87 protein-coding genes and 2 pseudogenes are annotated in these 99,601 nt (G+C 69.6%); 37 read left to right on the forward strand and 52 right to left on the reverse strand.

Annotation, left to right across the window (positions count from 1 at the left end; translation table 11 throughout):
• From E3T24_RS08605 to E3T24_RS08625, 5 genes and pseudogenes are all read right to left on the reverse strand, one after another.
• A pseudogene (locus tag E3T24_RS08605) lies at positions 1 to 252 on the reverse strand (maleylpyruvate isomerase N-terminal domain-containing protein); the annotation flags it as partial.
• 185 nt (positions 253 to 437) lie between these two features.
• On the reverse strand, positions 438 to 1,085 hold the full coding sequence (gene dhaL, locus E3T24_RS08610; protein ID WP_134434518.1) for a dihydroxyacetone kinase subunit DhaL: 648 nt from the start codon (positions 1,083 to 1,085) through the stop codon (positions 438 to 440).
• Positions 1,082 to 1,906, reverse strand: coding sequence for an HAD-IA family hydrolase (locus E3T24_RS08615; RefSeq protein WP_134366402.1), 825 nt, complete (start codon positions 1,904 to 1,906; stop codon positions 1,082 to 1,084). Before E3T24_RS08615 ends, dhaL begins: the two co-directional genes overlap by 4 nt.
• Positions 1,906 to 3,036, reverse strand: a complete 1,131-nt coding sequence (locus E3T24_RS08620) for an AI-2E family transporter (protein ID WP_134366403.1) — start codon at positions 3,034 to 3,036, stop codon at positions 1,906 to 1,908. Before E3T24_RS08620 ends, E3T24_RS08615 begins: the two co-directional genes overlap by 1 nt.
• A 78-nt stretch (positions 3,037 to 3,114) precedes the next feature.
• Positions 3,115 to 4,005: an LLM class flavin-dependent oxidoreductase gene (locus tag E3T24_RS08625; RefSeq protein ID WP_134366404.1), complete on the reverse strand. Its 891-nt coding sequence runs from the start codon at positions 4,003 to 4,005 to the stop codon at positions 3,115 to 3,117.
• Between the two features lie 191 nt (positions 4,006 to 4,196).
• Here E3T24_RS08625 and E3T24_RS08630 point away from each other — a divergent pair, with 191 nt between their 5' ends.
• The 7 genes from E3T24_RS08630 to E3T24_RS17965 all read left to right on the forward strand — a co-directional run bounded on the left by E3T24_RS08630 (position 4,197) and on the right by E3T24_RS17965 (position 8,105).
• On the forward strand, positions 4,197 to 5,372 hold the full coding sequence (locus E3T24_RS08630) for a M4 family metallopeptidase (RefSeq protein ID WP_134366405.1): 1,176 nt from the start codon (positions 4,197 to 4,199) through the stop codon (positions 5,370 to 5,372).
• A 27-nt stretch (positions 5,373 to 5,399) separates the two neighbouring features.
• The gene (locus tag E3T24_RS08635; RefSeq protein ID WP_134366406.1) at positions 5,400 to 5,669 is read left to right on the forward strand and encodes a protealysin inhibitor emfourin; all 270 of its coding nucleotides are present in this window, start codon (positions 5,400 to 5,402) and stop codon (positions 5,667 to 5,669) included.
• A 145-nt stretch (positions 5,670 to 5,814) separates the two neighbouring features.
• Positions 5,815 to 6,693: a hypothetical protein gene (locus E3T24_RS08640; RefSeq protein WP_134366407.1), complete on the forward strand. Its 879-nt coding sequence runs from the start codon at positions 5,815 to 5,817 to the stop codon at positions 6,691 to 6,693.
• Between the two features lie 133 nt (positions 6,694 to 6,826).
• Positions 6,827 to 7,252, forward strand: coding sequence for a pyridoxamine 5'-phosphate oxidase family protein (locus tag E3T24_RS08645; RefSeq protein ID WP_134366408.1), 426 nt, complete (start codon positions 6,827 to 6,829; stop codon positions 7,250 to 7,252).
• Positions 7,253 to 7,256: 4 nt separating this feature from the next.
• Positions 7,257 to 7,424: an SDR family NAD(P)-dependent oxidoreductase gene (locus E3T24_RS17955; protein WP_241975777.1), complete on the forward strand. Its 168-nt coding sequence runs from the start codon at positions 7,257 to 7,259 to the stop codon at positions 7,422 to 7,424.
• Positions 7,421 to 7,876: an SDR family NAD(P)-dependent oxidoreductase gene (locus tag E3T24_RS17960; protein ID WP_241978659.1), complete on the forward strand. Its 456-nt coding sequence runs from the start codon at positions 7,421 to 7,423 to the stop codon at positions 7,874 to 7,876. The genes E3T24_RS17955 and E3T24_RS17960 overlap by 4 nt, the downstream gene beginning before the upstream one ends.
• Positions 7,818 to 8,105 (forward strand): hypothetical protein, encoded by a 288-nt coding sequence (locus E3T24_RS17965; RefSeq protein ID WP_241978660.1) that lies wholly within the window; start codon positions 7,818 to 7,820, stop codon positions 8,103 to 8,105. Before E3T24_RS17960 ends, E3T24_RS17965 begins: the two co-directional genes overlap by 59 nt.
• 104 nt (positions 8,106 to 8,209) lie before the next feature.
• Here the strand turns inward: E3T24_RS17965 and E3T24_RS08655 are convergent, their stop codons facing one another.
• A complete protein-coding gene (locus E3T24_RS08655; protein WP_134366409.1) occupies positions 8,210 to 8,560 on the reverse strand; it encodes a hypothetical protein in 351 nt (116 codons plus the stop codon).
• A gap of 439 nt (positions 8,561 to 8,999) precedes the next feature.
• Between E3T24_RS08655 and E3T24_RS08660 the strand changes: the two genes are divergently transcribed.
• Complete coding sequence (locus E3T24_RS08660; RefSeq protein WP_134366410.1) at positions 9,000 to 10,025, forward strand: cobalamin biosynthesis protein CobQ; 1,026 nt, start codon at positions 9,000 to 9,002, stop codon at positions 10,023 to 10,025.
• 80 nt (positions 10,026 to 10,105) lie between these two features.
• On the opposite strand, the gene E3T24_RS08665 is transcribed toward E3T24_RS08660, so the two are convergent.
• The gene (locus E3T24_RS08665) at positions 10,106 to 10,519 is read right to left on the reverse strand and encodes a hypothetical protein (protein ID WP_134366411.1); all 414 of its coding nucleotides are present in this window, start codon (positions 10,517 to 10,519) and stop codon (positions 10,106 to 10,108) included.
• A 56-nt stretch (positions 10,520 to 10,575) separates the two neighbouring features.
• On the opposite strand from E3T24_RS08665, the gene E3T24_RS08670 reads away from it, so the two are divergent.
• Entirely contained in the window at positions 10,576 to 10,857 is a 282-nt protein-coding gene (locus E3T24_RS08670) for a DUF167 domain-containing protein (protein WP_241975776.1), read from the forward strand.
• Positions 10,858 to 10,928: 71 nt separating this feature from the next.
• Here the strand turns inward: E3T24_RS08670 and E3T24_RS08675 are convergent, their stop codons facing one another.
• The 3 genes from E3T24_RS08675 to E3T24_RS08685 form a co-directional block, all read right to left on the reverse strand.
• On the reverse strand, positions 10,929 to 11,300 hold the full coding sequence (locus E3T24_RS08675; protein WP_134366412.1) for an FKBP-type peptidyl-prolyl cis-trans isomerase: 372 nt from the start codon (positions 11,298 to 11,300) through the stop codon (positions 10,929 to 10,931).
• 191 nt (positions 11,301 to 11,491) lie between these two features.
• A complete protein-coding gene (locus E3T24_RS08680) occupies positions 11,492 to 12,694 on the reverse strand; it encodes a PrsW family intramembrane metalloprotease (protein ID WP_134366413.1) in 1,203 nt (400 codons plus the stop codon).
• 5 nt (positions 12,695 to 12,699) lie between these two features.
• Positions 12,700 to 14,106: an FAD-linked oxidase C-terminal domain-containing protein gene (locus E3T24_RS08685; RefSeq protein ID WP_134434519.1), complete on the reverse strand. Its 1,407-nt coding sequence runs from the start codon at positions 14,104 to 14,106 to the stop codon at positions 12,700 to 12,702.
• 223 nt (positions 14,107 to 14,329) lie between these two features.
• On the opposite strand from E3T24_RS08685, the gene E3T24_RS08690 reads away from it, so the two are divergent.
• From E3T24_RS08690 to E3T24_RS08700, 3 genes are all read left to right on the forward strand, one after another.
• Positions 14,330 to 15,907: an AlkA N-terminal domain-containing protein gene (locus tag E3T24_RS08690; protein WP_134434525.1), complete on the forward strand. Its 1,578-nt coding sequence runs from the start codon at positions 14,330 to 14,332 to the stop codon at positions 15,905 to 15,907.
• A gap of 9 nt (positions 15,908 to 15,916) precedes the next feature.
• Positions 15,917 to 16,792 (forward strand): fumarylacetoacetate hydrolase family protein, encoded by an 876-nt coding sequence (locus E3T24_RS08695; protein WP_241978661.1) that lies wholly within the window; start codon positions 15,917 to 15,919, stop codon positions 16,790 to 16,792.
• Between the two features lie 78 nt (positions 16,793 to 16,870).
• A complete protein-coding gene (locus E3T24_RS08700; RefSeq protein WP_134367536.1) occupies positions 16,871 to 17,608 on the forward strand; it encodes a glycosyltransferase in 738 nt (245 codons plus the stop codon).
• Positions 17,609 to 17,630: 22 nt separating this feature from the next.
• Here E3T24_RS08700 and E3T24_RS08705 read toward each other — a convergent pair whose 3' ends face one another.
• Both E3T24_RS08705 and E3T24_RS08710 read right to left on the reverse strand, forming a co-directional pair.
• On the reverse strand, positions 17,631 to 18,557 hold the full coding sequence (locus E3T24_RS08705; RefSeq protein ID WP_134434520.1) for an alpha/beta hydrolase: 927 nt from the start codon (positions 18,555 to 18,557) through the stop codon (positions 17,631 to 17,633).
• Between the two features lie 83 nt (positions 18,558 to 18,640).
• Positions 18,641 to 20,185, reverse strand: a complete 1,545-nt coding sequence (locus E3T24_RS08710; protein WP_134367540.1) for an amino acid permease — start codon at positions 20,183 to 20,185, stop codon at positions 18,641 to 18,643.
• Between the two features lie 223 nt (positions 20,186 to 20,408).
• On the opposite strand from E3T24_RS08710, the gene E3T24_RS08715 reads away from it, so the two are divergent.
• The 5 genes from E3T24_RS08715 to E3T24_RS08735 all read left to right on the forward strand — a co-directional run bounded on the left by E3T24_RS08715 (position 20,409) and on the right by E3T24_RS08735 (position 25,568).
• Positions 20,409 to 21,776 carry a glutamine synthetase family protein gene (locus tag E3T24_RS08715; protein ID WP_134367542.1) on the forward strand — a complete coding sequence of 456 codons (1,368 nt, stop codon included), beginning with the start codon at positions 20,409 to 20,411 and terminating at the stop codon, positions 21,774 to 21,776.
• Positions 21,763 to 22,533, forward strand: coding sequence for a gamma-glutamyl-gamma-aminobutyrate hydrolase family protein (locus tag E3T24_RS08720; protein ID WP_134402949.1), 771 nt, complete (start codon positions 21,763 to 21,765; stop codon positions 22,531 to 22,533). Before E3T24_RS08715 ends, E3T24_RS08720 begins: the two co-directional genes overlap by 14 nt.
• 14 nt (positions 22,534 to 22,547) lie before the next feature.
• Positions 22,548 to 23,891: an aldehyde dehydrogenase family protein gene (locus E3T24_RS08725; RefSeq protein WP_304992749.1), complete on the forward strand. Its 1,344-nt coding sequence runs from the start codon at positions 22,548 to 22,550 to the stop codon at positions 23,889 to 23,891.
• A 75-nt stretch (positions 23,892 to 23,966) separates the two neighbouring features.
• Positions 23,967 to 24,758, forward strand: coding sequence for a 3-oxoacyl-ACP reductase (locus tag E3T24_RS08730; protein ID WP_166787103.1), 792 nt, complete (start codon positions 23,967 to 23,969; stop codon positions 24,756 to 24,758).
• Positions 24,759 to 24,824: 66 nt separating this feature from the next.
• Complete coding sequence (locus tag E3T24_RS08735; protein ID WP_134367583.1) at positions 24,825 to 25,568, forward strand: FCD domain-containing protein; 744 nt, start codon at positions 24,825 to 24,827, stop codon at positions 25,566 to 25,568.
• Between the two features lie 49 nt (positions 25,569 to 25,617).
• Here E3T24_RS08735 and E3T24_RS08740 read toward each other — a convergent pair whose 3' ends face one another.
• Both E3T24_RS08740 and E3T24_RS08745 read right to left on the reverse strand, forming a co-directional pair.
• Positions 25,618 to 27,018, reverse strand: coding sequence for an NCS2 family permease (locus E3T24_RS08740; RefSeq protein ID WP_241976012.1), 1,401 nt, complete (start codon positions 27,016 to 27,018; stop codon positions 25,618 to 25,620).
• Between the two features lie 236 nt (positions 27,019 to 27,254).
• Positions 27,255 to 28,853: a carboxylesterase/lipase family protein gene (locus tag E3T24_RS08745; protein ID WP_134367550.1), complete on the reverse strand. Its 1,599-nt coding sequence runs from the start codon at positions 28,851 to 28,853 to the stop codon at positions 27,255 to 27,257.
• Between the two features lie 59 nt (positions 28,854 to 28,912).
• On the opposite strand from E3T24_RS08745, the gene E3T24_RS08750 reads away from it, so the two are divergent.
• Positions 28,913 to 30,193: a solute carrier family 23 protein gene (locus tag E3T24_RS08750; RefSeq protein ID WP_134367552.1), complete on the forward strand. Its 1,281-nt coding sequence runs from the start codon at positions 28,913 to 28,915 to the stop codon at positions 30,191 to 30,193.
• 740 nt (positions 30,194 to 30,933) lie between these two features.
• Here E3T24_RS08750 and E3T24_RS08755 read toward each other — a convergent pair.
• The 3 genes from E3T24_RS08755 to E3T24_RS08765 all read right to left on the reverse strand — a co-directional run bounded on the left by E3T24_RS08755 (position 30,934) and on the right by E3T24_RS08765 (position 33,026).
• On the reverse strand, positions 30,934 to 31,263 hold the full coding sequence (locus E3T24_RS08755; RefSeq protein WP_134367554.1) for a peptidase: 330 nt from the start codon (positions 31,261 to 31,263) through the stop codon (positions 30,934 to 30,936).
• Positions 31,260 to 32,450, reverse strand: a complete 1,191-nt coding sequence (locus tag E3T24_RS08760; protein ID WP_134367556.1) for an inorganic phosphate transporter — start codon at positions 32,448 to 32,450, stop codon at positions 31,260 to 31,262. The genes E3T24_RS08755 and E3T24_RS08760 overlap by 4 nt, the downstream gene beginning before the upstream one ends.
• Before the next feature lie 84 nt (positions 32,451 to 32,534).
• On the reverse strand, positions 32,535 to 33,026 hold the full coding sequence (locus E3T24_RS08765; protein WP_134367558.1) for an 8-oxo-dGTP diphosphatase: 492 nt from the start codon (positions 33,024 to 33,026) through the stop codon (positions 32,535 to 32,537).
• Between the two features lie 25 nt (positions 33,027 to 33,051).
• On the opposite strand from E3T24_RS08765, the gene E3T24_RS08770 reads away from it, so the two are divergent.
• Positions 33,052 to 33,306 carry a mycoredoxin gene (locus tag E3T24_RS08770; protein ID WP_134367559.1) on the forward strand — a complete coding sequence of 85 codons (255 nt, stop codon included), beginning with the start codon at positions 33,052 to 33,054 and terminating at the stop codon, positions 33,304 to 33,306.
• 89 nt (positions 33,307 to 33,395) lie between these two features.
• Here E3T24_RS08770 and E3T24_RS08775 read toward each other — a convergent pair whose 3' ends face one another.
• From E3T24_RS08775 to E3T24_RS08790, 4 genes are all read right to left on the reverse strand, one after another.
• The gene (locus E3T24_RS08775) at positions 33,396 to 34,424 is read right to left on the reverse strand and encodes a 6-phosphofructokinase (RefSeq protein WP_134367561.1); all 1,029 of its coding nucleotides are present in this window, start codon (positions 34,422 to 34,424) and stop codon (positions 33,396 to 33,398) included.
• A 108-nt stretch (positions 34,425 to 34,532) separates the two neighbouring features.
• The gene (locus tag E3T24_RS08780) at positions 34,533 to 36,713 is read right to left on the reverse strand and encodes a DEAD/DEAH box helicase (RefSeq protein ID WP_134367563.1); all 2,181 of its coding nucleotides are present in this window, start codon (positions 36,711 to 36,713) and stop codon (positions 34,533 to 34,535) included.
• 235 nt (positions 36,714 to 36,948) lie between these two features.
• Positions 36,949 to 37,281 carry a DUF6804 family protein gene (locus E3T24_RS08785; protein ID WP_134402947.1) on the reverse strand — a complete coding sequence of 111 codons (333 nt, stop codon included), beginning with the start codon at positions 37,279 to 37,281 and terminating at the stop codon, positions 36,949 to 36,951.
• Entirely contained in the window at positions 37,281 to 39,158 is a 1,878-nt protein-coding gene (locus E3T24_RS08790) for a DUF2207 domain-containing protein (RefSeq protein WP_134367567.1), read from the reverse strand. The genes E3T24_RS08785 and E3T24_RS08790 overlap by 1 nt, the downstream gene beginning before the upstream one ends.
• Before the next feature lie 85 nt (positions 39,159 to 39,243).
• Between E3T24_RS08790 and E3T24_RS08795 the strand changes: the two genes are divergently transcribed.
• A complete protein-coding gene (locus E3T24_RS08795; RefSeq protein ID WP_134367569.1) occupies positions 39,244 to 39,519 on the forward strand; it encodes a metal-sensitive transcriptional regulator in 276 nt (91 codons plus the stop codon).
• A gap of 34 nt (positions 39,520 to 39,553) precedes the next feature.
• Here E3T24_RS08795 and E3T24_RS08800 read toward each other — a convergent pair whose 3' ends face one another.
• Positions 39,554 to 40,114, reverse strand: coding sequence for a GDSL-type esterase/lipase family protein (locus E3T24_RS08800; protein ID WP_241976008.1), 561 nt, complete (start codon positions 40,112 to 40,114; stop codon positions 39,554 to 39,556).
• 69 nt (positions 40,115 to 40,183) lie between these two features.
• On the reverse strand, positions 40,184 to 41,740 hold the full coding sequence (locus E3T24_RS08805; protein WP_134367573.1) for an SDR family oxidoreductase: 1,557 nt from the start codon (positions 41,738 to 41,740) through the stop codon (positions 40,184 to 40,186).
• 134 nt (positions 41,741 to 41,874) lie between these two features.
• Between E3T24_RS08805 and E3T24_RS08810 the strand changes: the two genes are divergently transcribed.
• Positions 41,875 to 42,780 carry a hypothetical protein gene (locus tag E3T24_RS08810; RefSeq protein ID WP_134402945.1) on the forward strand — a complete coding sequence of 302 codons (906 nt, stop codon included), beginning with the start codon at positions 41,875 to 41,877 and terminating at the stop codon, positions 42,778 to 42,780.
• Positions 42,781 to 42,813: 33 nt separating this feature from the next.
• Here the strand turns inward: E3T24_RS08810 and E3T24_RS08815 are convergent, their stop codons facing one another.
• The 4 genes from E3T24_RS08815 to nudC all read right to left on the reverse strand — a co-directional run bounded on the left by E3T24_RS08815 (position 42,814) and on the right by nudC (position 47,743).
• Positions 42,814 to 43,527 (reverse strand): nucleoside/nucleotide kinase family protein, encoded by a 714-nt coding sequence (locus E3T24_RS08815; protein ID WP_134367577.1) that lies wholly within the window; start codon positions 43,525 to 43,527, stop codon positions 42,814 to 42,816.
• 28 nt (positions 43,528 to 43,555) lie between these two features.
• Entirely contained in the window at positions 43,556 to 44,287 is a 732-nt protein-coding gene (locus tag E3T24_RS08820) for an SGNH/GDSL hydrolase family protein (protein WP_134367578.1), read from the reverse strand.
• Between the two features lie 778 nt (positions 44,288 to 45,065).
• Positions 45,066 to 46,781: an ATP-dependent helicase gene (locus E3T24_RS08825; protein WP_134365254.1), complete on the reverse strand. Its 1,716-nt coding sequence runs from the start codon at positions 46,779 to 46,781 to the stop codon at positions 45,066 to 45,068.
• Positions 46,772 to 47,743, reverse strand: a complete 972-nt coding sequence (gene nudC / locus E3T24_RS08830; RefSeq protein ID WP_134365253.1) for an NAD(+) diphosphatase — start codon at positions 47,741 to 47,743, stop codon at positions 46,772 to 46,774. Before nudC ends, E3T24_RS08825 begins: the two co-directional genes overlap by 10 nt.
• Positions 47,744 to 47,834: 91 nt before the next feature.
• Here nudC and E3T24_RS08835 point away from each other — a divergent pair, with 91 nt between their 5' ends.
• Positions 47,835 to 49,106 (forward strand): phosphotransferase, encoded by a 1,272-nt coding sequence (locus E3T24_RS08835; RefSeq protein WP_134365252.1) that lies wholly within the window; start codon positions 47,835 to 47,837, stop codon positions 49,104 to 49,106.
• On the opposite strand, the gene E3T24_RS08840 is transcribed toward E3T24_RS08835, so the two are convergent.
• Both E3T24_RS08840 and E3T24_RS08845 read right to left on the reverse strand, forming a co-directional pair.
• The gene (locus E3T24_RS08840) at positions 48,998 to 52,381 is read right to left on the reverse strand and encodes an ATP-dependent DNA helicase (protein ID WP_134365251.1); all 3,384 of its coding nucleotides are present in this window, start codon (positions 52,379 to 52,381) and stop codon (positions 48,998 to 49,000) included. The genes E3T24_RS08835 and E3T24_RS08840 overlap by 109 nt on opposite strands.
• Positions 52,378 to 55,650, reverse strand: a complete 3,273-nt coding sequence (locus tag E3T24_RS08845) for an ATP-dependent DNA helicase (RefSeq protein WP_134434521.1) — start codon at positions 55,648 to 55,650, stop codon at positions 52,378 to 52,380. Before E3T24_RS08845 ends, E3T24_RS08840 begins: the two co-directional genes overlap by 4 nt.
• 98 nt (positions 55,651 to 55,748) lie before the next feature.
• Between E3T24_RS08845 and E3T24_RS08850 the strand changes: the two genes are divergently transcribed.
• Both E3T24_RS08850 and E3T24_RS08855 read left to right on the forward strand, forming a co-directional pair.
• Entirely contained in the window at positions 55,749 to 55,973 is a 225-nt protein-coding gene (locus E3T24_RS08850; protein ID WP_134365249.1) for a DUF3107 domain-containing protein, read from the forward strand.
• Positions 55,974 to 55,980: 7 nt separating this feature from the next.
• On the forward strand, positions 55,981 to 56,289 hold the full coding sequence (locus tag E3T24_RS08855) for a hypothetical protein (protein ID WP_134365248.1): 309 nt from the start codon (positions 55,981 to 55,983) through the stop codon (positions 56,287 to 56,289).
• 147 nt (positions 56,290 to 56,436) lie between these two features.
• Here the strand turns inward: E3T24_RS08855 and E3T24_RS08860 are convergent, their stop codons facing one another.
• Positions 56,437 to 57,150 (reverse strand): ferritin-like fold-containing protein, encoded by a 714-nt coding sequence (locus tag E3T24_RS08860; protein WP_134365247.1) that lies wholly within the window; start codon positions 57,148 to 57,150, stop codon positions 56,437 to 56,439.
• A gap of 203 nt (positions 57,151 to 57,353) precedes the next feature.
• On the opposite strand from E3T24_RS08860, the gene E3T24_RS08865 reads away from it, so the two are divergent.
• Entirely contained in the window at positions 57,354 to 58,922 is a 1,569-nt protein-coding gene (locus E3T24_RS08865) for a DEAD/DEAH box helicase (RefSeq protein ID WP_134402941.1), read from the forward strand.
• A 708-nt stretch (positions 58,923 to 59,630) separates the two neighbouring features.
• Here the strand turns inward: E3T24_RS08865 and E3T24_RS08875 are convergent.
• Positions 59,631 to 60,500, reverse strand: a complete 870-nt coding sequence (locus tag E3T24_RS08875) for a PHP domain-containing protein (RefSeq protein ID WP_134365561.1) — start codon at positions 60,498 to 60,500, stop codon at positions 59,631 to 59,633.
• A 111-nt stretch (positions 60,501 to 60,611) separates the two neighbouring features.
• Here E3T24_RS08875 and E3T24_RS08880 point away from each other — a divergent pair, with 111 nt between their 5' ends.
• Positions 60,612 to 61,673 carry an endonuclease/exonuclease/phosphatase family protein gene (locus E3T24_RS08880; RefSeq protein ID WP_174235671.1) on the forward strand — a complete coding sequence of 354 codons (1,062 nt, stop codon included), beginning with the start codon at positions 60,612 to 60,614 and terminating at the stop codon, positions 61,671 to 61,673.
• 175 nt (positions 61,674 to 61,848) lie between these two features.
• A complete protein-coding gene (locus tag E3T24_RS08885) occupies positions 61,849 to 63,390 on the forward strand; it encodes an aminopeptidase P family protein (protein ID WP_134365562.1) in 1,542 nt (513 codons plus the stop codon).
• 83 nt (positions 63,391 to 63,473) lie between these two features.
• Here E3T24_RS08885 and E3T24_RS08890 read toward each other — a convergent pair whose 3' ends face one another.
• Positions 63,474 to 64,088, reverse strand: coding sequence for a general stress protein (locus E3T24_RS08890; protein ID WP_134365563.1), 615 nt, complete (start codon positions 64,086 to 64,088; stop codon positions 63,474 to 63,476).
• Positions 64,089 to 64,142: 54 nt separating this feature from the next.
• Here E3T24_RS08890 and E3T24_RS08895 point away from each other — a divergent pair, with 54 nt between their 5' ends.
• Genes E3T24_RS08895 through E3T24_RS08910 form a run of 4 tightly spaced genes read left to right on the forward strand, consistent with a single transcriptional unit; the run spans position 64,143 to position 68,863 of the window.
• Complete coding sequence (locus tag E3T24_RS08895; RefSeq protein ID WP_134365564.1) at positions 64,143 to 65,474, forward strand: CBS domain-containing protein; 1,332 nt, start codon at positions 64,143 to 64,145, stop codon at positions 65,472 to 65,474.
• Entirely contained in the window at positions 65,461 to 66,051 is a 591-nt protein-coding gene (locus E3T24_RS08900; RefSeq protein WP_134365565.1) for a DUF1003 domain-containing protein, read from the forward strand. The genes E3T24_RS08895 and E3T24_RS08900 overlap by 14 nt, the downstream gene beginning before the upstream one ends.
• Complete coding sequence (locus E3T24_RS08905) at positions 66,044 to 67,219, forward strand: P-loop NTPase (protein WP_134365566.1); 1,176 nt, start codon at positions 66,044 to 66,046, stop codon at positions 67,217 to 67,219. The genes E3T24_RS08900 and E3T24_RS08905 overlap by 8 nt, the downstream gene beginning before the upstream one ends.
• Positions 67,220 to 67,228: 9 nt before the next feature.
• Complete coding sequence (locus E3T24_RS08910; RefSeq protein ID WP_134402940.1) at positions 67,229 to 68,863, forward strand: succinic semialdehyde dehydrogenase; 1,635 nt, start codon at positions 67,229 to 67,231, stop codon at positions 68,861 to 68,863.
• 266 nt (positions 68,864 to 69,129) lie between these two features.
• Here E3T24_RS08910 and ppk2 read toward each other — a convergent pair.
• Positions 69,130 to 69,951 (reverse strand): annotated as a pseudogene (gene ppk2, locus E3T24_RS08915) (polyphosphate kinase 2); the annotation flags it as partial.
• A gap of 123 nt (positions 69,952 to 70,074) precedes the next feature.
• Between ppk2 and E3T24_RS08920 the strand changes: the two are divergent.
• Positions 70,075 to 70,806 carry a helix-turn-helix domain-containing protein gene (locus E3T24_RS08920; protein ID WP_241976006.1) on the forward strand — a complete coding sequence of 244 codons (732 nt, stop codon included), beginning with the start codon at positions 70,075 to 70,077 and terminating at the stop codon, positions 70,804 to 70,806.
• Positions 70,807 to 70,992: 186 nt separating this feature from the next.
• Here E3T24_RS08920 and E3T24_RS08925 read toward each other — a convergent pair whose 3' ends face one another.
• Positions 70,993 to 71,379: a twin-arginine translocase TatA/TatE family subunit gene (locus E3T24_RS08925; protein ID WP_134365569.1), complete on the reverse strand. Its 387-nt coding sequence runs from the start codon at positions 71,377 to 71,379 to the stop codon at positions 70,993 to 70,995.
• Positions 71,380 to 71,466: 87 nt separating this feature from the next.
• Here E3T24_RS08925 and E3T24_RS08930 point away from each other — a divergent pair, with 87 nt between their 5' ends.
• Positions 71,467 to 72,099, forward strand: coding sequence for an O-methyltransferase (locus E3T24_RS08930; RefSeq protein ID WP_134365570.1), 633 nt, complete (start codon positions 71,467 to 71,469; stop codon positions 72,097 to 72,099).
• A gap of 105 nt (positions 72,100 to 72,204) precedes the next feature.
• Here the strand turns inward: E3T24_RS08930 and E3T24_RS08935 are convergent, their stop codons facing one another.
• The 3 genes from E3T24_RS08935 to dapE all read right to left on the reverse strand — a co-directional run bounded on the left by E3T24_RS08935 (position 72,205) and on the right by dapE (position 74,751).
• Complete coding sequence (locus tag E3T24_RS08935) at positions 72,205 to 72,381, reverse strand: DUF3117 domain-containing protein (protein ID WP_134365588.1); 177 nt, start codon at positions 72,379 to 72,381, stop codon at positions 72,205 to 72,207.
• An 82-nt stretch (positions 72,382 to 72,463) separates the two neighbouring features.
• On the reverse strand, positions 72,464 to 73,681 hold the full coding sequence (locus E3T24_RS08940; protein WP_241978662.1) for a hypothetical protein: 1,218 nt from the start codon (positions 73,679 to 73,681) through the stop codon (positions 72,464 to 72,466).
• On the reverse strand, positions 73,657 to 74,751 hold the full coding sequence (dapE, locus tag E3T24_RS08945; RefSeq protein ID WP_241978663.1) for a succinyl-diaminopimelate desuccinylase: 1,095 nt from the start codon (positions 74,749 to 74,751) through the stop codon (positions 73,657 to 73,659). The genes E3T24_RS08940 and dapE overlap by 25 nt, the downstream gene beginning before the upstream one ends.
• A gap of 17 nt (positions 74,752 to 74,768) precedes the next feature.
• Here dapE and dapD point away from each other — a divergent pair, with 17 nt between their 5' ends.
• Both dapD and E3T24_RS08955 read left to right on the forward strand, forming a co-directional pair.
• Complete coding sequence (gene dapD / locus E3T24_RS08950) at positions 74,769 to 75,749, forward strand: 2,3,4,5-tetrahydropyridine-2,6-dicarboxylate N-succinyltransferase (protein WP_134365571.1); 981 nt, start codon at positions 74,769 to 74,771, stop codon at positions 75,747 to 75,749.
• Between the two features lie 52 nt (positions 75,750 to 75,801).
• Positions 75,802 to 78,501, forward strand: a complete 2,700-nt coding sequence (locus E3T24_RS08955; protein WP_241978664.1) for a penicillin acylase family protein — start codon at positions 75,802 to 75,804, stop codon at positions 78,499 to 78,501.
• Between the two features lie 19 nt (positions 78,502 to 78,520).
• Here the strand turns inward: E3T24_RS08955 and E3T24_RS08960 are convergent, their stop codons facing one another.
• The 15 genes from E3T24_RS08960 to E3T24_RS09035 all read right to left on the reverse strand — a co-directional run bounded on the left by E3T24_RS08960 (position 78,521) and on the right by E3T24_RS09035 (position 98,116).
• A complete protein-coding gene (locus E3T24_RS08960) occupies positions 78,521 to 79,801 on the reverse strand; it encodes a citrate synthase (protein WP_134365592.1) in 1,281 nt (426 codons plus the stop codon).
• 287 nt (positions 79,802 to 80,088) lie between these two features.
• Positions 80,089 to 81,192, reverse strand: a complete 1,104-nt coding sequence (gene dapC / locus E3T24_RS08965; RefSeq protein WP_277871427.1) for a succinyldiaminopimelate transaminase — start codon at positions 81,190 to 81,192, stop codon at positions 80,089 to 80,091.
• A gap of 7 nt (positions 81,193 to 81,199) precedes the next feature.
• Positions 81,200 to 81,523 carry a ferredoxin gene (gene fdxA, locus E3T24_RS08970; RefSeq protein ID WP_134365572.1) on the reverse strand — a complete coding sequence of 108 codons (324 nt, stop codon included), beginning with the start codon at positions 81,521 to 81,523 and terminating at the stop codon, positions 81,200 to 81,202.
• A 35-nt stretch (positions 81,524 to 81,558) separates the two neighbouring features.
• Positions 81,559 to 82,584 (reverse strand): hypothetical protein, encoded by a 1,026-nt coding sequence (locus E3T24_RS08975; RefSeq protein ID WP_134365573.1) that lies wholly within the window; start codon positions 82,582 to 82,584, stop codon positions 81,559 to 81,561.
• 666 nt (positions 82,585 to 83,250) lie between these two features.
• Positions 83,251 to 83,679, reverse strand: a complete 429-nt coding sequence (locus tag E3T24_RS08985; protein ID WP_134410005.1) for a hypothetical protein — start codon at positions 83,677 to 83,679, stop codon at positions 83,251 to 83,253.
• Positions 83,680 to 83,812: 133 nt separating this feature from the next.
• Entirely contained in the window at positions 83,813 to 85,723 is a 1,911-nt protein-coding gene (gene typA / locus E3T24_RS08990; protein ID WP_134365575.1) for a translational GTPase TypA, read from the reverse strand.
• Between the two features lie 247 nt (positions 85,724 to 85,970).
• Positions 85,971 to 87,656, reverse strand: coding sequence for an ABC transporter family substrate-binding protein (locus E3T24_RS08995; RefSeq protein WP_194087737.1), 1,686 nt, complete (start codon positions 87,654 to 87,656; stop codon positions 85,971 to 85,973).
• 66 nt (positions 87,657 to 87,722) lie between these two features.
• Positions 87,723 to 89,942, reverse strand: coding sequence for a dipeptide ABC transporter ATP-binding protein (locus E3T24_RS09000; RefSeq protein WP_134365577.1), 2,220 nt, complete (start codon positions 89,940 to 89,942; stop codon positions 87,723 to 87,725).
• Positions 89,935 to 90,885 (reverse strand): ABC transporter permease, encoded by a 951-nt coding sequence (locus E3T24_RS09005; protein WP_134434523.1) that lies wholly within the window; start codon positions 90,883 to 90,885, stop codon positions 89,935 to 89,937. Before E3T24_RS09005 ends, E3T24_RS09000 begins: the two co-directional genes overlap by 8 nt.
• 1 nt (position 90,886) lies before the next feature.
• Entirely contained in the window at positions 90,887 to 91,870 is a 984-nt protein-coding gene (locus tag E3T24_RS09010; protein ID WP_134365579.1) for an ABC transporter permease, read from the reverse strand.
• Positions 91,871 to 92,136: 266 nt separating this feature from the next.
• Entirely contained in the window at positions 92,137 to 92,727 is a 591-nt protein-coding gene (locus E3T24_RS09015; RefSeq protein WP_134365580.1) for a PH domain-containing protein, read from the reverse strand.
• A 21-nt stretch (positions 92,728 to 92,748) separates the two neighbouring features.
• On the reverse strand, positions 92,749 to 94,497 hold the full coding sequence (locus E3T24_RS09020; RefSeq protein WP_134434524.1) for an ABC transporter ATP-binding protein: 1,749 nt from the start codon (positions 94,495 to 94,497) through the stop codon (positions 92,749 to 92,751).
• Positions 94,494 to 95,441, reverse strand: coding sequence for an ABC transporter permease (locus tag E3T24_RS09025; RefSeq protein WP_134365582.1), 948 nt, complete (start codon positions 95,439 to 95,441; stop codon positions 94,494 to 94,496). The genes E3T24_RS09020 and E3T24_RS09025 overlap by 4 nt, the downstream gene beginning before the upstream one ends.
• Entirely contained in the window at positions 95,431 to 96,360 is a 930-nt protein-coding gene (locus E3T24_RS09030) for an ABC transporter permease (protein WP_134365583.1), read from the reverse strand. Before E3T24_RS09030 ends, E3T24_RS09025 begins: the two co-directional genes overlap by 11 nt.
• A gap of 136 nt (positions 96,361 to 96,496) precedes the next feature.
• Positions 96,497 to 98,116, reverse strand: a complete 1,620-nt coding sequence (locus tag E3T24_RS09035; RefSeq protein ID WP_134365584.1) for an ABC transporter substrate-binding protein — start codon at positions 98,114 to 98,116, stop codon at positions 96,497 to 96,499.
• Positions 98,117 to 98,351: 235 nt separating this feature from the next.
• On the opposite strand from E3T24_RS09035, the gene E3T24_RS09040 reads away from it, so the two are divergent.
• Both E3T24_RS09040 and E3T24_RS09045 read left to right on the forward strand, forming a co-directional pair.
• On the forward strand, positions 98,352 to 98,744 hold the full coding sequence (locus tag E3T24_RS09040; RefSeq protein ID WP_134365585.1) for a DUF393 domain-containing protein: 393 nt from the start codon (positions 98,352 to 98,354) through the stop codon (positions 98,742 to 98,744).
• Entirely contained in the window at positions 98,741 to 99,502 is a 762-nt protein-coding gene (locus E3T24_RS09045; protein WP_241975991.1) for a CPBP family intramembrane glutamic endopeptidase, read from the forward strand. The genes E3T24_RS09040 and E3T24_RS09045 overlap by 4 nt, the downstream gene beginning before the upstream one ends.
• The last annotated feature ends 99 nt before the right edge of the window (positions 99,503 to 99,601 follow it).

Consider the following 99,601-nt stretch of genomic DNA (forward strand, 5'->3'; position numbering starts at 1 on the left):
GCCGGACGCGGCGGCGCCGGACGCGGCGGCGCCGGACGCGGCGGCGCCGGACGCGGCGGGGGCCTGGCCGAGGTAGGTCTCCACGGTCAGCAGGGCCCGGCTGGTGTGCCCGACGAGGTCCCGCACGGTCCACTCGCCGAGGCCCGGCCGCTCCCAGTCGTTGACGAGGGATGACGTGTCGACGAACCAGCGGGCGGCCTGCCGGAAGGCCTCGCGGGTGGCGGGCCAGGCGTGCATCGAGTCGTCGTTCATGTGCCCACCCTCCACCCGTACCCCACCCGCCGTCTACCGCGGCCGCGGCTCGCGGCGCAGGTTGTGGCCGCGGGCGCAGGTTCTAACGCGCGCCCGCTGCCCGAAGGTGCGCCGCGAGACCGACGGCTGGTCGCGCGACCGACGGCTGGTGTGTTCGGCGACTGGTGCGTTCGGTCGGTCGCCGGTCAGAGGTCGTCGCGCGAGGCCCATTCCCGGCTGAGCCGCTCCAGGATGACCGCGACGGCGACCGCTCCAGGATCGGGCGAGCCGATGCTGCGTTCGCCGGTGTAAATGGCCCGTCCCCGGCGGGCCTGCAGCAGGCTGGTGGCGTCCGCGCTGGCCCGGGCCACCCGGGCCATGCGGGCGAGGGCCGCGGCAGGGCCGCTTGCGGTGGCCAACTCGGACTCGAGGGCATCCGTGGCCGGCACGAGGGCGTCGAGGAGGGTCTTGTCGCCGAGGTCGGACTTGCCGCGGCTCTTGATTCCCTCCGCGGACGCGCGGAGGATGGCGACCACGTCGGCCCCCGTGAGTTCTTCCTTGCCCGACACCGCGGCGGCCGCGCGCAGGAACGCCGTGCCCCAGAGCGGACCGGAGGTTCCGCCGATGCGCCCGGAGATGACCAGCGCCACCCTTTTCAGGAACGCCGACGGGCTGGAACGGTCGAGGCCGTCCCAGTCGGAGAGCACGATCTCGAACCCGCGGGCCAGGGAGAACCCGAAGTCGCCATCGCCGACCACGGAGTCGTGGTCCCCGAATTCCCGCTCGTTGTCGACGGTCGTGCGGGCGATGCTCTGCACGCCGAACGCGGTGTCTGACAGGGCTGTGCGGGTCATCGGTTCTCCAGGGCGTCTGGGGCAGTCGCGTCGGGGGCGGGAATCTCGGGGGCCGCAAGGATGGCGGCGAAATCGGAAAGGTCGACGAAGAATTCCGGCGCCAGGTGCAGCGGGTCGCTGATCGTGACGGTGGTGGGGCCGCCGGGGTCGCCGAGCGAGGACACCACGAGGGCCGCCCCGGTGAAGTCCTCCCCCGCGGCGTAGCCGCTGACCGTGATCACGGTGCGCAGCCCGGCGGCGAGCTCGGCCTTCAGACCGTTCGCACTGTCCTCGACGACCAGCGCGTCGCCGGGTCCGATCCCGAGCTCCCGCAGGGCGCGCAGGTAGACGTCCGGGGCCGGTTTCCTGGCGCCGTCGACGTCACCGGCGAAAACCCGGAACTTTGCCGCAAGCTCGGGTCCGACCGCGTGGGTGAGCACGGTGCGCACGGACTCCTCCGCGGACGTGGACGCCACGGCAAGGGTCCAGCCGGCGTCCGCGGCCTGGGTGACGATCCGGCGGATGCCCGGGCGGGCCGGCAGTGCGCCGCGGTTCACCCGCTCGGTGTAGATCGCGGTCTTGCGCCGGTGCCATCTCGCGACGGTGGAGTCGAGTGCGGCGGGGTCGTCCTGCGGCAGCCCGAGCACGGCGGCGACCGACGGGGTCAGGATGCTGCGCATCCGTTCCTTACCGCCGCCGATCTTCATCTTCACCGCGTAGTCGGGGTCGCTCCACTGCACGGGAACCGAGAACTCCGCGAAGGCCTGGTTGAAGGCCGGCAGGTGGCCGTCGCGTTCGGTGTCGGCGAGCACGCCGTCGCAGTCGAAGATGAGCGCCGGCATCACCTCACGCCTTCCGCACGCCGGCGGTGGCGCCGGAAGGAGAATTTCTCCCGGCGGGTGATCGACTCGTCCGGCCCGTCCCAGACCTTGAAGATCGCCCAGGAGACGGCCACCAGCGGCACCGCGAGCACGGCCCCGGCGATGCCGCCGAGGATCGTGCCGCCGGTGAGGGCGATCAGGATCACCAGCGGATGCAGTTTCAAGGCCCCGGCCATCACCACCGGGTTGAGCAGGTCCCCCTCGAGCTGGTTGACCACGACCACGATCGCCACGACGATCAAGGCGACGATCGGGCCGTTGGCGACGAGGGCCACCAGCGCGGCGAGGATGCCGGCGATCGTCGCCCCGATCAGGGGGATGAAAGCGGTCAGGAACACGATCACGGCCAGGGGCAGGGCGAGCGGGACCTGCAGGATGGCCAGCCCCGCCCCGATCAATACGGCATCGAACAGGGCGATGACCGCGGTGCCGCGCACGTACTGACCGAGGACCTCGGGCGCGACCGCGCCGACCCGGCGCGCGCGCTCGAGGCGTTCCCCGGAGAGGAAACGCAGGAAGAAGCCCCAGATCAGGCCGCCGTCCTTGAGGAAGAAGAACAGGATGATCACGATCAGCAGGAATCCGGTGACCAGTTCGACGGCGGCGGACACCCCGGCGAGAGCGCCGGTACCGAATTCCGCGCTCGTGATGAAGCCGACCAGGGTGTCGCGCACGGCGGCGAACTGGGCGGCGTCCAGGGACAGCGGGCCCTCGACCAGCAGCCCCTGCAGCTCGTCGAGTCCTTCGCTGGCGGCCAGGGACAGTGCGGTCCACTGGTTGCGCACCGCGAAGACGATGAGCGTGACGATGCCGCCGAGGATGAGCACGCCCGACAGCAGAGTGATCCAGGTGGAGAGCATCGCCGAAACGCCGCGCCTGCGCAGCCAGCCGACCACCGGTACCAGCGCTGACGCCAGGATCAGCGCCACGAGCACCGGGATGACCACGAGCTTCACCTGCACCAGCGCGTAGACGATGCCGCCGGCCACCAGCACCACGAGGATGATCTGGCCGCTGCGGAGTCCCCACCGGCCGAGGCGGTCGGTCAGCAGGGAGCGCGGGGGCTGTGCGGGAACGTCGTCTGCGTGCATGCCGCCACCATAGGCACCTGTGCGTCGGCCGTAAAGGCGGCGGCAAAGGCGCTGCCGGCCGACCGCGTACTGAGCGGCCTACGAAGCGTGCCGGGCGAAGGAGGCCGCCACCCGTTCCAGCACGGCCTCCGACCCGGCGTAGATGCCGTCGGGCCGGGGCCAGTGACTGATCACGTCGGTGAACCCGAGCTCGCCGGCGCGACCCACGGCATCCTCGAACGCGCCGGCGCTGCTCAGGGAGTAGGCGCCGCCGCTGTCCAGGGACAGGTAGCGGTCGATGCCGGCCGGGTCGCGGCCCGCGGCGAGCGCCGTGTCGTCGAGCCGTGCCGACAGGGTTGCCACCGAAGCCCACCAGTCCTCGCCGACCGCGCCATCCGCCCCCGTCGTCACCCAGCCGGACCCGAACGTGGTGACCAGGCGCAGTCCCTTCGGCCCGTTGGCGGCGATGACGAAGGGCACCCGCGGCGACTGCGCCGGGGTGCCGACCATGCGTGCACCCACCGCCGTGGCCCAGTCGCCGCTGAAACTCAGGCCGCCCCTGCCCGGCTCCTCGTGGCGCAGCAGCAGGTCGAGGCCGGTGACGAATTCGGCGAACCGTTCGTGCCGTTGCCGGGGTGTGAGCTCGGGCTGGCCGAGCACGCCGGCGTCGAAGCCCGTGCCGCCTGAGCCGATGCCGAGCAGGAACCGCCCGCCCGCGATGTCGTCCAGGGTCGCGATCTCCTTGGCGAAGGTCACCGGATGCCGGAAGTTCGGCGACGACACGAAGGTGCCCAGACGGATGCGGGAGGTCACGACCGCCGCGGCCGTCAGCGTAGGGACGGTCGCGTGCCAGGGCTGGTCGGCGAGGGACCGCCAGGAGAGATGGTCGTAGGTCCAGGCGTGGTCGAAGCCGAGCGCCTCCGCGCCCTGCCACTTGCGGCGGGCCTCCGGCCAGGCGTCCTGCGGGAGAATCACGATTCCGAAGCGCATGCTGAGAGTCTACGGACGGCGGCCTCCGGCGCCTTCTCGCCCGGGCCGCCCGGTGCTATTAATGGTGCAGCTCGCGGTGCCGCCCGCCCCCCACGTTACGGTCGGCGCCGCGAGTTCGCCATTCGGGCCCCTCCGCGGCGGATGCAGCGGATGCGCTGGCCAGTGTCACCGTCTGGTGCCACACTCGTCCCATGACCGGATCACCGCACGCCCACACCCGTTGCGCGATCGTGCCGCCGTACCTGCTGGTGCGGCTGGCCCGCCTGGACGATCCCCGGTTCGCTGCCGCCGCCGAGGCCGCGCGGCAGTCGCTGATGCGGGACGCGCCGATCCGGGACCTGCGCGCGGGGGCGCATCCGTCTGTGCGATCGTCGGTGCATCCATCGGTGCAGCCTTCGGGCATCGGAACCGCGGTGCGCGGGCGGATCGACCGGGCCATCTCGGATGCGGCGGGCCTGGAGCGTCTGCCGGGCCGGCTGGTGCGCGGCGAGCGGCAGGGGCCGGTGGCGGACCCGGCGGTGCAGGAGGCCTGGGACGGGCTCGGCAGCACGCACGCCCTGTTCTGGACGGTGTTCGAGCGTGACTCCATCGACGATCGCGGGCTGCCGCTGGAGGCCACCGTGCACTACGGCCGCCGGTACGACAACGCGTTCTGGGACGGGGAGCGGATGGTCTTCGGTGACGGGGACGGGCAGGTCTTCAACCGGTTCACCGCGTCGCTGACCGTGATTGGGCACGAACTCGCCCACGGCGTCACCCAGTTCACCGCCAACCTCGCCTATCAGGGCCAGTCGGGCGCGATCAACGAGTCGGTGTCAGACGTGTTCGGTTCCCTGGTCGAGCAGTACGCGAGGGGCCAGTCGACCGCCGAGGCGTCCTGGCTGATCGGCGAGGGATTGTTCACCGACCAGGTGCAGGGTGTGGCCCTGCGCTCGATGAAAGCACCCGGCACCGCCTACAACGACGATGTCCTCGGCAAGGACCCCCAGCCGGCCAACATGTCTGGCTACGTGGAGACCGAGGACGACAACGGCGGGGTGCACCTGAACTCCGGTATCCCGAACCGGGCGTTCTTCCTGGTCGCTTCCGCTCTCGGCGGCAACGCCTGGGATGCCGCCGGCCGGATCTGGTTCGACACGCTCACCTCCGGCACGCTCGGGCGGGGCGTTGACTTCCGCGGGTTCGCTCGGGCGACCGCGCGGGCGGCGCTCAAGCGGTACGGCATCGGATCCCCGGAGCACGATGCCGTGATCGCCGCCTGGACCGCGGTGGGACTCGGTGCCGGCCTCGGCTCGGTATCGAGCGCCCGCACCGGCGCCGTCACCATCCCCGGCGGCACCGGGGATCCGGTCGCGCTGCCGGAGTAGCATCTCCCCCATGAAGGTGGACGTCTTGTGAAGGTGGTCGTCTCGCGCAGCGGTGGTATCGCCGGGATCCGGCGGACCTGGGAGGTTCAGGTCGACGAGCAGCCCGATGCGTCAGCATGGATGGCGCTCCTCGACACTCTGCCATGGAACGACGTGGCCACGGAGGCGCCGCAGCCGGACCGGTATATCTATCGCATCCGCTGTGCACCCCATGAGGTGGTGCTCGGGGAGCAGCAGGTCTGCGGCCCCTGGCAAGACCTTATTGACCGGGTCAGAGGGGTGATCGAACCACGCTGAACGTTGCGTGAACGAATGGCGCGGACCGTTCCTGGACGTGGCTGCCTGAGAGTCCCCTGTTAGAATGACCTTAACTAGGGGGCCTTTCATCGTTATTCTTCCGGCTGTAAAAAATTCATGTTCTTCCATCCTGCGCCAAGCCACAGTGCTGGCCCTCGGCCTCGTTCTCGCCGGCTTTGCGCTGACCGCTATTCCGGTGGCGCCGGCCTCGGCTGCGCCGACGGGCACGACCATCGACCAGTGCAACGGCGTCCCGGGAGTCGGCGCCGGCACCGGAGCCGTGGAATGCAACGTCACCGTGACGAACAACCTGGACCTGGCTACCGGTGTGGCGAGTTCCACGGTGAGCACCGTCGTATGCGTTCACGAAGCCAACACCAAGGTCGATTGCGGGCCGGCCACGGTCGCTCCCTACACGAACCTCGTCCTGCACGTCGCGCAGTGCAACGGGTCGATCAACGTCGGCGGCGGGAACGTGCTCTGCACCGTGACCATCGTGAATAACATCACCGGCTCGGCGACTCCGACCCCCGCGACCGTGAATCAGTGCATCGAATCCGGCACCGGCGGCGGCACCGAGCCGACGACCGACTGCGACCCGACCGGCCCCACAACCGGTGCCACGGTCGACCAGTGCAACAGTTCCGGAAATGGCGGCGGCGCCACCATGCGCGTACTGTGTACCGTCGACCCGCTGTCCAGCGTGGTGCCGGAAATTCCGGTCACGGTCACCCAGTGCAACGGATCCGGCAACAATGGCGGCAGCACGGTCATCTGTGACACCGAATTGACCACGATCGTGCGGGCCGCAGCAACCACGCCGACGGCCACCCCGACCCCGACCCCGACAGCGACCGCCTCTCCGATGGTGGCTCCCCTCGTCGAGGCCGCTCCGCAGTTGGCCGCCACCGGCTTCAGCTCCGGACCGCTCCTGATCTCCACCGCTTCGGCTCTCCTGCTCGGCGGCCTGGTCGTGCTGTTCGTATTCCGACGCAACATCCGTCGCCCCGGGCGCCAGGGCTGACACGCACCAGCTCTGCACGAAGAGCGACTACGCGCCGACCGCCGTTCCCGGTGGTCGGCGCGTTTTTCGTCCCGCCCGTTGGTCGACCCGCGCGTTAGCTCGCGGAGAAGCCGACCGCGTGGGACCATTGGGCATGGAAACCAACGACCTGAGTCCGGTTCGGAACCTCACCGAAGAAGAATGCTGGGATCTCCTGATCTCGTCGAGTTTCGGGCGACTCGCGCTGAGCATCGCCGGTGAGCCGGACATCTACCCGGTGAACTTCATCGCGGTCGACAAGACGCTTCTTTTCCGTACCGCGGAGGGCACGAAGCTGCTCGAACTCACCGTGAACAACAGGGTCGCTTTCGAGACGGACGGGATCGGCCGCGACGAAGCCTGGAGCGTCGTGGCGCGCGGCCAGGCGCGCGTGCTCGACACGCAGGCCGAGATCGAGGCCGCGGACCAGCTGCCGCTGCGCCCGCTTGTCCCCACCCTCAAGTACATCTATGTGGAGATCACGCCCACGACTGTCAGCGGTCGTCGATTCAATCTCGGCCCGGAACCCGACCGGTACTGACCAGATGAACACGCAAGCGGTTCCCGGCGTTGTGCTGATCACCGGTACATCCTCCGGGATCGGCCTGCATGCAGCCGTGGCGGCGGCCCGCGCCGGACACACGGTCGTGGCCACGATGCGCAACCTCGAGGGAGCGCGCGCCCTGCGCGACGCCGCGGCCACCGCGGGGTGAGCCTCGACATCCGTCGTCTGGACGTCACCGAGCCCGACTCGGCGACGCAGGTCGTGACCGACCTGACGGAACGCTACGGCCGGCTCGACGCGCTCATCAACAACGCCGGCTCCGGCCGGGTCGGCACCATCGAGAACGAGACCGTCGACGATGTGCGAGCCGTGATGGAAGCGAACTTCTTCGGGGTCGTCGCCGTGACCCGCGCTGCCCTCCCCCACCTGCGTAAAACCCGCAGGCGCCTGATTTCGGTGTCGAGCGTCGGCGGGGTCGTCGGCCAGCCCTTCAACGAGGCCTACTGCGCCGCCAAGTTCGCGGTCGAAGGCTTTCATGGAGAGCCTCGCCCCCGTGGCTGCCACGGCCGGGGTCTCCGTGACGGTCGTCGAGCCCGGTGCCGTGGCGTCGTCGTTCATCGCCAACGTGGGTGGAGAGCTCGCCTCGTCCGGCCCGGTTGACGACCCCTACGCCGACACCCTGGCCCCCTACCTGGCCCGCGCGGCGTTCTCCTTCAGTGCTGCCCAGTCCGCTCACAGCGCCGGTGCGGTTCTCGCAGGCCTGCTGGACGGCGACCGCCCCGCGTTCCGCGTGCAGACGTCCGAAGGCGCACGCCAGTTCGTGGCTGCCAAGCTCGCCGACCTCGATGGTTCCGTCGTGCAGGGCATGACGGCAGCCTGGCTGGCCTGACCGGCTCCTCCCGGGCGGCCTCGACCGTCAGAACGGTGCGTGCTCGGGGGCGGGCTCCGGCTCGGCTACCGTCGTGGGTTCCGGCGGCGGCGTCGTCTCGGGTTTCACCGCAACGTGCCATAGCTGATCTCCCCCGCAGCCAGCGCCGCCCGGGTCGCGAGCAGCTCAACGGCCAGGGCCCGGCTCTCCGCGACCAGGTTTTCCGCCGACCGCTGCGGCACCCGGATCGTGCAGGCCAGCTCGCTCGAGAACTCCCGCTCGGCCACCTCACGTGCGTCCCAGCGGGCGCTTGGGACCCGGGCGGCGTTGTGGGCGACGGCCTGCCCGAACCGTCGGGCCGCCTCGACCCGTTCCGCCCGCCGGGCGAAGGCCGCGGCGATGTCGCGTTCGGCCTCGGCGATGGCATCGAAATGGAGGCCCATGGCCTCTCGCTCTGCGATGAATGACGGCTTCATGAGGAACACGCTACGCGCACCCACCGACACGGCCCCGGCACCCGTGGACACTGTGGATAACCTGATCAAACCCGGATTGTGGAGGACACCGCGCGCTTCCCATCTACTGCGTCCGCGCCGCCGAGGACGCTCAGTCCCGGCGAAGTATGCCGGAACGCGGCCCGGCGACCGGCCGCCCGGAATCCCCTTCCCCACCCTCGGGTGGCTAATTCAGGAGATTCGGGCCGGTCGCTCGTCCGGCGCCGCAGACCAGTGCGGATGAGTGGGCGCCAGCGGGAGAATCTCCTGAGTTAGCCCCGGCGGCGGCAGGTGGCTTTGGCTCACCGCGAAGAACCTCATACGGTTAAGGAAGTTGCGGATCTTCCCCGGTCCGGAATCAGCCGTTGTCGACGACTGAGTCCGAGCAACGCCAGCCAGCAGCGACGGAAAGAAACCGATCATGACCCAGAATGTCCCCGCGCTTCCCGGTGCCGGAGCCCCCGTTCACGAAGGCGATGCAGCCGGCGGGACCGGGGAGAACGAGGGGCCGGATGCCTCCACTCGCCTCTCGTTCCTCAGCCCGCCGCAGCGCACGACGGCCGGGCCTGCTCAGCAGGGCTGGCGAGGGAGGCTCAGCCGGCTCACCGGTGGCCTCATCGCTCTCGGCCCGGGCCGCGTCGAGCGGGCGCACCGAGAGACGATCGCCTCCGTCCAACGCAACTTCACGGAGCCGAAAACGATCGTGGTGCTCAATCCCAAGGGCGGAGCGAACAAGACGACCGCGACCCTGCTCATCGCGGCGACGCTGGGCATGTACCGCGGCGGGTACACGCTGGCGTGGGACAACAACGAGTCGATGGGAAACCTCGGGGTGAGGGTGCGCACCGCCGGGCACACGAACACCGCCCTGACCCTCCTGCGCGAGCTGGACCGATTTGACGACGGACGCACCATCCGCCTGGGCGACCTGGACAACTATGTGCACGCCCAGGGGGACGCCCAATTCGACGCGCTGGCCTCCGACCTGGACCCGGCCGGCGCCCGGAACATCGACGGCGAGGCGTTCGGCCGGCTCTACGCCATCCTCAGCCGGTTCTACCGCGTGCTGGTGATCGACACGGGCAACAACATGCGGGCATCCAATTGGGAGGCAGCCGTCGAGAAAGCCGACCAGCTCGTCGTCGTGTCGACGATCCGCGAAGACACCGGCTACGGTGCGGCCGCGCTGCTGGAGGGTCTGCGCCAGAAAGGCCACGGCGAGAAGGTGGCGCAGGCCGTCACGATCCTGGCGTCACCGGACGGGACCGTCGACGACGCCCTGTACCGGCGGCTGCACGATCACTTCGGCAAGCTCACCCGGGCCGTCCTGGACGTGCCGTTTGACCCCGCGCTGATCGGCGGTGGACCGCTGAACATCGACGCACTCGACCCGCGCACCCGCCGGGCCTGGCTGGACGCGACGGCTGTGATCGCCGAGGGACTCTGAGGCGGCGAGGGCTGCGCGTCGGGCCGGGAAGGCCCGGTAGGCCGGGAAGCCCGGTAGGCAGGGAAGGCTCGGCGGGCGCCTCAGGCATCCGCGGACAGACCGATGAGGCGGAGCAGTGCGAGGCCGTAGGCATCCGCGGCTTCGTCGGCGTCGAACGATTCCGTCGCGCCGTGGATCTCGACCAGCACCCGGTGGCTCGATTCCTCCAGCCGGTGCAGGGAGCGGAAGGTGTTGCGCAGCAGCGCCCGCAACTGGTCCTCGCGCGGGAGCCAGAGGGCGTCCTCGAGGGCGAGGGAGTCCAGAGCCCACTCGGTCGTGCCGTTGAACCCGAGGATCGTGCCGGTGTCGAATTCGTGCGGCTCGATGGTCATGTCATTGACCGTGAACACGTCGCTCTCGAAACCGGCACGTTCGATCCGGAAGGCGTCCCCGGAGACGGGGCGCCAGCGCAGACCGGCCACGGCCAGTGCGCGTGCACAGTCGATTGAGATCATGGCGGCAACTCCGCCCGCTAGCGTTGTGATGAGAACTATATTCCAGGAGGACCGGTGTGACGCGAACCGTGAATCTGACGGTGCATGTGAAGCCCGGCAGCCGCAAGGGGCCTCTGGTCACGGTCGACGACCCCGAGGATGCGCCGGACACTGCGACGAAACTCCCCACGGATGCCGCCCTTACGGTCTATCTGCAGCAGCGCGCCGCCGAGGGTGCCGCCAACGAGGCCCTGGTCAAGCTGCTCGCCAAGCACTTCGGCGTTTCCCGGAGCGCGGTCACCATCATCCGTGGGCACAGCTCCCGGATCAAGCACGTGCGGGTCGAACACGACTCGTAGCGACCGGTCGCGACTGGTTGTGACCCGCACGTGCCCTCCGGGCGGCGGTGAGTTGCAGCTGACGCCGAGTTCTAGCTGACGCCGAGCAGGTCGATCACGAAGATCAGCGTCTGGCCGGAGAGACGGTGGCCTCCGCCGGCGGGACCGTAGGCCAGGTGCGGCGGGACGACCAGCTCGCGGCGTCCGCCCACCTTCATTCCGGGGATGCCCTGCTGCCAGCCCGCGATCAGCGACCGGAGTGGGAAGTTGATCGACTGGCCGCGGTTCCAGGACGAGTCGAATTCGTCTCCGGTGTCGTATTCGACGCCCAGGTAGTGCACGTCGACGGTGGCGCCGGGGGTTGCCTCGGCACCCTCGCCGACCACGATGTCGGTAATGGTCAGTTCGGTGGGCGCGGGGCCCTCGGGTGCGTCGAGTTCGGGCTTTGAATTGAGATCAGTCATGTTCCCATCCAACCGGATTCACCCGTCCGACGCACCGTGAAAATTCCCCCTTGCGCGAACGCAACGGGGAGGCGCACCATGGAATCAGTAACTCGCCGCTCCGGGAGAGTCGTCGGCATCGCCACACCACCGGGCGGCGAGTTCATGTCTGCAGCCGACGCCGTTCACTTCCCCGCGCTCAGGTGCGACGCTCAGGCGATCACTCCGGCGCGGTCCGCCTGGATGAGGCCCAGCAGTTCCGCCTCGTCGGCGCGGTCCACGTGACCCGCCGTGCCGTTCAGCATCCGTTGCCGGGCGAATGCCAGCCGGGTGGCATCCCGGATGAAGCTCTGCATCGCCCGCTTGCGGGCGCGGGGCTGGCGAGAAGCCCAGGTCCTGGCCTGCCGCCGCCCTTCGGGGGTGGCGAGCATCGAGACCTCGGCGGCGCTGAACCAGCCCACCGCCGCGTACTCGCTGAGTCGACGTTCGGTGATGCGCTTCTCCTGCCGGCGGAGCAGGATCACGACCACGACGGCGGCCAGGAACAGCGGCACCTGCACGAGCAGGTAGTAGGTCACCAAGGAGGCGCTGTCCACCAGGTAGAAGGCGCCGTTCCAGAGCATGTGCAGCAGGATGGCGCCCAGCAGGCCGAGCAGGATCGTGCCGGCCGCCGCCGCACCGCGGCGCCGGGCCGCCAGTCCGATCGCAATCCCCGTGCAGGCGGTGAACATGACGTGCGCGAACGGGGACAGCACACCCCGCACCAGGAAGGTGAAGCCCAGGTTGGCGGCGCCGCCGTCCATCATCGCCAGACCGAAGTACTGGATGTTCTCGGAGAACGCGAACCCCGCGGCGACCGTCGCCGCGAAGACGATGCCGTCGACGGGTCCGTCGAACCGGCGGCGGAGCACCCAGAAGATCAGCAGGATGCCAAATCCCTTCGCGGTCTCCTCCACGATGGGCGCCTGGATGACGGCGGCGGTGAAATCGGCGCCGGACCCGGAGGCTGACCGGGACGCGCCGGAGAGGTTCAGGGCGATCTGCACGCCGAGGTCGAAGATCAGGGCCGACGCCACCGAGACGCCCGCGCCCCAGAGCAGGGCGAACCAGAGCGTCGGGCGGGGCTCCGGCTCCCAGCGGTCGATCCAGCGCACGGCCAGCAGGATCGCCGTCAACGGGATGAGGGCGAGGATCAGGCAGATCAGCAGCGCTCCGGGGCCGAGGAACGTGGCCAGGTACACCAGCACCAGCAGCACCGCCGTGCCGCCCACGACCAGGCCGACGCTGGTCAGGGCGATCAGGCCCCCACTCGTGCGGCGCACCGGGGCGGACCACACGGGCTGAACGGGCTGGGCCGCCGGTTGCACACCCGGGGCGGCAGCGGCTGGGCGGGACTCGGGCGACTCAAATGTCATGCCGATCAGGATACCGGGGCGAACATGGTGCCCGGGTTGAGGATGCCGAGGGGATCGAAGACGGACTTGATCTGGCGCTGCAGGTCGAAGCTCGTGTCGCCGACTTCCTCCGCCAGCCAGCGGCGTTTGAGCACGCCGACCCCGTGCTCGCCGGTGAGGGTGCCGCCGAGTTTCAGGGCCGCCCGGAACAGTTCTCCGGCCGCCTCCCAGATCGCCTCCGGCACCACCGGGTCCCCGGCCGGCCGGCCCGGGTCGGCGGGGATCACGAAGTTGGGGTGCAGGTTGCCGTCGCCGGCGTGGGCGACCGTGGGGATCGGCACGCCCGTGCGGGCGCTGATCTCCGCGATCCGTTCGAACATTTCCGCCATCCGGGAACGGGGCACACAGACATCCTCGATCAGGACCTCGCCGTGGGCGGCCAGCGCCGGGTGCGCGGCCCGCCGCACGGCCAGCAGCCGGTCGGCGGTGGCGCCCCCCGCGGCATCCGCCAGGCGGACCTCACCGCCCGCGGCCCGCAGCACGGCTGCGGCCTGTTCGGCCTCGGCGAGCGCGCCCGGCCCATCCGTCTGCAGCAGCAGGAACGCGCCGCGGTCGATCGGAAGGCCCGCCGTCTGGTCCGGCCCGAGGTAGGCCGCGATCATCGCCAGGGCAGCCGAGTCGATCAGTTCCATCACGGCCGGGCACAGGCGGGATGCCGTGATGAGGGCGGATGCCGCCGCCGCGAGTGCCACATCGGGGAACACGGCTCCGAGGGTGACGGTCTCCCCCGCGGTGATGGCCCTGGCCCGCACGGTGGCCTCGACGATCACGCCGAGGGTGCCCTCCGATCCGGTCAGCAGAGCGGTGAGGTCGTAGCCCGTGACGCCCTTGACGGTGCGGCGGCCCGTCTTCAGCAGCCGCCCGTCGGCAAGCACGACCGTCAGCGCGAGCACCGCCTCGCGGGTGACCCCGTACTTGGCGCAGAGCAGGCCGCCGGCATTCGTGGCGATGTTGCCGCCGACGGAGGCGAAGCCCTTACTGGCCGGGTCGGGGGCGAACCACAGCCCGTGTTCGGCGAGCGCGTCGTTGAGGTGCTGGTTGATCACGCCCGGTTCGACCACGGCCAGCTCGTCCTCGGGGCGGATCTCGAGGATCCGGTTCATCCCCCGAACGTTGAGCACGATGCTTCCATCCGTGCCGCACGCTCCCCCGGACAGCCCGGTGCCGGTGCCCCGGGTGACCACGGGGATGCGGAACTCCGTTGCGATCCGGAGCACGGCCTGCACCTCCGGGACGGATGTCGCCCGCACCAGGGCCAGCGGCATGCCCGGGGCCACCCAGCCGGACTTGTCGGTTCGAGTCGCCGCCAACTCGACCGGATCGATGCTGACGATGCTGCCGAGCTCGGACTGGAGACGTTCCACTGCGGTCATGCCGCCAGAGTACCGGACCGGGCACCCACCCGACCGCCGCGCCGGGCACCCACCGGGGGCAGCGCCGGGAGCAGCGCCGAGCGTCAGCGATGGCCGATTCCCGCTAGCGTCCCCGGTCGCCCGGTGACAGGCTGGACCAGTGACCACCACTTCGACCCGGACGAACGTCCTGCCCGACCCGGACGATATTCCCGACCCGATCTTCGCGACCCGCTACCGGGCCATGTCCTCGCGGGACGCCCGTTTCGACGGTCAGTTCATCACGGGCGTGCACTCCACCGGCATTTACTGCCGTCCGAGCTGCCCGGCGGCGACACCGAAACCCGCCAATGTGTCGTTCTACCTGACCACCGCGGCCGCCCACGAGGCCGGACTGCGGGCGTGCAAGCGCTGCCTGCCCGACGCCGTCCCCGGGTCGCCGGAGTGGAACATCCGTGACGACCTCGCCGCCCGCGCGATGCGCCTGATCGCTGACGGCGCGGTCGAACGGGACGGGGTGCCCGGCCTCGCCCGCCGCCTCGGCTACAGCGAACGGCACCTCACCCGGGTGCTCGTGACCGAGCTCGGCGCCGGCCCGCTCGCACTCGCGCGGGCACACCGCGCGCAGACCGCGCGGCTGCTGCTGCAGGGCAGCGAGCTGTCGATCAGCGCGGTGGCGTTCGCCGCCGGGTTCGGCAGCGTGCGCCAGTTCAACGACACGATCGCCGCCGTCTACGAGCGCACCCCCACCGAACTGCGGCGCACGCTGCAACGCCCGACCCGACCTGCCCGTCCCCGTTCCCCGTCCCCCGAGAGCGCACAGGCCGTCCCTTCAGCCGCCACCGGCATCAGCCTGCAGCTGCCGGCCCGCGCGCCGTTCGACGGACCTGGGCTGTTGCGGTTCCTCGCCGTGCGGGCCCTCGCCGGCGTCGAGCGGGCCACGGCGCAGGTCTATTCCCGCACGTTGCGCCTGCCCCACGGCCCGGCGTGGGTCGAGCTGACGCTGTTGGGAACGGATGCCGCGCCATCCGTGGCCTGCCGCGCCGGCCTGGCCAGCCTCGCCGACCTCGCACCGCTCGTCAGCCGGGTGCGGCGCCTGCTCGACCTGGACGCGGATTCCCGGGCGATCGACCTGGCCCTCGCCGCGGACCCGGCCCTGGCGGCCGGCGTCGCGGCGACCCCCGGCATGCGCCTGCCCGGAAGTATCGACCCCGAGGAGACGTTGTTCCGTGCGCTGATCGGGCAGCAGGTCTCCGTGGCGGCCGCCCGCACAGCGCTCACCCGCCTGACCGCGGCGCTCGGCGACGCGTTCCCGGGGGCCGCCGGCGCCCCGGCACCCGGGGGCGACCAGCCCGGCACCGACCAGCCCGGCACTGACCAGCACGGCTCCGACCAGCCGCTCCGGCTCTTCCCCACCGCCGCGCGGATCGCCGCGGAGGGCCGCAGCGTGCTCCGCGGCCCGGCCGCCCGCATCGACACGATCATGCGGGTGGCCGAGGAGCTGAGCACGGGCGCCCTCACGCTCTCCTTCGGCGATACCAGGGCGGACCTCGAGTCGCGGCTCACCGCCCTCCCCGGGATCGGGCCCTGGACGGCCGGCTACGTCGCGCTGCGCGTGCTGGGCAGTCCCGACATCCTGCTGACCAGCGACCTGGCCCTGCGCCAGGGCGCCGCCCGACTCGGACTGCCCCCGGATGCCCGGAATCTCGCGCGCCACGGGGAGGACTGGGCGCCGTGGCGCAGTTACGCGGGCATGCACCTGTGGCGGGCCGCGGGCACCCCGGCGGCGGACCTGCCCCGCACCCCTTCTTCGGGCAGGTAGCCTGAACAGGTGAAATTCGCCCATCTCAGAGTTGACGGCCAGTCCACCCCGCGTCTCGCGGCGGTCTTCGAGGACGCAGCGCTGTTCCTCGACGAAATCATGGAGGAGGCCCCGCGCGATCTGCAGGACCTGCTCGAAAAGGGCGATGACGAGTTCGACCGGGTGCGCGCCCTGAGCATGCACGCCGCGGCACAGGGAGCCACGCTCACGCCGCTCTCCGAGCTGCGCTACTCCTCGGCGGTGCTGCGACCGCCGCAGATCATCGCGATCGGCGCCAACTACGCCGCCCATTCCTCCGAACTCAAGCTCCGGTCCGAGACCGCGGCGACCGTGTTCTCGCTCTGGCCCAACTCGCTGACCGGGCACGAGTCCACGATCACATGGTCGACCGACCAAACGCAGCAGGTCGACTACGAGGCCGAGCTCGGCGTGATCATCGGCCGGGCCGCCCATAAGGTGTCCGTGGCGGACGCCCTCGACCACGTCTTCGGCTACACCGTCGTGAACGACATCACCGCGCGTGACCTGCAGTTCTCCGAGGCCCAGTGGTCGCGCTGCAAGTCCTTCGACGGCTTCACACCCACCGGCCCCGTCGTCATCACGGCAGACCAGATCGCCGACCCGCAGGACCTGTGGCTCACCACCCACGTCGACGGTCGCATCCTGCAGGACGCCTCGAGCGGCGACATGGTGCGCTCGGTCGCCGAGATCATCTCCTACCTCTCCCAGACATCGACCCTGCTGCCGGGCACGCTGATCTCCACCGGCAGCCCGGGCGGCGCCGGCTACAGCCGCAAACCGCCGGTCTTCCTTCGTGACGGGTCGACCGTGACCATCACGATCGACAAGATCGGTTTCCTGACCACGCACTGCCGCGCAATCTGATTTCCAGCCGGGCGTAAGCTCGGCACCAAATCGTTGTTCCAGGCCCGGGGCGCCGATGCGAACGCGAGGGAGGACGCCATGACAACGATCTCTGTCGTCATCCCCTGCTTCAACGACGCCGGCCTGCTCGCCACCTGCCTCGCTGCCCTGGCCGCCCAGGACCGCCCGGCCGACGAGGTGATCGTCGTGGACAACGCGAGCACGGATGCCACGGCCGCCACCGCCCGCGCCGCCGGAGCGCGCGTCGTGTACGAGCCCGTGCAGGGGATCTGGCCGGCCGCCGCGGCGGGCTACGACGCGGCGACGGGGGACGTGATCGCGCGCCTCGACGCCGACTCCGTTCCTGCCCCCGACTGGCTGGCGCGGCTCGAGTCCGGCCTGGCCCGGTCTCCCGAGGCGGACCTCATCACCGGGACCGGTGACTTCTACGACAGCAGTCCGCTCGTGGCCTGGCTGGGACAGACGTTCTACCTCGGCGGCTACTTCTTCTGGGTCGGCCTCTGGCTCGCGCACCACCCCGTGTTCGGGTCGAATTTCGCCATGCACCGGGATGTCTGGCTGAGAGCCCGTGACCGGGTGCACCGGGAGCGGAGCGACATCCACGACGACCTCGATCTGAGCATGAACCTGGATCCGGCAGTGCAGGTGCGGTACGAGCACACCCTGAGGGTGGGCGTCTCCGGACGCCCGTTCGCCACCTGGAGCGGCTTCGCCCGCCGGGTGCGGTGGGGATTCCGCACCCTCCTGCAGGACTGGCCCGAGGACACCCCCTGGCGCCGGCGCGCCGCCCGGCACCGCCTCCGGGTGCGCACCTGATCAGTCCGACCGACCCGGTCTGCTAGCCAGGTTCGGCCGACCGGTACAACGCGAGCATGTCCCGCGCCAACTGGTGCGGGGTGGTCTCGCACGGGCTGTGTCCGGTGGGGTAGACGCGGAATCGCGCCCCGATGCTGTTCGCGAAGGCGCGGTGGACATCCGTCGACCACAGGTCATGATGGCCCACGGCGACGAGCACGGGGATGGCCGAGTGCCGCAGCAGTGCGCTCAGATCGGGCACGTGCATCAGTAGCCCGACGATCTCGTCAACGCTGCGGCGGTTCGTGTAGGCGAACCGCAGCCGCACCAGGGCGAGGCGGCCGGGCGGAACCCGGTTCAGGTTGGAGACGATGCCCCAGACGATCAGGGAGGCGATCTGGCGCGGACGCAGCACGTAGCTCAACGCGCCGATCCAGCGCACCCGGCGGAACGCCTGGCCGGACTGCGGCGGCACGCCGAGCAGCACCAGGCTCCCGAACAGTTCGGGCCGATCGGCGAAAGCCAGCTCGGCGACGATTCCGGCGAAGGAGTAGCCGAGCACATGCACCGGGGTGCTCCCCGCCGCCAGGAAGGCGATCAGGTCGGCGACGAAGAGGCCGTACTCGTACGGGCTGCCGTCGACGGGGCCGGCGGCGGCCGATTGGTACTGTCCGGCCAGGTCGTAGCTCTCCACCAGGAAGCCGGTGTCGGCGAGCAGGGGCCCCAACAGCACGAAATCTTCTTTGGACCCGGTGGCGCCGGGGAGCAGGACGACCCGCGGATGCCCCGGGTCGCCCACCGCGAAAGCGGCGAGCGCGCCGCTCGGAGCCGGAAAACGGAAGGCCCGGCTACCGGCAGGCAGCACGTTCCAGCCCCGGTCGGGCAGGGTGCGGTCGCGGACGCCGGGGTCCGACGGAGCCGCCCAGCCCGGTTTTCGGCGGTGCGCGGAGCGGTGTTCCCGGATGGACATGGCGTCACAGTAGCGCCGGTGCAGCCGCCCCGCGAGGGGACGTTCGCTCCGCTGCTCGGCGCCCCGCCCCAGGCCGCATCACGCTACTCTGTGGGAGCATCCCGCCCGTCCAGCGCGAGGATTTCCTCCTCCACCGGCCCTCCGTAACCTTCCTTCTGCGGGTCGCCGTGCAGTCCGCCGGAAACCGCATACTCCTCTTCCGGGGAGAGGACGAGCCGCTTGCGCCCGTACAGAGCGAAGACGAGGAGCATGACCACGTAGACCACCGCGATGGCCGCGATCGCCGGTCGGGCCGGTTCGTTGATGAAGAACCCGAAGAAGATCGCCAGCGAGAGGATGCCGGCGACGACCGCACCGGGCACGCCCCACGGGCTGCGGTACGGGCGGTTCGCGTTCGGGAACTTGCGGCGCAGGATCACGAACGAGATCATCTGCAGAATGTACGCGATCACGGCGCCCCAGACCGCGATGTTCAGCACGATGGCTCCTGCCACGCCGCCCGTTCCGCCGAGCGCGTCGACCAGGATCAGAGCCACAAAGCCGATGATTGCCCCGACGAGAAGGGCGACCCCGGGGGTCTGCCGTTTGCCGGTCAGGGAGAGGAACTTCGGGTAGTAGCCGGCCCGGGACAGGGAGTACATGTTGCGTCCGTAAGCGAACATGATGCCCTGCAGGGAGGCGAGCAGGCCGACCAGAGCGAACAGGGCGAGCACCGCGGCAGCCTGGTCGCCGACGATGGCGCGGAAGCCGTCCAACAGGGGCTCCCCCGCGGTGGCGATGTTGGAGGCGCCCACGATCCCGGTGTTCAGGAACAACACGAGCAGGCCCGTGACGATGAGGGTGGTGCGGGCGATCAAGCCAGCCCGGGGGATGTCGCGCACGGGGTTGTGGGCTTCCTCCGCGGCGAGCGGCAGTTCCTCGATTCCGAGGAAGAACCACATGGCATACGGCAGGGCGAACAGGATCGGAATCACCCCGTGCGGCAGGAACTCGGACTGGCCGGCATCGGGCACGATGTCGAAGAGGTTGTCCACGCTGAACAGACCTGAGAAAGCGGCCATGGCGGAGAACACGAGCAGGATGACGATCGAGATGATCGAGACCACGATCGCGAAGGTGAACGAAATGGCCGCGCCGGCGGCATTAAGGCCGATGAACACGGCGTAGAGGATGGCCCACCAGGCCCACGAGGGGAGGGAGAAGCCGAGGAGTTCACTCGTGATGCCATCCGCGTACGAGGCGGAGAAGTAGACGATCACTGCCGTGGTCGCGACGTACTCAATCGTCTCGGCGAGCCCCGTGACGAATCCGCCCCAGGGTCCCAGTGCCGCGCGGGCGAAGGAGTACGCACCGCCGGTGTGAGGCATCGCCGAGGCCATCTCACCGATGCTGAAGATCATGCCGTAGTACATGACGACCAGAAGGGCGAACGCAATCAGCATGCCGCCGAATCCGGCGAAGTCGATGCCGAAGTTCCAGCCGGAGAAGTCGCCCGAGACGACCGCCGCCACAGCGAGGCCCCACAGCCCCCAGATCCCGGCGCTCCGGGTCAATCTGCGTTTCTCGAAGTATCCTGCTTCCGCCGTTGTGTACTGCACGCCTGAGACTTTCAAGGTGTCTTTGGACATCCTGGTTCCTTTGCGCTCTGGTCATGCGCGTCGACACTGTCGACCACACAACGCCGTGAGTTTTTCTTGGCCTGACTATAAGGCCCCCAATGGTTGCGTGTACATACCTTTGCGAGAAAGTTTCGTCGCACCCGGCCCGAAAGTTCTCCCCTGTTCTGGTTCTGATCTGTGGTCTAATGGTCGGGAAGTTGACCATTCAGCCAGGCTCACTGAGGAGATGCTCATGACACCCCGATCCGGAAACCTATCGTTTGAGGACCTGACCGCGCTCGTGGGCTCGGGTGAGATCGACACGGTCGTCGTCGCCTTCACCGACATGCAGGGGCGGTTGGTGGGCAAGCGGGTCTCCGCGCGGCTCTTCCTCGAAGATGTCGCGAGCCATGGCGCGGAATGCTGCAACTACCTGCTCGCGGTGGATGTCGAGATGAATACGGTGGACGGCTACGAGATGTCGAGCTGGAGGCGTGGCTACGGCGATATGGCGATGATCCCCGACCTCGCCACGCTGCGCCGGGCGCCGTGGCTCCCGGGCGCCGCGCTCGTCACAGCCGACCTGCAGTGGCTGGACAAGACGCCGGTCGTGGCCTCCCCGCGTCAGATCCTGAAAGCGCAGCTGGCGCGTCTGGCCGAACGTGGGCTCGTGCCCTACGTGGGCACCGAGCTGGAGTTCATCGTCTTCGACGACGGTTACCGGGAGGCGTGGAAGAAGGGTTACCGAGACCTGACCCCGGCCAGCGATTACAACATCGACTACGCGCTGCTCGCTTCCACTCGGATGGAACCGCTGCTGCGGGACATCCGGAATGCCATGGACGGCGCGGGGATGTACTGCGAAGGCGTCAAAGGCGAGTGCAACCTCGGCCAGCAGGAGATCGCCTTCCGTTACACGGACGCCCTCGCCACCTGCGACAATCACTCGATCTACAAGAACGGGGCCAAGGAAATAGCGGATGCGCACGGCAAGAGCCTGACCTTCATGGCCAAGTTCAACGAGCGTGAGGGCAACAGCTGCCACATCCACATCAGCCTGCGCGGCACGGACGGGTCGGCGGTCTTCGCCGAGAAGGGTGCGGATCACGGCATGTCGAAGCTTTTCCGCCACTTCCTCGCCGGCCAGGTGGCCGTCATGCGCGAACTCACCCTCTTTTCCGCCCCCAACATCAACTCCTATAAACGTTACGTCGCGGGCAGCTTCGCGCCCACGGCGATCGCCTGGGGGCTGGACAACCGCACCTGCGCACTGCGAGTGGTGGGAGCCGGTTTGGGCCTTCGGGTGGAGAACCGGGTGCCCGGCGGCGACGTGAACCAGTATTTGGCCGTGGCCGCGCTGATCGCGGCCGGCCTCCACGGCATCGAGAACGAAATGGAGCTGGACGATGCTTTCGTCGGCAACGCGTACGAGAGCGATGCGGAGCGGGTGCCGGCCTCGTTGAGGGAGGCCACCGCACTGTTCGCGACCTCCGCGGTCGCCCGGGAAGCCTTCGGCGACGAGGTCGTCGACCACTACCTCAACAATGCCCGGACCGAACTGGCTGCCTACGACGCGGCGGTGACCGACTGGGAGCGGGTGCGCGGCTTTGAACGACTCTGAGCTCTCGAGGCCTCGACCCGTCATCGGCCTGACCACCTATCTCGAACAGTCACAAACCGGAGTCTGGGATGTGCCGGCCGCTTTCCTCCCCCAGGTCTACTTCGACTCGGTGACCCGGGCCGGCGGGATCGCCGTGCTCCTACCCCCGCAGCCGGCCAGCCCCGCCATCGCCGCTGGGGTCCTCGACCGGCTGGACGGCCTGATCATCACCGGGGGCAAGGACGTCGACCCGGCGAGATACGGCCAGTCGTCCCACGCTGCCACCGATGAGCCCCGTCCCGACCGGGACGACTGGGAGCACGAGCTCCTGCTCGAGGCCATCGCCCGCGAGTTGCCCTTCCTCGGGATCTGCCGGGGTGCCCAAATGCTCAACGTGGTTCTCGGCGGTACCCTGCACCAGCACCTGCCTGACGTGGTCGGCCACGGCGGCTACCAGGCCGGCGGCGGCGTTTTCAACGCGGTGGAGGTTGAACTCCACCCGCAATCCCAGTTGCACGGGCTGCTCGACGGTGGCACCGCCCCGCTCGCCGTGCCCGTTTACCACCACCAGTCCATCGACCGCGTGGGCGAGCGCCTCGTCGTCACCGCCCGCAGCCTCGAGGGCGTCGTGCAGGCCGTCGAGCTCGACGGCGTTCCCTTCGGGGTCGCGGTTCAGTGGCATCCCGAACAGGACGACGCGGACATCCGTCTCTTCGCGGGCCTCGTCGACGCGGCCGCCCAATACCGGGCCGACCGGCAGAGAGAGGAACGATCGTGAGCAGTTACACCGTCATCAACCCCGCCGATCAGACCGAGGTGTCGATCGTCGAGCACGTCGATCTCGCGGGCACCGACGAGGCTGTACGCCGCGCCGTAGCAGCGCAGCGGCTCTGGGCCCAGGTGGCCCCCGCCGACAAAGCACTGGTGCTGAGGCGGTTCGCCGACGCCGTGGACGGGGACCGGGAGAACCTGGCCCGAATCGAAGTGATGAACTCGGGGCATCCGATCACGCAGGCCCGCTGGGAGGCCGGCCACGTGCGTGATGTACTGACCTACTACTCTGCTGCGCCCGAGCGCCTCTTCGGCCGGCAGATTCCCGTGGCGAACGGACTGGACGTGACCTTCCACGAGCCTCTCGGCGTGGTGGGCATCATCACGCCGTGGAATTTCCCGATGACGATCGCGGCCTGGGGCTTCGCGCCCGCCCTCGCGGCCGGAAACGCGGTGCTGCTCAAGCCCGCGGAATGGACGCCGCTGTCCAGCATCCGTTTGGGCGAACTCGCCCAGGCGGCCGGTCTGCCTGACGGCCTGTTCCAGGTGCTGCCGGGGCGCGGCTCCGTGGTCGGTGAGCGTTTCGTCACCCATCCCTCGGTGCGGAAAGTCGTCTTCACCGGGTCGACCGCCGTGGGCAAACGCATCATGGCGGGGTGCGCCGACCAGGTCAAACGGGTCACCCTCGAACTCGGCGGCAAGAGCGCCAATATAGTCTTCGCCGACTCGGACCTGGAGAAGGCCGCCGCGACGGCGCCCTACGGGGTGTTCGAGAACGCCGGCCAGGACTGCTGTGCACGCAGCCGAATCCTGGTAGAGCGGAGCGTCTACGACCGGTTCATGGAACTGCTCGAACCGGCCGTGACCGGAGTGCGCGTGGGCGACCCGGCCGATGAGGCGACCGAGATGGGTCCGCTGGTCTCGGCCGCTCACCTCGCGTCGGTCAGGAGCTATGTGCCGGTGGGTTCCCCCGTCGCCTTCCGCGGCAACGCACCGACCGGTCCCGGCTTCTGGTTCCCGCCCACCGTGTTGACCCCCGATTCCCGCTCCGACCGCTGCGTGACGGACGAGATATTCGGCCCCGTGGTCACCGTGCTGCCCTTCCAGGACGAGGCGGATGCCGTGCGGCTGGCCAACGACACCGAGTACGGGCTCTCCGGCTCGATCTGGACCAGGGACGTCGGCCGAGCCCTCCGGGTGGCGCGCTCCGTCGAATCCGGAAACCTCTCGGTCAACTCGCACTCATCCGTGCGGTATTCGACACCGTTCGGGGGCTTCAAACAGTCCGGGCTCGGCCGCGAATTGGGCCCGGACGCCCCCCTGAGCTTCACCGACACCAAGAACGTCTTCATCGCCGTCGATTGAAGCGGCGATCCCGAAACAACCTTCTTTCCAGTCGATCCCGCCCGCCAGAACCTCACACCAAGGAGAACTCCAGCCATGAGCAGCCTCACCCCCATCGATCTCACGCAACGGCTCGCGGGCAAGGTCGCCGTGATCACCGGCGGTGCCAGCGGCATCGGACTGGCCACCGCAAAACGATTCGCCGCAGAGGGGGCGACCGTCGTGATCGGCGACCTCGACGAAACATCGGGCCTCGCTGCCGCGGAACTGGTCAACGGACTCTTCGTCAAGGTGGACGTGACTGACCAGGACCAGGTCGACACACTCTTCGACACCGCCTATCTCACCTTCGGCTCGGTCGACGTGGCCTTCAACAACGCCGGGATCTCACCGCCCGACGACGACTCGATCGAGACCACCGAGCTGCCGGCCTGGCAGAAGGTACAGGACGTCAACCTGAAATCCGTCTACCTCTGCTGCCGGTCCGCTCTGCGATACATGGTCAAGCAGGGCGGTGGTTCGATCATCAACACTGCCTCGTTCGTGGCGGTGCTCGGCTCGGCCACGAGTCAGATCTCCTACACCGCGTCGAAGGGCGGCGTGCTGGCGATGAGCCGTGAGCTCGGCGTGCAGTTCGCCCGGCAGGGCATCCGGGTCAACGCCCTCTGCCCGGGCCCGGTGAACACTCCCCTGCTACAGGAACTGTTCGCCAAAGACCCGGAACGGGCGGCCCGGCGTCTCGTGCACATCCCGGTCGGGAGGTTCGCGGAGCCGGAGGAACTTGCCGCCGCTGTCGCGTTCCTGGCCAGCGACGACTCCTCGTTCATCACCGGATCCACGTTCCTCGTCGACGGCGGCATCAGCTCGGCCTACGTGACGCCGGAATGACCTGACTCAAAACCGTGATGAACTAGATGAACTAGGAGTCTGCATGGAGGGCGGAGACAGACCGTGATCGACGAACAGCCGGGCCTGGACAGCGGCCTACTGCTGCGCCCCGTCCACGGCGGCAACGCTTTCGAAGAGACTGTGCAGCGCCTGCTGCAGACGGTGCGGCTGGGATTGATCGCACCGGGCGAGCGCCTGCCCGCCGAACGCGAGCTCGCCGCCATGCTCGCCGTCAGCCGGGACACCGTCCGGGACGCCATCGCGTCCCTCGCGGAGGCCGGTTACCTGGTCTCCCGGCGCGGACGGTACGGCGGCACCTTCGTCAGCGACGCCCTTCCCAGGCAGACACCCGGGGTCGACCACAGCGGCGAGCTGGTGACCCGCCGGGACATCCCTCCCACGGAAATCGAGGATGCACTCACCCTGCGAGAGATCCTTGAGGTCGGGGCCGCTCGGCACGCCGCCGCACGCACTCTGTCCCCCGCCGAACGCGAGGTGCTCTGGCACAGCCTGAGCGATTCGATCGGCGCGGCCGGGGAGGACTACCGCCGCCTCGACTCTCGGCTGCACCTCACCATCGGAGAACTGGCCGGATCCCCCTCCCTCGTGCCACTACTGGCCGAGGTCCGGATGCGCGTGAACGAGCTGCTCGACCAGATCCCCTCGCTCGGCCCGAACATCGCTCACTCCGACCGACAACACGAACAGATCGTCACCGCGATCCTGACCGGAAGACCTGACGCGGCGGCGCACGCGATGGCCGAGCACCTGGCCGGTACGGCACTGCTCCTGCGCGGCTTTCTGGAATAGAAAACGGGGCAGGGGTACGGCTCGCCGCACCCCTGCCCCACGTGTCTGCCTACGCGCCGAGCAGCGCCTCGATCGGGCCGCGCACGAAGAAGACCAGGAACCCGGCCGCGACGATCCAGAGCAGCGGGCTGATCTCGCGCGCCTTGCCGGAGAACGAGCGCACCAGCACCCAGCTGATGAAGCCGGCCCCGATGCCGTTGGCGATCGAGTAGGTCAGCGGCATCACGAGGATGGTCAGGAAGACCGGGAGCACGATCGAGAAGTCCGAGAAGTCGATGAACCTGATCTGGGACACCATCATCGCGCCGACGATCACGAGGGCGGCCGCGGCCACCTCGAGCGGAACGATCTGGGTGAGCGGGGTGAAGAACATGGCGGCGAGGAACAGAAGCCCCGTCACCACGTTGGCCAGGCCCGTGCGCGCCCCCTCGCCGATGCCGGCCCCGGACTCGATGAACACCGTGTTCGAGGAGGCGGACGTGGAACCACCCATGACGGCGCCGACGCCCTCCACGATCAGGGCCGACTTCAGACGCGGGAAGTTGCCCTTGTCGTCGGCGATCCCGGCCTCGTTCGCCAGGCCGGTCATGGTGCCCATCGCGTCGAAGAAGTTCGTGAAGACGAGCGTGAAGACCAGCATCAGCGCGGCGAGCACGCCGATCCGTTCGAATGCGCCGAAGCTGACCTGGCCGACCAGGCTGAGGTCAGGCAGGGACACGATGGAGGTCGGCACGACCGGCGCGTTCAGGTTCCAGCCGTTCGGGTTCTGGCCGAGCGACGGGCCGACCTTGAAGATGGCCTCCAGGATCACGGCGATCAGAGTGGTGGCGACGATGCCGATCAGGAGGGCGGCCTTGACCTTGCGGGCGACCAGGATGCCGAGGATGATCAGGCCGATCACGAACACGGTCGTCGGCAGGCTCACGACGGAGCCGTTCTCGCCCAGCTGCACCGGCGGCGAGGCCGTGCCGCTCGAGCGGACGAAGCCGGAGTCGACCAGCCCGATGAACGCGATGAACAGGCCGATGCCGACCGTGATGGCGATCTTCAGCTGGCGGGGAACGGCGTTGAAGATGAGTTCGCGCAGACCGGTCGAGGCCAGCAGCACGATGATCAGGCCGTTGATGACCACGAGGCCCATGGCCTCTGCCCAGGTCACCTGGCCCACGACACTCACGGCCAGGAAGGAGTTGATGCCGAGGCCGGCGGCGAAGCCGAACGGCAGCCGGGCGATGACGCCGAAGAGGATGGTCATGACGCCGGCGGTGAGGGCGGTGACCGCGGCGACCTGCGCGTTGGGCAGCCATCCGCCGGCCACGTCGACCGCGGCCTGGTCGGCGCTGAAGCCGCCGAGGATGAGCGGGTTGAGGATGACGATGTAGGCCATCGTGACGAACGTCACCAGGCCGCCGCGGATCTCCCGGCCCCAGGTGGAGCCGCGCCCCGTGATCTCGAAGTACCGGTCGAGCCGGGCGCGGGTGCCCGATTTCTCGGCGCTTGATTTCTCGGAGCCCGATTTCTCGGCGCCCGTGGCCGGGGTGTCCGGCTTCGGGGCAGGGTTGGATGACGTGTGGGTCTCTGTTTCAGAAATGGGGTTCTCCTGGTGGCCGACTCAGCTGATTCTCAGTTCTCCAGTTTACGGCCCCGGAGACCGTCCGGATTCCCGCGAGTCCGCCGGCCGGCGGCTCAGATGTGCGGGACGAAGGCGCCCCAGGCGCGTCGGCGGCCACCGAGCGGGTCGGACTCGATCCGGTCGACGGAGTCGATGATCAGGGTCTGGCGGTCGACCTCGTCGTAGCGGGGCCAGGCGGCATCCGGACTGCCGGTGGCCGCGAAGGCCAGCCACCAGTCCTGCATCCGTCTGCCCACCGCCTGGAACTGGCGCCGCCCGCCGAGCGCCGTCATGCCGCGGCCGGGCCAGCCGTCGAGCCGGTCGAACAGGGGGAACAGCTCGAGCCCGTGGGTGGCGTCGAGCCCCATCGCCCGCAGCAGCCGCGGGGCGGCGTCGAACCGGTAGAAATGCACCGGCGCATAGCGCGAGTGACGCTCCCCCACCCGCACGCTCGGGTACCAGAACGAGAAGTCGCCGCCGAAGTCCAGCGCGGGGCGGAGGGCCGGGATGCCGGGGTACTGCGCCTTCAGGGCCTTCCGCGCCTTCTTGCGGGTGTTGCCGAAGACGGCGCTGATTCGCTTCGGCGTGGTGGCGAGGATGTCGATCCGCCCGCTGAACAGGGATCCCTCGCGGGCGTTCGTGCCGATGATCAGCGGAACCCGGTGCGCGCGCCCGTCGCGGAAGGCGTCAAGCGGGCGTTCGGGCAGGAAGTCGCCGTCGATGACGGGCGAGAGCGGGATGGTGCCCGGGTACCGGTCGGGCGCGCGCCGGGTGAGGTCGGTGGTCGCCTCGGCCAGCCGCGCCGGATCCGCCGCGATGAGCAGGGCCGCCGGGTCCGGCGCCGGCTGCCCCGGGTCCGCCTGTCCGGCCGCGCCGCTCCGCCGGGCCAGGAGGCTGACGAAGTCGCCGGCCCACTCGGCGGTGATCTCCGGCGAGTAGACGGCGTTCGGAGGGGCGCTCTGGGCGATGGCGCGGTGGAACAGCCCGGCGGCGGCGGGAACGGTCATCAGGGTGGTCACGGCGTTGCCGCCGGCCGACTCGCCGAAGAGAGTGACGGCATCCGGGTCGCCACCGAAGGACGCGATGTTGTCCCGCACCCATTCGAGGGCCGCCACCTGGTCGCGCAGCCCGAGGTTGCTCTCGAACGGCCGTTCCGGCGTGGAATACCGACTGAAGTCGAGGTAGCCGAGCGCGCCCAGGCGGTAGTTGATGCTGACGTAGACGATGCCGCCCCGGCGCACGAGGCCCTCGCCCTGCCGGGGCACTTCCCGCGAGGACCCCACGCTGTAGGCCCCGCCGTGCACGAAGACCATCACCGGCCGCAGCGGGCGGCGGCCTGCCGGGCCGGCCTGCTTCACCGAAGCGTCGGGCTCGTCGGGTGCGAGCACGTTGAGGTTCAGGCAGTCCTCGCTCTGCGGGATGCGCGGGTGCGCGCCGATGAACTGGCCGCGGTGGCTCTGAGTGGCAACGGGGCCGAAGGACCCGGCGTCCCGCACGCCAGGCCACGACCCGGCCGGCTGCGGTGCCCGGAAACGGAGTTGCCCCACCGGGGCCGCGGCATACGGAATCCCCCGCCAGGCCCGCACGCCGCGCTCGCGGACCCCCCGCACCACACCGGCCCCGACTCGTACCTCGAGGGGGTCGGTGCGAGTCGGTTGTGCGCTTGGTATCACCGTCCGATCCTATTTCTTCACTACGATCGGAACTACGAACGACATGGAAACGAGAAACAATGGCTCTGCCCTGGACCCTGCACGGCGACGGTAAAACGGTCGGAGCCACCGATGTCGTCGGCCCCGGTGAGCGCCTCAACTGGCCGCTCACCATCGGGATCGGCGCCCAGCACGTCGTGGCCATGTTCGGAGCCACCTTCCTGGTGCCGCTGCTGACGGGCTTCCCGCCCAGCACGACCCTGCTCTTCTCCGGCATCGGCACCCTGCTCTTCCTGCTGATCACGCGGAACAGGCTGCCCAGCTACCTCGGCTCCTCCTTCGCCTTCATCGCCCCGATCACGGCCGCCACCGCCACCGCCGGCATGGGCAGCGCCCTGTTCGGCATCATCGTGGTCGGTCTGCTCCTGGCCCTGATCGGTCTGGTCGTGCAACTGACCGGAACCGGCTGGATCGACGCGTTGATGCCCCCCGTGGTGTCCGGCGCGATCGTCGCCCTGATCGGTTTCAACCTGGCCCCGGTCGCGAAGTCGAACTTCGCCCTGGCCCCGCTGACCGCGATCATCACGCTCGCGGCCGTCATCCTCTCGACCGTGCTGTTCCGCGGCATCCTGGGCCGGCTGTCGATCTTCATCGGCGTGGTCGTCGGTTACATCGCCGCCGTCGTTGCTGGCGAGGTCGACTTCAGCGGCGTGGGCGAGGCGGCGTGGATCGGCCTGCCGCAGTTCACCTCGGCCATGAACCCGCTCGACAACCCCGCCGCCGCGCTGGGCATCCTGCCCGCCTTCCTGCCCGTCGTGCTCGTGCTGGTGGCCGAGAACGTGGGCCACATCAAGGGCGTCGCCCAGATGACGGATGCGAAGGTGAACCACCTCACGGGCCGCGCCCTGATGGCCGACGGCCTGGCCACGATGCTCGCCGGTTTCAGCGGCGGGTCGGGCACCACCACGTACGGCGAGAACATCGGCGTCATGGCCGCCACTCGGATCTACTCCACCGCCGCCTACTGGGTGGCCGGCCTGGTCGCGATCCTGCTCGGCCTCTCCCCCAAGATCGGGGCGGTCATCAACACCATCCCGGCGGGCGTCCTCGGCGGCGTGACCACAGCCCTGTACGGACTGATCGGCATCATCGGCGTCAAGATCTGGCTCGACAACAAGGTCGACTTCAGCAAGCCGGTCAACCAGTTCACCGCCGCCACGGCGCTGATCATCGGCATCGCCGACTACACCTTCACGGCCGGCACCCTCAGCTTCAACGGCATCGCGCTCGGAACGGTGGCCGCGATCGTGATCTACCACCTGATGACGTGGGTAGCCAGGGTGCGCGGCACCACGAGGTAGCCGCCGCCGCAGCTGCCGCGGCAGCCGCTGCCGCTGCCGCTGCCGCTGCCGCTGCCGCTGCCGCAGTCGTCTCGGTTCCCCGCGCACATGCTCGTGCTCCGGTGCGCGTGCAGCGCCGCTACGCGCGTGGCACACCACCCGCGAAGGGGCGCACCTCCCGCGCGCGTCCAGAGTGCCCGTTCCGGTCGAGAGTGACCGGCACAGTAGGCACTCTCGACCGGAACGGGCACTCTCACACGGCAGCGAGTGTCCACCGCTCGAGCTCAGACGGATGCGACGGGCTCCGGTCCGGCTCGCGGCTCACGGCTCACGTTCCCGCTCGCGGCGCAGGCTCCACCGTGAGCCCCGAGCCCCGGGGTGCGCCGCGAGCAGCACACCGGGGTCGCGGCGGCATCCGTTGCCACGAAACCGGTCCACGGATGCCGAGAGCCGTCCTCCGGCCAGGACCCGAGAGTCACCCTTCGGCCGGTCGGCGCCGGCACCCACGCGCGTGCTGCGCCGCTTCGCGCGCGGCGTGCCACCAGCGAAGGGGCGCAGCTACCGCGCAGCTCCCGCGCAGCTCCCGCACGACGGTGCGCAGCTACCGCGCCAGGCCCCGTGCGGCACGCGACAGTGCCCGTTCCGGTCGAGAGTGACCGGCAGAACGGGCACTCTCGACCGGAACGGGCACTGGGGCGGGGACAGCCCAGCGCGGGGCGGAGCGCGGCAGCGAGGCGGAGCGCGGCAGCGAGGCGGAGCGGCTAGCCGTGCAGGGCGGGCACGATCAGGTAGACGCCGAAGATGACCGCCCCGGCGCACAGGACGAAACAGGCGTAGGCGCCCAGCACGGCGGCCTTCTTCTGGCCTCGGGTCAGCGGGGTGGCGGCGGCCTTACGCGCGCGCTTGGCCTCCTTCGCGGCCCGCTTGGGGGTGAGCACCGTGATGGCGCCGGTGAACTCGGCCGGTTCGACGACCGGAACGCGTCCGGCGGTGGTGAGCAGCCGCAGGCCGAGCGAGTAGAGACTCACCACGACCGCGGACGAGACGAGGGACGCGAACGCCACGACGAAGAATGCGGCCCAATCGATCACAGCGCGACCTTCTTCCGGTCCGTGCGGGAGACTTTGCGGGGGGTCTTCCGGATTTTCACGACGCGCCCGGCGTCGTCGATGTCGTGCAGGTTGTCGTGTGTGACCCGGGTGGCGCGGGACCGGCGGAACAGCAGGGCGACGAGGAGGGAACCGAGGACCAGGTCGAGGACGATGCCAATCGGGCCCAGCAGAGCCAGCCCGGCCGCGAATGCGCCCATAATGGCCGAGGCCGGCAGGGTGAGCACCCAGCCGAGCACGATCTGCCCGGCCATACCCCAGCGCACGGTCGAGCCGCGTCGGCCCATGCCGGACCCGATGACGGACCCGGAGGCGACCTGCGTGGTGGAGAGGGCGAAACCGAGGTGGCTGGACGCGAGGATGGTCGCGGCGGTGCTGGTCTCCGCCGCGAAGCCCTGGGCCGGCTTGATCGCGGTGAGACCGCGACCCATGGTGAGAATGATGCGCCAGCCGCCGCTGTACGTGCCGATCGCGATCGCGACGGCGCAGGCGATGATGACCCACGGCTGCGGGCCGGTGCCCACGTCCTGCATCCCGCTGGCGATCAGGGTGAGGGTGATGACGCCCATGGTCTTCTGGGCGTCGTTGGTGCCGTGAGCCAGGGCCACCAAGGAGGAGGAGAAGATCTGGGCGTAACGGAAGCCGCCGCGGCCATCCGCTTTGCCGCTGTCACGGCGGGTGATGAAGTAGGCCAGCCTGGTGGCCAGGAACGCCACGACACCGACCGTCAGCGGGGCGATCAGGGCGGGCAGGATGACCTTGGCGAGCACGACGTCGTAGGCCACGGCCTGGGAGCCGATGCCGATGATGGTGGCGCCGATCAGGCCGCCGAACAGGGCGTGGCTCGAACTGGACGGCAGACCGCGCAGCCAGGTGAGCAGGTTCCAGACGATGGCGCCGATCAGGCCGGCGAAGATGATCTCCGGGGTGATCTGGACGCCGCCGTCACCTTCCTTGATGATGCCGCCGGAGATCGTTTTGGCGACCTCCGTGGACAGGAACGCGCCGACCAGATTGAGGATGGCCGCCAATCCCACGGCGACCCTGGGCCGCATGGCGCCGGTTGCGATGGGGGTGGCCATGGCGTTCGCGGTGTCATGGAAACCGTTGGTGAAGTCGAAAATCAGGGCCAGCGCAATGACGAGCGCGACAATCAGGGTGAAATCCACCGGCGTCTTTCTCTGGGTGTACGACAGCCGGGGTTATCTCAAGCTGCAAAGCAGGAACAATCCTGACACTCGGGGGCAGGCGGGTCAATTCAAAGCGCAAACCAGGCCCTGGTCCACCACCGTCGCGAGGTCTGCCCCGAAGGTGAAGGTGGCCCGCACCGGAATTCCGGCGAGCACGCCCGGCAGCCAGTGCCGGGCGTCGTCCCACATCTCGTCAACGGGCAGGGCCGCCACATCGAACCACTCCGGGTTCAGCTCGTCCGACTCACGCGGGGTCCCCGTCCACTCCGTGCAGACGAACACGCTCGACTCCTGGCTCCAGGCCTCCCGGTGCGGGAACAGGTAGGTCAGCAGACCCATCGGGGTGAGCACGGATGCCGTCACGACCAGGCCGGACTCCTCCTCGATCTCCCGGACCATCGCCTGCACGGCCGTCTCCCCCGGCTCGAGCTTGCCGCCGAGGCCGACGATGTTGCCAAGGCCCAGACCCTTCTTCTTGCGGCCGAGCAGCACCTGCAGGTCTCCCGCCGGGGTGCGACGGGTGAGATAGCAGACGCACACCTGGGGAAGGGACATGATTCCATCGTATTAGGCTGCTGAGATGAACTTCGTGCCCGCATCCGGAACCATCACCATGTTCACCACGACCTGGTGCGGCTATTGCTCGCGCCTGAAGTCGCAGCTCGACAAGGTGGGCATCGGCTACACCGAGGTCAACGTGGAGGAGGTCGAGGGCACCTCGGAACTCGTGATGAGCCTGAACAACGGCAACCGCACCGTGCCGACCATCCTCTTCCCCGACGGGTCGAGCGCCACGAACCCGTCGCTGGCCCAGGTGCAGGCCAAACTCGCCTGACGTCCGGCATTCGCTGAATCCCTGACCACGCCTTAACGAGCTGAGGGGCCCCGGATCAGATCCGGGGCCCCGCAGCTCGTGGTGCGGGTTTAGCCGAACAACACAGCGGCCTCGTCGTACCGCGCCTGCGGCACGGTCTTCAGGCCGATGGTCGCGTCGGCGATGCTGACGATCTCGATGTCGGTGCCGCGCAGCGATACCATGGAACCCCACTGGCCGGCGAAGACGGCGTCGACCGCGGCCATGCCGAGGCGGGTCGCGAGCACGCGGTCGTAAGCCGACGGGGCCCCGCCGCGCTGGGTGTGGCCGAGCACGGTGGCGCGGGACTCGATGCCCGTGCGCTCCTCGATCATCGGGGCGATCATTTCGCTGATGCCGCCGAGGCGCGGACGGTCGAACGCGTCCAGGCCCTTGGTCGAGAGCGCTTGTTCCATTCCGGCGAGCTTGAAGCCCTCGGAGACGACCAGCACGGGTGCACGACCGCGGTCACGCACGTGCAGCACCCACTCGCAGATCTGCTCGATGGTCTGCGGCTGCTCCGGGGTCAGGATGGCGTGCGCGCCGCCGGCCATGCCGGAGTGCAGTGCGATCCAGCCCACGTGGCGGCCCATCACCTCGACGATCATGCACCGGCCGTGCGACTCGGCGGTGGTGCGCAGCCGGTCGATGGCCTCAGTGGCGATTTCGACCGCCGTGTTGAACCCGAACGAATAATCGGTGGCCTCGAGGTCGTTGTCGATCGTCTTGGGGACGCCGACGATCTTGATGCCGGCATCCGTCAGACGACGCGCGGCGGTAAGGGTTCCCTCGCCACCGATCGCGATGATCGCGTCGATGCCCTCCGCGTCCATCGTCTTCTGGATATTAACGGGACCGCCGCGTTCACCCTCGAAGGGGTTCGTCCGGGAGCTGCCCAGGATCGTTCCGCCCTGCCGGGAGAGACCACGCACGCTGTGGCGGTCCAGGGTCATAAAGTCGCCCTCTACAAGGCCTTTCCAGCCGTTGCGTATGCCAACGAATTCGGCGTCGAGGACGCGGACTCCCTTGAGTACGGAACCGCGGATAACGGCGTTGAGTCCGGGGCAGTCTCCACCGCTGGTGAGGATACCTATTTTCATTTGTGGTTACTCCTTGTTGCGAGCGATCATGTTCGGCGCCTTCACCGCCTCCTCATGATGGACCCGAGGTGGGCCCGGTTTCAAATCAACGCCGGTGAGGGGCGCTTCCTACAGCTCCCCGTCGAGCGCCTGGGTGAGCAGGTAGATCAGTGCGCTGGCCTGCACGGAGTCAGCGGAAGAGATTTCTTCCTCGGCGCCGTCGAGGGCTCGGGCGGCGAGGCCCTGCTTGCTCCCGATCAGCTCGGCAATGCGCGCGTCGATCGTGTGCGCGGCGATGATCCGCCAGGCCGTGACCGGCTCGTCCTGGCCGATCCGGTGCACCCGGTCGATGGCCTGGGTCTGTTCCGCCGCGGTCCAGCTGAGCTCGGCGAGCACGACGTGGGATGCGGCCTGCAGGTTGACGCCGACGCCGGCGGCGGACAGGGAGCAGACCACGACGGCCACCCCCGGGTCGTCGTTGAAGGCGTCGATGGCCGCCTGGCGAGCCAGGGCGGTCTGGTCCCCGCGCAGGGACACCGTGCGCAGGCCGCGCCGAGCGAAGATGTCTTCCGCGGCATCCATCACATCGATGTGCTTGGCGAAGAACACGACCTTGCCGACCGAGTGTGCCAGCTGCACGGCGTAGTCCGCCGCGAGGGCGGCCTTGGCCTGGCCGATCTTGCGCACCATGGTGAAGACGTTCTCCCCCGTGCTCTGCCCCTTCGATTCCTCGAGTTCGGCGTGCGCGACGGCGCGGACGAAAGCGGCCCTCTGCTCGCCGTCGAGCACCGGCGGCGTCTGGCCCGGGTGGCGGGCGGCCACGAGCGAGTGGTACCGGGTGACCAGGCGGGCGGCGAGCTCGCGTTCGGCCTGGCGGATGGAGCGCCCGAGGTCGTCGTCCAGCTCGACCGGCAGGTCGGCGATGCGCTTGGCCGGCAGGTCGGCGGCGACATCGACCTTGCGGCGGCGCACGATGCCCATGTCGATCACGGCGGCGCGCGCCGCGGAGTAGAAGCCGGAATCCGCCGGGGTCAGCCCGATGGCTTCGAGCCTGGCCATCAGCTTGGCGGTGGGCTTGTCGCCGTCGATCCAGCCCAGGAACTGCCAGATCGCACGGAAATCGTCGACGTCGTTGATCAGCGGCGTACCGGTCAGGGCCATCAGCAGCGGGTTCCCTCCCGGGGTGCGGCGGCGGATCTGCTCGGCCAGGGCCAGCACGTGCTTGGACCGCTGGGACTGGAGGTTCTTGATGAAGTGCGCCTCGTCGACGACCATGCCTTTGAACCCGAGGGTACCGAGCCAGGTGCGGTGCCGGTCGAGAACGTCGTAGTTGACGATGACCACGTCGGCGAACGCGTCGAGGGTGTCGCCGTCACCGTGGATGACGGTGGCCCGGCGGTTCGGCGTCCACAGTTCCACCTCACGGACCCAGTTCATCTTGACGACGTTGGGGACGATGGCGAGCAGCGGGTATGACCCGCTGACGGATGCCGCGAGCAGGCTCTGCGCCGTCTTGCCGAGTCCCGGCTCGTCGGCGAGCAGGTAGCTGCGGTGGCCGAGGCGCGCGCTTTCGACGAACCGGGCCTGGTGACGCATCAGCTCCATGCCGCGAGGCGAAAGCCGGTCGACGCGGGGCGCCTCGGGCAGGTCCATGCTGGCGGCCTGGCCGCCGGAGCCGTACTCGAAGGATTTGAACAGCGAGCCGATCAGCTCCCAGTTGGCGAGACGGCGGCCGGAGACGACCGGCGGAGCCTGCGCGGCACTGAAATCGGGCGCGAGGAACGGGTTGGCCAGCTGCCGGGCCTTGACCGACTGCGGGATGACCTGGTTGACCGGCATCTCGGGCTTGGCTTCGGGCTCCCGGGTGATGATGAGCTCGTCCGGGGACAGCTCGGCGCCGGATTCGATCAGCCAGTCGCGGCGGAACCGCTGCGCGACCGTGGACACCCCCGCGTCGGGTTCGAGCAGGGTGATCAGGCTGGTGTCGCGTGCCGCGGTCTTCGCCAGGATCTGCGCGATCCCGTCGAGGCGCTTGAGGAGTTCGGCGCGGTTGGCGTCGGTGAGTTCCTTGTCGCCCTTGACCCGGGCGCGCTCCTCGCGCATGAGCAGCGCGATGACCTGGTACTTGGTGCGGTTGGTCGGGCCGAGCTTCGCGCCGGTCTGCGCCTTCGCCTCGACCTCGCGCACCTTGCGGGCGAGGATCGGGATGATGGGGGCGTCATCGTCACGGGAACGGGGTCGCTGCCGCTGGCGACCTCCGGCGGCGGCACGGGTATTCGAACCGGCGGCCTGGTGGCGGGTGTATGCCATTCTTCTCCAACTTCACAGCAGCGCGGCAAAGAGAACCGTGCTCGACGTGGTGCGGCATCCGTGGATACCGGTGCGATCGATACGCCGAGGCCTGATCAAGCATCGTGTCACCGACATTAGTGGCACCGAGATTCGTGCGCCCGCATTCTCGATGTGGCAGCCGGTCAGTGTGGCAGCACGGTCGAGGCGGTCAGCGGGCTTTCGCGGCGTGGGGCCAGTCTACGCCCGCGGGTCCCTACTGATGCACCGGCACCTTGGTTCTGACGCCGACGATGATGAAGACCAGGGCGGCGATGAACTGGGCGGACACCCAGCCCTGGCCGTGCAGCTCGATCACGACGATCGGGTTCCACAGCACGGCGATCGGCACGAGCGCGATCAGCCACAGGTACGCCTTCGACTGGACGGCGAAGACGCAGATGATCAGCGCGAGGATGCTCACCGCGTACCGGATGATGATGTAGCTTTCCGAGTCCAGCAGGGCCAGCCCGCCGAGCAGGATGACGGCGCCGAGCAGGCCGGGCGCGAGCGCGGAACGACTGAATGTGGGTTCGACCGGGGTGCCCATCAGACTCCTCCTCCTCCGCCACCGCCGCCGCCCCCGCCGACCGAGCCTCCCCCGCCCGAACCGGAACTGGAGGAACTCGAGGCGCTCCCCGACCAGGATGCCGAGGTGGAGCTGGAGAACGAGTTCAGGCCGGCGGCGAACCAGACCGGACTGAACGGGGCGGAGCCAGCGTACCAGTCCGGCTCCAAGCCGCTCCGGGCGTAGTAGTCGCCGAGCACCTGCGACCACGCGGTCTCCTGGCCGAAGAGAACCGCGAAGGGCAGCAGCCGCTCGTAGAGCTTGAGCACCTGCAGCGGATCGGCCGGGTCGAGCGCGGCATCCCGGACGACGTCCGGGCCGAGAACGGATGCCGCATCCGGCCGGTAGGGCGACCGCAGCGCTCCCTCGGGGCTCTGCAGCACCCGCAGCCGTTCGGTCTCGGCGACGCCGATGTACAGCCGCACGCCCGCCAGGTAGTCGCGGAGTTCGGCGCCGGCCGGGGTGAGCGGCCGCACGCTGGCGGCGAGCGCGATGGTCGCGATGGAGACCAGCGCCCCGAAAATCAGGATCACGGCCGGCCAGGCCCCGCCGACCTCGGTCACGAGGCCACCGATGCTGCCAGCGACGCAGATGACCCCGGTCAACAGGGCGCCAGTGAGCAGCCAGCCGCGGAGCCGGCCGCCCTTCTTCTCCCGCAGCCCGTCCGTCAGCACCTGCTGTCTGACGGCCTGGAGCTGCTTCGTCAGGCCCTTGCCCAGCACGGTGTCCTTCGATTTGAGGTCCCGGCGCGTGCCCTCGTGCAGCCCCGGGAACAGCAGCCGGAGCACCGCTTTCTCGGCCGGGTCGAGCCCCTGCGCGTGCCGCAGCTCGAGCAGGTAGTGCTTCTTGCCCGTTCCTTCGAGCACCCGCAGATTCCCGCGCACGGCGAAGCTGAGGAACTGGGCCGTAATCGCCTTCGCCGACGCTCGGGCCACGTCGCCGCATTGAAGCAGGTTCACGCCCTTCGGCGGCAGGTACTCCGCGATGATGGTGGGCCGCCCCGGCGCGGAACGCCACCGGGTGGCCCGGGCGACGGCCGCCACCGCCGCCAGGACCAGACCGAGCAGCAGCGCGCCGAGGCCGATGCCGGGGAACGGGTTCGCCGTGAACGACTGGTCGCGGGGCACGAACGTGCCGGGCTCGAAAGCGACCGACACGGTGAGCCCCTGGTAGGGGCCGAGGCTGCCGGCGGAGGCGTCGATCACCGTGGCGCCGTCGACGCTGGTCTCGGTCAGGTCCGCGCAGGGCTCGCCGGAGTCGACGCCGCCCTGGTAGCACGCCGACTGGCCGGTCAAGCGGGGTGCCAGGTCCGGGGCCACCGTGAGGGTCGCCGAAACGTCGCCGAAGGGTTGCGTCCAGCCGGTGCCGTTGGCCTTCCAGTAGAACTCCGGGGCCGCGGCATCCGTCGGCAAAAGCGTGACGTCGACCTGCCGGTACTCGATCACGTAGGTGTTCGCGCCGTGCACGTAGTCCTCGGCCGCGATGGTCACCTCGAGGAACTGGTCACCGTCGACGTCGGTGGTCTCGGTCTCGGTCGCCCGCGGGCGCCCGTTCTCGTCGGTCACACTGACCAGGGTCAGGTCGGTCGGATGCCCGTCGTAGTGGGTGGGGATGGCCCGGCGGATGCCCCGGTTCTGGTCGGACTCCGGGAAGCGGGCGACGATCGTCTCGGTGGTGGTCAGCGCGGAGTGGCCGTCGCCGGTGAGCCCGAGCCGGAAATCGGCGTGCCACGAGTCGAACGTGAAGTCCGAGGTGTCGGTGGCCACGATGGCGGGCGCGGCAGCCGCCGGAGCGGCGAGGCCGCCCAGGGTGAGGCCGCCGAGCGCGGCAATGAGCAGGAAACGGACCGATCGGCGCATGCGCCCACTCTACTCAGCGGCCCCGCATCCGCGACGGCACAAACATACCCCTCCGGGGTATGCCCCATCACGGTACTCTGAACGCATGATCAAAGACATCAAACGGCGTGCCCTGCACCGTGCCCGCATCCTGGAGGGACAGATGCGCGGCCTCGAGAAGATGATCGAGAACGAGGAGTACTGCATCGACATCCTCACCCAGTCCCTCTCGATTCAGAAGTCTCTGGGCTCGCTTAACAAACTCATCGTCGACAACCACCTGCAGACCCACGTCACGCAGATGTTCGAAGCCGGCGGCGAGGAGCGGGACACGGCCATCGCGGAGCTGCTCAAGGTGTTCGAACTCAACAACAACAGGTGACGCCCGTCCGCGCCGGTGCTGCCACCCGGTACCGTCACACGTGCGAGATCGGGATCGCCGTGCTCGACGGCGGCCGTTCGAAGATCGCCTCGAGCGCCGCCTGCAGTTCACTGGCCCAGGCCGCGTAGCCGTCGGCGTTGAGGTGGAGGCGATCGTCGGAGAAGCTGACGTCGATCTCCCCGTCGGGCTGGGCCAGCCGGGGCCAGAGGTCCAGGAAGGCCGCGTGCTGAGTCGGCACGAACTGGCGCAGATGGCGGTTGATCGAGCGGAGGGTGTTTGCGAAGTCGCGTTCCCGCGGCGGGACCGAGACGACCAGGAGGCGCGCGCCCGGCAACCCCTTGCGCAGCGCGCAGATCACCGTCTCCAGGTTGCGCACGATGTACTCGTCTGACCGGCGCCAGCCCAAGTCGTTCGTTCCCGCCCCGACCACGACCGCATCCGGCTCAAGCTCGATGACCGCGTCGACGCCGGCCACGACCTCGTCGGTGGTGTACCCGCTGACGCCGAAATTGCGCACCTCATACTCGGGGAGCCACTCCGCCCACTGGCCGCTCGCGGTCAGTGCGCCTCCCATGAACACCACAGATCCCGACATGGCTGCCTCCCTCGCACCCCTTCCATCATGCATCCGCCGGGCCGAGGCGGCCAGCCCCTGCGGGTGATATCAGGGTTCGACGGGCAGCGCGGCAACGGATGCCGGGTCCGCCCTGCTCCGGGCATCCGTCTGGACGGCGTCGGTCGTGACGGCTTGCGCCGCTTCCCCGAGCGCGGCAGCGGTGATGCGGTTGGCCATCCCGCTGAACACCACGCCGTGGAACGGGAGAACGGAGAACCAGTACAGGCGTCCGCCCAGGCCGCGCGGGAAGAAGACCGCTCGCTGCCGGTAGATCGAGCCGCCGTCCGGTGCCGGCTCGGCGGTCATCTCCAGCCACGCCCGACCGGGAACCCGCATCTCGGCCCGCAGGCGCAGAAACCTGCCTCGGTCGATTTGTTCGACCCGCCAGAAGTCGAGCACGTCCCCGGTGTGCAGGTGGTCGGGGTTGCGGCGGCCGCGGCGGAGGCCCACGCCGCCGACGATCTTGTCCATCCAGCCGCGCACCGCCCAGGCCAGTGGGAAGGAATACCAGCCGTTGTCGCCGCCGATGCTCTCGATCACACGCCACAGGTCGGCCGGCTTCGCGTCGGTGTGCTTTTCTCGCAGGTCGGTGTAGACGAGGTGTCCGGCCCAGTCCGGGTCGCTCGGCAGCGGGTTGCTGGACGCGCCCTCGATCGACGCGTTGCGCCAGCTGGTCTCGACGTCACCGTCGCGCATGCGTCCGAGGGCAAGCCGAACGGCCGTGCGGTAGGGAGTGAGGCCATCCTTCGGTCGCGGAATGTACTCATCGATGTCGCGCTCGTGGACGACGCAGTCGTTCTGCAGCGACGCGATGATGGGCACGGCCAGGCTGCGCGGGATGGGGGTGACCAGGTTCACCCACTGCGAGGCCAGCCACGGAGTGAAGACGGGGAGCGAGGCGATCGGGCGCTGGCGCAGGCCGGCCTCGAGGGCGTAGCCGTTCATCATCTGGCCGTAGCGGAGAACGTCGGGGCCGCCGATGTCGAACGTGCGGTTGACGTCCGCCGGCAGGTCCACCGAGGAGACGAGGTAGTAGAGGACGTCGCGCACGGCGATCGGCTGGATCTTGTTGCGCACCCATTGCGGTGCGGGCATATACGGCAGCACGTCGGTGAGGTGGCGGATCATTTCGAACGAGGTCGAGCCGGAGCCGATCACTACGCCGGCCTGCAGCGCAGCCGTGGGCACACCGGATTCCAGCAGAATACGGCCGACCTCGGCGCGCGAGCGCAGGTGCTGGGAAAGCTCGGCGGTGTCGGGGTGCAGCCCGCCGAGGTAGATGATGCGGGACACGCCGGCCTCGGCGGCGGCGGTCGCCACATTCCGGGCCGCCGTGCGCTCGGTGCGCTCGAAATCGCCGCGCGTGCCCATGGAGTGCACGAGGTAGTAGAGCACGTCGCTGCCGGCGCACGCGGCCCGCATCGAGTCCAGGTCCCCGAGGTCACCCTCGACCACCTCCACCTGCCCCGCCCAGGGCACGTCCTTGAGCTTCTGCGGCGAGCGCACGAGAACTCGCACCTCGAACCCGGATTCCAGCAGCATGGGAACCAGACGGCCACCGATGTATCCGGTGGCGCCGGTGACGAGAATGCGACGAGGCTTCATCCCGCCAGCCTAGGTGCCTCTACGGCCCGGGAGCCGGGGATTCGGGAGATTCGGAGGCGCCTCCCACGGAGCGCCTGCGGACCCGGCTGTGGATGATTCGCGCGCCGGCTGCGGGAGTGGAGCATCATCGCCGGATGACACTTCGACTAGACCCGCGCTACCCCGTCGTCTGGCGCTCGCCCGACACCATCCAGGTCGGAATCGACCGGCCCCTCGTCGTGCTCTCCGCCGTGGCCGACGGACTCGAACGGGTGATCTCCGCCCTCTTCGTGGGTATCCCCCACTCGGGGGCGCTCATGCTCGGCCGGCAGGGCGGGGCCTCCGACGAGGACATCCTGGCGCTGCTCCACGCCCTGGCCCCGGTGCTGCTGGTCACGGGGGAGAGCCGTCCGGCAGACGAGATCGCAGGGGAATCCGTGCCGGGGTCTGTTCCCGGGTCCGCGCCGGCCCGGGAGCCGGCTCCCCCGGCGATTGTTCCGGGCCCGGTCTTCGTGGGCGGGAACGGCCCGACCGCCGAGCGAATCAAGAGGCTACTCGAGGATCTGGGCTTCCGGGTGACCGAGCGGGCAGACAACGACGGTGCGGCCCTGGCCGTCGAGGTGGCCCACTTCGCGCTCGAACCCGACCGGCACGGACGCTGGCTGCGCCGGGACATCCCGCATCTGCCCGTGGTGTTCAGCGACTGCCAGGTGCGGATCGGGCCGCTGGTCGAACCCGGGACCGGCGCCTGCCTCTCCTGCCTGGAGCTCGCCCACATCGATGCGGACCCGGCCTGGCCCGCCATCGCCTGCCAGCTGCTCACCCGCCGGGCACCGACGGAGACCCCGCGTCAGAGCATCGATGTGTCCACGCGCGTCGCCGGTCTCGTGCACGACCGGCTGGCGTCGGGCCGATCGGTCCTGACCGGCACGTCGCTGGTGATCGACGCGGAGAACAGTCTGTTGCGGCGCCGCGTGCACCAGCCGCATGAGCGGTGCGGCTGCCTCTCCGTGCCGGGAAGCCTGTCCGCCTCGACTGCACTCGGCGCCGACCGGTTGTGACGCGTGCCGGGGTCGGCCTCAGACGAGCCGGCCTCAGCCGAGCCGGATCTCGTGATCGGCGCGGGCCCGGGTGAGCTCGATCAGGCGCGCGTTGGCCTCGTCGGGGCCGAGGGCCCAGGCGCGGGCATCCGTCGCCGACTTGCCGTAGCGCTCGTGCCGGGCGACGAGCCGGGCCAGGTGCAGCGAACGGTCCACTCCCACGAACAGGCTCAGGTTCAGTAGCGGCGCTACCCGCTTCCAGCCGGCCCGGTCGTGCAGCAGATAGTTGCCCTCGACCACCAGGATGCGCCGGTCGGGGTCGATCTGAACCGTGCCGGGGGTCGCCTCCTCGGTCTCCCGGTCGAAGCCGGGCGCCGTGACGGGGCCGTCGGTGGACCGCAGCCGGCGCAGCAGGTGCACGAAGCCGTCGACGTCGAGGGTGTCCGGCGCGCCCATGCGGTCGCGGCGGCCGAGCTCGACCAGCCGGGCCTGCGGCAGGTGGAAGCCGTCCATCGAGACCAGTTGCGCGCGCGACACCGGCGTGTTGAGCCGCGCGACGAGGGCCTCGGCGATCGTCGTCTTGCCGGCCCCGGGGGAACCGGTGATGCCGATGATCGTGCGCGCAGGGCCGTCGGCGCGGGATGCTGCGGCCGGGGAATGCGGGCGCGGGCCGGCATCCGTGGGGGCCGTGACAGCCGTGGCGGTCGTGATAGCCGTGGCGGTCGTGACGACGGCGATGATCTCGTCGAGAGTGCGGAGCAGGGGCATGGTCCCAGTATGAAACCGGGCGCGCCGGTCAGTGGCCGAGGTCGAGGCCCGGCGCCGAATCGAACACGAATTCCGCCCAGAGCCGGTAGCCGAGCGCACTCGGGTGGAAGCCGTCGCTCGCGAAGAACCCGTCGACATAGGGCGGCGGCGTCGGGATCGCCACGACCCGGTCGAGGCCCTGCACCGCGAGGCGGGCGCCGGTGTCCAGGCTGGCCGCGTGCCGGGCGAGAGTGGCGCGCAGCGGTTCGGGCAGCAGGTCGAACCGGTCGAACCGCGGCATCAGCGAGACGAGAACATCCGCGTGCGGGGCCGCCGCGCGCAGGGTGCGCACGATCGACCGCACGTCGCGGGTGAACGCGGAGCGGGACCGCAGGCCGAGCGCGTCGTTCGCGCCGATCGTGAGCAGCGCCAGGTCGAAGGGAACCGCTGCCGCCTCCGCCACGAACCGCTCGCGCACGTCCTTGGCCGTCGCTCCGTTCTCCCCGATCGCACGCCAGCTGGCTCCGCGGCCCCAGCGCACGGCGACCTCGTGCGCGATCCAGCCCGGAAGCGCCTCGTCCTGGGTGAGGGCGCCGACCCCGGCCGCGGTCGAGTCACCGAGCACCAGAATCCGCAGCGGGTCGGGGCCGGGGCGGGACCCGGTCCAGGGCAGGGCTGCGTCGGGTAGCCGCGGGGTGTCGCGCCGAAGCGCCCGTGCCTGGGTCACAAGCAGCGGCGCCAGCGGGACCGCGGCAAGTCGCGTGTACGGAAACGGATTCACGGGTCGAGGTTACCCCGACGCCCCGAGGAGCCGCCCGCGAGGCGGCCTCGCCGGCGCCCGCACCACCACCACCACCACCACCGTCAGCTACAGCCGCAACCACAGCTGCAGGCAGGCCGGGCTCCCGTGCATAACTCCTGCAATCTGCTCGGCCGGGGTGCGCTGCAGCCCGAATTCACTGGGCGGCGCCCCGGCCCCCTCTGAGAATCTGCAGGAGTTATGCTCAGGCCGCGCGGTCCACACACCTCGTCCCCCACCCCGCGTTCCTCGTTCCTCGTCTCTCGTCCCTCGTCCCTCGTTCGCCACTGATATCCCGTCGGGCGATCGGGCGAGGCCTACCAGGTGCGTAGGTGCCCAGGTGCGTAAGTGCCCAGGTGCGTATGTGCCCAGGTGCCGCGGCGCCCCGATGCCGCGGTGCCGCGGTGCCGCGATGCCCGGAGGCCCAATGACCGACGCCGAGTGTGGCTAATTCAGGAGAAGTCGGCCGGCCGCCGGACCTCGGCGCCGAAGCAGTGCGGCGGAACCTGCGATTCCGCGCGGATCTCCTGAATTAGCCACCGTGGCCTCGGGTGCTGCTGGTGGTGGTGCTAACCAGGTCGAGGGCGAGGCGGGGGCAGAAGCGAGCGGGCAGACCGGTAAGCAACGTCAGGCGCGGCGGACGCGGCCAGGTCAGGCGGGCAGGGCGAGCAGGCGCCGCGGACGCGGCCAGGTCAGGCGGGCAGGGCGGGCAGGCGCCGCGGACGCGGCCAGGTCAGGCGCGGCGGACTGGGCAGGCAGGTCAGGCGCCGCGGGCGCCGGCCGCACGGGCGGTGCGGAGGCCGATCTCGCCGAGGAAACGGGACCGCTCGCGCGGGGCGCGCTGCTGGTGTCCGGCCGCCGACCAGCTCAGCGCGAGCCGGCGACGGGCCCGGGTGATGCCCACATAGAGCAGGCGGCGTTCCTCGTCGATCTGCTCGAAGGTGCCGGCGTAGCTGATTGGCACCAGACCCTCCGACAGCCCGATCAGGAAGACCGCCTCCCACTCGAGACCCTTCGCGGAGTGCATGGTCGCCAGCGTCACCGCGGACACCGTCGGCTCGTGCTGGCCGGCCTGGCGCTCCATCAGCTCGTCGGTGAACTGGCGGAACGTGGTCCCCGGGGCCGCCTGATCGACCAGGCCCATGATGGCGTTGAGGGACTCCCAGCGATCGCGCACCGCCCCGGGGGCCTCCGGCGCGCTCTGGCTCCAGCCGAGGGAGCGCAGCACATCGCTGACGGATTTGAACAGGGGCTCGCCAATGATCGACACGGATGCCGCCCGCAGCTGCATCACCGCCTGCTTGACCTCCGCGAGGTCGAAGAACCGCTTGGAGCCCCGGATCTGGTAGCTCACCCCGACGTCGCCGAGGGCGGTCTCCAGAAAGGCCGCCTGCACGTTCACCCGGAACAGGACGGCGATCTGCTCCGGCTTGGTCCCGGCCTCGATCAGGTCGAGGATGCTCTGCGCGACGCCGCGCGCCTCGGCCATGTCATTGGCGTACTCGCGCACGCTCGGCTCGATGCCGGCCTCGGCGGCGTTGGCCTGCAACGTCAGGGCCCCCGCCCGCCCGCGCATCAGCTGGTTGGCGGTGGACACGATCGACGCGGTGGAACGGTAGTTGCGCTCCAGCCGCACCACGGTCGCGTCCTCCCACCGTTTCGGGAAGTCGAGCAGGTAGTCGCTGCGTGCGCCGGTGAACGAGTAGATCGTCTGGCTGGCGTCGCCCACCACGCAGAGATCGCGCCGCTCCCCCAGCCAGAGCGAGAGCAGGTCGTGCTGCAGCGGCGACACGTCCTGGTACTCGTCGACGACGAAGAAGCGGTACTGCTCGCGCACCTGCAGGGCCACGGACGGCTCCGCCTCGATCATCCCCGCCATGGCCAGCAGCACGTCCTCGAAGTCGATCTGCTTGCGTTCGTCCTTGAGCCGCTCGTAGGTCTCCTGCATGGTCAGGACCTGGTCCACGTCCAGCCGCCCGGGCAGGCTCCGCCGGGCGATCCCGGCGCCGTAGGCCTCGATGCTGAGGCCGGAGGTCTTGCGCCACTCGATCTCGGCGGCCAGGTCGCGCAGGGTGGCGGTGTCCAGCTTGAGTTTCAGGGTTTCGGCGGCGTGGCCGAGCAGACGGCCCTTGCCGTCGAGGATGCGGGGAGCCTGGCCGCCGACCACGTGCGGCCAGAAATAGTTCAGCTGGGACAGGGCGGCCGCGTGGAACGTGCGCGCGGCGACGCCGCCCGCGCCCAGCTGGCGCAGCCGGCCGCGCAGTTCCGCGGCGGCGCGCGCCGTGAACGTGAGCGCCATCACCCGGCCGGGCGAGTAGGCGCCGGTCATCACGCCGTAGGCGATCCGGTGGGTGATGGCGCGGGTCTTGCCGGTGCCGGCGCCGGCGAGCATGCACACCGGGCCGACCAGGGCCTCGGCGGCCACCCGCTGCTGCTCGTCGAGGCCGGCCAGGAGGGAGGCGGCGGTCAGCGCCATCCGTGCACCTCGTCCGGACCGAAGTCCAGCGGCTCGCCCATCCAATGCTCGATGATCGCGCGGGCGATCGAGGACCGGCCGGGCAGGATGATGCTGTCGCCGGCGGCTCGGAGCTCGTCCCGGCTGAACCAGCGCAGGTCGAGGATCTCCTCGCCGTCGGGGAGCAGGCCCGAGGCCGGCTGCCCGTCGGCGAGGCTCGCGGTGAAGCCGAACATGATCGAGGCCGGGAACGGCCAGGGCTGGGAGCCGAGGTAGACCGGGTCGGTCACCCGCAGGCCCGATTCCTCGAACATCTCCCGGATCACGGCCGCTTCGAGCGACTCGCCCGGTTCGACGAAACCAGCCAGGAGGGAGTAGCGGTTGTTCTCCCACAGGGCGTTGGAGCCGAGCAGGATGCGGTCGTCGGCGTCGGTGATCAGCACGATCACGGCCGGGTCGGTGCGCGGGAAGACCTGGCCGCCGCAGGACGGGCAGCGGCGGGTCCAGCCGGCGGTCTCGAGCAGGGTGGCCGTGCCGCACCGCGGGCAGTGGGAGTGGGAGCCGTGCCAGTTGACCACCCCGAGGGTCTCGGTCAGCAGGCCGGCGTCGCGGTCGGTCAGGGCCGTGGCCACGGTGCGGAGCGACGCCCAGCGCGCCGGGTCCGGTTCGAGCGCCGCGGCCGCGTCGTCGGACAGGACGGCCGCGACGAGCCGGGTGCCCACCGGTTCGGACTCCTCCGGGGCCAGGGACCGACCGAGGTAGAGCCGCAGCTCCGCGCTCGGCACCCGGTCGGGCGCCAGCAGCCGGAGCCGCGCCGGGCCGCCGGTGGGGCTCATCAGCGCGGAACCGCGGTGGAGCGCGAGCACGCGCGTGGAGGCATCCGCCCACAGCCGGTCGAGCAGGTCTGGCGTGGCCCGGGCCTCGTGGTCGCGATCCACCGCCTGGCGCGACAGCGGCAAGCGGGACGTGAAAGCAAACGACATGGTGCCCTCCGGGCTCGGGCAGTTCTGCCGAAGTTGTGTGGAGGCGTGGCGAACGACCGCGCCGGGAGGAAGTCGACCTAACCTAGAAGGTATGGTCAGATCCCCTCTCACTCTAGCCGCGCTGGCCACTGCCGCCGTTCCCGGACTGGACGTCGTCCGGGCCCGGTCCTACGGCTCCAGCGCACGCACTCCCGGAGCCAACGGCTCCTTCGATTCCGCCCTGCTGATCGACACCGAGGGACGGTCGCTGATCATCCGCGTACCGGTCTCCCAGGCCGCCGAAACGGAGCAGTCCGCCGACCTCGTGGCCCTGCGCGCCCTCACGGTCGGCACCCGCAGCCGCCTCCCCTTCGACGTGCCCGAGTTCGTGGGCCAGGCCCCGCTCAGCGGCACCCGGGCCGTCGTCTACGAGCTGCTGGACGGCGACTCGTTCGACGCGGATGCCCTGACCGGCCACGCCGGCGTGTCCGGGTCGATCGGGCGTGCCATCGCCGCGATCCACGGTCTGCCGACCGCATTCGTGGGCACCGCCGGCCTCCCCCAGCAGAGCGCGCAGGACTGCCGCACCGGGGCCATCGACCTGATCGACCGCGCATCAGCCACCGGTTACCTCCCCGCCGCCCTCCTCCGCCGGTGGGAGCAGGCCACGGACGACGATTCCCTGTGGCAGTTCGCTCCGTGCGTGGTGCACGGCTCGCTGTCCGCCGACTCGTTCTTGATCAGCGAGGACTCCGTCTCCGGCGTGCTCGGCTGGTCGGCGCTCAGCGTGGGCGACCCGGCCCGCGACCTGCACTGGCTGCTCGCCTCCCGCGGGGCGGCCGGCGAAACCGCCGTCGCCTCCTACGCGACCGCCCGCCAGGGCAACGATCCGCGGATCACGCAGCGCGCGATGCTCTACGCCGAACTGGAGCTGGCCCGCTGGCTGCTGCACGGCACGGACACCCGCAACCAGGGCATCGTCGACGACGCCGTCGCCATGCTCGACGGGCTGGTCGACAACGTACACCGGAGCGCCTCGCATCCGTTGTCCCCCGACACCGGCCCTATCCTCGACGTCGCCGGCGTCGAGAACATGCTGGCCTCGACACCGCGGAACACCCCTCGGCGCGACCTCAGCTCGTCGCTGCACACGGATGCCTACAACCTCTCCGACTTCGGGCCGAGCGAGTTCGCCGATGACGACGACGCCGACGGAGCCACCCGGGACCGCACCGGTGCGGGTGCGGCCTCGTCCGCCGGGGCGGCGCCCGCCGGTCATGGAGCCGACGCGGTCACCGGCCCCATCGACATCGTGGCGGGCTCCGCCAGCGACACGGCCGGCCGGACCGACGACCAGGCCCGCACCAGGTCCTCCTCCGAGTAGAGCCGGGCGGGCGCGACGATCGTGTCGTCCGCGACGAAGTAGAACACCGCGTCCACGAGACCTGGGTCGATGCCCTTCCAGCGCGCGTACGCGAGCCGGTAGAGGGCCAGTTGCGTCTGCTTGAGCTCGAGGTCCGCCGCATTCTTCGGCGCCCGGCCGGTCTTCCAGTCCACGACCTGGTACCCGGTCTCCGTGCGGTAGACCGCGTCCAGCTTGCAGACGAAGACCTGCCCGGCCAGCACGTGGTGGATCTCGATCTCGACGTCCTCGGGCGCCAGAGCAGCCCACGGTGACTGCTCGAAGGTGCGCTGCAGCCGCTCGAGCTGCGCCTGCTCCAGGGGCTGGTTCTGGTCGAGGTCCAGGTCGAACGCGTCCGGGTCGAGGTCGCCCAGGTCCAGTTCGTTCTCGCCCGCGTCGATCAGGTCGCCGCCGGACGCCCCGCCGGCGCGCTGCTCCACCCAGGAGTGGAAGAGGGTGCCGAGCCGGGTGGCCCGGTAGGGCCGTTCCGGCATCGGCCGCCGCAGCCGGGCGGCCACCCCGTCGGGGTCGTCGAGGTAGTCCTTGAACCGGGAGGCCGGGATGCGGGTCGGCGGCGGGGCCCAGGCCGCGCCGGCGAGCCGCAGCGCACGCTCCTCGAGCAGGAGGGTGACCGCGTGGGTCCAGCGGGTCTCCCGGTCGGAGCCGTCGGAGTCCGCCTCCCCGTTGACCCGGGCCGCGGCGGCCTCGACCAGCGCCCGCCGGGCGCCGAGGGGGTCGAACGGCCAGAGTTCGGCGCTGTCCTGGTCGGCGCCGGGCAACTCGTCGTCGACACTGCCCTCCGGCAGCGGGTCGATCAGGCCGGCCTCGGCCAGTTCCGCCAGGTACCGGCTGGGCTTCCGCACGGTGGTGCCGCCGCCCCAGAACGAGCCGGTCAGGAGGAGCTCGCGCTGGGCCCTGGTCGTGGCCACGTAGATCAGGCGACGCTCCTCGTCGTCGTGGCGGGCCGCGAGCTGCTCCTTGTAGGCGAGGAACTCGGTCTCGTACGACAGCTGGGTCTCGTGCTCGCGCCAGGCCAGCTCCGGCAGTTCGGCCCGGTCGCCCCGGAACGGGTAGGGCAGTTCGCCGAAGCGCAGCCAGCCGGAGCCCTCCCTGGTCTGGGCCGGCAGGCTCTTCTCGGTCAGGTTGGGGATGGCGACGTAGTCCCATTCGAGCCCTTTGGCCCCGTGGATGGTGAGCAGCTGCACGGTGCCGTGCTCGCTCATCTCGAGCCGCGGGCCCATGTCGTCCGCGAGGGCCGCCCGGTCCAGCCAGCGCAGGAAAGCGGAGAGGCTGCCCTGCTCGTCGCTGGCCAGGAACGCGGAGACGGTGTCGTGGAAGGCGTATAGGTTGGCCAGGCCGAGGCCGTTCGACTCGTTGGCGACCAGTTCGACGTCGAGCAGGAGTTCCTGTTCGATCAGCCGCACGAAGTCGAGCAGCGGCAGGCCGGCCCGCGCTCGGAGCCAGGCCAGCTGGCGTCCGGCCGCGCGCACCCGGGAGCGGCCCTGGTCGCTGAAGCCCTGCAGTTGCCCGTGCGTCTCCGGCGCCGAGGCGACGAAATCGAGGGCGTCGACGAGGGAAGCGCCCTCGTCGACGGCGACGGATGCCCGCATCTTGTCTTTGAGGTCCTGGGTCACGGCCTGCTGCGCCCAGTCGTGCGCGGCCAGCCAGCGGGCCACGGCGGCGAGGTGCTGCAGGTCGCGCGGGCCCACCCGGTAGCGGCCGCTGCCGAGCAGCCGCACCAGCTCGCTGCCGGCGGAGGGGTCGTGCACGACCCGCAGCACGCACACGACGTCGGTGACCTCGGGGGTGGACAGCAGCCCGCCGAGGCCGAGCACGTGGGCCCGGACGCCCCTCTCGCGCAGCACCTCGGCGAAGTATTCCATGTCCCGGCGGGCCCGGAACAGCATCGCGCCGGACCGCTCGCTGCCCGGCGGCAGGCGCGTCGCGAACCAGTCCGCCACCGCGCGGGCCTCGTCGGCCATGGTCTCCCGCATCGAAGCCTCGACCCGGCCGGATTCTTTGCCGGCCGGCACCTTGAGCGTGTCCACCTGGATGCCGTCGGGCCGGGCGCGCAGTGCGTCGCTCAGCGGGGACACCAGGGCGTTGGCGACGTCGAGCACGGCGACCGGGTTGCGCCAGGTATAGGAGAGACTCATCGACGGCGCCTCCCGGTTGGAGAGGCCCGCGAAGCTCTGCGAGAAGCCGAGCAGGTTGGCGGAGCTGGCCCCGCGCCAGCCGTAGATGGACTGGTGCGGGTCGCCCACGGCCATCACCGGGTGCCGGCTGAAGAGGGTGTGCAGCAGTTCTGTCTGCAGCACGGAGGTGTCCTGGTATTCGTCGAGCAGCACCACCCGGTACTGGTCGCGGTAGCGGGTGACGACCTGCTCGACCTTCTGGCAGACCTGCAGGGCCAGGGCGACCTGGTCGGAGAACTCGATCAGCCCCAGGCGTCGTTTCTCGCTGCTGTACCGTTCGGCCAGCTCGAACAGGACCGGCAGGGGTTCCACTGCCGCGAGGGACTCCACGACCGAGGAGTACGGGATCTTCTTGCGCGGGTTGCCGTAGGGCAGGTCCCGCAGGTAGGCAAAACCGTGCGCCAGCCCGGCCAGGTCGTGCGGGGCGGTCGCCTCGCCGGAGACGAACCGCGGGGGGTTCTCGGCGAGGGAACGGCTGAAGGAGAGCACGGCATCCGTCACCAGGTCGAGCTTCTTGCCGAACGGGACGAGCCGGTTGTCGCCGTGCTCGATCACGACCCGCCGGGCGAGGAGCCAGGCGCTGGTCTCGCTCAGCAGCACCGATTCGGGCTCGCGGCCGAGGAGCAGGGCGTTGTCGGTGAACAGGCGGCTGGCGAACGAGTTGTAGGTGGAGACGGTGGGCGCGTTGAACAGGTCGGAGGAGTCGATCGTGACCTGGTCGGCGGCGGGCCGGGGCGGCGCGGGCAGCAGGCCTTTCGCGTCGAGCTGGCCGATGCGGGTGCGGATGCGGTCGTTCAGCTCGCCGGCGGCCTTGCGGGTGAAGGTGAGTCCGAGGATCTGGTCGGGCCTCGCGTGGCCGTTGGCGAGCAGCCAGAGCACCCGGTTGGCCATGGTCTCAGTCTTGCCGCTCCCGGCCCCGGCGACCACGAGGGTCGGCGCCAGGGGCGCCTCGATCACCGCCTGCTGCTCGCGGGTGGGCGGGAACATCTCGAGCGCCTCGGCGATGCGAAGGGCGGAGATCTGGACGGCGGAGTTGGGCGCCGGGATGAGGGACTGGTTCATGCGCTGACCTGCTTGATGACGTGGATTCGGCAGGACCCGTGCGAGCGCGGGTCGAGGCAGTGGGAACTGATTTCGGCGACGAAGGTGGCGGCGCCCATGCCGACGGCGTCCGCGCCGACCCGGGCGCGGAAGGCCGCGAGCTCATCGGGGCTGAACGTGGGCTGGGTGGGGTTGCGGTAGTTCTGTTTGACGGTGCCGCTGGACACGATCAGGAGGCGGGCCCCTGCGAGGTCCGTGCCCTCCGGGATGCCGTCGATGGCACCCTCGTTGAAGGCAAGCTGGTAGGCGCCGAGCTGCGGGTGGTCGACCACCCCGGCATCGCTGGTGGGGTCGCCGCGGCCGGTCTTCAGGTCGACGATCACGGCGCGCCCGTCGCCGAGCCGTTCGACCCGGTCGACCGTGCCGGAGAGCACGGCTCCGCCGACGTCGAGCTGGAAGGTACCCTCCGCGCTGAGCAGGCTGCCGCCGCCGCGCTCGAAGTCGAGCAGGTAGGAGGCCAGCCGGTCGGTGAGGGCCCGGGCCTCGACCTTCTGCACCCGGGACTGCCACTCGGCGTCGAACTGCAGTTCGCCCCAACGCGCCTCGACCCCCTGCCACAACGACTCCGGGCTCCGGTCGGTGGAGTCCTCCATCACCTTGTGGATGATCGTGCCGAGGTTCGCGGCCGTGTTGGAGGTGCCGCCGCCGACCTGCCCGATCACCCAGTGCAGCGGGCAGGTCTCGAACGCGGCCATCCGCGACGGCGAGACGCGCACCGGCTGGTCGCCGGCATCCGGGTCGTTCAGGGGGCGCAGTGTGCTCGGCGGGGTCATGCCGTACCACTGGTCGGGGGCGGCGCCGGGCACGTTTTCGCGGGCGAGCCGGGCGAGGGTGGCCGCGGCATCCGTTGCCCGCCTGGCGGTGTCGTCGTCGTGACGCACCGAGGCGCCGGCCCGGGTGAGGTCGCGGGTGAGGTCGCGGCGGAGCCGGCCCACGAGCCCGCGCAGGGACAGAGGGTACCGGCTGATGTCGGCCGGGTCGAGGCTGTCGTCGACGACCGGATCGGGCAGCAGCCGCAGGAAGACCGACGGCTGGTTCTCCTCGTTGTCGATCGCGCTCACCAGCAGTTCGGTGCGGGCGCGGCTGGCCGCCTGGGCGAACATCCGCAGTTCGTCGTGCAGCACGGCGGTGCGCTCCCCCGCCTCCTGCGGGTCCTGCCCTGAGGCGAGCGCGGCCAGGTCGCCGGCGCCGAGCAGGGACCCACGGATACGCAGGTCGGGCCAGACGTTCTCCTGCACCCCGGCGAGCACGACCAGGTCGAAGTCGCGGCCGATCATCCCGCTCGGGGTGGAGATGACGACCGCGTCGCCGAGGGCGCGAGGGGCCAGAGTGTCTTCGGGCACGTCGGTGTCGACGAGGCGCCCGACGAAGAGAACCGGCGGGGCGGCCGGGGTGCGCTCCACGTAGCGCTGCGCGGCGGAGAAGAGGGCGACCACGGCGTCGAGGTTGTGGTTGGCCTCGTCGGCGACGATTCCGGTGCCGGCCGCCTGTTCCTTCCATTCCCGGGCCAGGCCGCTGCGCTGCCACAGCCCCCAGAGGAGTTCTTCGATGGTCGCCCCGGCCGCGTGCTCCACGGCGGCGGTGCGCAGGCTCTCCCCGCAGCTCGCGGCCCGGCGGGCCGTGCGATTGTCGATGCCGGCCAGCAGGCTCGGGGTGGTGAGCGCCTGCACCAGGAGCTCGTCTGCGCTGCGGTAGGCGGCGGGGGCGGCGTCGGTAGCGTCGGTAGCGTCGGCGCCGAGATCCTGCTGGCGCAGGGCGGCGCGGAGGCGCCGGAGGGTGATCGGGTCGAGGCCGCCGAGCGGGCCGCGGAGCAGTTCGACCGCTGTCTCCGCGTTCAGGCTCCGGCGGCCCAGGGTGAGGTCGAGGGCGAGGATGAAGGCCTTGACCGCGAACTCGTCGCGGAGCGCGGTCTGCGCCGAGGACACCTGGGTGGGCACCTCCAGGGCGGCGAGCCCCCGGGACAGGGACGGCACCAGCGACCCGCTGCGCACGATGACCGCCATCTCGCCCCACGGCACGCCGTCGATCACGTGCCGTTCCCGCAGCCGGCGGGCGATCAGGGCGAGCTGGTCGGCGGGGCTGCCGGCCAGCATGGTCTGCACCCGGCCGGGCTCCGCGGGCTCGGCGCGATCGGCGCCGGGCTCGGCGCTCGGGGCGAACCGCTGCGTGCCGGCCGAGGCGGCGCCGATGCGATGCGTGATCTCCCGGACCACGCCACGGATGACGCCGTCGTGCCGGTACACCGTGCCGAGCACCAGGGTCGGCAGCGCCGGGGCGCCGAGGTAGGCGCCGAGGCGACCGAGGGCATCCGGGTGCGCGCCGTGGAAGGACCCGGTGCTGATGTCGGGGTCGCCGAACGCGACGATGCCGACGCCGCGGGCCCGGAACTGGGCCAGGAGTGTCAGATTTGCCTGGGTGAGCTCCTGCGCGTCGTCGAGCACGATCAGGCGGAGGCCGCCGAGGGTGCCGAGCACGCACGTCCCGGCCGGGGCCCCGGCCACCACGGCCGCCGCGAACTGGGCCAGCTCGGTTGAGTCGTACTGTCCGGGCCTGGTCTGGTCTTTCACCTCTTCATAGCCGCGGATGAACTCGGCGGCGGCCACCCATTCCGGGCGCTGCGTGCGCCGGCCGAGGTCCGCCAGGCCACCCGGGGGGACGCCGTACTCGACGGCGCGCATCATCAGGTCGCGCAGCTGCGTGCGGAAACCGCGGAGGCCCCGGACGTCGGCGCTGAGGGTGGCCGGCCACTCGGGACCGGTGCCCTCGATCCGGTGGCCCTCCAGCAGTTCGGCGATGATCTGGTCCTGTTCCCCGCCGGTCAGCAGGGTGGGGGGCGGGCCGCCCGCCCGGGTGACGGCGTCCCGCACGATCTGGAAGGCGACGGAGTTGGCGGTGCGCGCGAGCGGGCCGTTGGTCGGCACGCCGAGCCGCAGGGCGAGACGGTCGCGCAGGGCCGTGGCGCCCATGCGCGTGGGCACCAGCACGAGAATCTCGCTGGGCGAGTACCCCTGGCGCAGCACGCAGTCGGCCACCAGCTCGACCAGGGTGGTGGTCTTGCCGGTGCCGGGGGCGCCGACCACGGCGGCGCTCACCGCAGGGCTGACGCCGACACCCGCGGTCGCGCCGTCGCTCGGATTCCCGCCCGCGACGAGTCGCAGCACGGCGCGCTGGGAGTCGTCGAGAACGCGGGAATCGACGTCGGCCGGGAGCGGGATTGCCTGGGTTGTCACGTTTTCAAAGCTAGCGGGTTGCGCCGACAGTGAACGATGTCGGGCAGCCGCGCGGTTCTGTCGTAATCTGGGCGCTTAGGCAACGAAAGGCGCATCTGGTGGATATCCGCATTGGCATCTTCAACTCTCCCCGTGAGATTGGCTTCGAGACCTCACAGCCCGCGAACGAGATCGAGGAAACGGTTGCGGCCGCCCTCGCCGGTCAGACCGGGTACCTGAAGCTCTCCGACAGCAAGGGACGCGTCTACATCGTTCCCACCATCGGTCTCGCGTATGTGGAGCTGGGCTCCGAGGAGTCCCGCCGCGTCGGCTTCGTCGCCTAACCGGTCCATGGAACTCCTCTTCATCGCCCTCGGCGGCGCGGTGCTGGGGCTCGCGGCGCGCTATGCGCTGCCCGGGCGCCACACGCACGGCTCGGTGCTGGTGCCGGCCATCGGCACGATGGTCGCGGCCGTCGTCTGGGTCGCCCTGACCTGGCTCGGCCTGGCCTGGGACCAGGGCTGGATCTGGTGGGTCACCCTCGGGGTGGCCGCACTGGCATCCGTCGGCGCCGACCTGGTCGTGACGCGTTCGCGCACCCGCGGCGACGAACGGATGCTGCACACCCTGATGAGGTCCGGCCAGCCGCACCACGCCTGACCGGCTGGTCCGTCCGTGCTGGTCCGCCCGAGCTGGTCCGCCCGAGCTGGTCCGCCCGAGCTGGTCCGCCCGAGCTGGTCCGCCCGAGCTGGTCCGTCGTCAGGCGGCTGCTCCGGTCGTCACGCGGTCAGACGATCGGGCGCTGCCTCAGGCGGTCAGGCCGAGGCCGTCCATCCGGCGCGTGTGCGCGGCGATGAGTTCGGTGTACACCGGTTCGATCCGGTCCTCGTCCGGGGTCTGCCCCGGGGTCGGCAGCGCCGAGCGGGCGACCAGGAGTGTGTCGCCGACCAGTCGTCGACCCCAGAGCGCCAGGTGCGAGCCGAGCGCCGGGTTGGCAGTGATGGCCGCCTTGAGGTGGGTGACGAGCACGTCCGTGCCGGCGTCCTGGCCGAGCAGGTGCGCCACCCGCGGCCCCACGTCGCCGGGCAGCCCGGCGGACAGCCGGATGAAGAAGTCGTCGAGCAGGCCTCCGGCGAGGTAGCAGGTCAGCAGCAGCTCGTGCCAGTCGGCGCCGGCCGTCTCGGAGCGGAACAGGTCGAGTCCGGCCGTGAAGGGGGCCATCACCTCGGAGGGCTCCCCGCCGCGGCGACGGATCTCGGCGACCAGTCCCTGGTGCTTGGACAGGGCCCGTCCGGCGGCGGCGCTCAGCGCCTCCTTCGCAGCGAGGTCGGGGGCGATCGCGATCGCGCGGGAGAGGTTCTCGAACATCCCCAGCTCGAAGTAGGCCGCCTGACCGAGATAGGGCAGCAGCTCGGGCGTGAAGCCGGCGATGTCCACTTTCCTGGTCGACTGACGTTCCGCCCGCCTCGACGGCCGGGGAGCCTCCACGCGCTTCGTGCGCCGATCAATCCACGAGATCACACGCTCAGCTTAGGACAGTGCCCCGCGCCGATCACCGCTGGCGCGCTCGGGTCGGGCCATTCGACTCGCCGTGGTGCGGTATAAGCCAGTTCACAGGGCCGCCCGATATGGTTGGACCACGCCATCGGCAGGGATCGGTGGCCAGGTGCCCGAAGCAAAAGACGGGCGCATCCCGCTTCCAGCTAATGACAAGGCAATAATTCGTGACTTTCTCCGAACTCAATATCGACCAGGACATGGTCCAGGCTCTCGCTGATAAAGGCATCATCGAGCCCTTCCCGATCCAGGTGCAGACCATCCCCCTCGCCCTCTCCGGCCAGGACATCATCGGCCAGGCCAAGACCGGCACCGGCAAGACCCTCGGCTTCGGCCTCCCGATCATCCAGCGCCTCGGACTCGACCCGGCACCGGGCGTGCAGGTGCTCGTCGTCGTCCCCACCCGCGAGCTCTGCGTGCAGGTCTCCGAAGACCTCGAAATGGCCTCCGGCAACCGCAACACCAAGGTCGTCTCGATTTACGGCGGCAAGGCCTACGAGGGCCAGATCGAAGCCCTCAAGGCCGGCGCGCAGATCGTCGTCGGCACCCCCGGCCGGCTGCTCGACCTGGCCAGCCAGCGCCTGCTCAGCCTCGCCAACGTGACCGAGATGGTGCTCGACGAGGCCGACAAGATGCTCGACCTCGGCTTCCTCGCCGACATCGAGAAGCTGTTCTCGCAGACGCCCTCCACCCGCCACACGATGCTGTTCTCGGCGACCATGCCGGGCCCGATCGTCGCCCTGGCGCGCCGGTTCATGAACCGGCCCATTCACATCCGTGCCAGCGACCCCGACGAGGGCCTGATGCAGGCCAACATCGAGCACCTCGTCTACCGTGCGCACAACATGGACAAGGACGAGGTGATCGGCCGCATCCTGATGGCCGACGGCCGCGGCAAGACCGTCATCTTCACCCGCACCAAGCGGGCCGCCGCCAAGCTCGTCGAAGAACTCGGCGACCGCGGCTTCAACGCCACCGCCGTGCACGGCGACCTGAACCAGGAACAGCGCGAGCGCGCCATGGCCTCGTTCAAGGCGGGCAAGAAAGACATCCTGATCGCCACGGATGTCGCCGCCCGCGGCATCGACGTCGACGACGTCACCCACGTGATCAACCACACCATCCCGGAAGACGAGAAGGCGTACCTGCACCGCGTGGGCCGCACGGGCCGCGCCGGCAAGACCGGCATCGCCGTCACGTTCGTCGACTGGGACGACATGCACAAGTGGACGCTGATCAACAACGCGCTCGACTTCGGCACGCCGGTTCCGATGGAGACGTACTCCTCCTCACCGCACCTCTACACCGACCTGAACATCCCCGCCGGGTCGAAGGGACGCCTGCGCGCCTCGCCGATCCGCGAAACCGCGGCCAGCGCGGGCCGCTCCGACGCCGGCCGCTCGGCCGGCGGACGCACCGGCGGCGCCGGACGATCCGGTGCCGCACGCTCCGACGCGGGACGCTCCGACTCGGGACGCTCCGCTGCGGGACGCTCCGGTGCCGGCCACTCCGACGCCGCTCGGTCCGGCGCGAGCCGCTCCGGCGAGCAGGCCGGGGGCCGCCCGCCACGCTCCCGCACCCGCGTCGGCTCGGGCACGAACCCGGATGCCCCGGCCACCGCGCCCGCCGCCGGGACCCACGATGGCGGAGGAGCCGAGCACCACGACGGCAACAGCGCACCGCGCCGCCGCAGCCGTACCCGTCGCCACGCCCCGCAGGCCGGCACCCCCAGCTAACCAGCTGCTGCGGACACGACAGCGCCCCCGCTTCGGCGGGGGCGCTGTCGTGTCCGCGCCCCCTGGTCGATCGCCACGCGTCAAGCCGGTCGAGACCCCGCGCTCCAGCGGTTGCCGGCCCCGCGGCATCCCTCGTGCTCGCGGCGCACCTTGCGGCTCGCGGCGCACGTTAGACCATGCGCCCCGGGCCACATCGTGCGCCCCCAGACCGGCCACCGGATGCTGACCGCCCGGACCGGACGTGCGCAGGGTGGCCGGAACCCTGCACGCGGCATCCGTTGCAACGACAGTCGTCGAATCGGAAACGCTGTATCCGTCGTTACCTAAACTCGGGCATATTCGCGACACGCCGCCTTCGCGAGCGGCTCAGACCGCGTGGCGCGAAAAAGTTCGAGTAAAGAAACGCTGACGGACGCTGAGCTGCCCGACCGTAGACCCCTCCGATTCCCGACCGACATCCGGTCTGGACTCCTCCCCGTCCTCATCCCCGTCCACCTACCGGTCCACCTAAGTGCCGACGGCCGAACGAATTCGACGGAGATTTTGCATTAAAAAGCCCAATTTCGGCCTGAAATGGCCGGTTCGCCTCAAAATCTCCGTCGAATTGGTTCGGAGCTCGTGTTTGGGAGCGGGAGCGGGGGCGGGGGGCGGGGGCGGAAGCGGGGACGGCGGGAGCGGGAGCGGGGACGGCGGGAGCGGGAGCGGGCGTCAGCCGTAGACCGGCTCGGCACCCGTGGCCTGCTCGATGATGCGCTCGAGTACCTCGGGAGCGGTCGTGTTCTCCCCCAGGCGGTTGGGCTTGCCCTCGCCGTGGTAATCGCTGGACCCGGTGACGAAGAGTCCGTACTTCTCGGCGAGCTCGTAGAGCCTGGCTTTCGCCTCCGGCCGGTTCTCCCGGTGCTCGAGCTCGAGGCCGAACAGTCCAGCCTCGACCAGCCGGGCCAGGTTCGCTTCCTGGATCACGTCGTCCACGCCCCGCGTCGCCGGGTGCGCGATGACCGGCACTCCCCCGGCGGCCCGCACCAGGGCGATGGCCCGCTGCGGTTCGGGCGCGTAGTGCGGCTGGTAGTAGCCGGCGTCCCAGTGCAGGATGCCCGCGAACGCCTCACTCCGGGTGAGCGCGAAGCCGCGCGCCACCAGGGCGTCGGCGATGTGCGGGCGGCCGACCGTCGCATCCGGGGTCGTCTGCTCGAGCACGTCGTCCCAGGTGAGGGCGTAGTCGGCGCCGATGCGTTCCACCATCTGCTCGGCGCGCACGAGCCGGGCCTGCCGCACGCGGGCGGTCTCGGCCACGATGCCGGCGTCGGACGGGTCGAACAGGTAGGCCAGCATGTGCACGCTGGCGAACCCCACCCGGGTGCTGAACTCCATGCCGGGAATGAGCGTGATCCCCTCGGCGCGCGCGGCGCCGGCGGCCTCGACCCAGCCGGCGGTGGAGTCATGGTCGGTGAGGGCGACCGTGCCGAGTCCGGCGGCCTTGGCGGCCCGCACGAGCTGCGACGGGGTTTCGGTGCCGTCGGAGACACTCGAGTGCGTATGCAGGTCAATCGGACTGCGGAATCGACGCTCACCTGGCATCCCCCCATGTTAGTTGCAGCCGCGCGGGTGCAGGCGTGTGGGCACCGCCGCGGTGCTGCAGCCGCAACGACGGAGGCTTCGCCCAGCCGGCTCGTCTAGCGTGGTCTGGCCATGACCCGACTGCTGACCGCCCTGACCGTTCCACTCGTCCTGGCGACCGCCGCCGCGCTGGCCGTGCTCGGCTGGCCGCAGTTGTTCAGGCTGCAGAACACCTGGGTGGCCGCGCACGCCGTGTCCCTGCGCGGACTCGAGGCGGCCGTGGCCGTCGGTGCCGTGGTGCTGGCCCTCGTGCTGTTGCTGTTCACGCGCGCCCGCCCGCTTCGTCGCCTGCTCGGCGCCCTGATCGTGCTCCTGCTGCTGTTCGGCGCCGGCAACGCGGGCCTCCTGATCGTGCGCGGGCTCGGCACCCGGGTACCTGCCACTGCCGCCACTGCCACAGCCACCGAGACGACGGATGCCGTCACCGTGCTCAGCTGGAACACGCTCGGCGACGCTCCGGGTGCCGCCGCCATCGCAGCGCTCGCCCTCGAGCAGGGCGCCGACGTCGTGACCCTGCCGGAGACCACCGAGGCGACCGGGGAGGCCGTCGCGGAGGCCATGAAGGCCGGCGGACGCCCGATGTGGGTGCACACCCTCGCCTTCGACCAGATCTCGAAGGCACGCTCCACGACCCTGCTGATCAGCCCGGACCTCGGCGACTACAGGGTTGCGAACGCGGCCGGTTCCGGGCCGCCGGGCAACACGAACGTTCTGCCCACGGTGGTCGCGGTCCCGGCCGACGGCACCGGTCCGACCATCATCGCCGTGCACGCCGTCGCCCCGATCCGGTTCGAGATGTCCAACTGGCGCTCGGACCTCGACTGGCTGGCCACCCAGTGCGGCGGCGGGAATGTGATCATGGCCGGGGATTTCAATGCGACGGTTGACCATTTGAGCGGCCGGGAGGCATCCGTGGGCGCCGTTCTCGGCCGCTGCCGGGACGCCGGCCTGGCGACGGGCTCGGGCGCGGTGGGCACCTGGCCGGCTTTCGCGCCTGCCCTGCTCGGCGCCCCGATCGACCACGTGCTCTCGACCCCGAACTGGCAGACGCAGAGCATGAGGGTGATCGAGACCGAGGATGCCGCGGGCAGCGATCACCGCCCCCTCGTCGCCACGCTCTCCCCCGCCCCTTGATCCCGCCCCTTGATCCCGCCCCCTGAACCCGCCCGCCTGATCCCGCCCCCGGAATCCGCCCGCTTGATCCCCGATCGGCCCGGCCAGAGTGCCCGTTTCGGTCGAGAGTGGCCGGTGCGCGGGTCACTCTCGACCGGAACAGGCACTATGCGGGGAGCAATGGGACAATGGCCGTATGGCTCATTCCACCGAAACCGCGATCACCCCCGCCCCGCGCACGAACGAGAACCGCTCGACCACGCCCGGTTCGGCGGGGTTCAAGGACTACATCTCCAGCGGCTGGGCCGAACGCGCCGAGGTCGTGCCGCCGGCGCGTGAGCAGGCAGGCTTCGCCGCCGCCCGCCGCGCCCGCCTCTCCGCGATGTACCCGGGGCAGCGCCTGATCGTCCCGGCCGGACGTCTGAAGCAGCGTTCCAACGACACCGATTACGCGTTCCGCGCGCACTCTGCGTTCGCCCACCTCACCGGGTGGGGCAGCGACGCCGAGCCCGGCGCCGTGCTGGTGCTCGAGCCCACTGCCGACGGCCACGACGCGACCGTCTACTTCCGTGAGCGCGCCGGGCGCGACTCGGACGAGTTCTACGCCAACTCCGAGATCGGCGAGTTCTGGATCGGCCCGCGCCCGTCGATCGCCCAGGTCGCCGGTGACCTCGCGGTCTCCGTGCGCGGCATCGCCGACCTGGCCGCCGTCTTCGCCGCGGTCGACACCGAAACGCTCGTGCTGAGGGAGGCCGACCCGGCCCTGACCGACGACGTGGACGAGGCCCGCCTCCGCTTCGCCGCCGAGAAGGTGCTCACCACGAACGCGGCCGATTCCCCGTTCAGCCTCGAGATCAACGCCGAACACGAACCGGACGACCACTTCGCTCGGGACCTGTCCGAGTTGCGCCTGGTCAAGGATTCCTACGAGATCGCCCAGATGCGCCTCGCCGTGGCGGCCACCGCGCGCGGCTTCGAGGACGTCATCCGCGACCTGCCCCGCTCGAGCGCGCACCTGCGCGGCGAACGACTGGTCGAGGGCGTGTTCAACACCCGCGCCCGGTCCGACGGGAACGCCGTCGGCTACGACACCATCGCGGCCTCCGGCCCGCACGCCTGCATCCTGCACTGGACCCGCAACGACGGCGCCGTGGTGCCGGGCGACCTGATCCTGATCGACGCCGGCGTCGAGGTCGACAGCTACTACACCGCCGATATCACCCGCACACTGCCCGTGGACGGCACCTTCACCGAGGTGCAGCGCCGCGTCTACGAGGCCGTGCGCGAGGCAGCGGATGCCGCGTTCGCCGTCGCGAAACCCGGCGCGGTGTTCCGCGACGTGCACGCCGCCGCGATGGAGGTCATCGCCCGCCGCACCGCGGAGTGGGGCATGCTACCCGTCACCGCCGAGGAAGCCCTGCTGCCCGACAACGGCCACCACCGCCGGTACATGGTGCACGGCACCAGCCACCACCTGGGCCTCGACGTGCACGACTGCGCCCAGGCACGCCGCGACATGTACATGGACGGCGTGATCGAGCCCGGCATGGTGTTCACGATCGAACCCGGCCTGTACTTCCAGCCCGACGACCTGACGGTGCCCTTGGAATACCGCGGCATCGGGGTGCGCATCGAGGACGACGTGCTGATCACCGCCGACGGCCCCGAGAACCTCTCGGCCGGCATCCCCCGCTCCGCGGCCGACGTCGAGGCCTGGATCGCGACCCTCACCGCCTAAAGCCCTTCTCGCCCGTCGCGAGAGCGCGAAGAACGCCCCTTCACGAACCGTGAAGGGGCGTTCTTGCGTTGCAGCCGGCGCCGCTACACGCTGTCGCGGGACGGCGGCGCGAACGGGGCTGCGGGCGGCGCAGCGGGCGGCTCGGTCGGCGGGGCGGCGGAGTACGGCGGCTCCGACGGATGCGGCAGGGGCGCCGCGGCGACGTCGGCGACGTGCCCGTGCAGGAGGTTGCGCGCCCGATTGACCAGGGCCGACTCGACGATCACCTGGTAGTTGCTCGCGATGACCTGCATGGTGGAGGTGAAGTCGCGGCGGCGACGGTTGAGCCCGTAGCTGACCAGCCCGAACAGCATGCCGAACCCGGCGCCGATCAGCACGGCGGCCAGCACGAACGGCAGGCCGGCCCCGGCGGGCGAGAAGATGAAGAACAGCAGTCCGAAGAAGACGCCCAGCCAGGCCCCGGATGCCGCCCCGGCGAGCGCGACGCGCCCCCAGGTGAGTTTGCCGGTGACCCGCTCGACGCTCTTGAGGTCGTTTCCGACGATGGAAAGCTGCTTCACGGGGAAGTCGGCCTTCGCCAGCTGGTCCACGGCTTCCTGCGCCTCGAAGTACGTCGCATACGTCGCCAGGACCTCGCCTTTGGGCAGAACGGGGAACAATGCGGGGCTCCGCCCGCCGAACGGACTCTGGTTACTCATGGCGCCATTCTCCCACAGGACCGATATCCCCTGAAGGTGGCCTAGATTTGTACTGTGAGTGCCACCAGAGTCTTTGTTGCCCGTTTGGCCGGGTGTACCGTTTTCGACCCCGCGGGAGACCGCGTGGGCAAGGTCCGCGACGTGTTGGTGGTCTACCGAAAAAACGACCCGCCCCTCGTCGTCGGCCTGATCGTGGAGATCCCGGGCAAACGCCGCGTGTTCGTCTCCATCGGACGGGTCACCAGCATCGGCTCCGGCCAGATCATCACGACCGGCCTGATCAACGTTCGCCGGTTCGAGCAGCGCGGCGGCGAAGTGCGCGTCATCGCCGAGATGCTCGGCCGCACGGTCGTCTTCAACGACGGCTCGGGCGAAGCGACGATCGAGGACGTCTCGATCGAGCAGGCCCCGCAGGGCGGCTGGGCGATCAGCCAGCTCTTCGTGCGCCGGCCCAAGACCAGCCTGTCCCTTTTCGCCAAGGGCGCCACGACCTTCGCCGCCTGGAACGAGGTGCGCGAGCAGACCACCGCCGGCCAGGCCCAGTCGGCCGAACAGCTGATCGCGACCTACTCCGACCTCAAACCAGCCGACCTCGCGAACACGCTGCTCGACCTGCCGCCGGAGCGCATGCACGAGGTCGCCGGCGAGCTGCCGGACGGCCGCCTCGCCGACGCGCTCGAGGAGATGCCCGAGCGCGAGCAGGTCAGCATCCTGACCCGGCTCGGCGACGCCCGCGCCGCCGACGTTCTCGACCACATGCAGCCCGACGACGCCGCGGACCTGATCGCGCAGCTGCCGGAAGAACTCGGCGAGCAGCTGCTCGACCTGATGGAACCGGAGGAGGCCGACGACGTCCGCTTCCTGCTGACCTACGCCCCCGACACGGCGGGCGGCCTGATGACGCCGGAGCCGATCATCGTCTCGGCCGATGCCACCGTCGCGGAGGGGCTCGCGCTCATCCGTCGCCACGATCTGGCCCCGGCCCTCGGCGCGGCCATCTGCGTCACCCTGCCGCCTTACGAGCCGCCGACCGGCCGCTTTCTCGGCATGGTGCATTTTCAACGGATGCTGCGCTACCCGCCCCACGAACGCCTCGGCACGCTGCTCGACCAGGGTCTCGATCCCGTCACCGCTGACACGTCGGCGGCGGAGGTCACCCGCATCCTCGCCAGCTACGACCTCGTCTCCGTGCCCGTCGTCGACGACAACCACCGACTCGTCGGGGTGGTGACGATTGACGATGTCCTCGACTATCTGCTGCCCGACGACTGGCGCAGCCACGACGGCAACGACGATGTGCGCCGCCGGGCCGCCGCCCGCACCGAACTGACCACGGGAAGCATCCCGCTGCAACACGGAAGGAGGACCGGCAATGGCCCGAGCTAACCGCTCCGATCTCCGTCTCGACTCACCGAAGGGTCTCCGCACCCCCGCCCTCGGCCGCAAGCGCCGCCGTAACCGCGACCGCGCCAGCCGCGACCGGTTCGGCCGCTTCACCGAGGCCATCGCCCGCGCCATGGGCACGCCCTGGTTCCTGCTCGGGCTGACCTTCTTCGCCGTGGGCTGGATCGCCTGGAACACGCTGGCCCCGCCGGCGTGGCGCTTCGACTCCGTCTCGCTCGGCTTCATCGCGCTCACCCTGGTCCTGTCGATGCAGGCCTCCTACGCGGCGCCGATGATCCTGCTGGCGCAGAACCGCCAGGACGACCGCGACCGGGTGCAGTTCGAACAGGACCGGCAGCGCGCCGAACGCAACCTCGCCGACACGGAATACCTCGCCCGCGAGGTCGTGGCCCTGCGCCTCGGGATGAAGGACCTCGCGTCGAAGGATTTCCTCCGGTCCGAACTGCGAGCCCTGCTCGAGAACCTGGAAGAACGCGAGGATCAGGACAAGCCCGCGCGGAAGCGCTCCCGCAAGGGCGACCGTGACCGCGACCGGGACGAGCGGTCGCCGGGTGCCTGATTTCTCCGCCGACCAGGTCCTGACGGCTCTGGGCCGGGTGATCGACCCCGAAATCCGCAGGCCGATCACCGACCTGGACATGGTCGCCGGGGTCGACGTCGTCGACGGCCACGCCGCCGTCGGCATCCGCCTGACCATCGCCGGTTGCCCGGCCGCCCGCCAGATCGAGCGCGACGTGCTTCAGGCCGCGGAGTCCGTGGCCGGGGCCGGCAACGTCACCGTGGACGTGACCGTGATGACCCCCGAACAGCGCCGGGCCATGACGGAGAAGCTCCGCGGCGGCGCCTCGCAGCGCAGCAACCAGTTCGGTCCCACGTCACTCACCCGGGTCTACGCCATCACCAGCGGCAAGGGCGGCGTCGGCAAGTCGACCATCACCGCGAACCTGGCCGTCGCGCTGGCCGCGCGCGGGCTGCGGGTCGGCATCGTCGACGCGGATGTCTACGGGTTCTCGATCCCCGGACTGCTCGGTCTCGTCACCGCGCCCTCCCCCGAGACGGGCAAGGCCGCCGCGGTGAAGCCGACCCAGGTGGGCGAGATGATCCTGCCGCCGATCGCCTTCGACGTGAAGGTCATCTCGATCGGCATGTTCGTCGAGGACGCGTCCGTCGCGGTGGCCTGGCGCGGTCCGATGCTGCACCGCACCATCACCCAGTTCCTCACCGACGTCTACTTCGGCGACCTGGACATCCTGCTGCTCGACCTGCCGCCGGGAACCGGAGACGTGGCCATCTCCATCGGCCAATTGCTCCCCCAGGCCGAGGTCATCGTCGTCACGACCCCGCAGCCGGCCGCCGCCGACATCGCCGAACGCAGCGGCGTCGTCGCCCGGCAGACCGGCCAGAGCATCTACGGCGTGATCGAGAACATGGCGGGCATCGTGCAGCCGGACGGCAGCGTGCTGGAGCTGTTCGGGTCGGGCGGCGGCGCGGAGGTCGCCCGCCGGCTCGGCGCCGGCCAGGATGCTCCCGTTCCCCTGCTCGCGCAGGTGCCGCTGAGCGTGCCGCTGCGAAGCGGCGGGGACAGCGGGGTGCCCGTGGTGCTGGGCGACCCGGACGACCCAGCGGCCATCGCCATCCGAGCGGTCGCCGACCGGCTCGCCACCCGGGCCAGGGGCCTCTCCGGGATGAATCTCGGCGTCACTCCCCGGCAGCCGCCGCCCGCCTAGACTGCGGGCATGCCTGCCTCCCCACCGAACCCGCCTGTCCCCTCCCCGCGGAACCCCGCCGCGCTGACCCCCGCCGCGTCGACTCCCGCCACGCTGCTTCCCGCCAGGCTGGGCGCCGCCGACATCGCCGCGCTCACCCGGGACATCCGTTCGCGGGCGGGCGCCACGATCGCGGTGATCACCCCGTTCACAGGCGAGCTGCTGCACGACCTGCCGGTCAGCCGGGTCAGCGATGTGCAGGAGGCCTATACCCGGGCGCGCCTCGCCCAGCTGGCCTGGGCGCGGGCCGGGTTCACCCACCGCCGCGCGGTGCTCCTGCGCGCCCACGACCTGATCCTCGAGCGCACCGAGCTGCTGCTCGACATCGTGCAGGCGGAGAGCGGGAAGACCCGCGGCCAGGCTTTCGAGGAGGTCGTCCAGGCGGCCGGCGCCACGCGGTACAACGCCATCGCCGCCGGCCGGGTGCTGCGGGGCGATCGGCGCTCCTCCGCCCTCCCCCTCGTGATCACCACGCGGGTGCGCTACCGGCCCAAGGGCACCGTCGGCGTGATCACGCCATGGAACTATCCGCTCAGCCTCGGCGCCATGGACGTGGCCCCGGCCCTGGCCGCTGGCTGCGCGGTGGTGCAGAAGGCGGACGACCAGGGCGCCCTGAGCATCCTCGCCCTACGGCGCGCGTTCATCGACGCCGGGGTCCCCGAGGCCCTCTGGTCGGTGGTCACCGGCGACGGTCCCGAGATCGGCGGCGCGGTCACCGACGCGGCCGACTACATCTGTTTCACGGGTTCGACCGCCACCGGGCGCACGATCGCGGCCCAGGCGGCCGGGAATCTCACCGGCGTCTCCCTCGAACTCGGCGGCAACAACCCCCTGATCGTGCTCGATGACGCCGATCCGGCCCGGGCGGCGGCCGACGCCGCCACGGCCTGCTTCACGGCGATGGGCCAGCTCTGCGTGTCGATCGAGCGCATCTACGTGCAGCGGGGCGTGGCGGACGCGTTCCTGCGCGAATTCGTGGCGGTCACGCGCGCCCTCGTGTCCGGCGCCGCCTACGACTATTCGACGGATGTCGGTTCCCTCACCTCGCAGGCCCAGCTGGACCGGGTGAGCGGGCAGGTGGCCGACGCGGTCGCCGCGGGCGCCGTGCTCGAAGCCGGCGGCCGGGCCCGCCCCGACCTCGGACCCTACTTCTACGAACCGACCGTGCTCACCGGGGTCACCGCCGAGATGGAGTGTTTCGCGTCGGAGACCTTCGGGCCGGTGGTGGCCGTGTCCGTGGTGGACACGGAGCAGGAGGCGATCCTCGCCGCCAACGACAGCGACTACGGGCTCAACGCGTCGGTGTTCTCCGGCTCCGTGCGACGGGCCCTGCGCGTGGCCGCCGGCATCGAGGCCGGCAGCGTGAACATCAACGAGGGATACCGCGGCTCGCTCTCTTCGGTCGCCGCCCCGATGGGCGGGGTGAAGCAGTCCGGCCTCGGCCGGCGCAACGGCCCGGAAGGCCTGCTCCGGTTCGTGGAGCCGGTGACGATCTCGCGCGCGACCGGCATCCTCCAGCTGCCGCGCACCGGCCGTGACTTCGAGCGGCTGGCAGGCCCGATGCTGCTGCTGTCCGCCGCACTGAAGGGCCTCCGGCGGCCCTGAGGCGGAGGCCCTGAGGCCGGGCGTCCGGCGCCGCGCTAGGGGGCTGCGGTCTCCGCCGGGGACCCGGCCTGCCCTGCCGCCGCCTTCCTGGCGGCCTTGTCCTGCTTCGACTTCTCCTGCTTTGACTTTTCCTGCTTCGACTGCGACTTGGACGTCGCCGCCGTCTTCTTGGCGGTCTCCTTGGCGGCCGACTTCGACGCGGACCTCGATTTCGACGCGGACCCCGATTTCGATTTCCTGGACGCGGGCTTCGTCTGCCCCGGCTGGGCCAGCGTCGCGGCGTAGTCCGGAACCGGACGGTTCAGCTCGCGGGGCGGGCGCTCGTAGTCCGCCGCGACGGGCCGCGACGGGATGTTCACCGTGGGCGGTTCACGGTGCTCATACGGCACGATCGACAGGAGGTGGCTGATCATGTTGAGTCGGGCTGCGCGCTTGTCCTCGCTCTCGACCACCCACCAGGGCGCCTCGGGCAGGTCGGTGTGCACGAACATCTCGTCCTTGGCCCGGGAGTAGTCCACCCACTTGGTGATCGAGAACAGGTCCGTCCCCGAGAGCTTCCACCGCCGCATCGGGTCCTTCAACCGAGACCGGAAGCGCGCCTCCTGCTCGTGGTCGGACACCGAGAACCAGTACTTGACGAGCAGGATGCCGTCTTCGACCAGCATCCGTTCAAACAGCGGTGCCTGGTGCAGGAACCGGCGGTACTCGTCCGGCGTGCAGTAGCCCATCACGTGCTCAACGCCGGCGCGGTTGTACCAGGACCGGTCCATCAGCACGATCTCACCGGTCGAGGGCAGGTGCTCGATGTAGCGCTGGAAGTACCACTGCCCGCGCTCGCGCTCGGTCGGCACGGGCAGCGCGACGATGCGAGCGATCCGGGGGTTGAGGAACTCGGTCACCCGCTTGATCGCCGACCCTTTTCCGGCCGCGTCCCTGCCCTCGAAGATCACGACGATCCGGGCCCCGGAATCCTTGACCCACTCCTGCATGGCGACCAGTTCGGTCTGCAAACGCCGCAGTTCGGCGCTGTAGACGGCAAGGTTGACCCGCTTGGGCTTCGTTCGCGGATTCGACTCGGGGTTCGACATGGGCACGCTCCTCATACACCTGGCTTCAGCGTAGCGTGAGCGCCTAGCCCGATCCGGACGGCCTGATTACTCTGTGCAGGACAGGTGTGTCCAGCACCTGCCGACGAACACGAGAGCAGGATCTTGCCACAGCCCCAAACCCTCATTTCGTCGGTCCAGCGCGCGCTCAAGCTGGTGGACATCGTCGCCGACGCGGCCGGGCCGTTGCCGGTGAAGGCCATCGCGCGCGCGTCCGGACTCAGCCTCGGCACCGCCTACAACCTCACCCGCACCCTCGTGCACGAGGGTTACCTGGCCGCCGAGCCGGACGGCCTCGTGCTCGGGGCGCGCTTCCCGAGCCTGCGCGGCGACGACGGTCCCGGCGTGTTCACCGCCTTCGTGCGGCAGACCCTGCGCCGGGTCGCCCGGGAGCACGCCTCACCGGCCCAGTTCACGCGCTACCAGGCCGGCGAGGTGCACCTGGTGGACAGCGTCGACGCCGCCGGGGCGCCCAGGGTCGGCTTCCGGGCCGGTGCACCGCCGGCCGCCGTCGGGCGACAGATCCTGGCCCAGCTCAGCCGGGAGCAGCGCTCTGACTACCTGTCCCGGCATCCGTCGGAGCCGCCGCCCGCGCACTCCGCCGGCAACCGGCGAGTGCTTCGGGGCCAGCGACCACCCGGCACGGATGCCCCCGTTTCGCCCGATCCGGACCGGCTCGCCGCCTGCATCGCGGTCCCGGTTCGCGCCCCCGGCCTGATCGCGGTCCTGGCCGTCTCCGTGCCGGGTGACGGGGTCGACGCCGGAGCCGTGGTGCGGCGGCTGCGGGTCGCCGCCGACATCCTCTCGTGCCAGTTGGGCGCCTCCCCCCTGACCTAGTGGCCCACCGGGTCGCCCACCTCGGCGGCCCTCCCCCGCTCCCCCTCCCGCACGCCCTCCCCGCGGTTCCCCTAACGAATTCGACGGAGATTTTTCCGAATCAGCCCCAAATCGGCCCTAATCGGCCCTGAAACCGACTTCGAACTCAAAATCTCCGTCGAATTGGTTCGGCGCCCCGCGAACCGGTCAGGTGGCTTCGGAGTCGAACGGCGCCGGTTGCTGCGAGGCGGCCGCTTCACGGGCGCGCTTGCGTTGCAGGTAGGCCCCGTCCGGGTTGACGCCGGCCCGGGAGACGACGGCGGACTGTTCCTTCACCGGCTCGTCATCGCTGAGTGCTTCCCGGATGATCCGGCGCGGGTCATACTGACGCGGGTCGAGTTTCTTCCAGTCGACGTCGTCGAAGTCCGGACCCATCTCGTCCCGCATCCGGTCTTTGGCGCCGTTCGCCATGTTCCGGAGCTGCTTCACCAGGCGCGCGAGCTGCGCCGCGTAGTGGGGCAGTTTCTCCGGTCCGAGCAGGAAGACGGCGACAATCCCGATCAGGAGGATCTTCTCGAACGTCAGTCCAAACATTCACTCAGAATAACCCCCGGCGAGGCCTCCCCCGACCAGGCCCGGCCCACCCCTAGGCTTGACCCATTCACCTACTGGAGTTGCACTGTGTCTGACAAAGATCTGAACTGGAAGTTCTCCGACGATTCCGTCGTGGAATCCGACGCTGTGGCCAGGGCCAGGCAGCAATCCCTCGAGCTCGGGATCGACTCGATCTCGCCGGCCGTCGGTGCGCAATCCGCCGTGATCGCCGCGGCGACCGGGGCACGGAGCATCCTCGAGGTGGGTACCGGGGCCGGAGTCTCGGGCATCTGGCTGCTCAGGGGCGCTCCCGGCGCCACGCTCACGTCGATCGACACCGAGGTCGACCACCAGCTGCACGCCCGGGCCAGCTACCTCGAGGCCGGCATCCCCGCGAACCGGGTGCGCCTGATCACGGGCCGCGCCGCCGATGTGCTGCCGCGGATGAATGAGAACTCCTACGACATCGTCTTCGTGGACGCCGACCCGCAGTCCGTGATCGAGTACGTCGAGCATGCCCTGCGCCTGGCGCGTCCGGGTGGAACCGTTCTCGTGGCCCACGCGCTCTGGCGCGGCCGGGTCGCCAACCCCGCCCAGCGCGACGATGTGGCCACCGGTTTCCGCACCCTGCTGACCGAGATCGCATCCTCGACCGCCGTGATCAGCGCGCTCTCGCCGGTGGGCGACGGGCTGCTGCAGATCACCAAGATCCGCGCCTGAGCTGATCGGCGACCGTCCGGCCAAGCGGCCGTCCGCCTGGGCACAAGAAAATCGGCCACGCAGCCTGAGCCGCGTAGCCGATTTCGGTGATGTTTTGGGACGTGACTACACGGTCGACTGGACTACGCCGGCGAGTGCATCGTGAAGCTCTTTTGCTTCAGCGTCGTTCACAGAGACGACGAGTCGGCCTCCACCTTCGAGCGGAACCCGCACGATGATGAGGCGCCCCTCTTTTACAGCCTCCATTGGCCCGTCTCCGGTCCGTGGCTTCATGGCCGCCATGAACTCCCCTTCCATTCATTCGTCTGAACCTCCATTATCGACCATTGCGGCCCGAGACAGTAATTAGCGGCCCCGCCAGCCGCTAGGGCGGCGTCCAGTCCGCGCCGTCGACGCCCCAGCACAGCAACAACCAGCCCCACTGCCCGAGGATGCCCGCCAGCACCAGGGCGATGCGGTACCCGGTGTTCCGCGGCGGGGCGAGCGCTCCGAGCAGCGGGAACATCGGCATCAGCAGCCGGAACGTACTCGACTGCGGGAAGAAGACCGCGAGCAGGTACAGCGCGTAGCTGGCCAACCACAGGCGCAGATCGACGCCGAGACGCTTCACCGGGGGCAGGAATAACGCCGCGCCGAACAGGAGAATCAGCACGATGACGGCGACGATGCCGAGCGGCATCCCCAGCCACCAGACCCCGCTCTGGAACCACGCGGTGAACGGGATGAGCTCCTGGTAACCGATGTACGGCGCCCGCCAGGCGAGTTCGGTGTCGGTGTACGCGGTGATCGACCCGGTGCCGATCCAGGCGATGGCCGGCCAGGCGAGTCCCACGAGCAGGCTGTACCCGGTGACGGATGCCGCCAGCACCCGGTCCGCCGCCGGGAACGGGTCCTGCCGGCGCGTGACAGCGCGGTACACCGTGTGCAGCCCCAGGGCGAGCGCGAAGGCGAGGCCACTCGGCCGCGTCAGGGCCATCACGGTGATCACCGGGAACAGCAAGGCGTAGCGACGTTGCAGCAGCAGGAGCAGGGCCAGGGTCAGCAGGAACAGGTACATCGACTCGGCGTAGCCGAACTGCAGGAGCGGCGACAGCGGCGCCACGCAGAACAACACCACCGAGAACAGAGCCGTCGACGAGTCCAGCACCCGTCGCATCAGCCGGTAGAACAGCAGTGCCGCGCCGAGGCTGAAGGCCACGGACACGAGGACGGCCATGGGCGCCCACGGCTGCCCGACCAGCACCATCAGCAGGCGCACGATCGCCGGATATCCGGGCATGAACGCCCAGGCGCTCTCCCCCACGTGCCCGTCCGCGGTGAACGGCAGGGTGGAGGGGTAGCCGACGACGGCAACGATGTTGTACCAGCGGCCGTCCCACATGTTCGCGAAGTCCGCGTATCCGGGCGAAGCGGACGTCCACGCGTTGGGTCCCTGCACGTTCGCCAGGAGCAGCACCAGCGCGGTGGTGACGATCCGGGACGCCGCCCAGATCAGGGTGACCCGCGCCCACCACGGGGTGGCGCGATAACGGGCCCGCCACGGGGCGGGCAGCACGGCTACCCGACGGGTGCGCTCAGCCATGAACGGAGGCCGTCCTCGCACTCCGTGATCTGCTGCAGGGCGACGCGCTCGTCGTCCGCGTGGGCCTTGAGCGGGTCACCCGGGCCGTAGTTGACGGCCGGGACGCCGAGCGCGGAGAAGCGTGCGACATCCGTCCAGCCGTATTTGGGGCGCGCCTCGCCGCCGACCGCGGCCATGAATTCCCGGGCCAGGACCGCGTCGAGCCCGGGGTGGGCTCCTTCCGCCCGGTCGACGATCGTGATCTCGTAACCCTGGAAGAGGTCCTCCAGGTGCATGACGGCCTCCGCCGACGTGCGACTGGGGGCGAACCGGTAGTTGACGTGCACCATGCACTCGTCGGGGATCACGTTGCCGGCGATGCCGCCGCTGATGCCGACCGCGTTCAGGCCCTCCCGGTAGACGAGACCCTCGACCTCGACCTCGCGCGCCTGATAGCCGGCAAGGATCTCGAGGATGGGTCCGACCTTGTGGATGGCGTTGTCGCCGACCCAGCTGCGCGCCGAGTGCGCGCGCAAACCGAAGGTGCGGATTTCGACGCGCACATTGCCGTTGCAGCCGCCCTCGATCCGGCTGTTGGTCGGCTCGCCGAGAATAGCGAAGTCGCCCTCGAACAGGTCGGGCCGGTTCCGGGCCAGGCGGCCGAGGCCGTTGAGGTCGTCGGCGACCTCCTCGTGGTCGTACCACATCCAGGTCACGTCGACGACGGGTTCGGTCAGTTCGGCGGCCAGCTTCAGCTGCACGGCCACGCCGGCCTTCATGTCGACCGTGCCGCGGCCCCAGAGGTAGTCGACACCGTCGATGGTCTCGAACCGGGTCGGCAGGTTGCGGTTCAGCGGAACCGTGTCGATGTGGCCGGCGATGACCACGCGCTGGGCCCGGCCGAGGTTCGTGCGGGCGACCACCGTGTCGCCGTCGCGGATGATCTCGAGGTGATCGAACCCGGCGAGCGCCTGCTCGATGGCATCGGCCAGGGCCGTTTCGTTGCCGGAGACCGACTCGATGTCGCAGATCACGCGGGTGAGTTCGATCGAGGACGCGGACAGGTCTAGAGTCACGGGGTTCTGGGGCACTCTACTAATCTAGAGCCATGACCACCGCCGTGTCCCCGCCGCCCGCCGTCCCCTCGAACGCCTGGGGCTACGGCCTGGCCACGGTCGCTGGCGACGGCACCGTGCTGGACACCTGGTTTCCGGCTCCCCGGCTCGGCACCCTGCCGGCGGGCCGCGACCGCTGGATCGTGCCGTCCGAGCTGGAGGAATTCGCGCGCGAGGATCCGCGCCGGAACGTCCGGGTGGAAGCCGTCACGGTGGAGATCGATCTTGCTGCCGCGCCGACCGGAACCTCCGACGCCTACCTGCGCCTGCATCTGCTATCCCACCTCCTCGTGCTTCCGAACAGCATCAACCTCGACGGCATCTTCGGCCACCTCCCCGCCGTGGCCTGGACCAACGCGGGCCCCATGCTGCCCGCCGATTTCACCCGGCTTCGCCCCTCGCTGCAGCGTCACGGCATCCAGACGACCGGGATCGACAAGTTCCCGCCGCTGCTCAACTACGTCACGCCCGACCGGGTCAGGATCGCGGATGCGTCCCGGGTGCGCCTCGGGGCCCACCTCTCCCCCGGCACGACCGTCATGCACGAGGGGTTCGTCAACTTCAACGCAGGCACGCTCGGCACCTCCATGGTGGAGGGCCGGATCTCCCAGGGCGTCGTCGTCGACGACGGCGCCGACATCGGCGGCGGGGCCTCGATCATGGGGACGCTGTCCGGCGGCGGCACCGAACGCGTGTCGATCGGCAAGCGCGCCCTGCTCGGCGCGAACTCGGGCGTCGGCATCTCGATCGGCGACGACACCGTGGTCGAGGCGGGCCTCTACGTGACGGCCGGCACCAAGGTGCTGCTGCCCGGCGCGCCGCGCACGGCGGATGGCGCCCTGCGCGCTGTGAAGGCCGTCGAACTCTCCGGGGTGCCCAACCTGCTGTTCCGTCGCAACTCGGTCTCCGGCGCGGTCGAGGTCCTGCAGCGCGACGGAACCGGCATCGTCCTGAACGACCAATTGCACGCATAACCTCGATTCCGGCATCCTTCTCGGGGTACGCTGCGAATCGAGAAGGAGTGACGTGGGAACCGACGCACCGCGCAGTAAACGCCACCGCAGGTTCGGGCTGGCCGTCACCGTCCTGGCCGTGTGCCTGAGCCTCGTGCTGCTGGCCTCCGGGGCGGGCGTCTGGACCGTGACCCGGTCGTTCCCGACGGTGTTCGGCGAGATCGCGCTGCGCGGCCTGGCAGCGGATGTCACGGTGTACCGGGACGAGGCCGGCATCCCCCAGATCGTCGCGAACACCGCGACCGACCTGTTCCGCGCCGAAGGCTACGTGCACGCCCAGGACCGGTTCTGGGAGATGGACTTTCGCCGGCACGTGACCAGCGGGCGGCTCTCCGAGCTCTTCGGGGCGAGCCAGGTCGGCACGGACACGTTCATCCGCACCCTCGGCTGGCGCGCGGTGGCCGAGCAGGAGGTCGCCCAGCTCGACCCCGTCACGCTGAGCTACTACCAGGCCTACGCGGAGGGCGTGAACTCCTACCTGGCCACGCACGAGGGCGCCGACCTCTCCCTCGAGTACGTGGCGCTGGCCCTGCAGAATCCCGGCTACACGCCCGAACCGTGGACCCCGGCCGACTCGGTCGCGTGGCTGAAGGCCATGGCCTGGGACCTGCGCTCCAACCTCGACGACGAGGTGGACCGGGCCCTCCTCGCCGGTAGTTTCAGCCCGGACGAGGTGGCGCAGCTGCATCCGTCGTACTCCTACGCGGATCATCCGACGATCCTCGACGGGGCGCCTCCCGAGCAGGCGGAGGCCGCAGCGGACGACGGGAACGTGAGCGACGGACAGACCGACGGTTCGGGCGACGGTTCGGCCGACGGGATAACCGGGGAGCCGGCCCAAACCGCTCTCGCCTCCGCCCTGACCGGGCTGCACGGCACGCTCGCGGGGGTGCCGGAGCTGCTCGGCCCGGCCGGTGCCGACAACGAGCTCGGCTCGAACTCCTGGGTGGTGTCCGGCGCGCACACGGACACGGGCAAACCGATCCTGGCCAACGATCCGCACCTGGGCGCGGTCATGCCCTCGGTCTGGTACCAGGTGGGCCTGCGGTGCCGCACCCTCAGCGCGGAGTGCCCGTTCGACCTCGCCGGGTACGGTTTCTCCGGGCTGCCGGGCATCATCATCGGCCACAACAGCCGCATCGCCTGGGGCTTCACGAATCTGGGGCCGGATGTCGCGGACCTCTACCTGGAAAAGGTCACCGGCAGCACCTACGAATACGACGGGGCACAGAAGCCCCTGCTGGTGCGCAACGAGCGGATCAAGGTGGCGGGCGGCGACCCGGTGAAGATCCAGATCCGGGCGACGGAGCACGGCCCGATCGTCAGCGGCCTGGACGGCACCGCCTTTCCGGGGATCGCGACGGAGTACCCGTCGGCGATCGACCTGCCCGACCTCGCCGTGCCGGAGGCCCCGGCAGCCCCGGCCGACCCGGCCGCGGCGGCACCCGCAGCGGCGCCGGCTCCCGAACCCACGAGCTACCAGCTGTCGCTGCAGTGGACGGCACTGACACCCGGGCGCACGGCATCCGCTGTCTTCGCTCTCGACGCCGCCACCGACTGGGCGAGCTTCCGGGCGGCGGCCCAGCTGTTCGACGTGCCGTCGCAGAACCTCGTCTACGCGGACGTGGACGGCAACGTCGGCTACCAGGCGCCCGGCCTGATCCCGATCCGCCGCGCCGGGGACGGCACCGTGCCGGCGCCCGGCTGGACCAGCCAGTACGGGTGGACCGGCTACATCCCGTTCGAGGAGCTGCCGCAGTCATACAACCCGCCGGCCGGCTTCATCGTGACCGCCAACAACTCCCCCGTCGGCCCGGACTACCCGTACCTCATCACCAAGGACTGGGACCTCGGCTACCGTGCGACGGAGATCACGAAACGCCTGCAGGCCAGCATCGATGCCGCCACCCCCCTCACCACAGCCATGATGAGCGAGATCCAGGCCGACACCTACAGCCCCCTGGCGGCCGCCCTCGTGCCCGCGCTGAAGAAGATCGCGCCCACCGACAAGACCCGGGCCGCCCTCGCCCTCTTCGACCACTGGGACTACCACCTCGACGCGGACAGCGCGGCAGCCGCCTACTTCAACATCATCTGGCGCAACCTGCTCGTGAACATGTTCGACGGCAAGCTCCCGGAAGGAACCTCGCTCACCGGCGGTGACCGTTCGTTCGCGATCGTGATCGGACTGCTCAACACCCCCGACTCGCCCTGGTGGAACAACGACAAGGTCGGGGCCGCGGGCCGCGACAGTATGCTCAAAAAGGTGGTCGGTCAGGCCGCCGCGGAGGCCGAGAAACTGATGGGGCCGGATGTCTCCGGCTGGGAGTGGGGCCGCATCCACACCCTCGAGATGACGCATGCGAGCTTCGGCAAATCCGGGATCGCACCGCTGGAGTGGCTCTTCAACCGCGGGCCGTATCAGGTCGCGGGCGGGTCATCCGTCGTCGACGCGGTCGGCTGGGACGCGACGGCCGGTTACGCGGTCGACTGGGTGCCGTCGATGCGCCAGGTCGTGAGCCTGGCGGACTGGGACAGGTCGACCTGGCTGAACCTGACCGGCAGTTCGGGGCATGCGTTCCACCCGAACTACGACGACCAGACCGAGCTCTGGCAACGCCAGGAGACCCGGCCGTGGCTCTTCTCGCTCGGCGCCGTCAAGGCGGCGGCCACCAACACCCTCGTGCTGCGTCCGCTCACCCGAACCAGGTGAGCGGTGCCGGCTCGGCTGCCTAGCGGCGCGGGAAGTCGCGGGCCGGGGAACCGATGTAGAGCTGCTGCGGGCGACCGATCTTGGTGGTCGGGTCCTCGTTCATCTCGCGCCAGTGGGCGACCCACCCGGGCAGGCGGCCGATCGCGAAGAGCACCGTGAACATGCTCGTGGGGAATCCCATGGCCTTGTAGATGACGCCGGTGTAGAAGTCGACGTTCGGGTACAGCTTGCGTTCCTTGAAGTAGTCGTCGTTCAGGGCGATGTGCTCGAGTTCCTTGGCGATGTCGAGCAGGTCGTCCTTGACGCCCAGGGCGGCGAGCACCTCGTCGGCGCTCTCCTTGACCAGCGTCGCCCGCGGGTCGTAGTTCTTGTAGACCCGGTGGCCGAAGCCCATCAGGCGAACGCCCTGTTCCTTGTTCTTGACGCGCTCGACGAACTTCTCGACGCCTTCACCGGATGCCTTGATCTCGCCGAGCATCTTCAGGACGGCTTCGTTCGCGCCGCCGTGAAGCGGGCCGGAGAGCGCGTTGATGCCCGCGGACACCGAGGCGAACAGGTTGGCTTCGGTGGAGCCGACGAGGCGCACCGTCGAGGTCGACGCGTTCTGCTCGTGGTCCTCGTGCAGCATCAGCAGGCGCTCGAGCGCCTTGCTGACCACGGGGTTGACCTCGTAGGGTTCGGCGAGGGTGCCGAAGATGAGGCGCAGGAAGTTGTCCACGTAGCCGAGCGAGTTGTCGGGGTAGAGGAACGCCTGGCCGATGCTCTTCTTGTAGGCGTAGGCGGCCATCACGGGCAGCTTGGCGAGCAGGTGCACGGTGGCCAGTTCGACCTGTTCCGGGTCGTTCGGGTTGAGCGAGTCCTGGTAGTACGCGGCCAGCGCCGACGTGCCGGCGGACAGAACGGCCATCGGGTGGGCGTTGTAGGGCAGCACGTCGAAGAGGCCCTTGAGGTCTTCATGCAGCAGGGTGTGGCGACGGATGCGGGTGTCGAACGCTTCGAGTTCGCTCGCGCTGGGCAGGGTGCCGTAGATCAGCAGCCAGGCGGTCTCGAGGAAGTTCGAGTTCTGGGCGATCTGCTCGATCGGGAAGCCGCGATAGCGGAGGATGCCCTTGTCGCCGTCGATGAAGGTGATCGCCGAGCGGGTCGCCGCGGTGTTCACGAACCCGGAGTCGAGCGTGATCAGGCCCGACTGGCGGGTGAGGGTGGAGATGTCGATGCCCGACGCGCCGGCGGTGCCGCGCACGATCGGTAAGTCTGCGGACCCGCCCGGGAACGTCAGCGTGGCTCGCTGGGGTTCGATGGACGGTTCGCCGGCCGGTACGTTCGCGGCCTCATCGGCCGGCTCGCTGGCTGGTGTTCGCTGCGCAATGTCGCTCACGGCGGCTCCCTGGGTCTGACTGAGTGTCACTGAATATCACTACCTAACCGTCTGGTGACTGACCGTCTGTGGCGATTGGCCACAGCACACCGATGTGTCTGTAGACGTCAACGCGGATACAGCCTAATAGGCTCAGCCGCCTACTGTTGCATTCGCCAAGAATGCCCCCTCTCGGTTAGAGGTAGTTGACAAGGCCGCGGATGCCTGATTCACCCGGCCCGGAGCCTCGCTGCGGCGGCCCCGATTCGCTCATCGGTGGCCGTGAGCGAGAAGCGCACGTGCTGGGGATATCCGTCGCCATAGAAATGGCCGGGGCCGGCGAGGATGCCCAGATCCGCCAGACGGGCGATCGATTCCCACGCGTCGACACCCTCGGTGGCCCACAGGTACAGCCCCGCCTCGCTGTGCTCGACGCGGAAGCCGGCCGCGACCACGGCGGGCAGCAGCACGGCACGGCGTGACCGGTACCGTTCACGCTGCACGGCCACGTGCTCGTCGTCGCCCAGCGCGGCCACCATGGCGGCCTGCAGGGGTGCGGGAAGCATCAGGCCGGCATGCTTGCGCACGGTCAGCACCCGCGCGAGCAGGTCGGCGCAGCCGGCGGCGAACGCCCCGCGGTAGCCGGCCATGTTCGACTGCTTGCTCAGGGAGTAGATCGCCAGCACGTTGCTTCGGTCGGTGCCGGCGACCCGAGGGTCGAGGATGCTGGGGATCGGCTCGGTGTCCCAGCCGTCGGTCCAGCCCAGTTCGGCGTAGCACTCGTCCGAGACGATCACCGCGCCGAGCTCCCGGGCCCGATCGACCGCGGCACGGAGGTGCGCGACCGGGAGCACCCGGCCGTCCGGGTTGCCCGGGCTGTTCAGCCAGATCAGCCTGGTCGTGGCCGGCCACTCGGCCGGGTCGTCGGAGGCGAGCGCCTCGGCCCCGGCGATGGCCGTGCCGATGCTGTAGGTCGGGTAGGCGGCCAAAGGGTGCACCACCGTGTCGCCCTCACCGACGCCGAGCATGAACGGCAGCAGCGCCACCATCTCCTTGGACCCGATGGTCGGCAGCACATTCTTCTCGGTGAGGCCGATGACGCCGCGCCGGCGCCCGTACCAGGCGATGATCGCCTGCAGCAGCTCCGGGGTCCCGGCGGTCTGCGGGTAGGCGTGGGCGTCGGTGGCGGCCGCCAGCGCCGTGCGAATGACCTCGGGCGTCTGGTCGACCGGGGAGCCGATCGACAGGTCGACGATGCCGTCGGCGTGGGCGCGGGCCCGGGCCGCGAACGGAACCATCTGGTCCCACGGGTAGTCGGGGAGCGGCTTCAGCACGCGCAGGTCACGCCTGGACCTGCGGGGGCAGGGCGGCAATGATGGGGTGGTCCTTGTGGATCACGCCGATTTTGGCCGCGCCGCCGGGAGAGCCGAGGTCGTCGAAGAACTCGACGTTGGCCTTGTAGTACTCGGCCCACTGCTCGGGGGTGTCGTCTTCGTAGTAGATGGCCTCGACCGGGCAGACGGGCTCGCAGGCACCGCAGTCGACGCATTCGTCGGGGTGGATGTAGAGCGAGCGGTCACCCTCGTAGATGCAGTCGACCGGGCATTCGTCGACGCAGGCGCGGTCTTTCACATCGACGCACGGCAGTGCAATGACGTATGTCACGGGTGGGGAGCTCCCTTCACGAGCGGAATATCAGTCTATTGCGAACCCGGCCGGGCCGGAATTCGAGGCCAGGCGAGCACGAGGGTGGCCACCAGCGCCGGCACGACGGTCCACAGCATGCCGGGAAGGCCCTGGGGAACGAGCACGGAGCCCCCCGTGCTGCGCAGCGACAGCAGGAAGATGCTGCCGAGCAGCCCCAGCGCGCAGAACAGGACGATCATGCGGTCGCCGAGCACCAGACGGAGGCCGACCAGCAGCGCGGTCACTCCGGTCAGGGCCAGGATCAGTCCCACCGGGATCGTGACCGGTCCGATCGGCACGGTGGCCTGGTGCGCGATGGTGCCGACCACGCCGAAGGCCGCACCGATCAGCAGGGCGAAGACGCCGGCCAGGGCGCGGCTGACCAGTCCCGGCTCCGCGGCGACCTCGGCGGCGGCCCGGTGCGGGGATTCCAGGCGCAGATAGGTCTCGGTGCCGCCGATCACGACCGGCACGGCGCCCGTGCCTGAGCCCGTGCCGGTGTTTGGGCCCGTGCCGGCGCCGACCGGGAGCACGGTGTGACCCGTGACGCTCCAGCGCCCGGGGTAGGCCCAGACGGCTCGCAGCTTCTGCTCGACGTGGTCGCTGACGTCGATCGCGACGATGCGCTGGCCGATGGCCCCCGACACGCTGCGGCTGGCGAAGACGGGCACGTGCAGGGTGTCGGCGGCCCCGACGGCCGCGTCGCGGAGGCGCTCGTCCTCGGTGCCGATCACGAGGGCGGTGGCCTGAATCTCGTCGAGCACGTCGGCCACGGCCGCGGCCAGGGCCTGCCGGTCCGGCCCGGCTTCCGGCGAGGCGACGGATGCCGCGGGCAGCATCCGCCAGTCGCTCACGTCCAACTCCGCCATCGCCGAGCCCACGGCGGCGTCGTCGCCCCCGGCGGCGGCGCCGGACGCCCCGAACAGCACGACGACCTCGGCTCCGTCGGAGCGCAGCCGGGAGATAGTGCCTCCGGTGAGCAGGGCCTCCTGACCGGGACGGTCGTGCAGGAACACGACTCGCTCTGCGCTGCCGGACATGACCATCGATGAGCTCCACTGCGGTTGTGACGGGCGGACACCCACCGATGCATAATAGCTGGACACAGGCGCGGAATCGAAGCTAGAGTGTGCTGGGTTAGGTTAGCCTAACCACACTTACCCGCCAGGCCACCAGCAATGTGAACCAGGACGTACCGTGCTCGCCAACTACCTGATCGGCCTCCGCGAAGGTCTCGAAGCCGCTCTGATCGTGACCATCCTCGTGGCCGACGTCGACGATCGGCCGCCGTTCAGGCCACCGGCGAGTCCACGCTGCCGCTGGCCGGAGCCGCGTTGGGCATCCTCACCGCAGTCGTCCTCGGCTGGCTGATCTACGCGGGCATGGTGAAGATCAACCTCGCGAGGTTCTTCACCTGGACCGGGCACCATCAACTTCTCCCCCGCCACCACCTGGCTGCAGCTGGTCGCCTGGCTCGGGTACACGATCCCGGTGATGACGCTCTTCATCCGGCAGGGCCGCCAGGGCAGCCGGCCGCGCCTCGCCGCTCCGGAACAGGCGGCGTCCGACCGGGGGCCCGCCTCGGTCACGCACTGACCGTTCCCGAGCTTGCCGCCGACAGTGCCCGTTCCGGTCGAGAGTGACCGGCGAAGCGGTCACTCTCGACCGGAACGGGCACTAAAGGGAGGGCGGGGAGGGGCCGGGTATTAGGCGGCCGGGTTGACCGTGTAGAGCACGCCCTCGGGGGTGCCGGCGAGCACGACGGACCAGGTGCCGTTCGTCAGAGCGGCCACGCCGGCCTCGCCGACGTTCGCGGTGGCACTCGTGTCGGAGCTGAAGCCGGCGTCCTCGAGCTTCTTCTTGGCATCGGCGAGGGGGTCGGCGGCCGAAGTGGCGACCGTGACCACCCAGCCCGTGTCGCCGTTCGTCGTGTTTGCGGCGCCGAAGCCGAGGTTCCCGTCGATGACCGGGATCTCCTTGGGCCAGCCCGCCGGCAGCTCCCCGGCGAGGCTCACGTCGCCGCCGGTGGCCTCTTTCACGGCTCCGTTGACCGCACCGCCGACCGTTGCGCCGGAACAGCCGGAGAGCAGGAGCATCGCTGCCACGGCAACGGCCGCCACTCGTGCACATTTCATTTCCATCGTCAGGCTCGTTTCTGGTGTCGTTTGTGCGTGGTCGTGAAACCACGCGTTGTCGTTAAACCACGAAACCGCAGGGGCCGGGCGATGAGAATCCATCCCCAGACCCGCTGCGGTTTACGTTGGGGTGCTAGTTCGCGTCCTGCTTCTTCAAGCGGGAGACGTTGCGCTGACGTGCCGAAGCGGCCAGCTCGACCTTGCGGATGCGCACGACGGCGGGGGTGACCTCGACGCACTCGTCTTCGCGGGCGAACTCGAGGCACTGCTCGAGCGTGAGCTGCTTGGACGGGGTCATCGACTCGAACGTGTCGGAGGTGGACTGACGCATGTTGGTCAGCTTCTTCTCTTTGGTGATGTTCACGTCCATGTCGTCGGCGCGCGAGTTCTCGCCGATGACCATGCCCTCGTAGACCTCTTCGGTCGGGTTGACGAAGAACGACATCCGCTCCTGCAGGGCGATGATGGCGAACGGCGTGACGACACCGGAGCGGTCGGCCACGATCGAGCCGTTGGTGCGGGTCGTGATGGTGCCGGCCCAGGCCTCGTAGCCGTGGAAGATCGCGTTGGCGATACCGGTTCCGCGGGTGTCCGTGAGGAACTCGGTGCGGAAGCCGATCAGGCCGCGCGACGGAACGATGAATTCCATCCGGACCCAGCCGGTGCCGTGGTTCGCCATGTTCTCCATGCGACCCTTGCGGGCGGCGAGGAGCTGGGTGATCGCGCCGAGGTACTCTTCGGGCGAGTCGATGGTGAGGTGCTCGTACGGCTCGTGGATCTTGCCGTCGACGCGCTTCACGACCACCTGCGGCTTGCCGACGGTGAGTTCGAAGCCTTCACGGCGCATCTGCTCGACCAGGATGGCGAGGGCGAGCTCGCCTCGGCCCTGAACCTCCCAGGCGTCCGGGCGTCCGATGTCGATCACACGGAGCGAGACGTTGCCGACGAGTTCCTTGTCGAGACGGTCCTTGACCATGCGGGCGGTGAGCTTGTGGCCCTTGACCTTGCCGATCAGCGGCGAGGTGTTGGTGCCGATGGTCATCGAGATGGCGGGGTCGTCGACCGTGATGGTCGGCAGCGGCCGCGGGTCTTCGGGGTCGGCGAGGGTCTCACCGATGGTGATGTCCGCGAATCCGGCGACGGCGACGATGTCGCCGGGGCCGGCGCTCTCGGTCGGGTAGCGGTCGAGGGCCCGGGTGATCATGAGCTCGGTGACACGCACGTTCGCGATGGTGCCGTCGTGCTTGATCCAGGCGACCGTCTGGCCCTTCTTGATGGTGCCCTGGAAGATGCGCAGCAGCGCGAGGCGACCGAGGAACGGCGAGGAGTCGAGGTTGGTGACCCAGGCCTGCAGCGGGTGCTCGTCGTCGTAGACCGGCGCCGGGATGTGCTGGAGGATGGCTTCGAACAGCGGCTCGAGGTCTTCGTTGTCGGGCAGCTGGCCGTTCTCGGGCTTGTTCAGGCTGGCGGAACCGTTACGGCCGGACGCGTAGACGACGGGCACGTTCAGCACCAGGTCGAGGTCGAGGTCGGGCACGTCGTCGGCCATGTCGCTGGCGAGGCCGAGGAGCAGGTCCTGGCTTTCCTCGACGACCTCGTCGATGCGCGCATCGGGACGGTCGGTCTTGTTGACCAGGAGGATGACGGGCAGGTGGGCCTCGAGGGCCTTGCGCAGCACGAAACGGGTCTGCGGCAGCGGGCCCTCACTGGCGTCGACGAGGAGCACGACACCGTCGACCATGGACAGGCCGCGCTCGACCTCGCCACCGAAGTCGGCGTGGCCGGGGGTGTCGATCACGTTGATGGTGATGGGACCGTCGGTCGCGTGGATGCCCTTGTACGAGATCGCCGTGTTCTTGGCGAGAATCGTGATGCCCTTTTCGCGCTCGAGCTCGTTCGAGTCCATGGCGCGCTCCTCGGTGTGGGAGTGCTCGGCAAACGAGTTGGTCTGCTGGAGCATCGCGTCAACCAGCGTGGTCTTGCCGTGGTCGACGTGGGCGACGATTGCGACATTTCGGAGGTTATTGCGCGTGGCAATCGCCATGAAGTAGATCCTTACGAAGAATGATGCCGCAGAGTACCGCGTGCGACTAAGAGTGGATGTATGTGGTCAGGGTCCGACCCAACGGATAATCCTACCGCACTCTCCCTGCCGGGAGGCTGAGTGCGGATTCAGCTTCGACATCGTGACAGGAAAATCGGCCCGGCAACCGGGCAAAAAGAAACGCGGGGCGGGAACCGAAGTTCCCGCCCCGCGTGTCACTGTTCGGGTGTATCGCTGGTTCTGCTGCTTACTTCTTCCAGCCGACGATGCTCCAGTCGACCGTTTCGAACTGGGTGGCGCCGTAGTTGACCAGGCCGGTCTTCACCGCGTACACGTTCGGCAGCGGGGCGATCGGGATGATCGGCACGTAGGCGGCGAGCACCTTGTCGATCTTGTTGGCGATGACGATCCGCTTGTCGGCGTCGAGCTCGGTGTTGGCCTCGTCGAAGAGTGCGGACAGCTTCTTGTCGGTGATGCCGGTGAAGTTCGACTCGGAATCGACCGGGGAGAACAGCGCCTCGCTCGAGGAGATCGGCCACGGGGTGCCGACCCAGGAGAAGCTCGTCATCTCGAAGTCGCCCGGGATGATGTAATCCGAGAAGTACTTCGCGGCGGGGACCTCGTTGAGCTCGACGGTGACGCCGACCTCCTTGAGGTCGGCCTGCACCTGCACGGCGCGCTGCTTGTTCGTCGGGGTGTCGGCGGGCACGGTGATGGACAGCTTGAGTGCCTTGCCGTCCTTCTCGCGGGTGCCGTCGCTTCCGGCCTTGTAACCGGCCTCGTCGAGGAGCTTCTTGGCCGCGTCGACGTCATAGCCGATCGCGTCGCCCACGTTGTCTTCGTAGCCCTTCTGTCCCGGCATGAAGATGTAGCTGCCCTGGGTGGTGGCGTCCACGCCGACGGGGGTGTTGGCCGACTCGGAGATGAGCTCGCGGTTGACCGCGTGGCCGATGGCCTGGCGCACCAACACGTCCTTGAGCGGACCCTTGGAGCCGTTCATGGTGACGTGCGTCCAGGTGAGGCCGCCGGATGCCTGGATCTCGGCATCCTTTCGCTTCTCGGCCGTCTGGTAGGCGTCAGCGTTGGACGAGATGTAGAGCACGTCCGTTTCGGAGTTGCCGAACGAGGTGGCCTGCGACGCGCCGCTGACGACCTTGACGACGATGGTGTCCAGCTTGGCCGCCTCGCCCCACCACTTCGGGTTGCGGGTCAGGGTGACGACCTGGCCGACCGTGTCGATCGAGGAGATCACGAACGGGCCGGAGGACGGCACCGGGGTGGTGACGTACCCCGCGTTGAACGCCTCAGGATCGGATGCGACCGCCGCGGGCAGAACACCCGTGAAGATCGACGCCCAGTCGGCGTTGATCGAGTCGAAGGTCACCGTGAAGTCGAAATCGCTGCCCTTCGACTCGATCGCGCTGATCTGCTCGAAGATGGCCGTGGACGCCGGGGAATAGGCCTCGTTACTGCCGTTCATGGCCGCCCAGGTGGCCGCGTAGTCCTTGTAGGTGATCGGGGTGCCGTCTTCCCAGACCGCCTTCGGGTTCAACTTGATCTCGATGACCTGCGGGTCGTCGCTGACGACCTCGACGCTGGTCGCGTAGTTGGGGTCGACCAGGGTGGTCCCGTCGCCCGCGACCCGGATCGGGCCGCCGGACGTCGGCGCCACGGTGTTGACCGTGTCGGACTCGTTGCCGTCGACCTCGTAGATGTTCCAGTTCGAGGGCATCGCGTTGATGGCGAGGTTCAGGGTTCCGCCGACCTGCACGTCGGCGGCGGCGGCAGCCTCCCACGCGGTGGTGGGCAGCGCCTTGCTGCTCGCCTTCGGGGAGGTGCTGCCTGCGGTGTTTCCGGGGGCGCACGCCGTGAGCAACAAGGCGGACGCACTCAGAACGGCCACTGCTGCAAAAACAGTAGTTTTCCGTTTCATGTGATTCTCCATTTCTTGGTGGGGACTTTTCCTGGTGAGGGACGTAAGGATGGAAGTACTGAGAATTTAGAGCACGAGGTCTTCCTCGCGGCCGGCCAGCGACGCCGAGATGGCCAGCTCGTTCTGCTCGACGTGGTGGCAGGCAGTCTGCACGGTGGCGTGCAGTTCCAGAACCGGGTCGACGCTCTCGCAGAGCGAGCGGTCCTGCGGCGCGAGCAGCGCGTACAGGGGGCAGCGGCTGCGGAAGTTGCAGCCGTCGATCTGCTCGGTCGGGCTGGGCAGGTCGCCCTGGAGCAGCACCCGCTTGCGGCTGCGCTCGATCACCGGGTCCGGGATCGGCGCCGCCGAGATCAGGGCCTGGGTATACGGATGCCGCGGGCGGGCGAACACCTCGGCGACCGGCCCGTACTCGACGATTCGTCCCAGGTACATCACGGCGACCGTGTCCGCGATCTGGCGCACGATCGCCAGGTCGTGCGCGACGAACAGGTAGGAGAGGTTCAGCTGCTCCTTGAGGTCCTCGAGCAGGTTGATCACCCCGGCCTGGATCGAGACGTCCAGGGCGGACACGGGTTCGTCGAGGACGACGAGCCGGGGGTTGGTCGCCAGAGCCCGGGCAATGCCCACGCGCTGCCGCTGTCCGCCGGAGAACTCGTGCGGGTAACGGTCCGCCATCTGCGGGTCGAGTCCCACGAGGTCGAGCAGTTCAGCCACCCGGGCGCGCCGGGCCGCGGGCTTCACCCCGTGCACGGTGAGGGGTTCGCCGATGATGTCGCCGATCGGCAGCCTCGGGTCCAGGGCGGCCATCGGGTCCTGGAAGACGATCTGCACGTCCTTCCGCAACCGGAGCAGCTCGGCCCGGCCGAGCCCGGTGACATCCCGGCCGTCGATCAGGATCTGGCCGGCCTGCGGCTTCGTCATCTCCAGGATCTCGAGGATCGTCGTGGACTTGCCACAGCCGGACTCGCCGACCAGGCCCAGGGTCTGGCCGGGCAGGATCGAGAAGGACACCCCGTCGACCGCGCGTACGGTGCCGATCTGGCGGGAGAACACCCCGCCCTTGGTGAGCGGGAAATGCCGCACCAGCCCGGTCACCGTCAGGACCGGCTGGGCATCCTGGTCCTTCTCCCGGTGCGCCACGGCCAGCGGTGCCGGGCGGGGGAAGACGTCGGGGCGGGTCAAAACACCGTCGGCGATCTCGTCCGAGCGGTGGCAGGCTGCCACGTGCGCGGCCTCCGCCAGACCGGCCACGGGCGCGCCGGGAGCGGCCGTGCCGGGCGCGGTCATGCCGGCCGGGCCGGCGTTCCCGTGCACGAGAAGCACCGGTTCGGTCTCGTGGCAGGCGTCGAGGGAGATCGGACAGCGGGCCGCGAACGGGCAGCCGCGCGGCAGGGCCGTCAGCGACGGCGGGCGTCCCTCGAGCGGCACCAGTCGTTCCGTTCCGGCGGTCTGCATATTGGGCACCGAGCGCAGCAGGCCGATCGTGTAGGGCATGTGCGGGGCCGCGAAGACCTCCTGGGTGGTGCCGTTCTCGACGAGCTTCCCGGCGTACATCACGGCGATCCGGTCGGCGTGGCCGGCCACCACGCCCAGGTCGTGGGTGATCAGCACGACGGCGGCGCCGGTCAGGTTCTTCGCCGTCTCCAGTACCTCCAGGATCTGGGCCTGGATCGTGACGTCCAGGGCCGTGGTGGGCTCATCGGCGATGATCAGCAGGGGGTCGTTGGCGATCGACATGGCGATCATCGCGCGCTGGCGCATCCCGCCGGAGAACTCGTGCGGGAAGGCCCGCGCGCGTCGTTCGGGCGCCGGGATCCCGACCACCGTGAGCAGCTCGACCGCCCGAACCTGCGCCGCACGCTTGGTCAACGCGGGGTCGTGCAGCAGCAGGGCCTCCGCGATCTGGTCGCCCACGGTGTACACCGGGGTCAGCGCCGACAGCGGGTCCTGGAAGATCATCGAGATTTCGCGGCCACGGATGCGGGAGAGCTGCTGGTCGTTCAGGTCCAGCAGCGACCGGCCGCCGAACATGATGCTGCCGGTGACAACCGCCGAACTGGGCAGCAGACCCATCAACGCGAGCGAGGACACCGATTTGCCGGAGCCGGACTCGCCCACGATGCCGAGGAACTCGCCCTTGTGCACCTGGTAGCTGATCCCGCGCACGGCCTGCACCGCGGGGCCTCCCCGCTGGGGGAACGTGACCGAGAGGTCGGTGACCTCCAGCAGCGGCGTCTGGCCACGGCCGGGCCGCGCCGGGCTCCCGTTCAGCAGAAGATTAGTCACGGTTGACTCCCGAGGTAGGGTCGACGGCGTCGCGCAGGGCGTCCCCGATCAGGCTGACGGCGAACAGGGTCACGATCAGCACGCCGGCCGGGAACACGAACAGCCAGGGCCGGGTGACGGCCGCACTCGTCCCCTCCGCCAGGAGGGTGCCGAGGGACACGTCGGGTGCCCGGATACCGAAGCCGAAGTAGCTGAGGCTGGTCTCGGCGAGGATCGCCGCCACCACTCCGAGCGTCGCGTCGATGATCAGGAGCGACGCGACGTTGGGGATGATGTGGCGGCCGAGGATCTTCCGCATCGGCACGCCCATGTACCGGGCGGCCTTGACGAAGTCGCGGTCGCGCAGCGACTTGGTCTGCGACCGCACCACCTGGGCCATGATCATCCAGCTGAAGCCCGCGATGAAGACGGTCAGGAAGACCCAGGACAGCCCCTTGAAGAGGGGGCTCAGGATCACCAGGAGGATGAACGACGGCAGCACCAGCAGCAGGTTGATGCACCAGACCAGGACCCGGTCGACGACGCCGCCCATGTAGCCGGCCACGGAGCCGACGACCGCGGCGATGAGCGTGCCGAGCGGGCCGGCGATCAGGCCGATCACCAGGGATTTCTGCAGCCCCACCAGCGTCTGCGCGTAGAGGTCCTGGCCGATGCCGTTGGTGCCGAACCAGTGCAGCTGCGTCGGGCCGAGCCCCATGTTGAGCGGGTCACGGCCGGTGGCGTTGTAGGGGTAGAGCAGGGGACCGAGCAGCGCCCAGGCCAGGATCACGGCGATGGTGACCGCCCCCACCCAGAAACGCGAGGTCTGGGTCAGCCGGCACCAGATCAGCCGCCCGCGGGAGCGCGCCTTCTTCGGCGGGGTGACCTCGGTGCCGAGAGGCTGCGGGGGAAGCGGAACGACCGGGGAGCCGAGCTCGGCGTTGGTTTCTTCGACCAGGGACATCTCAGTTCCTCACTCTCGGGTCGAGCGCGGCGTAGAGCACTTCGGAGAGCGTCGAGGAGAACAGGATCAGGATGGCCACGAACAGCGTGGTCCCGGCGACCGCGTTGATGTCGCTCTGGCTGATCGCGTTCAGGGCGAATTCGCCCATCCCGTGGAAGGAGAAGACGATCTCGAGCATGATCGAGCCGGAGACCAGCGTGCCGAAGCTGTAGGCGAAGAACGTGGACATCGGGATGAGCGCGACCCGCACGCCGTGGCGAACGAGCGCCGAGTTGCGGGAGCGCCCCTTGGCCCTGGCGGTGCGGATGAAGTCGGCCGAGAGCACGTCGAGCATGACGCTGCGCTGGTAGCGGGAGTAGCCGGCCGCGCCGATCAGCACGAGCGCGATCGTGGGCAGGAGCAGGTGGACGCCGCGGTCCAGGGTCAGATCCCACCAGGATCCGCTCAGCCCGGCCGAGTATTCGCCGGTGAAGTTGATCAGCTGGGCTCCCGCTGCGCCGTTCAGCGCGGTCGCCGCGATCATGAGTAGGACCCCGATCACGAAGGTCGGCGTGGCGAAAATCAGGTAGGAGCCATAGGTGACGACCTGGTCGCTCAGTTTGTACTGACGCACCGCGCCCCAGACGCCCAGCGTCACCCCGACGAGGGCCCCGATCAGCGAGCCGATCAGGAGCAGTCGCAGACTGACACCGGCGCGGGAGATGATCTGGTCGCCAATGGAAACGCCGTTGACCCCGGTGCCCAGCGAGCCGTGCACGACCAGGTTCACCAGCCAGTCCCAGAGCCGCTGGAGCACGGGCACGTTCGGGTTGACGCCGAGGCCGTCCAGGATGTTGTCGATCGTCTGCTGCGTCGGCTGGGGGTTGCGGCCGTAGTACTTGGCAGCAGGGTCGAGGGCCAGGCTGGACACGACATACGCCAGACACGTCGCGATGAGCGAAAGGAAGAAGTAGTTGACGAAACGTCGGAAGATGTAGAAGGCCACGCGCGGTCAACCTAGAACGGGGAACGAGAGACGGCAGCCGGAATGGTTCTACGAAGTGATCCCATTGTTTACTCCCCCGTCGCGCTCCCGCCCGAAGGATTCCCGGCGGCAGAACCGTTTCAAATGTTGTTACGGGGCGAGCCTGTGCCTGCGCGAAGCTCCTTTGCCCCAGATCACAGTCTGCGGCAGATCCTGACAAAACATGTAACATTTTCGAAACTTAAGTCGCAATTTGCTGAGTCCGGGGTCAGAGGATTGAGCAACGCTCAGACCTGCGCCGCCCAGATCAGCTGCGCGACGACGACCAGGAGGAGCGCCACGCCGACCTGCAGCGACCATCCGTTCCACCGGCGTGCAGCGGCATCCGTGGGGCCCTGCGGCCGCTCATGCCGTTCCCAATAGCCCTGGATCGCCCGGTGGGCGGCGCTACCGCTGATCCGTCCGCTGGGCTCGCGCACCTGCGCCGCCCGCGGGGCCGGCCCGGACGACCGGACCGGCATCGACGACCGGGCGGATGACGGCGCTCCCCAGCACCGCAGCCGCTCGCCTGACCGGGTCACCACGACGACCTGGTGGCGCAGCACGATCTCGTCCACCGCACCCCAGGGCACGGTCGTCGTGCGCAGCACGTTGACGATGGTCAGCCCGGTGCCGGACAGCCGCAGGCACGGCCGGGCGAAGACGAGCCAGGCCGACCACAGCACCAGCGTCACCGCCGGCAGGGACACCAGGGCCACGGCCCCCCGCGCACGCAGGAGCGCGTCGACCAGCAGCGCGGCGCACAGCAGCGCCACGGCCGCGAAGACGGCGACGGATGCCGGCGACCGCAGGACGATCGCCGCGCGCCCGGGAGTCACTCCCGCGCCGCCGAACCGCGGTCAGCGGCCAAACTGGAAGTTGCCGCCCGGGATGGCTGCGAGCAGTTCCTGGGTGTACGCCTCACGCGGGTTGTCGAAGACCTCGTCCGTGAACGCGGTCTCGACGATCCGCCCCTTCTGCATGACGCAGACGTTGTCGGCCACGAGCCGCACGACTGCGAGGTCGTGCGTGATGAACAAATAGGTCAGGCCGAGTTCGGTCTGCAGTTCGGTGAGCAGGTTCAGGATCTGGCCCTGCACGAGCACGTCGAGGGCGGATACCGCCTCGTCGAGCACGAGCACGTCCGGCTTGAGCGCGAGGGCACGGGCCACCGCGATCCGCTGGCGCTGCCCGCCGGACAGTTCGCTCGGGTAGCGGTACCGGGTGGCCCAGGGCAGGGATACCTGGTCCAGCAGCTCGCGCACGCGGTCCTGGCGCTCTTTGGAGGAGCCGATCTTGTGCGCCAGCAGGGGCTCGGCGATCGTGTTGCCCACGTTGTACTGCGGGTCGAGGGAGCCGTACGGGTCCTGGAACACCGGCTGCACGCGGCGGCGGAACTTGAGCAGCGCCGCCCCCTTGAGCCCGGCGACATCCTGGCCGTCGAACTCGATCTGGCCGCTGGTGATGCTCTCCAGCTGCAGGATGAGCTTCGCGACGGTGGACTTGCCCGACCCGGATTCCCCGACGAGCGCCGTGGTGGTGCCCTTCCTGATGCCGAAGGAGACGTCGTTGACGGCGAGCAGTTCGTTGTACTTCAGGCCCTTGGTGCGGATGCGGTACAGCTTGGAGATGTTCTGGATCGAGATCAGGTCCTTCGCCGCCGCATCCGCCTCCCGCTCGGCCGCTCGGGCCACGAGAGTGGCGTCGAGCGAGCCCTCGGAGAAGATGGCTTCTCCTCCGGCGCCGGCCGTCTTGGCGGACTGGATGCGACGGGACGCGAGGCTGGGGGCCGCCGCGACGAGACGCTGGGTGTACGGGTGCTGCGGGTTGGCGAGGATCTCCTGCGACGGGCCGGATTCGACGACCTTGCCCTTGTACATCACCACGAGCTGTTCGGCCCGCTCGGCCGCGAGGCCGAGGTCGTGCGTGATGAACAGCACGGAGGTGCCGTAGTCGCGGGTGAGGGTGCCGAGGTGGTCGAGGATCTGTCGCTGCACGGTGACGTCGAGTGCCGAGGTGGGCTCGTCGGCGATGAGCAGCTTGGGCCGTGCGGACAGGCCGATGCCGATCAGCACGCGCTGGCGCATGCCGCCGGAGAACTGGTGCGGGAACTGCTTGAGCCGGTCCTCGGCGTCGCTGAGCCCGGCCTCCTGCAGCACCTGGATGGTGCGCTCGCGTGCGGCCTTGCCCTGGGCGACGTTGTTGGCCTTGATGGCCTCCTCGACCTGGAAACCGATGTTCCACACCGGGTTCAGGTTGCTCATCGGGTCCTGCGGCACGTAGCCGATCAGGCGGCCGCGGACATCCTGGATCTCCTTGGCCGAGAGGGCGGTGAGGTCGCGGCCCTCGAACAGGATCTGTCCGGCCGTGATCTTGCCGGTGCCGGCGAGGAGGTTGATGATGGCCTGCGCGGTCGTGGTCTTGCCCGAGCCGGACTCACCGACGATCGCGAGGGTCTGGCCGGCGTAGAGGGTCAGACTGACCCCACGCACGGCAGGGACGACACCGTGCTGGGTCTGGAAGCCGACCTCGAGGTCGCGGATCTGGAGCAGAGGCTCCGTGGACGCGTCGGCGTTCTCGCTGACGGGTTCGATGACGGTCTGGCTCATCGGCGGGCCCTCGCTTCGGGGTCGAGGGCGTCGCGCACGACGTCGCCCAGCATGAGGAACGCGAGAACGGTCACGGACAGCGCCGCCGCGGGGTAGAGCAGCACCTGCGGGTTGGTGCGGAGGGAGCTCTTCGCTGCGTCGATGTCGTTACCCCAGCTCATGACGTTCGGCGGAAGGCCGATCCCGAGGAATGACAGGGTGGCCTCGGCCACGATGAACGTGCCCAGCGAGACCGTGGCGATGACGATCACGGGCGCGATCGAGTTCGGCACCACGTGACGCAGCAGGATCTTGAACTTGCTGACGCCCAGGGCGATGGATGCCGTCACGTAGTCCGAGTTGCGGGCCGAGAGCACAGCGCCGCGCATGATTCGGGCGATCTGCGGCCAGGCGAAGAGCGAGAGCACGAGAGCGATGGTCACCGGGGTGCGCTCCGGCAGGACCGACATGAGCACGATGGCGCCCAGCACGGTGGGGACGGCGAAGAAGATGTCGCCGATGCGGGAGACGATCGAGTCCAGCATGCCGCCGTAGTAGCCCGCGAGCGCGCCGACGATGATGCCCGTGAAGGTGACGAGGATCGTGGCGAGCAGGCCGACGGTGAGCGAGGCCTGCGTGCCGAAGATGATCCGGGCGTAGATGTCGCAGCCCTGGCGAGTGTAGCCGAGCGGATGCCCGTCTGAGGGTGCACCGTGGCTGTCGCCGAGGTCGCAGGATGTGGGCGAGACGTGGGCGAACAGGCTCGGGAACAGAGCGACGATCACGATCAGGAAGATCAGCGCCGAGGAGATCCAGAAGGAGGGCCGTACCCGCATCGCGTCCCAGGCATCCGCCCAGGTGCTGCGTGCCTTCTGCGACTCGTCGAGGCGGTCGACGGTTTCGACCGGGGTTTCTTCCAGCGCGGCGACGTAGTGCGTCTGTGCGTTCGGGTTCTTATTTGGCATAACGAATCCTCGGGTCCAGTGCTGCGTAGAGGAGGTCGACGAGCAGGTTGGCGAGCACGAAGATCACGACCATGACAGCGATGAACGACACGACGGTGGGGCCTTCACCCAGCTTGATCGCCTTGTAGACGGTGCCGCCGACGCCGTTGATGTTGAAGATGCCCTCTGTGACGATGGCACCGACCATGAGTGAACCGAGGTCCACGCCGAGGAAGGTGACGACGGGAACAAGGGAGTTGCGCAGCACGTGCACGCCCACGACGCGGCGGCGGGACAGCCCCTTCGCTGTCGCGGTGCGCACGAAGTCCGCGTTGAGGTTGTCGGAGACGCTCGCGCGGGTGAGCCGCACGATGTAGGCGAACGAGACCGAGGCCAGCACGAGCGCGGGGAGGAGGAGCTCGTTGAAGGGAGCCTCGCTGCTCACCGTCGTACGAGCCCAGCCGAGCTTGACGGCGAAGACGTACTGCAGCACGAAGCCGATTACGAACGTGGGAACACTGATCAGGAGGAGGCTGACCACGAGGGCGCTCGCGTCGAAGAACTTGCCCTTGCGGAGGCCGGCGATCAGTCCGACGAGGATGCCGAAGAAGGCCTCGATGGCCAGCGCGAGCAGAGCCAGACGGGCGGTGATCGGAAAGGCCTTGGCCATCACGTCGCTCACGGGACGGCCGGAGTACGTGGTGCCCAGGTCACCCTGGAAGAAGTTGCCGATGTAGATGAAGTACTGCACGATGAACGGCTTGTCCAGGTTGTACTGGGCGCGGATCTGTTCGATCACGCCGGGCGCCGGGGGCCGGTCGCCGTAGAGAGCCGCGATGGGGTCCCCGGGCAACGAAAACACCATGAAGTAGATCAGCAGCGTTGCACCGAAAAACACCGGGATCATCTGGAGCAGGCGTTTGCCCGTATACCAGAGCATCAGGTTCCCAAGCCAGAACGTATGTACATGAGATTCACAATCACTGGTTGAGTCTAGTCAGTGTGGGGCCCGGGGCTGACGCCCCGAGCCCCACACGTCTTATCTATTCACTGCTGTCAAACGGATTGAACGAGTATTACTCGCTCTTGGTGATGTTGCTGTACAGCGGCACGGAGTCCCAGCCGAAGACGACGTTATCGACCTTGTCAGACCAGACGCCGGTGACGTTGGAGTACCAGAGCGGGATGGTCGGGAGGTCCTTGAGCAGGACTTCCTGAGCTTCCTGGTACTTCTTGGTTGCGGCTTCGACGGACGACGCCGCTGCGCCATCCTTGATCAGCTTGTCGAATTCGGGGCTGCTGTAGTCCTCGTAGTTCGAGCCGGCACCGGTCTGGTACAGCGGGGCGAGGAAGTTGTACAGCGACGGGTAGTCGCCCTGCCAGCCGGCGCGGGTTCCACCGGTCAGCTTGTCACCCTTGCGGTCGTCGAGGGCTGCGGCGAAGGTCGGGTACGGCTTGCCGATGGCTTCGATGCCCAGGGTGTTCTTGATGCTGTTGGTCACAGCGTCGACCCAGGCCGCGTGGCCGCCGTCGGAGTTGTAGGCGAGGTCGAACGTGCCGGTGTAGGGCGCGATCTTGTCGGCTTCGGCCCACTTGGCTTTGGCCTCTTTCGGGTTGTAGGCGAGGACGTCGGCACCCTTGAGAGAGTCGGAGTAACCGTCGATGACCGGCGAGGTGAAGTCGGTGGCCGGGGTGCGGGTGCCCTGGAAGATGACGTCGGTGATTTCCTTGCGGTCGATCGACATCGAGATGGCGGCGCGGCGCAGCTTGCCTTCCTCACCACTCCAGTGCTCGAGGTAGTACGGCATGTTGAAGCCCTGGAAGATGGCGGCCGGCTGGTTGACGAAGCGGTCCGGGAAGTCCGACTCGTAGGAGGCGAATGCGGCATCCGGGACGGCGTCGAGCACGTCGAGGTTTCCACCCTGGACGTCCGCGTAGGCGGCATCCTGCGAGGCGTAGAAGACGATGCTCAGGCCGCCGTTGACGGGCTTGCGCACGCCGTCGTAGTCGGGGTTGGTGACGAGGTCGATCTTGACCTCGTGCTCCCAGGCGCCCTTCTTGGCCAGCATGTACGGGCCGTTGCCGATCGGGTTCTCACCGAAGGCGGCCATGTCCGCGTACGCGGAGGAGGGCAGCGGCATGAACGCCGTGTAGCCCAGACGCAGCGGCCAGTCGGCCTCGGGGGAAGCCAGCTCGACCGTGAAGGTCTTGTCGTCGACGACCTTGAGGCCGGTCAGTTCGGAGTCGGCGTCGTAGCTGAAGCCGGCGATGTCGTCGAAGAAGTAGGAAGCGCTCTGGGCGTTGCTGAACTTCGCGCCGAAGTTCCACGCGTCCACGAAGGAGGAAGCGGTGACGGCTTCGCCGTCGGTGAACTTCCAGCCGTCGTTGATCGTGACGGTCCAGTTCTGCGCGTCGTCCGATTCGATGGACTTCGCGACCTCGTTCTCGGTCTCGCCCTTGGCGTTGTAGGAAACGAGTCCGGCGAAGAGCGAGGTGGTGATCTTGCCGCCACCGGTCTCGGTGGTGTTCGTCGGGATCAGCGGGTTCTGCGGCTCAGAGCCGTTCGTGCTGATGATCGCCGCGGTGTCGCCGGTCGCGGCTTTCGGGGTGGATTCTCCACTCGCGCACCCGGAGAGCATGAGTGCTCCCGCGGCGGCCAGAGCGATGGCTGGTATGCCCAGTCTCCTGATTTTCAATTTTCCTCCTGTGCGCAGGGATGTGCCACGCGGCTCATCACCGCGCCGACACGTCAGTTATATTGACCCTAAAGAGCCGGGACTGCGTTCGCACAATCTAATGAGGAAACGTTACACAGGCGAAACATTCTGCGCAGGATAGTTGCACCACGGCAGGTTCTTTCGGCCGATCCTTCCGCCGTACCCCGCAACATCCGCGTTCTGCGCAGTCGGAGGGCAGTGGGAGGATTGAGACATGACGCTCGTCTCCCCCGCCCGCCCGCCGCTGCTGATCTTCGACGGCGACTGCGCGTTCTGCACCACCTCCGTGAACCTGATGACCCGCCTCCTTCCGGCCATGCCGGATGCGGCCCCGTACCAGTGGACCGACCTCGGGTCGTACGCCCTCACGACGAAGGACGCCCAGTCGCGGGTCTGGCTCGTGATCGACGGGCACCAGTACGGCGGCGCCGCGGCCGTCGCCGCCCTGCTGCGGCACCAGCCGAACACGGTTCTGCGCATCCTCGGCTGGCTGGGCACGGTTCCGCCGTGGTCCTGGGCCGCCGAACTCGGCTACCGGCTGGTGGCGCGCTACCGCCACCGGCTTCCCGGGGGCACGCCGGCCTGCCGGATGAAGCCGGGCACGTGACTCGGAACGCTCTTCGCTGGGAGGTAGGAATCGTCCTCGGGCTCTCGCTCGGGGCATCCGCCATCTATTCGGTGGTCTCAATCATCGCCCGCCTGACCGACACGCGGCCGCTCTCGGAGCAGTCGGCCACGCTGAACGGCTCGCAGTCGCCGCGGGAATGGCTCGACTTCACCTACCAGTTCCTCGGGATCTTCTTCGCCTTCTTCGCCGTGGCCCTGGTGCTGTACCTGCTGTGGCGTCCCGGGCAGAGCGCGTTCCGGCGACTCGGGTTCGACCTGACGGAGCCGCGGCGCGACCTCCTGCGCGGGCTCGGCCTGGTCGCGGCCATCGGCATCCCGGGCCTCGGCCTGTACCTGGCCGGGCGGTTCTTCGGCTTCACGGTCGCGGTCGTGCCGTCGCCGATCGACACGTTCTGGTGGACGGTCCCCATCCTGGTGCTCTCGGCGCTTCGCTCGGCGCTGACGGAGGAGCTGATCGTGGTGGGCTACCTCTTCACCCGGCTGCGCGAGCTCGGCTGGTCGACCTGGACGATCATCGTGTCGTCGGCCGTGCTGCGGGGCAGCTACCACCTGTACCAGGGCATCGGCCCGTTCTTCGGCAACGCCGTGATGGGCGTCGTGTTCGGCTGGTGCTACCTCCGCTGGGGCCGCACGATGCCGCTCGTGATCGCGCACTGGGTGCTCGACATCGTCTCGTTCGTGGGCTACCCGCTCGCCCTGGCCTGGTGGCCCGGGCTGCTCGCCCCCACCGCCGCCTAGCCCACCTGCCCGCCGCCGCCCGGCCCCACCTGACCGCCGAGCCCGGCCTCACCTGCCCGCCGCGCCCCGCCTCCCCTGCCCGCCGCGCCCCGCCTCCCC

This window comes from Cryobacterium sp. TmT2-59, assembly GCF_004403545.1.
Taxonomy (GTDB): domain Bacteria; phylum Actinomycetota; class Actinomycetes; order Actinomycetales; family Microbacteriaceae; genus Cryobacterium; species Cryobacterium shii.

Excerpts from the sequence above, each read along its gene's own strand:
- dhaL (WP_134434518.1), bottom strand. The coding sequence starts at position 1,085 with ATGACCCGCACAGCCCTGTCAGACACCGCGTTCGGCGTGCAGAGCATC.
- E3T24_RS08615 (WP_134366402.1), bottom strand. The coding sequence starts at position 1,906 with ATGCCGGCGCTCATCTTCGACTGCGACGGCGTGCTCGCCGACACCGAA.
- E3T24_RS08620 (WP_134366403.1), bottom strand. The coding sequence starts at position 3,036 with ATGCACGCAGACGACGTTCCCGCACAGCCCCCGCGCTCCCTGCTGACC.
- E3T24_RS08625 (WP_134366404.1), bottom strand. The coding sequence starts at position 4,005 with ATGCGCTTCGGAATCGTGATTCTCCCGCAGGACGCCTGGCCGGAGGCC.
- E3T24_RS08630 (WP_134366405.1), top strand. The coding sequence starts at position 4,197 with ATGACCGGATCACCGCACGCCCACACCCGTTGCGCGATCGTGCCGCCG.
- E3T24_RS08645 (WP_134366408.1), top strand. The coding sequence starts at position 6,827 with ATGGAAACCAACGACCTGAGTCCGGTTCGGAACCTCACCGAAGAAGAA.
- E3T24_RS17955 (WP_241975777.1), top strand. The coding sequence starts at position 7,257 with ATGAACACGCAAGCGGTTCCCGGCGTTGTGCTGATCACCGGTACATCC.
- E3T24_RS08655 (WP_134366409.1), bottom strand. The coding sequence starts at position 8,560 with ATGAAGCCGTCATTCATCGCAGAGCGAGAGGCCATGGGCCTCCATTTC.
- E3T24_RS08660 (WP_134366410.1), top strand. The coding sequence starts at position 9,000 with ATGACCCAGAATGTCCCCGCGCTTCCCGGTGCCGGAGCCCCCGTTCAC.
- E3T24_RS08665 (WP_134366411.1), bottom strand. The coding sequence starts at position 10,519 with ATGATCTCAATCGACTGTGCACGCGCACTGGCCGTGGCCGGTCTGCGC.
- E3T24_RS08675 (WP_134366412.1), bottom strand. The coding sequence starts at position 11,300 with ATGACTGATCTCAATTCAAAGCCCGAACTCGACGCACCCGAGGGCCCC.
- E3T24_RS08680 (WP_134366413.1), bottom strand. The coding sequence starts at position 12,694 with ATGACATTTGAGTCGCCCGAGTCCCGCCCAGCCGCTGCCGCCCCGGGT.
- E3T24_RS08685 (WP_134434519.1), bottom strand. The coding sequence starts at position 14,106 with ATGACCGCAGTGGAACGTCTCCAGTCCGAGCTCGGCAGCATCGTCAGC.
- E3T24_RS08690 (WP_134434525.1), top strand. The coding sequence starts at position 14,330 with ATGTCCTCGCGGGACGCCCGTTTCGACGGTCAGTTCATCACGGGCGTG.
- E3T24_RS08700 (WP_134367536.1), top strand. The coding sequence starts at position 16,871 with ATGACAACGATCTCTGTCGTCATCCCCTGCTTCAACGACGCCGGCCTG.
- E3T24_RS08705 (WP_134434520.1), bottom strand. The coding sequence starts at position 18,557 with ATGTCCATCCGGGAACACCGCTCCGCGCACCGCCGAAAACCGGGCTGG.
- E3T24_RS08710 (WP_134367540.1), bottom strand. The coding sequence starts at position 20,185 with ATGTCCAAAGACACCTTGAAAGTCTCAGGCGTGCAGTACACAACGGCG.
- E3T24_RS08715 (WP_134367542.1), top strand. The coding sequence starts at position 20,409 with ATGACACCCCGATCCGGAAACCTATCGTTTGAGGACCTGACCGCGCTC.
- E3T24_RS08730 (WP_166787103.1), top strand. The coding sequence starts at position 23,967 with ATGAGCAGCCTCACCCCCATCGATCTCACGCAACGGCTCGCGGGCAAG.
- E3T24_RS08750 (WP_134367552.1), top strand. The coding sequence starts at position 28,913 with ATGGCTCTGCCCTGGACCCTGCACGGCGACGGTAAAACGGTCGGAGCC.
- E3T24_RS08765 (WP_134367558.1), bottom strand. The coding sequence starts at position 33,026 with ATGTCCCTTCCCCAGGTGTGCGTCTGCTATCTCACCCGTCGCACCCCG.
- E3T24_RS08770 (WP_134367559.1), top strand. The coding sequence starts at position 33,052 with ATGAACTTCGTGCCCGCATCCGGAACCATCACCATGTTCACCACGACC.
- E3T24_RS08775 (WP_134367561.1), bottom strand. The coding sequence starts at position 34,424 with ATGAAAATAGGTATCCTCACCAGCGGTGGAGACTGCCCCGGACTCAAC.
- E3T24_RS08780 (WP_134367563.1), bottom strand. The coding sequence starts at position 36,713 with ATGGCATACACCCGCCACCAGGCCGCCGGTTCGAATACCCGTGCCGCC.
- E3T24_RS08785 (WP_134402947.1), bottom strand. The coding sequence starts at position 37,281 with ATGGGCACCCCGGTCGAACCCACATTCAGTCGTTCCGCGCTCGCGCCC.
- E3T24_RS08790 (WP_134367567.1), bottom strand. The coding sequence starts at position 39,158 with ATGCGCCGATCGGTCCGTTTCCTGCTCATTGCCGCGCTCGGCGGCCTC.
- E3T24_RS08795 (WP_134367569.1), top strand. The coding sequence starts at position 39,244 with ATGATCAAAGACATCAAACGGCGTGCCCTGCACCGTGCCCGCATCCTG.
- E3T24_RS08800 (WP_241976008.1), bottom strand. The coding sequence starts at position 40,114 with ATGTCGGGATCTGTGGTGTTCATGGGAGGCGCACTGACCGCGAGCGGC.
- E3T24_RS08805 (WP_134367573.1), bottom strand. The coding sequence starts at position 41,740 with ATGAAGCCTCGTCGCATTCTCGTCACCGGCGCCACCGGATACATCGGT.
- E3T24_RS08810 (WP_134402945.1), top strand. The coding sequence starts at position 41,875 with ATGACACTTCGACTAGACCCGCGCTACCCCGTCGTCTGGCGCTCGCCC.
- E3T24_RS08815 (WP_134367577.1), bottom strand. The coding sequence starts at position 43,527 with ATGCCCCTGCTCCGCACTCTCGACGAGATCATCGCCGTCGTCACGACC.
- E3T24_RS08825 (WP_134365254.1), bottom strand. The coding sequence starts at position 46,781 with ATGGCGCTGACCGCCGCCTCCCTCCTGGCCGGCCTCGACGAGCAGCAG.
- nudC (WP_134365253.1), bottom strand. The coding sequence starts at position 47,743 with ATGTCGTTTGCTTTCACGTCCCGCTTGCCGCTGTCGCGCCAGGCGGTG.
- E3T24_RS08835 (WP_134365252.1), top strand. The coding sequence starts at position 47,835 with ATGGTCAGATCCCCTCTCACTCTAGCCGCGCTGGCCACTGCCGCCGTT.
- E3T24_RS08840 (WP_134365251.1), bottom strand. The coding sequence starts at position 52,381 with ATGAACCAGTCCCTCATCCCGGCGCCCAACTCCGCCGTCCAGATCTCC.
- E3T24_RS08855 (WP_134365248.1), top strand. The coding sequence starts at position 55,981 with ATGGAACTCCTCTTCATCGCCCTCGGCGGCGCGGTGCTGGGGCTCGCG.
- E3T24_RS08875 (WP_134365561.1), bottom strand. The coding sequence starts at position 60,500 with ATGCCAGGTGAGCGTCGATTCCGCAGTCCGATTGACCTGCATACGCAC.
- E3T24_RS08880 (WP_174235671.1), top strand. The coding sequence starts at position 60,612 with ATGACCCGACTGCTGACCGCCCTGACCGTTCCACTCGTCCTGGCGACC.
- E3T24_RS08885 (WP_134365562.1), top strand. The coding sequence starts at position 61,849 with ATGGCTCATTCCACCGAAACCGCGATCACCCCCGCCCCGCGCACGAAC.
- E3T24_RS08890 (WP_134365563.1), bottom strand. The coding sequence starts at position 64,088 with ATGAGTAACCAGAGTCCGTTCGGCGGGCGGAGCCCCGCATTGTTCCCC.
- E3T24_RS08900 (WP_134365565.1), top strand. The coding sequence starts at position 65,461 with ATGGCCCGAGCTAACCGCTCCGATCTCCGTCTCGACTCACCGAAGGGT.
- E3T24_RS08910 (WP_134402940.1), top strand. The coding sequence starts at position 67,229 with ATGCCTGCCTCCCCACCGAACCCGCCTGTCCCCTCCCCGCGGAACCCC.
- E3T24_RS08925 (WP_134365569.1), bottom strand. The coding sequence starts at position 71,379 with ATGTTTGGACTGACGTTCGAGAAGATCCTCCTGATCGGGATTGTCGCC.
- E3T24_RS08935 (WP_134365588.1), bottom strand. The coding sequence starts at position 72,381 with ATGGCGGCCATGAAGCCACGGACCGGAGACGGGCCAATGGAGGCTGTA.
- E3T24_RS08940 (WP_241978662.1), bottom strand. The coding sequence starts at position 73,681 with ATGGCTGAGCGCACCCGTCGGGTAGCCGTGCTGCCCGCCCCGTGGCGG.
- dapD (WP_134365571.1), top strand. The coding sequence starts at position 74,769 with ATGACCACCGCCGTGTCCCCGCCGCCCGCCGTCCCCTCGAACGCCTGG.
- E3T24_RS08975 (WP_134365573.1), bottom strand. The coding sequence starts at position 82,584 with ATGTCCGGCAGCGCAGAGCGAGTCGTGTTCCTGCACGACCGTCCCGGT.
- E3T24_RS08985 (WP_134410005.1), bottom strand. The coding sequence starts at position 83,679 with ATGAAATGTGCACGAGTGGCGGCCGTTGCCGTGGCAGCGATGCTCCTG.
- typA (WP_134365575.1), bottom strand. The coding sequence starts at position 85,723 with ATGGCGATTGCCACGCGCAATAACCTCCGAAATGTCGCAATCGTCGCC.
- E3T24_RS08995 (WP_194087737.1), bottom strand. The coding sequence starts at position 87,656 with ATGAAACGGAAAACTACTGTTTTTGCAGCAGTGGCCGTTCTGAGTGCG.
- E3T24_RS09005 (WP_134434523.1), bottom strand. The coding sequence starts at position 90,885 with ATGTCCCTGGTCGAAGAAACCAACGCCGAGCTCGGCTCCCCGGTCGTT.
- E3T24_RS09020 (WP_134434524.1), bottom strand. The coding sequence starts at position 94,497 with ATGAGCCAGACCGTCATCGAACCCGTCAGCGAGAACGCCGACGCGTCC.
- E3T24_RS09025 (WP_134365582.1), bottom strand. The coding sequence starts at position 95,441 with ATGCCAAATAAGAACCCGAACGCACAGACGCACTACGTCGCCGCGCTG.
- E3T24_RS09030 (WP_134365583.1), bottom strand. The coding sequence starts at position 96,360 with ATGCTCTGGTATACGGGCAAACGCCTGCTCCAGATGATCCCGGTGTTT.
- E3T24_RS09040 (WP_134365585.1), top strand. The coding sequence starts at position 98,352 with ATGACGCTCGTCTCCCCCGCCCGCCCGCCGCTGCTGATCTTCGACGGC.